This is a genomic window from Sphingomonas sp. DBB INV C78 (assembly GCF_042693015.1).
Taxonomy (GTDB): domain Bacteria; phylum Pseudomonadota; class Alphaproteobacteria; order Sphingomonadales; family Sphingomonadaceae; genus Sphingomonas_E.
The window spans coordinates 2,159,864-2,273,525 of the sequence record NZ_CP170544.1 but is presented as its reverse complement, the minus strand read 5'-3'; the positions used below and the strand labels follow the sequence as shown (position 1 = coordinate 2,273,525).

The 113,662-nt window shown below is 64.7% G+C and carries 101 protein-coding genes and 2 pseudogenes (2 of these 103 cut by a window edge); 52 read left to right on the top strand and 51 right to left on the bottom strand.

The window, feature by feature from the left end:
* From ACFB49_RS10825 to ACFB49_RS10815, 3 genes are all read right to left on the bottom strand, one after another.
* On the bottom strand, window positions 1-176 hold the start of the coding sequence (locus ACFB49_RS10825) for a VOC family protein (RefSeq protein ID WP_380879300.1). It extends 229 nt beyond the left edge of the window; 176 of the gene's 405 nt are visible here — the first part of the coding sequence; it begins with the start codon at window positions 174-176; its stop codon lies beyond the left edge, outside the window.
* A gap of 56 nt (window positions 177-232) precedes the next feature.
* Window positions 233-2,737 carry a TonB-dependent receptor gene (locus ACFB49_RS10820; RefSeq protein WP_380879298.1) on the bottom strand — a complete coding sequence of 835 codons (2,505 nt, stop codon included), beginning with the start codon at window positions 2,735-2,737 and terminating at the stop codon, window positions 233-235.
* 362 nt (window positions 2,738-3,099) lie between these two features.
* A complete protein-coding gene (locus tag ACFB49_RS10815) occupies window positions 3,100-4,158 on the bottom strand; it encodes a hypothetical protein (RefSeq protein WP_380879296.1) in 1,059 nt (352 codons plus the stop codon).
* A 229-nt stretch (window positions 4,159-4,387) separates the two neighbouring features.
* Between ACFB49_RS10815 and ACFB49_RS10810 the strand changes: the two genes are divergently transcribed.
* Window positions 4,388-5,356 carry a phytanoyl-CoA dioxygenase family protein gene (locus ACFB49_RS10810; RefSeq protein ID WP_380879295.1) on the top strand — a complete coding sequence of 323 codons (969 nt, stop codon included), beginning with the start codon at window positions 4,388-4,390 and terminating at the stop codon, window positions 5,354-5,356.
* A gap of 207 nt (window positions 5,357-5,563) precedes the next feature.
* Here the strand turns inward: ACFB49_RS10810 and ACFB49_RS10805 are convergent, their stop codons facing one another.
* Window positions 5,564-7,798: a beta-glucosidase gene (locus ACFB49_RS10805; protein WP_380879293.1), complete on the bottom strand. Its 2,235-nt coding sequence runs from the start codon at window positions 7,796-7,798 to the stop codon at window positions 5,564-5,566.
* Window positions 7,799-8,153: 355 nt separating this feature from the next.
* Between ACFB49_RS10805 and ACFB49_RS10800 the strand changes: the two genes are divergently transcribed.
* The 6 genes from ACFB49_RS10800 (at window position 8,154) to ACFB49_RS10775 (ending at window position 15,796) form a co-directional block, all read left to right on the top strand.
* Complete coding sequence (locus ACFB49_RS10800) at window positions 8,154-8,795, top strand: TetR/AcrR family transcriptional regulator (RefSeq protein WP_380879291.1); 642 nt, start codon at window positions 8,154-8,156, stop codon at window positions 8,793-8,795.
* 92 nt (window positions 8,796-8,887) lie between these two features.
* Window positions 8,888-9,202 carry a hypothetical protein gene (locus tag ACFB49_RS10795; RefSeq protein ID WP_380879289.1) on the top strand — a complete coding sequence of 105 codons (315 nt, stop codon included), beginning with the start codon at window positions 8,888-8,890 and terminating at the stop codon, window positions 9,200-9,202.
* 282 nt (window positions 9,203-9,484) lie between these two features.
* The gene (locus ACFB49_RS10790; RefSeq protein WP_380879287.1) at window positions 9,485-9,886 is read left to right on the top strand and encodes a VOC family protein; all 402 of its coding nucleotides are present in this window, start codon (window positions 9,485-9,487) and stop codon (window positions 9,884-9,886) included.
* A 61-nt stretch (window positions 9,887-9,947) separates the two neighbouring features.
* Window positions 9,948-12,401: a TonB-dependent receptor gene (locus ACFB49_RS10785; RefSeq protein ID WP_380879285.1), complete on the top strand. Its 2,454-nt coding sequence runs from the start codon at window positions 9,948-9,950 to the stop codon at window positions 12,399-12,401.
* 163 nt (window positions 12,402-12,564) lie between these two features.
* On the top strand, window positions 12,565-14,496 hold the full coding sequence (locus ACFB49_RS10780) for a flavin-containing monooxygenase (RefSeq protein ID WP_380879283.1): 1,932 nt from the start codon (window positions 12,565-12,567) through the stop codon (window positions 14,494-14,496).
* A gap of 118 nt (window positions 14,497-14,614) precedes the next feature.
* Window positions 14,615-15,796, top strand: coding sequence for an MFS transporter (locus tag ACFB49_RS10775; protein WP_380879281.1), 1,182 nt, complete (start codon window positions 14,615-14,617; stop codon window positions 15,794-15,796).
* Window positions 15,797-15,871: 75 nt separating this feature from the next.
* Here ACFB49_RS10775 and ACFB49_RS10770 read toward each other — a convergent pair whose 3' ends face one another.
* The 7 genes from ACFB49_RS10770 to ACFB49_RS10740 all read right to left on the bottom strand — a co-directional run bounded on the left by ACFB49_RS10770 (window position 15,872) and on the right by ACFB49_RS10740 (window position 21,488).
* Window positions 15,872-16,612, bottom strand: coding sequence for a TetR/AcrR family transcriptional regulator (locus tag ACFB49_RS10770; protein WP_380879279.1), 741 nt, complete (start codon window positions 16,610-16,612; stop codon window positions 15,872-15,874).
* A 111-nt stretch (window positions 16,613-16,723) separates the two neighbouring features.
* Window positions 16,724-17,581 carry an SDR family NAD(P)-dependent oxidoreductase gene (locus ACFB49_RS10765; protein WP_380879277.1) on the bottom strand — a complete coding sequence of 286 codons (858 nt, stop codon included), beginning with the start codon at window positions 17,579-17,581 and terminating at the stop codon, window positions 16,724-16,726.
* A 22-nt stretch (window positions 17,582-17,603) separates the two neighbouring features.
* Window positions 17,604-18,545, bottom strand: a complete 942-nt coding sequence (locus ACFB49_RS10760) for an alpha/beta hydrolase (RefSeq protein WP_380879275.1) — start codon at window positions 18,543-18,545, stop codon at window positions 17,604-17,606.
* Window positions 18,546-18,572: 27 nt separating this feature from the next.
* Window positions 18,573-19,472 carry an SDR family NAD(P)-dependent oxidoreductase gene (locus tag ACFB49_RS10755; protein WP_380879273.1) on the bottom strand — a complete coding sequence of 300 codons (900 nt, stop codon included), beginning with the start codon at window positions 19,470-19,472 and terminating at the stop codon, window positions 18,573-18,575.
* A gap of 27 nt (window positions 19,473-19,499) precedes the next feature.
* On the bottom strand, window positions 19,500-20,159 hold the full coding sequence (locus ACFB49_RS10750; protein WP_380879271.1) for a Dabb family protein: 660 nt from the start codon (window positions 20,157-20,159) through the stop codon (window positions 19,500-19,502).
* Complete coding sequence (locus ACFB49_RS10745) at window positions 20,152-20,502, bottom strand: hypothetical protein (protein ID WP_380879269.1); 351 nt, start codon at window positions 20,500-20,502, stop codon at window positions 20,152-20,154. Before ACFB49_RS10745 ends, ACFB49_RS10750 begins: the two co-directional genes overlap by 8 nt.
* On the bottom strand, window positions 20,499-21,488 hold the full coding sequence (locus tag ACFB49_RS10740) for an NADP-dependent oxidoreductase (RefSeq protein ID WP_380879267.1): 990 nt from the start codon (window positions 21,486-21,488) through the stop codon (window positions 20,499-20,501). The genes ACFB49_RS10745 and ACFB49_RS10740 overlap by 4 nt, the downstream gene beginning before the upstream one ends.
* Before the next feature lie 218 nt (window positions 21,489-21,706).
* On the opposite strand from ACFB49_RS10740, the gene ACFB49_RS10735 reads away from it, so the two are divergent.
* From ACFB49_RS10735 to ACFB49_RS10725, 3 genes are all read left to right on the top strand, one after another.
* A complete protein-coding gene (locus ACFB49_RS10735; protein WP_380879265.1) occupies window positions 21,707-23,143 on the top strand; it encodes an NAD-dependent epimerase/dehydratase family protein in 1,437 nt (478 codons plus the stop codon).
* A 41-nt stretch (window positions 23,144-23,184) separates the two neighbouring features.
* Entirely contained in the window at window positions 23,185-24,486 is a 1,302-nt protein-coding gene (locus ACFB49_RS10730) for a sugar MFS transporter (RefSeq protein ID WP_380879263.1), read from the top strand.
* 224 nt (window positions 24,487-24,710) lie between these two features.
* The gene (locus ACFB49_RS10725) at window positions 24,711-27,908 is read left to right on the top strand and encodes a family 78 glycoside hydrolase catalytic domain (protein ID WP_380879261.1); all 3,198 of its coding nucleotides are present in this window, start codon (window positions 24,711-24,713) and stop codon (window positions 27,906-27,908) included.
* A 55-nt stretch (window positions 27,909-27,963) separates the two neighbouring features.
* Here the strand turns inward: ACFB49_RS10725 and ACFB49_RS10720 are convergent, their stop codons facing one another.
* Genes ACFB49_RS10720 through ACFB49_RS10705 form a run of 4 tightly spaced genes read right to left on the bottom strand, consistent with a single transcriptional unit; the run spans window position 27,964 to window position 32,597 of the window.
* Window positions 27,964-28,728, bottom strand: a complete 765-nt coding sequence (locus ACFB49_RS10720) for a DeoR/GlpR family DNA-binding transcription regulator (RefSeq protein ID WP_380879259.1) — start codon at window positions 28,726-28,728, stop codon at window positions 27,964-27,966.
* Between the two features lie 40 nt (window positions 28,729-28,768).
* The gene (locus ACFB49_RS10715; protein ID WP_380879257.1) at window positions 28,769-30,034 is read right to left on the bottom strand and encodes an MFS transporter; all 1,266 of its coding nucleotides are present in this window, start codon (window positions 30,032-30,034) and stop codon (window positions 28,769-28,771) included.
* Window positions 30,034-31,182 (bottom strand): FMN-dependent L-lactate dehydrogenase LldD, encoded by a 1,149-nt coding sequence (gene lldD / locus ACFB49_RS10710; RefSeq protein WP_380879255.1) that lies wholly within the window; start codon window positions 31,180-31,182, stop codon window positions 30,034-30,036. Before lldD ends, ACFB49_RS10715 begins: the two co-directional genes overlap by 1 nt.
* A complete protein-coding gene (locus ACFB49_RS10705; RefSeq protein ID WP_380879254.1) occupies window positions 31,179-32,597 on the bottom strand; it encodes an FGGY-family carbohydrate kinase in 1,419 nt (472 codons plus the stop codon). Before ACFB49_RS10705 ends, lldD begins: the two co-directional genes overlap by 4 nt.
* A 71-nt stretch (window positions 32,598-32,668) precedes the next feature.
* Here ACFB49_RS10705 and ACFB49_RS10700 point away from each other — a divergent pair, with 71 nt between their 5' ends.
* The 3 genes and pseudogenes from ACFB49_RS10700 (at window position 32,669) to ACFB49_RS10690 (ending at window position 37,303) form a co-directional block, all read left to right on the top strand.
* The gene (locus tag ACFB49_RS10700; RefSeq protein ID WP_380879252.1) at window positions 32,669-34,780 is read left to right on the top strand and encodes a bifunctional rhamnulose-1-phosphate aldolase/short-chain dehydrogenase; all 2,112 of its coding nucleotides are present in this window, start codon (window positions 32,669-32,671) and stop codon (window positions 34,778-34,780) included.
* A gap of 137 nt (window positions 34,781-34,917) precedes the next feature.
* Entirely contained in the window at window positions 34,918-36,165 is a 1,248-nt protein-coding gene (locus tag ACFB49_RS10695) for a TIM barrel protein (protein ID WP_380879931.1), read from the top strand.
* Window positions 36,166-36,285: 120 nt separating this feature from the next.
* Window positions 36,286-37,303, top strand: a pseudogene (locus ACFB49_RS10690) (alpha/beta hydrolase).
* Window positions 37,304-37,381: 78 nt separating this feature from the next.
* Here ACFB49_RS10690 and ACFB49_RS10685 read toward each other — a convergent pair.
* The 5 genes from ACFB49_RS10685 to ACFB49_RS10665 all read right to left on the bottom strand — a co-directional run bounded on the left by ACFB49_RS10685 (window position 37,382) and on the right by ACFB49_RS10665 (window position 44,937).
* Complete coding sequence (locus ACFB49_RS10685) at window positions 37,382-40,339, bottom strand: glycosyl hydrolase (protein ID WP_380879250.1); 2,958 nt, start codon at window positions 40,337-40,339, stop codon at window positions 37,382-37,384.
* A gap of 17 nt (window positions 40,340-40,356) precedes the next feature.
* Window positions 40,357-41,319 carry an alpha/beta hydrolase gene (locus ACFB49_RS10680; RefSeq protein ID WP_380879248.1) on the bottom strand — a complete coding sequence of 321 codons (963 nt, stop codon included), beginning with the start codon at window positions 41,317-41,319 and terminating at the stop codon, window positions 40,357-40,359.
* A gap of 202 nt (window positions 41,320-41,521) precedes the next feature.
* The gene (locus tag ACFB49_RS10675) at window positions 41,522-42,451 is read right to left on the bottom strand and encodes a phytanoyl-CoA dioxygenase family protein (protein WP_380879246.1); all 930 of its coding nucleotides are present in this window, start codon (window positions 42,449-42,451) and stop codon (window positions 41,522-41,524) included.
* Window positions 42,452-42,492: 41 nt separating this feature from the next.
* Window positions 42,493-42,912 (bottom strand): VOC family protein, encoded by a 420-nt coding sequence (locus tag ACFB49_RS10670; protein WP_380879244.1) that lies wholly within the window; start codon window positions 42,910-42,912, stop codon window positions 42,493-42,495.
* Between the two features lie 36 nt (window positions 42,913-42,948).
* Window positions 42,949-44,937: a flavin-containing monooxygenase gene (locus tag ACFB49_RS10665; RefSeq protein ID WP_380879242.1), complete on the bottom strand. Its 1,989-nt coding sequence runs from the start codon at window positions 44,935-44,937 to the stop codon at window positions 42,949-42,951.
* Between the two features lie 231 nt (window positions 44,938-45,168).
* On the opposite strand from ACFB49_RS10665, the gene ACFB49_RS10660 reads away from it, so the two are divergent.
* The 3 genes from ACFB49_RS10660 to ACFB49_RS10650 all read left to right on the top strand — a co-directional run bounded on the left by ACFB49_RS10660 (window position 45,169) and on the right by ACFB49_RS10650 (window position 47,673).
* Complete coding sequence (locus ACFB49_RS10660) at window positions 45,169-45,822, top strand: TetR/AcrR family transcriptional regulator (protein ID WP_380879240.1); 654 nt, start codon at window positions 45,169-45,171, stop codon at window positions 45,820-45,822.
* A gap of 91 nt (window positions 45,823-45,913) precedes the next feature.
* Window positions 45,914-47,281, top strand: a complete 1,368-nt coding sequence (locus tag ACFB49_RS10655) for a spinster family MFS transporter (protein WP_380879238.1) — start codon at window positions 45,914-45,916, stop codon at window positions 47,279-47,281.
* Window positions 47,282-47,397: 116 nt separating this feature from the next.
* Window positions 47,398-47,673 (top strand): HU family DNA-binding protein, encoded by a 276-nt coding sequence (locus ACFB49_RS10650; RefSeq protein ID WP_380879236.1) that lies wholly within the window; start codon window positions 47,398-47,400, stop codon window positions 47,671-47,673.
* A 121-nt stretch (window positions 47,674-47,794) separates the two neighbouring features.
* Here the strand turns inward: ACFB49_RS10650 and ACFB49_RS10645 are convergent, their stop codons facing one another.
* The 3 genes from ACFB49_RS10645 to ACFB49_RS10635 all read right to left on the bottom strand — a co-directional run bounded on the left by ACFB49_RS10645 (window position 47,795) and on the right by ACFB49_RS10635 (window position 50,263).
* Entirely contained in the window at window positions 47,795-47,983 is a 189-nt protein-coding gene (locus tag ACFB49_RS10645; RefSeq protein ID WP_380879929.1) for a helix-turn-helix transcriptional regulator, read from the bottom strand.
* A gap of 173 nt (window positions 47,984-48,156) precedes the next feature.
* Window positions 48,157-49,533 (bottom strand): MucR family transcriptional regulator, encoded by a 1,377-nt coding sequence (locus tag ACFB49_RS10640; RefSeq protein WP_380879234.1) that lies wholly within the window; start codon window positions 49,531-49,533, stop codon window positions 48,157-48,159.
* 508 nt (window positions 49,534-50,041) lie between these two features.
* A complete protein-coding gene (locus ACFB49_RS10635; protein ID WP_380879232.1) occupies window positions 50,042-50,263 on the bottom strand; it encodes a helix-turn-helix transcriptional regulator in 222 nt (73 codons plus the stop codon).
* Window positions 50,264-50,704: 441 nt separating this feature from the next.
* Here ACFB49_RS10635 and ACFB49_RS10630 point away from each other — a divergent pair, with 441 nt between their 5' ends.
* From ACFB49_RS10630 to ACFB49_RS10620, 3 genes and pseudogenes are all read left to right on the top strand, one after another.
* Entirely contained in the window at window positions 50,705-50,962 is a 258-nt protein-coding gene (locus ACFB49_RS10630) for a hypothetical protein (RefSeq protein ID WP_380879230.1), read from the top strand.
* Between the two features lie 215 nt (window positions 50,963-51,177).
* A pseudogene (locus ACFB49_RS10625) lies at window positions 51,178-51,267 on the top strand (MucR family transcriptional regulator); the annotation flags it as partial.
* Between the two features lie 4 nt (window positions 51,268-51,271).
* Entirely contained in the window at window positions 51,272-51,910 is a 639-nt protein-coding gene (locus tag ACFB49_RS10620) for a hypothetical protein (protein ID WP_380879228.1), read from the top strand.
* Between the two features lie 326 nt (window positions 51,911-52,236).
* Here the strand turns inward: ACFB49_RS10620 and ACFB49_RS10615 are convergent, their stop codons facing one another.
* The 4 genes from ACFB49_RS10615 to ACFB49_RS10600 all read right to left on the bottom strand — a co-directional run bounded on the left by ACFB49_RS10615 (window position 52,237) and on the right by ACFB49_RS10600 (window position 58,273).
* A complete protein-coding gene (locus tag ACFB49_RS10615; protein ID WP_380879226.1) occupies window positions 52,237-55,458 on the bottom strand; it encodes an efflux RND transporter permease subunit in 3,222 nt (1,073 codons plus the stop codon).
* Between the two features lie 2 nt (window positions 55,459-55,460).
* Window positions 55,461-56,615 carry an efflux RND transporter periplasmic adaptor subunit gene (locus tag ACFB49_RS10610; protein ID WP_380879224.1) on the bottom strand — a complete coding sequence of 385 codons (1,155 nt, stop codon included), beginning with the start codon at window positions 56,613-56,615 and terminating at the stop codon, window positions 55,461-55,463.
* Between the two features lie 3 nt (window positions 56,616-56,618).
* The gene (locus tag ACFB49_RS10605; RefSeq protein ID WP_380879222.1) at window positions 56,619-57,881 is read right to left on the bottom strand and encodes a TolC family protein; all 1,263 of its coding nucleotides are present in this window, start codon (window positions 57,879-57,881) and stop codon (window positions 56,619-56,621) included.
* Window positions 57,882-57,943: 62 nt separating this feature from the next.
* Window positions 57,944-58,273, bottom strand: a complete 330-nt coding sequence (locus tag ACFB49_RS10600) for a hypothetical protein (protein ID WP_380879220.1) — start codon at window positions 58,271-58,273, stop codon at window positions 57,944-57,946.
* A 209-nt stretch (window positions 58,274-58,482) separates the two neighbouring features.
* Between ACFB49_RS10600 and ACFB49_RS10595 the strand changes: the two genes are divergently transcribed.
* From ACFB49_RS10595 to ACFB49_RS10535, 13 genes are all read left to right on the top strand, one after another.
* Window positions 58,483-59,574 (top strand): sensor histidine kinase, encoded by a 1,092-nt coding sequence (locus tag ACFB49_RS10595; RefSeq protein ID WP_380879218.1) that lies wholly within the window; start codon window positions 58,483-58,485, stop codon window positions 59,572-59,574.
* 44 nt (window positions 59,575-59,618) lie between these two features.
* Window positions 59,619-60,773: an acyl-CoA dehydrogenase family protein gene (locus tag ACFB49_RS10590; RefSeq protein WP_380879216.1), complete on the top strand. Its 1,155-nt coding sequence runs from the start codon at window positions 59,619-59,621 to the stop codon at window positions 60,771-60,773.
* A gap of 83 nt (window positions 60,774-60,856) precedes the next feature.
* Window positions 60,857-61,726: a UDP-2,3-diacylglucosamine diphosphatase gene (locus ACFB49_RS10585; RefSeq protein ID WP_380879214.1), complete on the top strand. Its 870-nt coding sequence runs from the start codon at window positions 60,857-60,859 to the stop codon at window positions 61,724-61,726.
* Window positions 61,723-62,745 carry a glycosyltransferase family 4 protein gene (locus tag ACFB49_RS10580; RefSeq protein ID WP_380879212.1) on the top strand — a complete coding sequence of 341 codons (1,023 nt, stop codon included), beginning with the start codon at window positions 61,723-61,725 and terminating at the stop codon, window positions 62,743-62,745. Before ACFB49_RS10585 ends, ACFB49_RS10580 begins: the two co-directional genes overlap by 4 nt.
* 118 nt (window positions 62,746-62,863) lie before the next feature.
* Window positions 62,864-63,529, top strand: coding sequence for a cell cycle transcriptional regulator TrcR (locus ACFB49_RS10575; protein WP_380879927.1), 666 nt, complete (start codon window positions 62,864-62,866; stop codon window positions 63,527-63,529).
* A 99-nt stretch (window positions 63,530-63,628) separates the two neighbouring features.
* Window positions 63,629-65,581, top strand: coding sequence for a TonB-dependent receptor (locus ACFB49_RS10570; RefSeq protein WP_380879210.1), 1,953 nt, complete (start codon window positions 63,629-63,631; stop codon window positions 65,579-65,581).
* Between the two features lie 159 nt (window positions 65,582-65,740).
* Complete coding sequence (locus ACFB49_RS10565; RefSeq protein ID WP_380879208.1) at window positions 65,741-66,799, top strand: efflux RND transporter periplasmic adaptor subunit; 1,059 nt, start codon at window positions 65,741-65,743, stop codon at window positions 66,797-66,799.
* Window positions 66,800-66,803: 4 nt separating this feature from the next.
* On the top strand, window positions 66,804-69,926 hold the full coding sequence (locus ACFB49_RS10560; protein WP_380879206.1) for an efflux RND transporter permease subunit: 3,123 nt from the start codon (window positions 66,804-66,806) through the stop codon (window positions 69,924-69,926).
* A gap of 41 nt (window positions 69,927-69,967) precedes the next feature.
* Window positions 69,968-70,522 (top strand): TspO/MBR family protein, encoded by a 555-nt coding sequence (locus ACFB49_RS10555; protein WP_380879205.1) that lies wholly within the window; start codon window positions 69,968-69,970, stop codon window positions 70,520-70,522.
* A gap of 32 nt (window positions 70,523-70,554) precedes the next feature.
* A complete protein-coding gene (locus ACFB49_RS10550) occupies window positions 70,555-70,848 on the top strand; it encodes an accessory factor UbiK family protein (protein ID WP_380879203.1) in 294 nt (97 codons plus the stop codon).
* 114 nt (window positions 70,849-70,962) lie between these two features.
* Window positions 70,963-71,472 (top strand): YbjN domain-containing protein, encoded by a 510-nt coding sequence (locus tag ACFB49_RS10545; RefSeq protein WP_380879201.1) that lies wholly within the window; start codon window positions 70,963-70,965, stop codon window positions 71,470-71,472.
* Between the two features lie 168 nt (window positions 71,473-71,640).
* Window positions 71,641-72,459 (top strand): pyrroline-5-carboxylate reductase, encoded by an 819-nt coding sequence (proC, locus tag ACFB49_RS10540; RefSeq protein WP_380879199.1) that lies wholly within the window; start codon window positions 71,641-71,643, stop codon window positions 72,457-72,459.
* Window positions 72,460-72,476: 17 nt separating this feature from the next.
* Window positions 72,477-73,136 (top strand): Pr6Pr family membrane protein, encoded by a 660-nt coding sequence (locus ACFB49_RS10535; RefSeq protein WP_380879197.1) that lies wholly within the window; start codon window positions 72,477-72,479, stop codon window positions 73,134-73,136.
* A 13-nt stretch (window positions 73,137-73,149) separates the two neighbouring features.
* Here the strand turns inward: ACFB49_RS10535 and ilvC are convergent, their stop codons facing one another.
* The 4 genes from ilvC to miaA form a co-directional block, all read right to left on the bottom strand.
* The gene (ilvC, locus tag ACFB49_RS10530; RefSeq protein ID WP_380879195.1) at window positions 73,150-74,169 is read right to left on the bottom strand and encodes a ketol-acid reductoisomerase; all 1,020 of its coding nucleotides are present in this window, start codon (window positions 74,167-74,169) and stop codon (window positions 73,150-73,152) included.
* Between the two features lie 117 nt (window positions 74,170-74,286).
* Window positions 74,287-74,802 carry an acetolactate synthase small subunit gene (gene ilvN / locus ACFB49_RS10525; RefSeq protein ID WP_380879193.1) on the bottom strand — a complete coding sequence of 172 codons (516 nt, stop codon included), beginning with the start codon at window positions 74,800-74,802 and terminating at the stop codon, window positions 74,287-74,289.
* 113 nt (window positions 74,803-74,915) lie between these two features.
* Complete coding sequence (locus ACFB49_RS10520) at window positions 74,916-76,670, bottom strand: acetolactate synthase 3 large subunit (RefSeq protein ID WP_380879190.1); 1,755 nt, start codon at window positions 76,668-76,670, stop codon at window positions 74,916-74,918.
* 123 nt (window positions 76,671-76,793) lie between these two features.
* Complete coding sequence (gene miaA, locus ACFB49_RS10515; RefSeq protein WP_380879188.1) at window positions 76,794-77,744, bottom strand: tRNA (adenosine(37)-N6)-dimethylallyltransferase MiaA; 951 nt, start codon at window positions 77,742-77,744, stop codon at window positions 76,794-76,796.
* Between miaA and serB the strand changes: the two genes are divergently transcribed.
* Entirely contained in the window at window positions 77,737-78,609 is an 873-nt protein-coding gene (gene serB / locus ACFB49_RS10510) for a phosphoserine phosphatase SerB (protein ID WP_380879186.1), read from the top strand. The two genes, miaA and serB, sit on opposite strands and share 8 nt — an antisense overlap.
* Window positions 78,610-78,704: 95 nt before the next feature.
* Here serB and ACFB49_RS10505 read toward each other — a convergent pair whose 3' ends face one another.
* Together ACFB49_RS10505 and ACFB49_RS10500 are read right to left on the bottom strand one after the other, a co-directional pair.
* A complete protein-coding gene (locus ACFB49_RS10505) occupies window positions 78,705-79,022 on the bottom strand; it encodes a hypothetical protein (RefSeq protein ID WP_380879184.1) in 318 nt (105 codons plus the stop codon).
* A gap of 78 nt (window positions 79,023-79,100) precedes the next feature.
* Window positions 79,101-80,057, bottom strand: coding sequence for an SPOR domain-containing protein (locus ACFB49_RS10500; RefSeq protein WP_380879182.1), 957 nt, complete (start codon window positions 80,055-80,057; stop codon window positions 79,101-79,103).
* 161 nt (window positions 80,058-80,218) lie between these two features.
* Here ACFB49_RS10500 and ACFB49_RS10495 point away from each other — a divergent pair, with 161 nt between their 5' ends.
* From ACFB49_RS10495 to ACFB49_RS10485, 3 genes are read left to right on the top strand one after another with little or no spacing between them, the layout of a single operon-like run.
* Window positions 80,219-80,938: an AAA family ATPase gene (locus tag ACFB49_RS10495; RefSeq protein ID WP_380879925.1), complete on the top strand. Its 720-nt coding sequence runs from the start codon at window positions 80,219-80,221 to the stop codon at window positions 80,936-80,938.
* A gap of 11 nt (window positions 80,939-80,949) precedes the next feature.
* Window positions 80,950-81,537: a hypothetical protein gene (locus ACFB49_RS10490; protein WP_380879180.1), complete on the top strand. Its 588-nt coding sequence runs from the start codon at window positions 80,950-80,952 to the stop codon at window positions 81,535-81,537.
* Between the two features lie 19 nt (window positions 81,538-81,556).
* Window positions 81,557-82,954: an SPOR domain-containing protein gene (locus ACFB49_RS10485; RefSeq protein WP_380879178.1), complete on the top strand. Its 1,398-nt coding sequence runs from the start codon at window positions 81,557-81,559 to the stop codon at window positions 82,952-82,954.
* A 2-nt stretch (window positions 82,955-82,956) separates the two neighbouring features.
* Here the strand turns inward: ACFB49_RS10485 and ACFB49_RS10480 are convergent, their stop codons facing one another.
* Window positions 82,957-85,635 (bottom strand): DUF4118 domain-containing protein, encoded by a 2,679-nt coding sequence (locus ACFB49_RS10480; protein ID WP_380879176.1) that lies wholly within the window; start codon window positions 85,633-85,635, stop codon window positions 82,957-82,959.
* 221 nt (window positions 85,636-85,856) lie between these two features.
* On the opposite strand from ACFB49_RS10480, the gene kdpF reads away from it, so the two are divergent.
* Genes kdpF through ACFB49_RS10455 form a run of 5 tightly spaced genes read left to right on the top strand, consistent with a single transcriptional unit; the run spans window position 85,857 to window position 91,031 of the window.
* The gene (kdpF, locus tag ACFB49_RS10475) at window positions 85,857-85,976 is read left to right on the top strand and encodes a K(+)-transporting ATPase subunit F (RefSeq protein ID WP_380879174.1); all 120 of its coding nucleotides are present in this window, start codon (window positions 85,857-85,859) and stop codon (window positions 85,974-85,976) included.
* Window positions 85,977-85,987: 11 nt separating this feature from the next.
* Entirely contained in the window at window positions 85,988-87,691 is a 1,704-nt protein-coding gene (gene kdpA, locus ACFB49_RS10470; protein WP_380879173.1) for a potassium-transporting ATPase subunit KdpA, read from the top strand.
* Window positions 87,692-87,704: 13 nt separating this feature from the next.
* Window positions 87,705-89,735 carry a potassium-transporting ATPase subunit KdpB gene (kdpB, locus tag ACFB49_RS10465; protein ID WP_380879171.1) on the top strand — a complete coding sequence of 677 codons (2,031 nt, stop codon included), beginning with the start codon at window positions 87,705-87,707 and terminating at the stop codon, window positions 89,733-89,735.
* An 11-nt stretch (window positions 89,736-89,746) separates the two neighbouring features.
* Window positions 89,747-90,331, top strand: a complete 585-nt coding sequence (kdpC, locus tag ACFB49_RS10460; RefSeq protein ID WP_380879169.1) for a potassium-transporting ATPase subunit KdpC — start codon at window positions 89,747-89,749, stop codon at window positions 90,329-90,331.
* 10 nt (window positions 90,332-90,341) lie between these two features.
* On the top strand, window positions 90,342-91,031 hold the full coding sequence (locus ACFB49_RS10455; RefSeq protein ID WP_380879167.1) for a response regulator: 690 nt from the start codon (window positions 90,342-90,344) through the stop codon (window positions 91,029-91,031).
* Here ACFB49_RS10455 and ACFB49_RS10450 read toward each other — a convergent pair whose 3' ends face one another.
* The 6 genes from ACFB49_RS10450 to ACFB49_RS10425 all read right to left on the bottom strand — a co-directional run bounded on the left by ACFB49_RS10450 (window position 91,032) and on the right by ACFB49_RS10425 (window position 93,738).
* The gene (locus ACFB49_RS10450) at window positions 91,032-91,259 is read right to left on the bottom strand and encodes a DUF4170 domain-containing protein (RefSeq protein ID WP_380879165.1); all 228 of its coding nucleotides are present in this window, start codon (window positions 91,257-91,259) and stop codon (window positions 91,032-91,034) included.
* 72 nt (window positions 91,260-91,331) lie between these two features.
* A complete protein-coding gene (locus tag ACFB49_RS10445; protein ID WP_380879164.1) occupies window positions 91,332-91,934 on the bottom strand; it encodes a phospholipid-binding protein MlaC in 603 nt (200 codons plus the stop codon).
* Window positions 91,935-91,997: 63 nt separating this feature from the next.
* Complete coding sequence (locus ACFB49_RS10440) at window positions 91,998-92,468, bottom strand: hypothetical protein (protein ID WP_380879162.1); 471 nt, start codon at window positions 92,466-92,468, stop codon at window positions 91,998-92,000.
* Between the two features lie 72 nt (window positions 92,469-92,540).
* A complete protein-coding gene (locus ACFB49_RS10435; RefSeq protein ID WP_380879160.1) occupies window positions 92,541-92,843 on the bottom strand; it encodes a DUF3618 domain-containing protein in 303 nt (100 codons plus the stop codon).
* Window positions 92,840-93,190, bottom strand: a complete 351-nt coding sequence (locus ACFB49_RS10430) for a hypothetical protein (protein ID WP_380879158.1) — start codon at window positions 93,188-93,190, stop codon at window positions 92,840-92,842. The genes ACFB49_RS10435 and ACFB49_RS10430 overlap by 4 nt, the downstream gene beginning before the upstream one ends.
* 8 nt (window positions 93,191-93,198) lie before the next feature.
* Window positions 93,199-93,738 (bottom strand): hypothetical protein, encoded by a 540-nt coding sequence (locus tag ACFB49_RS10425; RefSeq protein ID WP_380879156.1) that lies wholly within the window; start codon window positions 93,736-93,738, stop codon window positions 93,199-93,201.
* A 172-nt stretch (window positions 93,739-93,910) separates the two neighbouring features.
* Here ACFB49_RS10425 and eno point away from each other — a divergent pair, with 172 nt between their 5' ends.
* Window positions 93,911-95,188, top strand: coding sequence for a phosphopyruvate hydratase (gene eno, locus ACFB49_RS10420; protein WP_380879154.1), 1,278 nt, complete (start codon window positions 93,911-93,913; stop codon window positions 95,186-95,188).
* A gap of 48 nt (window positions 95,189-95,236) precedes the next feature.
* Here eno and ACFB49_RS10415 read toward each other — a convergent pair whose 3' ends face one another.
* Window positions 95,237-96,022 (bottom strand): SDR family NAD(P)-dependent oxidoreductase, encoded by a 786-nt coding sequence (locus ACFB49_RS10415; RefSeq protein ID WP_380879152.1) that lies wholly within the window; start codon window positions 96,020-96,022, stop codon window positions 95,237-95,239.
* Window positions 96,023-96,127: 105 nt separating this feature from the next.
* Here ACFB49_RS10415 and ACFB49_RS10410 point away from each other — a divergent pair, with 105 nt between their 5' ends.
* The 5 genes from ACFB49_RS10410 (at window position 96,128) to ACFB49_RS10390 (ending at window position 101,218) form a co-directional block, all read left to right on the top strand.
* Window positions 96,128-97,024, top strand: a complete 897-nt coding sequence (locus ACFB49_RS10410) for a LysR family transcriptional regulator (RefSeq protein WP_380879150.1) — start codon at window positions 96,128-96,130, stop codon at window positions 97,022-97,024.
* A gap of 160 nt (window positions 97,025-97,184) precedes the next feature.
* Window positions 97,185-97,415: a septum formation initiator family protein gene (locus ACFB49_RS10405; RefSeq protein WP_380879148.1), complete on the top strand. Its 231-nt coding sequence runs from the start codon at window positions 97,185-97,187 to the stop codon at window positions 97,413-97,415.
* A gap of 121 nt (window positions 97,416-97,536) precedes the next feature.
* On the top strand, window positions 97,537-98,622 hold the full coding sequence (gene pdhA / locus ACFB49_RS10400) for a pyruvate dehydrogenase (acetyl-transferring) E1 component subunit alpha (protein WP_380879146.1): 1,086 nt from the start codon (window positions 97,537-97,539) through the stop codon (window positions 98,620-98,622).
* Window positions 98,622-100,016, top strand: a complete 1,395-nt coding sequence (locus ACFB49_RS10395) for a pyruvate dehydrogenase complex E1 component subunit beta (RefSeq protein WP_380879144.1) — start codon at window positions 98,622-98,624, stop codon at window positions 100,014-100,016. The genes pdhA and ACFB49_RS10395 overlap by 1 nt, the downstream gene beginning before the upstream one ends.
* A gap of 35 nt (window positions 100,017-100,051) precedes the next feature.
* Entirely contained in the window at window positions 100,052-101,218 is a 1,167-nt protein-coding gene (locus tag ACFB49_RS10390; protein ID WP_380879142.1) for a serine hydrolase domain-containing protein, read from the top strand.
* Between the two features lie 110 nt (window positions 101,219-101,328).
* On the opposite strand, the gene ACFB49_RS10385 is transcribed toward ACFB49_RS10390, so the two are convergent.
* The 8 genes from ACFB49_RS10385 to ACFB49_RS10350 form a co-directional block, all read right to left on the bottom strand.
* Window positions 101,329-102,708: a methyl-accepting chemotaxis protein gene (locus tag ACFB49_RS10385; protein WP_380879140.1), complete on the bottom strand. Its 1,380-nt coding sequence runs from the start codon at window positions 102,706-102,708 to the stop codon at window positions 101,329-101,331.
* A 55-nt stretch (window positions 102,709-102,763) separates the two neighbouring features.
* On the bottom strand, window positions 102,764-103,309 hold the full coding sequence (locus ACFB49_RS10380) for a hypothetical protein (protein WP_380879138.1): 546 nt from the start codon (window positions 103,307-103,309) through the stop codon (window positions 102,764-102,766).
* Window positions 103,310-103,316: 7 nt separating this feature from the next.
* The gene (locus ACFB49_RS10375; protein WP_380879136.1) at window positions 103,317-103,838 is read right to left on the bottom strand and encodes a hypothetical protein; all 522 of its coding nucleotides are present in this window, start codon (window positions 103,836-103,838) and stop codon (window positions 103,317-103,319) included.
* 20 nt (window positions 103,839-103,858) lie between these two features.
* Window positions 103,859-104,395: a hypothetical protein gene (locus tag ACFB49_RS10370; RefSeq protein ID WP_380879134.1), complete on the bottom strand. Its 537-nt coding sequence runs from the start codon at window positions 104,393-104,395 to the stop codon at window positions 103,859-103,861.
* Window positions 104,392-105,915 (bottom strand): fumarate hydratase, encoded by a 1,524-nt coding sequence (locus ACFB49_RS10365; RefSeq protein ID WP_380879132.1) that lies wholly within the window; start codon window positions 105,913-105,915, stop codon window positions 104,392-104,394. Before ACFB49_RS10365 ends, ACFB49_RS10370 begins: the two co-directional genes overlap by 4 nt.
* 98 nt (window positions 105,916-106,013) lie before the next feature.
* Window positions 106,014-106,904, bottom strand: coding sequence for a CDF family Co(II)/Ni(II) efflux transporter DmeF (gene dmeF, locus ACFB49_RS10360; protein WP_380879130.1), 891 nt, complete (start codon window positions 106,902-106,904; stop codon window positions 106,014-106,016).
* A 13-nt stretch (window positions 106,905-106,917) separates the two neighbouring features.
* Entirely contained in the window at window positions 106,918-107,193 is a 276-nt protein-coding gene (locus tag ACFB49_RS10355; protein ID WP_380879128.1) for a metal/formaldehyde-sensitive transcriptional repressor, read from the bottom strand.
* A gap of 66 nt (window positions 107,194-107,259) precedes the next feature.
* Entirely contained in the window at window positions 107,260-108,051 is a 792-nt protein-coding gene (locus ACFB49_RS10350) for a DUF2189 domain-containing protein (protein ID WP_380879126.1), read from the bottom strand.
* Window positions 108,052-108,725: 674 nt separating this feature from the next.
* On the opposite strand from ACFB49_RS10350, the gene ACFB49_RS10345 reads away from it, so the two are divergent.
* From ACFB49_RS10345 to ACFB49_RS10335, 3 genes are all read left to right on the top strand, one after another.
* Window positions 108,726-110,645: a ribonucleoside-diphosphate reductase subunit alpha gene (locus ACFB49_RS10345; RefSeq protein WP_380879124.1), complete on the top strand. Its 1,920-nt coding sequence runs from the start codon at window positions 108,726-108,728 to the stop codon at window positions 110,643-110,645.
* Window positions 110,646-110,659: 14 nt separating this feature from the next.
* Window positions 110,660-110,926 (top strand): hypothetical protein, encoded by a 267-nt coding sequence (locus tag ACFB49_RS10340; RefSeq protein WP_380879122.1) that lies wholly within the window; start codon window positions 110,660-110,662, stop codon window positions 110,924-110,926.
* 91 nt (window positions 110,927-111,017) lie between these two features.
* Entirely contained in the window at window positions 111,018-112,070 is a 1,053-nt protein-coding gene (locus ACFB49_RS10335; RefSeq protein ID WP_380879120.1) for a ribonucleotide-diphosphate reductase subunit beta, read from the top strand.
* Window positions 112,071-112,132: 62 nt separating this feature from the next.
* Here the strand turns inward: ACFB49_RS10335 and ACFB49_RS10330 are convergent, their stop codons facing one another.
* Together ACFB49_RS10330 and ACFB49_RS10325 are read right to left on the bottom strand one after the other, a co-directional pair.
* Window positions 112,133-112,456, bottom strand: coding sequence for a DUF5615 family PIN-like protein (locus ACFB49_RS10330; protein WP_380879118.1), 324 nt, complete (start codon window positions 112,454-112,456; stop codon window positions 112,133-112,135).
* On the bottom strand, window positions 112,453-112,767 hold the full coding sequence (locus ACFB49_RS10325) for a DUF433 domain-containing protein (protein WP_380879116.1): 315 nt from the start codon (window positions 112,765-112,767) through the stop codon (window positions 112,453-112,455). Before ACFB49_RS10325 ends, ACFB49_RS10330 begins: the two co-directional genes overlap by 4 nt.
* A 47-nt stretch (window positions 112,768-112,814) precedes the next feature.
* Between ACFB49_RS10325 and ACFB49_RS10320 the strand changes: the two genes are divergently transcribed.
* Window positions 112,815-113,285: a DUF3592 domain-containing protein gene (locus ACFB49_RS10320; protein ID WP_380879115.1), complete on the top strand. Its 471-nt coding sequence runs from the start codon at window positions 112,815-112,817 to the stop codon at window positions 113,283-113,285.
* Window positions 113,286-113,436: 151 nt separating this feature from the next.
* Window positions 113,437-113,662, top strand: partial view of a glycine zipper 2TM domain-containing protein gene (locus ACFB49_RS10315; protein ID WP_380879113.1) — the beginning only. It continues 230 nt past the right edge of the window; the window shows 226 of its 456 coding nt (coding positions 1-226); it begins with the start codon at window positions 113,437-113,439; its stop codon lies off the right edge, out of view.

The window sequence follows — 113,662 nt, the reverse complement described above, 5'->3', positions numbered from 1 at the left end:
GGAGGATCGGACCGGAAATAGACCTCGCATATTGGCCGACCGGCAATCTGATCCTGGCCGCGCCCTTCTTCCTCGAACCCGCATATGGCGCTGTAGAATTGAGACATGCGATCGAGATCTTCGACAATCAATTTTGTGAAGCCCAGAGGAGCCGCCGGCGCGCGATAATCTGTCATATTGGTCTTCCTGTACGATCTTGTCAGCTCGATCGGGGTTTCGATGAGGATCTGCTTCATCCGCCGAAAGCGTAGCGCAGGCGAAGCCCGTACATCCTGGGCTCCCCATACAAGGTCGCGTTGTAGAATTGCGACGAATAGGTGTTGCTGTTGCTGACCCGATAAAGGTTGTTGGTGAGATTTGTCCCATAGAGACCGATATCCAGACGGCTTCCTGCGACATTGCGCCAGTCAAGCGACAGGTTGAGCGTCCCGAACGCTTCCAGTCGTTCGCCCGGCTTCTGGTCCGGAATGACAACCGTCGCTTCCGTATGCTGCGACGCGCTGTGCGCATAGTTCAGGAATATCGATATCGTGCCGAGATCGTCTCCCAGCGGCTGTTCCGCCGAAACATGGAAGCTGTAGATGTAGGGCGCGACATATTGGAAGGGCAAGCAAGTAAGAACCGCCGTTCCAGGAGGCGTGACAAGGTTGCCGGTGCAGTCCTGGACCGGAACGTTCGGTTGATATTCGTACCGTTTATAGTCGGCGTCCGTGTGGCTGAACGTGCCGCCGATTTCGAGGCCTGGGAAGAGGCTCAGGGACGCTTCCGCCTCGATACCCTGAATCCTTGCATCCGCCTTGAGGATCTGGGCTCCGCCCGCACCCGTCGCGGGATTGAAATCTCCCGTTGCGCGCTGGATATCGCGATAATCGAGATAATAATATGTGGCGTTCAGGCGTGCCGGCATCCCCGCTATGCGGCCGTTCGATTTAAACCCGGTTTCATAGGAGGTGACATATTCGGGCGGAAAGGTGCGGGTGTTGACGAACACTGCATTCGCATTGACGCCCCCGGCCTTGTAACCCCGGCTTATCTTTCCATAGAGCAGCAAGGCCGGGGATAGCCGGTAGTCGAGCCCGATATTCCAGGTCGGAGCATCGGTTTTGAGCCTGGCTTCAAACTGACATCCACTTGGATCGGCGACGATCGAATTGGTGGCCAGGCAGAAGGCGCCTCCGGGAAAGGCCAGATAGTAATTGGACGTGCCATGGATGTCGTCCCAGGTGTGGCGATACCCACCCGTGACTTTCAGGCTTTCGAATGTGTGCGAGATCAGCCCCAGGTCCAAGGTCGCCTGCGCGTAGAGGGCTTTTGACTTGTTGGTGATCGCATAGCGGATGTCATATCCGCTGCAGACGACGTCACTGCCCGTAAAGACGGCCGGACAGAAGCCCACGGTGCCCGCCCCTTGTTCTCCGGACGGGCGCTGATCGTAGAAGAAGACTCCCGTGGTGAAGACGAGTTGCTTGTCGAAGAGACTGCCCTGAAGTTGCAGTTCCTCGGTGAGGACTTTCAGATCATCGCGCGGAATGCGCGCAGCCGTGGCATTGAGATAGGTGATGGGCGTTCCGTCTCCCGGCAAGCTCGCCTGGCCTGGGGCCGGATAATTGCGGGGGTCGCCATCGTCGAACTGGAGCACCGTGCCGTCGCTATCTACGCTGTAGCTGGTCTTGAAGCGTTGATATCCGATAATATTGCGAATGCTCAGCTCATCCGAAAGATGAAGTGTCGACGTGTTGGTGATGCCCCACGTCTTGGTCTTCTGAAAGGAATCCACCCCGTGCGCCGTCTGTCGTGGCCCGCGAGCGGCGGCTTCCGAAGACGCCGCCCGGTACACGTCGCAGGAGGCGATGGCGCCTGGGATGGTCGGACCTTCGTAGCAAAATCCCAGGCCGGGGTCCGAAAGTCCGGCGACGTTGATGGCGTTGCTGACAATGCCTGTCCCGTGGGTGCGGGAGAAGGCGCCATAGGCCATGGTATAGTTCTCGAAATCTTCGGAGAGCTTGAGAGTCAGTCCTGCCCGGCCCGAATACCAATGAAGATTGTCGCGATCGGTGTTCCAGATTACGTCATGCGTATAACCGTCCCGATCCTGATACGCGCCGGCGACGCGAAACAGAACCTTGTCCTCGACAATTGGCAGATTGATCGCGCCTTCAAAGGCTGCATTGTCATAATTGCCAATACTGGCCTGACCATAGCCCTCCAGGCGGTTGGTTGGCTTCTTTGGAACGAGCAGGACGGCACCGCCCGTGGTGTTGCGGCCGAACAGGGTGCCTTGCGGCCCATTCAGGACCTGGACGTTCTCCAGATCCACAAAATTGCCGGCGCCACCCTGTTGCGGAAGGGATATCGGGGCGGGCAGGGGAACTTCGTTCAGATAGACGACCACGCCCGGAGACGCCTGAAACGTGGCCCCCTGCCCGCGGATGGTGAAGCTTTGCGCTTCGCGGGAGGGATTGCCGTTATTGCCGACCACGAGCGACGGTACGGTGGCCTGCAGGTCCTGGGCCTGTGTGACGCCTTGCTGCTGGAGCCGCTCCGGCGTGAAGGCGGTAATCGCGATCGGAACATCCTGGAGCCGCTCGTTGCGACGCTGGGCGGTCACGACGATGTCGCCAGATGAAGCGCTTTCGGCTGTGCTCGGGCCGGCGGGCTCGGGAGCCTGGGCCAGGGCCGGGGCAGCGATCCAGACGGCTGCCGCCCCGGACGTGCACAGAAACAGGCTACGCTTCACAGATCGCATCATTGCTTACCCCCTTTTTGTGACGAAACCTTTTGCCGGGACATCGCAGTGTCCGGCTTTGTTCTGTTGGGCGGCCAGGTCCTGCTCGGGCCTGATATTCTATCCGCCATGTAAGCGCGGCTGCGCACAGGATCCGCGCTCGCCCGACTCAATAGTTGACATCCTTCAACGATTGTCAAGCTGGAAGTGCAGGTGGAGGTTTTCACACAAGTTACGGGAAAGTGGGCAATTTCCGACAGGCACGATTCAGGGCGCGCGGGTGGCCGGCGCGTGCGTTCGCATCAATTGGATGGCAGGCGGGCTCGCTCGTCGGCCCGCCTGTCATCTCTGTTCGGCTGTTCGCTCAGCTGCCGTCAGGCAGCGAGGGCCTCGTCCACATCCGCGGGAATATTGGTGGGTCCGTTCACGGCATAAGCCTGGCTGAGCATGCCAATGAATGCGCGATCATTCATCGGATCCGAGGGCATTTCAAATGCGACGTTCCGCTTGCGCAGGTCATCAGTCAGCATGGTCAGAGCCTGATCATGGCTAATGTCATCGGTGTGATCGAACGCAGTTTTCAGTTCCCGCATGTCCATGAACACACGCGCACCCCAGTGGACGAGCAGGCGCATTTCCTCCGCCGGAATTTGCTGCGTGACATCGCCGAAGGTCTCGATCCGCCAGCCCCCTTCCGCGGTCGGATCGACGCCGAACGTGCTGCTGATGTCGAGCCCGGCAGGGCGGCGCATCGCCAGCGGCCCGGCTGCCTGCGCATGGTGGAACATCATCTCATTCTCAGCCACGACGGCCCGGCCCCACATCGGCGACGTGATCTGCTTGGGCTTTCCCCGCGGGCCGTCCGGCCAGTAATTGAAGCCGCCGCCGATCTTGCCCTTGTAATACCAGCCGGTGACCTGCGCCTTCTTGCTCTGCCAATGACGGAACAATCCCGACTTGGTCATGATCTGGAGAAGCCAGATCGGTGTATTTTCCATGGTCATCCCGCGAAACACCGTGCCGTCCAGATGCGGCGGTCCGCCAATCGGCGTCGGGCCCTGGATGTTGAACAGGAATGTCTCCGGTTCGGCATATTTCGCGCCCCAATAGTTGCGCGTCATGTCGAGAAACTTCGAGTTATAATAACAGTCGTTCAACTCAGGGTAAAAGCACACACCCTGGCGCGCGATATAGCCCCTGAACACACCGGTAATGATCATGTCCCAGGTGAGGGTCATACCTTCCGGAAGCACGCCACCGGTTGCGGCGATGACTTCTTCGGGTGATTTGAAGTTCTCGGCCAGGATAAGTGGCCACGGGCCGTTTTCGCGCACCACCTGGAGGATGCGCTGGTGCTGATCATCGGTATAGGCATTTTCGATCACGTAAGGTGGTGCCACAGGACGAAATTTTTCGGCAAGATCGCTGCTCATGAGGAGCTCCTCGATAGGATGTTTCCGCTCTCGTCCGGCGCGCGAGCCGAGCGGACGCGCGCACGATTCGATGGGCTGGAGATCGGAAGCTGGACCATAAGTTGACGATCGTCAACGGTTCGGAGCGTCTGTCACAATTTCAATGGCACGCCCGCGGCGTCGCTGCCGGGCGGCCAATTGTGCTTCCCCGACTTTCAAAAGGTTGACGATCGTCAACGTTTGAGGTTAAATGGATATCGATTTTGGATCCGACGCTTTCAGTCGTCGCCCGTGCGGCGGGGACGGCGTCAAGAAAGGAGATGTCATGGGCCTTCAAACACTGAATCCGGATTGCACGATCGAGGACATCGTCGCTGCCATGGACAAGGATGGCGCGTGCATTATCAGGGACGTGCTCTCGCCAGAAAAGCTCAAGGCGCTGCAGGCGGATACTGCTCCCTGGATTGAACAGACGGCGGAAGGCCTTGATGACTGGTCCGGCCGCAAGACAAAACGAACCGGTGCCCTGATCGCGCGATGCGCCTCCGTTCGCGAGATTGCCGTCAATCCGCTGATCGTGGGGGCAGCGCAAGCGACCCTCAGTCCTTACTGCTCGAAGATCCAGCTCAATATCACGCAGTTGATCACGATCTTGCCGGGCCAGGGGGTGCAGCCGCTGCATCGGGACCGCTTCGTATGGGGTGGCGATGACAGCGGCGGCGTCATTCCCGAAGGCATAGAACCGCAGTGCAATGGCATCTGGGCCGTGGAAGATTTCACGGAAGAAAATGGCGCCACGCATATCGTTCCGGGCAGCCACAAATGGCCGTTCAGCCGCCAGGCGCGGCGTGATGAAAGCATCCAGGCGGTGATGAAGGCTGGTTCGGTCCTGCTTTACAACGGGACGGTCATTCATAGCGGCGGCGAGAATCGCAGCAACACGCCCCGAAAGGCGCTGAACGTCACCTATACGCTCGGCTGGTTGCGGCAGGAGGAGAATCAATATCTGTCGTGCCCGCCCGAGATCGCGAAAAACTTCGACCAGGAACTGACCGACCTGCTGGGATATTCTTTCGGCAATTATTCTCTGGGCTTTTATACCGATCCCCTGAAGACGGATCAGTTCAGCGACATCGTGCCCCCCGAAGTGGCGCTTGGTCGCTGGCCCCAGGAAATTCCCGAGATGGTGCAGACCGATGCGGTCGCAGAGCCGGGCTGAGCTGCCTGTGGAGCGGCTCGCCATAGAGAGCGGACCGCTCCGACACTTTCAAGGACAGGCCACTGCGCCCATCCTCGTCTTGATGGAGTGGGCGCGTCGCCAGGACCCTCGGCGGCGCTCCATAACGATGTCGCGGGTCCGTCGGTACAAGCCGGGGATGGCGCAGGCGCCCGGTGCGAAATGCGTGGACGATGCGGGAGTGCTTCGTCAGGGACGAAGCCGCGTCGCCTTCAGCCTGACGCGCCGGGTCGGTCCGTCCGCCATCGCGTTATCGGCGGCCTTGATTGTAACCGAGCCGCCAGGCACCTGCCATTGCCCTTGCTCTGCATCGAAGGTGGCGAGGAGGCGAGGGTCCGCGACGATCTCCGCCGTCGCCGACTGGCCGGGGTCGAGCTCTATCCGTTGCCAACCGATCAGGCGCTGGACGATCTCGCCCCGGACGGGGACGAAGGCATAGAATTGCGGAACGACCACGCCGGGACGCCGGCCAGTATTGGTCACCCGGAGGCTCGCCTTCACCGTCGATCCGCCGGAGACCCTGAAGTCGGAATAGCTGAAGCTCGTATAGGTCAGCCCGTAACCGAAGGGGAACAGGGGCCGCGTGCCGCGGAGCGCGTGCCACTTGTAGCCAATGCTGGCTCCCTCGACATCATAGTCGACATCGAAGGGCTCGACATTGCTCGCCAGGCCGTAGGTCGACTGGCCGGTCGCGGTCTGGGCCTGGCGGAGCCCGTCCAGCTCGGGGCGAGCGAGCTGGTCGAGCGACGCCGGAAAGCTGATCGGCAGGCGGCCGGCGGGCGCGACGGCGCCGGTCAGCACCGACGCGATCGCCTCGCCGCCACGCTGGCCGGGAAACCAGGCCTCGACGATCGCCCCCGGCTTTTCGACCCAGGGCATCAGGACGGCACCACCGGTTTGCAGTACCACCACTGTTCGCGGGTTGGCCGAAGCGACGGCCTCAACCAGGGCGTCCTGACCGGCATCCAGGGAGAGTGCCGGCACGTCTTCGGCCTCGGTTCGCCACTGCTCGGCAAAAAGTATGACGATATCAGCACCCCGCGCCGCCTTGGTCGCGAGCGCTATGTCCTTGCCGTCGAGAAAGCTTATGTCGGCTTGGGGCAGCATCTTCCTGAGCGCCGCAAGCGGCGGCGAGGGCATGTAGGTGCGGCGGGCGAAGACGGCAGCCAAGCTTTTGGTGGTCAGCCTTTCTTCCAGCGCGGGCCCGCCAACGGGACGCACCTGCGTTGAACCCGCGCCGGACAGTACGCCAATATCGGCCCGCCCGCCGATAACGAGGATCGACTGGCGTGTGTCGGCCAACGGAAGAAGACCGCGATCATTCTTCAGGAGCACGATACCGGCTTCCGCGCTCTTCCGGGCGATCGTCGCATTCTGCTCGAAGTCGATCGGCCGGGCAGGATCGTCGGGCCGATCGATGACGCCTTCGGCGAGGAGCGAGCGGATGATGCGCCGCGCCATGTCGTCGATGCGCTGCTGGGAGACCTCGCCGGCGGCGACCGCGGCCTTGAGCGGCTCGCCGAAATAGGGCTGCTTGTCGATTTCGGCGCCCGACTGCTGGTCGAGGCCCGCATTGGCTGCCTTGACGGTCGAATGGACATTGCCCCAGTCGGACATCACCCACCCGGGAAACGCCCAGTCGACCTTGAGCACCTTGTTGAGCAGCCAGTCATTCTCGCTGGCATAGTCGCCGTTGACCTTGTTGTAGGCGGTCATCACCGATCCGGGTCTGCCGCGCTCGATGGCGAGCTGGAAGGCGAGGAGGTCCGATTCCCGCGCTGCGGCCTCGCTGATCCGGACGTTCAGGACGTTGCGGCCAGTCTCCTGGTCGTTGACCGCGAAATGCTTGACCGTGGAGACGATGCGATTGCTCTGGACGCCGCGAATATGCTCGCCGCCCATCACGCCCGAGAGAAGCGGATCCTCGCTGAAATATTCGAACGCCCGGCCGTTGCGCGGCTCGCGTACGAGATTGACCCCGCCGGCAAGCATGACGTTGAAGCGCTTGGCCCGTGCCTCGCCGCCGATGAGCTGACCTGCTTGATAGGCGGCCTCGGGCGACCAGGTCGAGGCCAGCGAGAGCGCCGATGGCATTGCGGTCGCGACATCGTCCTTGCGGCCGTTGAGCATATTGCTGACGCCGAGGCTCGCATCGGTCTCGCGGATCGGAGGAATGCCGAGCCGGGCAATACCGGGAACATAGCCCGCGCCGATGACCGCGTCCGCGGGACGCTTGCGCATCAGCATCGGCATGCTGCCCTTGACGAGCGACAGCTTCTCATCGGTGGTCATCCGATCGACCAGGGCGGCTGCGCGGACATCGGCCTCATTGGCAGGGCCGGCTTTGGCGGACGCCGGGCCGGCGATTGCGCCGGCCAGCATCGGAAGGATGGCCCAGCGGCGCGGTCGATGCGTTTTGCCCATTTTCAACTGGTTCCCTGGAAGTCGTGGCGCACGGTCGCCTGTACTTTCGGCCTGACTAGCGCGAGCCGCGGACGCCTTCAAATAAATTGTACGGAACCGTTCGTTTATGAAGCGTGAGCCGGTCCATGGCAACGGCATGAAGCGATCCCCGATCCTCGCATGACGAGGGATCCGGCATCATCTGCTTGCGGCGGGTCTGCTCCGCCAGCCCTCTTCGCCTGTCCTCGCGCCGGATTGCCATAGTCTGGGGGCGATAAGCGCGAGGCGTTCTTCTCTTTGCCCTTGCCCGTCGCGGCCGCCAGCGACACTAAGGCGAGGTCGGTCGACTGGACCGGCGCGATGATCGGTTTGGCGAATGACGAAGATGACGCCCGTTGCAAGGCGTGGACGTCCCACGAAAGAGCAGACGGCCAGGATCAACGATGCGATCACCATGGCCGCGGTCGAGCTCTTTCTCGAGGAGGGCTATTCGGCGACAGCGATGGAGACCGTGGCGGCGCGCGCCGGCGTCTCGAAGGTCACCGTCTACAACCGTTTTCCGACCAAGGCGGATCTGTTTGCCGCCGTTGTCGCCGATCGCGTCGCGGCCTGGTCGGCCGAGGCCGGCAAGCGGGACGCGGAGCTTCCCAAGACACCGCTGGGGCGGCTCGAATATCATGCCCTGGTCATGCTGGATTCCCTCTCGCATCCCGAGATTGCCGCTTTCAGTCGGCTGATTTCGACCGAGCAGCGCCGCTTCCCCGAAGTGGCGCGCATCTATCGCGAACGTGCCTTCGGTTTCGAGGTCGATCTCCTGGCCAAGGAGATCAAGGCGATCGCGGCCGAGCATGGCCGTCGTCCCGGCAATGCACGTAGCGTCGCGCTCGCGCTGATGCAGACGTTGATGGGGTGGGCGAGCATGCAGGAAATGTTCGAGGAGCCCATCGCCGTCGGCGACCGCCGGAAAGCGGTGAGGCGGATCGTGGCCATTCTCGTCGGCGGCGTTGCAGCATGGTGAATCCGGTGCGGAATTCTGTCGATTGATAATTGAACGGTCGCGTGTATTATTTTCGGTGCCGCTCGATTCCGCGGCTCTGGAGATAGTCTGAAATGCTCAAACTGCTCGCGGCATCGGCCGCGCTGATCGCCGCGCCGGTCGTCCTCGCCGCGCCGCTATACGCCCAGGCGGCCGCGCCGGCATCCGCGCTTTCGACCGCTTCCACGACGATTGGCGACCTCATGGACAATGCTGCGGCAAAAGCCGTGCTCGAGAAGCATCTGCCCGATGTCGTCGGCAGCGATCAGATCGAGATGGCCAAGGGCATGACGCTGCGTGACATCCAGCAATATGCCGCCGACGTCGTCACCGACGCCAAGCTCGCCGCGATCGATGCCGATCTCGCCAAGCTGCCCGCCCCCAACTGATTTTCCGGCGGACTACCGGGCCCCGGAGGCCGCATTTCGGGGTTTTGCGGCCGGCGCGCGCGGACGGGGGATCCCGTCCGCGTGGGCCGGCCTTTTCATTGGCGGGGGCGGCGGACGGAAGTCGAAGGGTCCGAACAATCCGGTCTTGTATCACCCGAAAAATGTTGTAAGCGCTCACTCACAAAAATCAATCGGACGGCAAGACCATGTGTCTGCTGCAATTTCGACGTGTGACAGCGGCTTTTTCGCATTCGGACAGCCGCAGGAGAGAAGAGGGTCGGCATGGACGTTCAGGCGGTGCATTTTGGCTTCACGAAGCTGTTGGTCGATGATCTCGAGGGCGTCGCGACATTCTACAAGTCCGTATGCGAGCTCACCGAGCTCTATCGTGTCGAAGCCGATCTCGCCGGGCGACCCATCAGCGAGATCCTGTTCAATGTGACCGGCGCTGGCGCTGCGACATTCGCCCTGCTGAAGTTTATCGGCGCGCCAAAGCCGACCAATGACGAGGTCATTCTCGGATTTGTCACCACGGACGTGGTGGCCTTTGTCGAACGCGCATTGGCGGCAGGCGGCACGCTCGTTCGTGAGGTCCATGCGCAGCCGGAGCATGGGGTGAAGGTGGCTTTCGTCACCGATGTCGAAGGCCATCTCATCGAAGTGGTCGAGCTGCTGCCCGCCTGACACGAAGCTGCTCCGCCGAGATCGGCGCTTTTCATTCGAAGCATAATTTCGGGTCGCCGCGATGATCTCGGTGGCGACCATGCCCGTCGGCGCGCTGATTTGCCGACGGGCGAACCAATCAACGACGATGGGAGGAATATTGGTGGTTTCTTGTAGCTTCCGGCGTTTTGCTTTCGTGGTTCTCGCCGCTGGTGCGTCGACCCTGGCTTTTTCCGCTCAGGCCTTCGCGCAGTCCGCCGACGAGGCTGACGTGGCGGACGAAATTGTCGTGACGGCCACACGCCAGGCGCAGTCGTTGCAAGACGTGCCGATGTCGATCAACGTCGCCTCGGGCGAGACGCTGCAGAAGCTCAATCTGTTCGACATCAAGGATGTCCAGCTCTTGTCCCCCGGCCTTGATCTCACCAACACCGGCGGCCGCAATAACACGGCGACGCTGCGCGGCATCGCCTTCGACCCCGACCAGGGCACCTCTCCCGCGGTCGACATCTATTTCAACGAGATTTCGGTCGACGCGCAAACCGCATTCACGGCGATGTATGATCTCGAACAGATCGAGGTGCTGCGCGGGCCCCAGGGGGCATTGCGCGGCCGGACGGCGCCGGCGGGGGCCATCACGATCCGCACCCGGCGCCCCGACCTGTCCGAGGTCAATGGCTACATGCAGGGAACCGTTACCGATCGGGACGCCGTCAACTTCCAGGCCGGCGTGTCGATCCCGCTTGTCCAGGATCGCCTGGCGTTGCGCGCCGCGATGTTGATCGACCGCAACGATCTCAATCAGATCGACAATGTCAGCCGCGGCGCCAGCTCGCGCAGCACCACCGAGAGCGCCCGGCTGTCCCTGGCCTATGCGCCGACCGACACTTTCAAGGCGGTCATTACCTACCAGTATCTCTTCGCCGAGAACGACCAGTTTCAGCAGGTCGTGGGGGCGGGTAATCAGCCGAGCCTGTTAGACCCGGCGCGCAGCGGTCCGCCGGCGGAGGTCGCGGATCGCATCGGCGTCGCCGAAGGGCCGATGAACTTCCGCAATCGCAGCCATATGGTGACGCTGGACGCCAACTGGGATCTTGGTGCGCATACGTTGCAGCTGCTTGCCGGCCACCAGGATACGCTGCTCCGCCAGCGTGCCGACCAGGATTTCGGCAACGCGATCCCGGGCTATGTGAACCTGCAGGATGTGCGGACACCCTATAAGGTCGACACCGCCGAATTGCGCTTCGCATCCGCCGACCGGAGCTTCTGGAACTATTCGGCAAGCCTTTATTATTCGAAGCAGACGGGCGACGTGACCGTCACCCAGGACGCCAACCAGTTCTTTGCCAATGACGTGCCGCCGACGCCGTTCCCGGCAAGTTTCGGCGCCTTCCTGCCCGTCGAAGCGAGCATCCTTGCGCCGACCTATCAACGCACCTTTGCGATCGCGGCAAGCTCCAGCTTCCAGTTCACCGACGAGCTCCGCTTCGAGCTCGCCGGCCGCTATTCTTTCCTCAAGACGCGTCAGGAAAGCTTCCTCACGCTCACCTCGCCGGGCTTTCCGGGCGCTGGCATTCCGCCCTTCGTCCAGGGGCCGTTCAACACCGTCGATCCCGCGATCGGCACCCAAAAGCATGACGTGCTGACGGGAGGGGCCAATCTCACCTATGAGTTCAGTCGCGACGTCACGGCCTATCTTTCCTATGGCCGTTCCTACCGTGGTCCGACCGCGGCGGTAGGCTCCACCGCGCCGCTCGACACGTCCCTGCTGCTGACCAGGCCCGAGCATTCGGACGCCATCGAGGCGGGGGTCAAGTCCGCCTTCCTCGACCGCCACCTGACGCTCAACCTGAGCGCCTTCTGGCAGAAGTTCGATGGCTACATCTCACGGGCTCGCGGCATCTATTATTCGACCGAACGCGATGGCGTGGTCGATGGCGTGTTCGATTTCAACTTCAATGGCGACGCCGAAGTGAAGGGCGTTGAGGCGACCCTGGCGGGCCGCTGGGACGCTTTCGACTTCTCGGCCAGCGCTTCCTATGTGGATGCCAAGTTCGACCATGCGATGGCGCCCTGCAACGACTTTAATGGCGATGGCGTCCCGGATGCCGACGGCGCAGCGAGCGTGCCGGTCGGCGAGCAGGTGGCGACGTGCGAGCGCAATGACCGCATCGCCGAGCAGCCGAAGTTCAGCTTGACCGCCAATGCCGAATATCGCTTCGAAATCGGCGACTATGAGCCATTTCTGCGTGGTCTTTTCACCTATCGTCCGGGCTTTTCCTCGACGGTCGCCAATTACGACTATCGCAGCCGCGAGACCTTGAACCTCTATGTTGGATTGCGCGGCCCCGACCGCCGTTGGGAAATTTCCGCCTTCGCCAAGAATGTGCTGAACCAGCAGCGCATCACCAGCATCGGGCAGGGCAATTACCAGACCGCGACGGTGGTGCCGGGCATCGCCTTCGACTCGGGCTATCGGCTGATCAGCTCGACCACGCCACGCGAGTTCGGCCTCACGGCGCAGTTCAATTTCTGACGCGCCGCCAACGTCATAAGGGGGCGGGGCCGGCGTCTTCAGCAATGAAGGCGCCGGCTTCTGCGTTTTTGATGACGGCGTCGTCCTTGCGAATTGGGTTGCGGACGCCTCCAGCCTACATTAGTGAGTAAACACTAACATGAATCGGCAGGCGGAGAGTTTGATGGCTAGGGGTGGAGACAATCTGGGCGAGGACGATCGGCTGCTGCCGCTCGCGGACACGGCCGAACTGCGTGCTGCGCTTCGCGAGGCGAATGTGCCGACGCTGCTCATGTCCTATGTGCATCTCACCCATGACGCGGCGATGCTGGACATCTTCCAGAACTATATCCGCCCGCCCTACAGCATGCCGCCGACCGAGATTCCGCAAGAATGTGTCGAGGATCTGCGCGCGCGGCTGCTCGACGTCCTGACGACTGCGGGCAAGGCGAAGGCTGATGCGCCCTCGGATGAACTCATGCACCGCATGATGTCGGTCGGCGTCGGCGAACCGGTCGCCGACGAATTTGTCCCGCTGCTTTACGATCAGATCGGTCTCAAGCTGCCGGTCCCCCGCAACCAGCAGCCGGGACGAAAGTCGCCGCCGCCCGATTTCAAGGTTCTCGTGATCGGCGCCGGCCTGACGGGTCTTTGCGCCGGCATCAAGCTTGCCGAGGCAGGCTTCGACTATGTGACGATCGAGAAGAATCCCGAGGTCGGCGGAACATGGTACGAAAATCGCTATCCGGGCGTCGGCGTCGACACGCCCAGTCATTTTTATTCCTATTCCTTCGAGATCAGCCCGGAGTGGAACAAATATCATCCGCATGGCGCGGACATGCAGGACTATCTGCTGCACGTTGCCGACAAATATGATCTCCGGGACAACATCCGTTTCAACACCACCGTGACCAAGCTCGTCTATGATGAGCCGGCGTCACTCTGGCGCGTGACGGTCAAGACCCCGGACGGCCGCGAGGAAGTCTTGAGCGCGAACGCCGTCATCAATGCTCACGGGCCGGTCAATCGCTGGAAATATCCGGACATCCCGGGCCTGGAGGAATTCCAGGGGGCGCTTCTCCACACGGCGACCTGGGATCCCACCGTCGATCTGAAGGGCAAGCGGGTCGCGGTGATCGGGACCGGGGCCAGCGCAGCCCAGCTCGTGCCGGCCATTGCCGGCGATGTCGGCCAGCTCACCGTCTTCATGCGCAGCCGGCATTGGGTCATCTACAATCCCGAGATCATGGATGATGTGACCGAAGGCGTGAAGTTTGCGCTACGCCACATCCCCTTTTACCGGGAATGGTTCCGTTTCCGCGTCTACTGGTTTGCAGCCGACGGCCTGTTCGGCAACGTGCTGGTCGATCCCGACTGGCCGAAGGACTCACCCGCGGTCTCGGCGGTAAACGAGGGCATGCGCCAATATGCCCTGGCGCATCTCAACCACAAGTTCGCCGATCGCCCCGACCTGCGGCAGCAGCTGACGCCTGATTTCCCGATCTTCAGCAAGCGGATCATCATCGATGGCGGCTGGTTCGATGCACTCAAGCGGCACAATGTCGCGCTTGAGACCGACCGGATCGAGCGGATCCTGCCGAACGGAGTTCTGATGGCCGACGGGCGCGAACTTGGCTTCGACATCATCATTTGCGCGACGGGATTCGATGTCGCCAACATGCTCGGCAAGCTCGAGGTGCGGGGGCGCGATGATCGCAACCTGCGCGACGAATGGGGGACGGATGACCCGCGTTCCTATCTCGGCGTGACCCTGCCGGGCTACCCCAACTATTTTCTGACCGTTGGCCCCAACAGCGCGCCCAACCATGCGGCGGGCCAGAACCTCATCTCCGAGACCCAGATCAACTATATCATCGAGTGCCTCGATCGGGTGATCGATCAGGGCGCGCGCTCGATCGAGCCCACGCAGGAGGCCTTCGAGACCTGGAACCGGACGATCGACGAGCGCATGAAGTCGATGATCTGGGCGCATCCCAAGGCAGAGAGCTATTATCGCAACAGCAAGGGCCGCGTGTTCCTGTCCTGGCCCTATCGCCTCGTCGATTACTGGACGGCGACCCGCAATCCCGATCTCGCAGACTATCGCATTGACTGAACGACAGTGGGATGACGAAGCCGAGCCGGCCTCGTCATCCCACCCGGTCCGATCCGGACGAACAATCGTCCCCGACCGCATGAAAGCCGAGCCTGGTCGGGGCCAGCCAACTGCGCTGGTGCGTGGCACCAGGGGCTATCGACGTGCCGTGGCGGCCTTGTTCATCGCTGGCCATGCCACCTTCTCGCTGGTCTTCTGCATCCAGCCGCTGCTCCCCGATCTCGTCGGCACCTTCCGCATCGGGGCGGCGGAGAGCGCGCTTGCCCTGTCGCTCACGACCGCGGCGCTCGCCCTTGCGATTCTCCTGTCGGGCATGATCGCGGAAATGGTCGATCGCCGGCGGATGATGCTTGGCGCGATGCTAGGCGCAGGACTGGTCGGCATGGCCGGCAGCCTTGCGACCGACTGGCACCTTTTTCTTGCCTCGAGGCTCCTTGAAGGCCTGTTGCTCGGCGGCATGCCGGCGGTAGCCCTTGCCTATGTGGCAGTCGAGGTCGATCCTCGGGACGTCGGACGCGCGAGCGCGATCTTCATCGCCGGAACCGGGCTCGGCGCCATGATGGGGCGCGTCGGCGCCGGCATCATCGCCGATCAGGCCTCGTGGCGGCTCGCGCTGGCCGTGATCGGCGGGCTGACCGTCCTGGGGGCGATGCTCTTCGGCATCTTATTGCCCCAACCCGTTCATCGCCCCCGAGGAAATGGTCTGAACCTCAGGCGCCACCTCAAGGCCTGGAAGAGCCATCTTGCCCATCGGCGGCTGTGCCTGCTGCTGCTGCAAGGCTTCGTGCTGGGCGGCGTCTTCGTGACCTTCTTCAATTTTATCGGCTTCGTCCTGATGGCGCCGCCCTTCAATCTCACCCAGACCGTCATCAGCCTGATCCTTTTCGTCTACGCCTTCGGCATTGTCGCAAGCATCGTCGCCGGCGAGGTGTCCGCGCGCTTTGGCCAGGCCCGGCCGCTTGCCGCGGGCATGCTGGTGATGATGGCGGGCATTGCCTTGTCGACCGCCGCGTCGCTGCCGGTCGTCATCGGCGGCATCATCATTCTCACGATCGGCTTCTTCGTCGGCCACGCGATCGCAAGCGGCTGGGTAGGGCAGGTTGCCCGCCATGATCGCGGCCATGCCACCTCACTTTACCTCCTGAGCTATTATGGCGGCGCCAGCCTGATGGGCTGGGTGGGCGGCAAGCTCTGGGATGGCGGTGGCTGGACGCCTGTTGCCCTGGCATCCCTTGCCCTCGCGGCCCTCGGCTTGCTGCTTGCGGCCCTGGCGATGCGTTGGCGCGCCGCGGCAGGCTGACGGCCTATTGGCGTTCGCCGCGTCCTGATCGCGAAAGCCCGACCTGCGATGCCGATTCCAACGGCGCTCTTCGGATCACGCGGCCTTCGGCTTTGCCTTCCTTGTCGTCTTGACGGGCCGGGCCGAGGACGGCGCCCCTGCCTTGACCGCCGCTGATGCCTGCATGAGGCCGCGATGCGCCTCGATCACGGCGTCCGACAAACCCAGTCCCCGCGCGCAGAAGCGGATCGCCTCTTCAAGCAGGGCCGCATCGTCCCCTTCATAAGGGATGATGCCGCGCTGGTGGGTGCGCGAGGCCAGCATCATCGAACTGACATGCTCGATGAATGTGAAGGCATTTTTGGCCGACATCGGAGGTCCCACGAGGTCGCCGGCGAGCCGCGCCTTTTCCATCGCGATCTCGAGCGGCTTCAGCCACAACCGCATCGACCGGCGATAGGCGAGGGCGGCGTAGGTGCCGTCGCCCGAAAGGCTCGAAAAATAGATGCGTATGCCCTCGGCATTGTTCGCATCCTTGCCCTGGAGGCTGTGCACGAAGGTGCGGCGGAGCATGTCGATGATACCGGCGGCGTCCGGGGACATGCCGCTCAGGACCTTGAACGTCGCATCCTGCGACCGGATCATCCGGCGGAGCACGGCACGGTAGATAGCGACCTTGCTGGGGAAGTGCCTGAAGATCAGCGCCTCGGACACTTCGGCCGCCTTGGCGATATCGAATGTCTTGGTCCCGCTGAAACCGCTTCGGGCGAAAACGCCGGTTGCCGCCTCGATAATGGAATCGCGGCGATCATTGCTCGACAGGCGTTGTTTGGTCATGACTTTTCGTAACGGCAGCCGGGCGCGCTTGAAAGTCACAATTTACTGACAGGAAGTTGCCGACCCTCTGACCGAATGCCGGGTGCGATCCGCTCGCACCCGGCGGGTCGGTCAATCGATCCCGAGCAATTGCTTGGCCTCGCCCGCAAGAAAAGGCGGTGACTGGTCGCGGAAGAACTGGATACGTCCATCGACGGCCGCTTGTGTCATTTCCGGCTGGGTCGAAACCCAGAACTTTCCTTCAGCCACCTGCTCAAGGATACGCTGGCAACCCTCGGCGAGGTCCATGCCGTAATTGGCCATGAGATCGAACATGGCCTTTCTATGCGCGGATGCGGCTTCGGGTTCGCCCTTGCCGGCGGCGGCCTCGAAGATGCTGGTCTTGAGCATGCCCGGCATGATCGAGCTCACATGGATCGGGGCCTGCTTGAGCTGCATCTCGAGATAGAGGCATTCGGTAAAGGACTGCACCGCATGCTTGGTCATGATGTAGGCGGTCTGCGTCGGCATCACCGAAAAGGCGCCGACCGAGGCGAGGTTGGCGATCCAGGCTTCCTTGCCGGCTTCGAGCATGTAGGGCGCAAAGGCCCGCACGCCATGGACAACACCATGGATATTGATGTTGAGCGTCGCCTCCCAACGATCGGCGGGGATTTCCCAGGTGTAGCCGATCGTCTCGATGCCCGCATTGTTGACGAGCAGGCGGACGTCGCCGAAGCGATCGACGACCTCGGCCGCCAGCCGGTCGAGTTCCGCAGGCTTCGAGACGTCGACGACCATCGCCTCTGCCCTGCCGCCCTTCGCCTTTATTTCGGCGGCAACGGCTTCAGCCCGTTCGGACGAGATGTCGGTCACGACGACCGTCATGCCGAGTTCGCCCGCGCGCCTGGCAAGGCCCGATCCAATCCCTGCGCCAGCACCGGTGATCACGGCGACGCCGCCGGCAAAAGCCTCTGTGTCGGTTTTCATATTATCTCCAAGACTGGACTGTTCAGGGCTGGGGCGCGAACTGGCGCTTCAGGAAGCTGCAGGCATCGTCCATCGCGGCCTGCGCGCCGGGCAGGATTCCCAACCACGAGACAAAGCCGTGCACCATCCCGGGATAGCGCTTCATCTCGACGGGAACGCCGGCCTTCGCCAGCACAGCGGCAAAGTGCTCGCCATCATCGCGAGACGGGTCGATCTCGGCGGTTCCCATATAAGCGGGCGGAAGGCCGACATGGCTCGTGGCGCGAATGGGCGACGCAAGAGGGTTGTGCTGGTCCTTGTCCGGGTCGACCAGATATTGGTGCCAGAAGAAGAAGACGTCGTCGCGCGACAGGATCGGCCCATTGGCGAATTCGACGGATGAGGGCGTGTCCTGCGAGGGGTAGTTGCCCGAACCATAGAACATCACCTGGGCCGCAATCCGGGGCGTACCTGCGTCGCGGGCACGAAGGGCGACCCCTGCCGCAAGGTTCGCGCCCGCACTGTCGCCCGCCACCGCCAGTCGGGCCGGATCGATGTTCAGGCTGGCGGCATGCTGGGCCGTCCACAAGGTTGCGGCCCACGCATCATTGGGGGCGGCGGGGAAGGGATATTCGGGGGCGAGACGATAATCGACCGAAACCACCATGGCTTCGCTGCCATAAGCGAGGCCGCGCGCGATCATGTCCTGCGTGTCGAGGTCGCCCACGACCCACCCACCGCCGTGGAAATAGACGATGCCGGGAAAGGGGCCATCGCCGACCGGCGTATAGATGCGGATCGGAATGGGACCGCCGGGTCCCTCGATCGCATCGTCCTCTATGCGGCCTAGGGGGAGGTCGAGCGGCGGAAAAGCGAGCGAGCTGGTGCGAACGCCAGCGCGTAACACGTCCACGGGCATAGAACTCACTGGCGGCCATTCGGGCGCGTTTGCCAGCATGGCTTCAATCTGCGGGTCGATCGGCATCTTTCTCTCCAGTCGGTCCGGATCCTGTCAGTAGCCCTGGGCAATGACGTCGGGGTGCGACCAGGCCGGGGGCTCGGCGGGTGGCAGCTCGGTCTTGCCGTCAAGCGTCATCACGCGGCGCTCGTGCGCATGTGGCCAGTGCATCGAAAAACCGATATGGCCGGTGCGCTCGGCGGCCGGAAGTTCGCACATCGCGAGTACCGTCTCGGCAAGATAAGCCACATCCTCGGTCGGATAATCGGTCGGGATCAGGGCGTCCGCGCCAGGCGTCCGGATGGCGGTCGACGGCCCCACCACGTTGACCGCGATATTATGGTCGACCATCTCGGCCGCGAGGCCTTGCGTGAAACGATGCAGCGCGGACTTGACGCTGGCATAGAGCGTGTCGCCGCCCGCCTTGCTATAATCCTGATAGGGCCGCATCGGCGGCAAGGTCGTCACCGACCCGATATTGACGATCCAGCCCGCACCCTGCGCTTTCATCACCGGGATGGCATCGCGGATCAGTTGGAACGGCGCGCGCAGATAATGCGTGATCGTCCGATCGAACGTGTCGTCGGACATCGTCTCGATGCGGCCATAATCGGCGTAGCCGGCGTTGTTCACAAGGATATCCAGCCGTCCCGCGGCCGCGACGGCGCGGGCCACCAGGCTGCCGCGCTGTTCGGTATTTTCCAGGTCGGCCGGAACGGCGATCGCCTTGCCGCCGTCTGCCTCGATCAGGGCGACGGTTTCGGCGAGCGTGCCGGGGATTATCTGTTCACCCCCGAAGCGCTTCTGGGTGGCGGGCTGGGTCGCCGAACGGGCGGTGACGACCACCATGGCGCCGGCCGAAGCCAGCCGCCGGGCGATCGCCTGGCCGATGCCGCGACTGGCGCCGGTGACGAGGGCAACCTTTCCCTCGAGCGGTTTCTCGCTGGAACTCATTCCTGTCTCTCCCGGATCTTCATTGTGTCAGGCAAGGATGACCGGCGCGTCGATGGCGCAGAAGGTGTGCACCAGCACGCGGTCGACGAGATGGTCGGGATATTCGGTGTCGAACCAGCGCTCGACATGCGCCCAGTGGGCGGGATGCATCATGTACGGGCCGTTCAACCCTTCGATGCTGTCATATTCCTGCTCCCAGACGTGGGTCCAGGGACGGAGCCCGGAGGCTTTGGCGGCTTCGGAAACCTGCCAGCGGCGAATGGCCTTGATGTAGCGCGGCATCGACGCGGTCTGGCGGGCGAATGTCCCCAAGCGTTCCTCGTTGGGGTTCATGTTCGCGCAGAACAAGGCGACGCGATAGAGGCCGGTGCCGTCGGACGAGCCGCCAGCCAGTCCGCCTTCATATTCGACGCGTTCGAGGCTGGCGACGAGCGAACTGTCTGCGAGCCCTTCCTCGATCCCGGCCCATTGGTCGCCTGCCGCGGCGGCGGTCAGGGCGGCGCGGTCGTCGAACGCCAGGCGGCAGATGAGATCGCCGCCATTATAGACGCCTGGCAGGGTTGGCTGGATCGTGGCGCCGCGGACAGCAGCGTGGCGAGCGGCGTCCCCGAGCCTGGCGGTGAAGGCCGCCCGCGCATCGGTAGACGCATCGGCCGAAAAGCCGATCACGAGGAGCAGATTATACATGGCTGAGGGTCTCCAGCTGGTCGGCCTCGGCCATCAGCGATCGCGTGCGTGACACGATCAGCGGGGCGGCAATGTCTTGCCAAAATTGGTCGACGTCGGGGGACATGCGCGCGACATGTTTCGCGCCCCAGACACCGGCGACATCGGCCACCGCCCAGATGAGGAGGAGGCGATTGGGCTCCTCGTCGAGCCACATGGCGGGCTCGACGCGGGCATGGGCGAGGCGCATGCCCCGGGCCTCGGCGCCGGGGGCATAATGCGCGCGACAAGCGGCAAGAAAGGCCGGTCCCTGGCCAGGACGCACGACGATATCGTCAACGATCCAGATTGGCGTGTCGCTCATTGGCCGACCTCCGCATTCACTTCGAGCAGGATCTTGCCGCGGACATGTCCGGCCGCGACGCGGGTCTGGGCCTCGGCCGCCCGGTCGAGCGGCAATATGGTCATGTCCGGTGCGCGGATGCGGCCGGCGGCGAGCGCGTCAACGAGACCGTTGAGCTGGCGGGGCTGGTTGGGGAAGGTGGACGTGGCGATCTCGATGCGCACGCCAAGCGCCTCGGCCCGAGCGGCGTCCGGCATCGGCTCGTCGGCGATCAGCGTGGTGATGGGGGCGACAAGACCGCCACGCTTCAAGATCTCGATGGCATCGAGAAGGCTGCCCTGGCCGACCGTGTCGATGACGAGGTCGACGCCGTCGGGGGCCCAGGCGCGCACGGCGTCGATCACGCGGCCTTCGCGATAATCGATGGCGAGGGCGGCACCGAGGTCCCGGACATAATCGAGATTATGCGGGCCACAGGTGGCGGCAACGTCGGCGCCTGCCATGCGAGCGAGCTGGATCGCAAAACTACCGGTACCCCCGGCACCACCGTTGACCAGTATCTTTTGACCGGCCTTTGCCTGGCCCACGTCGAACACGGCCTGCCATGCGGTCATGCCGGCGGTCGGGAGCGTCGCCGCTTCACGAAAGCCGACAGACGCGGGAAGCTTGACGACACGCTCCCGATCCGAGGCGACGAACTCGGCGTAGGAGCCGCGCGCGCCGCGACCCTGGTTGGAGGCCGTGACAACCCGGTCGCCGACCACGAGATCGGTCACGCCTTCGCCGACTTCGGCGACGACGCCCGCGGCATCGAAGCCGACGACGAACGGGAACTGATAGTCGAAATAGCGGGCGAGCCAGCCCTCGCGCGCCTTCCAGTCGGCGGGATTGACGCTGGCAAAAGCGACCTCAACCACCACGCCACCCGCTTCCACGGGCGGGCGCTCGATGTCGCCAAGGCGCAGAACTTCCGGACCGCCGAACCGGTCCAGCACCATTGCCCGCATTCACCACTCTCCTCTGGAATCACTCGTAGTGAGTTGTTACTAACATTGCGATCGAGAGTTGCAATCGCCGAGGGGGCTGTCGCCGTCCAATCGGAGGGGGCGGGCCGGATCAGGTGGTCTCCGCGCTTGCGGGCAAAAGAGATTTAATGATACGATAGCGTAAATTTAAGACGAGCGCTCTCCGATTGCAGCGCCGAATCGAGGGGAAATTCGCCAGCATGCAACAGGATCAGCGGACGCTTGTCTTCCTGACGGGCGCCACGGGCACCATGGGTGGCGAGACCATGCGGCAACTGCTCGCGCGGCGCGAACGATTCCGTGTCCGGATTCTGGTGCTGCCAAAAGAGCGCGACTTGCCCGCGGTGAAGGCATGGCGGCGCGATCCCGATGTCGAAGTCCTGCTCGGCGACCTCACATGCTATGACGATGTGCGGGCCGGCGTCTCAGGCGCAAGCCATGTGCTCCATGTCGGCGGCATGGTCTCGCCACTGGCAGACCGGTTTCCCGAACTTACCATGAAGGTCAATGTCGGCGGTGCCGAGAACATCGTCCGGGCCATCCAGGATGGGCCCGAGCCTGACGAAGTGCGCCTCGTCTATATCGGCACGGTTGCGCAGACGGGCTGCCGGATGCCGCCTGTCCACTGGGGGCGCACCGGCGATCCGATCAAGATCAGCCGCTATGACCAATATGCGGTCAGCAAGACGCAGGCTGAAGCGATCGTCGCAGAATCCGGTTTGAAGCATTGGGTGTCGATCCGCCAGACAGGCATGGCGCACACGGAGATGTGGCGGATCTTCGATCCGATCATGTTCCACAATCCGGTCAACGGCGTCTTCGAATGGTCGACTGCCCGGGATTCCGGGCGGCTCATGGCCAATCTCTGCGAGGCGGACGTACCCCAGACACTCTGGCGCGGCTTCTATAACATGGGCGGCGGCGAGAGCGCGCGGGTCGTCAACCATGAGTTCATGGTCAAGACCTTCTCGGCGCTCGGGATCTCCGATTATCGCCGGGTGCTCAGGCCGAACTGGTTCGCGACCCGCAACTTCCACGGCCAATGGTATAGCGACTCGGATCATCTGGAAGCGCTGGTGCCGTATCGCAGCCAGACGATCGATATGTTCGTCGATGAACTCGCACGCGCCATTCCCTGGGCGGTGAAGGCGGCCGCGGGGACGTTCCCGAGCGCGGTCGGCAAACGCATCCGCAAGCTTGCCGAAGCGCCGGGCGGCTCGCTCCACTGGCTGGCGAATGACGACGAGGCGCATATCACGGCCTATTTCGGGTCGCGCGAGGAATATGACGACATACCCTCGGATTGGCGCCAGTTCACGCTGGCCGCGCCGTCGCGCGCTCCCAGGCTCCTCGATCATGGCTATGACGAAGCACGATCCATCGAGACATGGACGATCGCGGACATGGCCAGGGCCGCCGACTTCCGCGGGGGCGCGTGCCTTTCCGATGTGATCGAGGGGCCGTTCGCACCGCTCGACTGGCGCTGCGCGCAAGATCACCATTTCCGCATGACGCCCAACCTGATGCTGCGTGGCGGCCATTGGTGCCCGACCTGCATGGTTGATCCGGAAAGCTATGACGCGGTGGCCCAGGCCAATCCGTATTTTGCGCAGGTGCATGCACCCAGGCCGGCCTGATCGGGCCGTTGCACGACCGGAGGGCGACAGGGGGGTGGGGAATGATTGCAAGCCATGAAAAGCATACCGCGGGCGAAGCGGCACGGCCGGCGGACAGGACATTGTTCAGGCTCTGCCTGAGCCTCTTCTTCATCTGGGGCTTTGCGACCGTCCTCATCGACATCCTCGTGCCCAAGCTGAAGTCGCTCTTCATGCTTGGCTATGCCGAAGTGATGCTCACCCAGTTCGCCTTCTTCATCGGCTATCTGGTCTTTTCGCTGCCGGCCGGCATGATTGTCCGCCGCTTCGGCTATATGCGTGGCATCATCGCCGGGCTCGGTATCATGGCGGCGGGCTGCCTGCTCTTCATCCCGGCAACCCGCTTCGGCCTGTTCGGCGGTTTTCTGGTCGCGCTTTTCGTCATGGCGAGCGGGGTAACAACGCTCCAGGTCGCGGCCAATGCCGTGATCGCCATCGCCGGACCCCAGGCAAGCTCCTCGGCCAGGCTGACGCTCGCCCAGGCCTTCAATTCTCTCGGCACGACGATCGGGCCGATCATCGGCGCCCGGCTCATCCTGAGCGACGCTCCCGTCGTGAACGCCGCCGCGCTCTCCGCTCCGGCGCTTGCCGCCAAACGCGTCGTCGAAGCCGATGCGGTCGCCTTGCCATTCATCGGCATCGCGCTCGTGCTTGGCGTGCTTATGCTCATATTCTGGGGTCGGCGGGATATTCTCGGATCAGCGAAGCCTGTCAGCAGGGATGGGCGGCCGGGTCTTGCCCTGCTCGGCCGGCCGCGCCTCACCTTCGGGGCACTGGCAATCTTCGCTTATGTCGGCGCCGAGGTTTCGATTGGCAGCCTTCTCGCCAATTATCTGATGCAACCCTCGGTGCTGGGCGCAACCGCGCTCGAAGCGGGGCAACTCGTCAGTCTCTACTGGGGCGGCGCCATGGTTGGCCGGTTCATCGGCGCCTGGGTGCTCGGCCGCTGGCGGCCCGGCCGCGTGCTGGCCATCCATGCCGCAGCGGCGCTCGCGCTGGCGGCCCTGTCGGCAACGACCTCGGGCTCGCTCGCCGCGGCCGCCATCCTCGCGGTCGGTCTTGCCAATTCGATCATGTTCCCGACGATCTTCACGCTGGGCCTTAAAGGTCTCGGCGACGAAACACCGGGGGGCTCCGCCTTGCTGTGCCTCGGCATTGTCGGAGGTGCGATCATACCGCTTGCGAGCGGTATCGTGGCGGACGCGCATGGTCTTGGTATCGCGTTCGCCGTGCCGGCCATCTGCTATCTCTGGATTGCGTTTTACGGTCTCTATGCCACGCGCGACGGCGAAGTGGGCCAGGCTGCCGCGCCTGCGCTGCACTGACCTCGAGCGACTTCCGGATCGGCGCGGCGCGGCCCGATACCTATCGGAACGCCCGCCGCAATCGCCGGCTTTTTCAAGCACGAGCATGGCGGGGCGCGAATATGATCTGTGACTGGAAAGATCGATGAGGGCCGGCATTTGGCGCTTTCCTGGCAGGCCATGACGTTATATGAACGGTAGCGTTCAATTAAGGCTTCCTTGAGGGGGCGCCGAAGGGGAGGACTATGGAACTGGACCGCCGCACTGCGCTGGGGATCGGCCTTGCCGGTGTGGGAAGCCTGGGGCGTCCTGTCTTGGCCGGACCCGCCGTGCGCGAACAGGCCTTTGCCGTCCTCGATCTTAAGGTATCGGGTCTTGTCCGACCGATGGCGACGGGCGATCTGCTGCCGCGCTTCGCCTGGAAGCTCGCCGGGGATGGGCATGAACTCAGGCAACAGGCCTATCGGATCTGTGTCGCGCGATCGCAGGATGATCTCGTCGCCGGGCGCGAGCTCGTCTGGGACAGCGGCAAGATCATGTCCGACCGGACGTTCGACATCGTCTATGGCGGCCCGCCGCCGACGGCGCGGACAAGGTTCTGGTGGCGCGTCGAGGTCTGGCCGGAGGCGACCGGTTCTTCGGTGACCAGCCCCTCCGAATTTTGGGAAACAGGCCTTTCCGCGGTGAGCGACTGGACGGCCGGCTGGCTCGCTTGCGAGACGGAGGTCGCCGCCCTCGATCGTGCGGCAGGCCTCCACTGGATCAGCGCTTCACCAGCGCACAAGGTCGGGCAGGTCGGTGCCTTTCGGACGAGGATCGAGGTCGACCGTCCGACCACTGCCGAGCTCCTCCTGTCAGCGCACGCGCTCGACGGCATCTGGCTGAATGGCGAACCGGTAACCCCAGAGGACGAGGATCCGGTCGCCTGGACGACCATGGCGACCTTTACATTGCGGCTTCGCCGCGGCCCCAACATCCTCGCCGTCGCGGTGAAACGGGTCAGCGGTCTGGGCGTATCGGGCGCCGTGCTCGCCGCGATCCTTCGCCTCGATGGCCCTGACGGGCGCAGGCTCACGAGCGCCGAAGGCTGGAAGGCAGCGCTTGAGGCGCCGAAGGGCTGGCAGCAGGCGACGTTCGACGACAATGCCTGGCCGACGGCGCCAGCGGCCGCGCGCAAGCCGGTGGGCGAGCCGTGGCCGACTTATCCTGCCATGCTTCTGCGTCGCGAGTTCGCCGTGGCACGACCGCTCCGCTCGGCCAGGCTCTATGCGACCGCGCTCGGCGCCTATGAGGCGTTCATCAACGGGGAGCGCGTCGGCGACGGCCGCATGGATCCGCAGTTCACGGACCCGTCGCGCCGGCTCCTCTATCAGACCCATGATGTGACCGGGCTCCTGGCCGCGGGGGCAAATGCGATCGGGCTCTGGGTCGGCGACGGCTGGTACGGCAGCGAATATAGCCAGGGCGCGCGCTTCACCTTCGGACCCGCGCCGTGCCGTGTCCTGGCCCAGCTCGAACTCACCTATGAGGACGGCACGGTCGAGACGATCGCCACGGGAGACGGCTGGTCGATGGCCGCTTCGCCCATTCTCTCGTCGGAGATTTATGATGGCGAGGTCTATGACGCGCGGGCCGAGCAGCCCGGCTGGGCGAAACCGGGATTTGCCGGGCGCGACTGGAGGCCGGCGAGGCGCGCGGAGGCACCGGTGCTCGTCCCCGAACCCGAGCTCTGTCCGCCGGTGCGTGCGACCCAGGTTCTGAAAATGCGCTCCGTTCGCGAACGCGCGCCGGGCGTCCACGTCTTCGATTTCGGCCAGAACTTCGCGGGATGGGCACGCCTGCGGGTCAAGGGGCCTGCCGGCACCCGCGTAAAGATGCTGTTCGGTGAAGTGCTGGGTGCAGGCGGCGGGGTCGACCAGGCCAACCTGCGCAGTGCCGCGGCGCGCGACGTCTACATCCTCAAGGGCGGTGGCGAGGAGGTCTGGGAACCGCGCTTCACTTATCATGGCTTCCGCTATGTCGAGGTGCATGGTCTGCCAGAAGCGCCCGACCAGGCCACGCTCGAAGGCGTCGTCGCGCATACCGACCTGCATTTCTCGGGAACGCTTCGGGTCAGCGATCCGGTGATCCAGAAATTCTGGGAAAACAGCTTCTGGAGCCAGCGCTCGAACTTCTTCGGGCTGCCGACCGACTGCCCGCAGCGCGACGAGCGACTGGGCTGGATGGGGGATGCCGAAGTGTTCTGGCCGGCTGCGGCATTCAACATGGATATCGAGGCCTATACCGGCCGCGTCATGCGCGATGTTCGCAGCGCGCAAGGCAAGACCGGCGGATTTCCCGATTGTGTCCCGCCCTTCACGCCCGGCATGGCGCTGTCATCGCCGGGCTGGGCTGATGCGGGCGTCATCCTGCCTTACATTGCCTGGCGCCAATATGGCGATACCGGCATCATTGCCGAGAACTGGGAGGCGATGGACCGCTATCTCGGCTGGATCCAACGGAGCAATCCGACGCTGCTCTGGGAGAAGTCGCGTGGCGCCGACTATGGCGACTGGCTGTCGGTCGATGCCAGAACCCCCCAGGAAGCGACGACGCCCAAGGATCTCATCGGCACCGCCTATTGGGCGGCTGACGCCGCCATGATGGCGGAGATGGCGGCCGCGACCGGCCGGCCGGAGGACGCCCGGCGCTACCGCTTGTTATTCGAGGAGATCCGCGCCCGGTTCGGGTCGGCTTTCGTGAAGCCGGACGGATCGGTCGGCAACGGCAGCCAGACCAGCCATGTGCTCGCGATCCGCTTCGGGCTGCTGTCGGACACCCAGCGCCTCGAGGCCGGCAAGCGACTTGCCGCCGATATCGCGGCGCGCGGCAACACGCTGTCGACCGGCTTCCTTGGAACCCCGCATATCCTCGACGCGCTGGCGGACGCGGGTCAGGAGCGGATGGCCATGAGCCTGCTCCTGCAACGCGACTATCCGTCCTGGGGCTATATGGTCGAGAAGGGCGCGACGACGATGTGGGAACGCTGGAACAGCGACCGCGGCGATGTCGGGATGAACAGCTACAACCATTATGCGTTCGGTGCGATCGGCGCCTTCCTGTTCCGGCGCGTCGCCGGCATCGATGCGCTCGAGCCGGGCTTTCGCCGGGTGCGGATCGCGCCGATCCTCGATCCGCGGCTGAAAAGTGCCGCTGCCGACTACAAGTCCGCGGCGGGGCTGATCCGGTCGGCCTGGCAGCTCGATGGCGACAAGCTTTCGCTCGACGTGACGATCCCGCCCAATGTGTCGGGGGTCGTCTCGCTGCCGGTCTCGCGCGCCCATCTGCTCAAGGATGGCCGGCCACTGAGGGGGGCGGCAAAGGCCGCAAAAGGGCGGCCGAACGCGACGGTCGAGGTGGGTCCGGGTACCCATCGGTTCGATGCGAGATTGACGGCTGTATGATCGTGGAGGGCGGGGGATCGACAGGATCCTGCCGCCCTTTCCGAAAAGGGGAATGTCAGCGTGCGGCGATGATGACGTCCAGTCCGGCGCGCTCGAGCATGCGCCGGACATCGTCCGATATGCCATCGTCGGTGATCAGAATGTCGACTTCCTCGAGCCCGCAGACGATCCCGCCCGACGAGGAGCCGAATTTCGAGCTGTCGACCAGCAGGATAAGCTGCTCGGCGCGGTCGATCAGCCGGCGCTCGGACGCGACCAGGATGACATCCTGCTGCATGATCCCCTGGGGACCGACCGCGGCTGCGCCCATGAACAGCCTGGGCGCGTGGAAGCGCGGCATGCTGTCCTCGCCCGTCGGCGCGAGGATGATATTCTGTTCGCGGAACACCGAGCCCGACGGCACGAGAATGCGGGTGCCCTCCTGGGGCAGCAATGCATCGACGATATGCAGCGAATTGGTCAGCACCTGAAGGTCGAGGCCGGCCAGATGCGGGCACATCTGCAGCGTCGTCGTGCCCCCGTCGATCATGATGCCTTCGCCCGGCTCGCATAGCTTGGCCGCGGCGCGTCCGATCGCCTGCTTCCGGGCGAGGTTGAGCGTGATCGACTGGGCAAAGGGTGTGCCGGAGAGCCGGGCAGGGCCGTCGCCGCGTGCGCCAGTCTCGTCGACGAGCTTGGCTCCGCCGTGGACGCGCACGATCAGACCCTGTTCCTCGAGCCGTGTCAGGTCGCGCCGGATTGTGGCCGGTGACGCCTCGAGGCGTGCCTCGAGGTCGCGATAGTTGATGAAGCCGGTGACCGAGACGGCGGCCAGGATCATCTTCTCTCGTTCCGTCGCGTGCATTTCCCCGCTTTCCCGATCAGCCCGCTTGTCGTTCCGCCTCGAGCTGCTCGAGCGACTTGCCCTCGTTGCGCGGCGCCCAACGGATGCCGATCGCGCCACTTATGACGAGGAAGCCGGTCAAAATCCACGCGAGCTTGGTGAAGCCGGTCGCGGTGAGGAGCGGCACGAAGAAACTGAAGATGCCGAGCCCGATCCGCACGAATGCAAAAGCGATCCCCTGCGCGGTCGAGCGCAGGAGCGTCGGGAACATCTCCGAACTCCACAGCTGGAAGAAGCTCTGCGCGCCGAAGCCGCCCGCGAACTGGAGGAGGAAGACGTGGAGGATGGCGATCGGGACGGTCAGCGGAAAGAGTGCCAAGAGGGCCATGCCAATGACCTGGACGATGGCGGAGATGGCGAAGAGCAGTCGCTGGTTCACCTTGTCGGCAAGCTTCATGAAGACGAACCAGATCGAGACCATGCCCGTCGCAAAGGACAAAGCCTGCACAGCGACGCTCGTCGCTTGGCTCGCATCGCCCACCGTGCGCAGGATATAGGGGAAGAAGAAGCCGTTGGTCCCGGCCCACAGATTCCAGAAGCCGTACATGCCGATCAGCATGGCGAGCGGGCCGAGATAGCGGGGCTTGAAGAGTTCGGTGACGGGCGGGCGCGCGACCTTGCTCCGCTGAGCCTCTTCCCAACGCTCGGACTCGCGCATCTTCGATCGGAGCAGGGTCAAGGCGAGCGCGATGATGAGGAGATGGGCGAAAACGATGCGGGCGCCCAGGATGCCGAGATTGGTGAGGGCGAGCGCCATGAGCAGGACGACGACAGGGCCCAGATACCAGAGCACCTGGGCGACCCCCGAATGCTTCGCGCGCTCCTTGTCGGGCGCCTGTTCGGCGATCAACGACCAGCTTGCCGGGATGTCGGCGCCAACCGCGAGGCCGACGATCACGAAGCCCGTCACGATCATCCACGGCGCGGAGGCGAAGACCAGCAACGCCATGCCGGCGGCATAAACCAGCATGTCCCATTGGTAGATCTTCTTGCGTCCGACCTTGTCGCACAGCCACCCGCCTACCAGCGCACCGATGCCGGCCGAGATCGCATTGGCCGAGAACGCTCCGATCAGTCCGATGAAGCTGTCGGAGAGATTGTAGATCTCCTTCCACAAGGCCAGCGCCACGGAGCCGGCGACGATCGAGCCTGCGTCGATATAGTTGGCAAGGCCGGCGAGGATCGTATTGCGCCAATGCTCGCGCGTGCTCTCGCTCGGCGCTTCGGAAACGGTCGTCGCCATCACATGGTCCTCGCCAATATGGTCTCGTTGATCTCGGAAATGCTGGTCACGCCGGTGAGCGCCATGGCGACGCGTATCTCGGCCGCCATCAGCTCGAGCAGCTTCGTGACACCGGCTTCACCCTGTGCGCCGAGCGCATAGGCCCAGGCGCGGCCGAGCAGCACGCTTCTGGCGCCCAAGGCGAGCATGCGAACGACGTCGAGGCCGGAGCGGACCCCGCCATCGGCAAGCACGGTCAGTCTGTCGCCGACGGCGTCGACGATGAGAGGCAGCGCGCGCGCGGTCGAAAGAACTCCGTCGAGCTGGCGGCCGCCATGGTTGGAGACGATGATCCCGTCGGCGCCCAGGGCCGCCGCCTCGCGCGCGTCTTCGGGGTCGAGGAGGCCCTTGATGATCAGCGGCCCCTTCCATTCCGAACGGATGAATTCGAGATCGCGCCAGCTGATCGTGGGGTCGAAATTGGCGCGCATCCAGGCGAAGAAATCCTCGATGCCGGTGCGCCCTTTCAGAACCGGCGCCACATTGCCGAGCGCATGGGGACGGCCGGTCAGGCCGACATCCCACGCCCAGCCCGGCCGTAGCGCGGCTTGGGCAAAACGCCAGATCGCACCCTTCATCCCCGGGGCGCCGGCAAGACCGGTCCGATAATCGCGATAGCGTGTGCCCGGTACGGGCATGTCGACGGTGAAGACGAGCGCCGAACAACCCGCTTGCCTTGCCTGGGCCAAAAGCTCGCGCATGAAGGCGCGGTCGCGGATCATGTAGAGCTGGAACCAGAAGGGCCGGCTCGCTGCCCTGGCCACTTCATCCAGCGGACAGGCCGAAACGGTCGACAGCGTGAAGGGGATACCGGCCCGGTCGGCCGCCCGCACGGCCTGGCACTCGCCGCGTCGTGCGTTGAGCCCCGCAAGCCCGATCGGAGCAAGGGCGATCGGCAGTTCAAGCCTCTGGCCAAACAAGGTCGTCGACAGGTCGAGCTGCGAGACATCGCGCAACACGCGCTGGCGCAGCGCGATATCGGCAAGGTCGTCGACATTCCTGCCAAGCGTCACCTCGGCAAAGGCGCCGCCATCGATATAGTCGAACAGAAAGCGCGGCAGCCGCCGTCGTGCGGCCTCGCGGAAATCGGTGGTAGACGCGACGATCATGTCCGGCCGGCCACGATGGCGCGCCAGCTCCGGCGATAGCTCTCAAGGTCGCCCTCGAGCGGCTCGGCACGCACCAGCTTTCCTTGTGGTCGCAGGCCCGGTTCGATCAGCCGCAAGGCGCCGAAGGAGACGTCATTATGCGCGTTGGCCGTATAGACGGCGGTATCCGGCCTCAGCGCCGCGAGTGCGCGCACAAACACCTGTGCCTCGGCAAAACGGCCCTCGACAAGCAGTCGCTCGCGCGAACCGATCAGGTCGAGCGCGGCATCGGTCACGAGCGCTGCGTAGAGGCAGGCGGCCGCGCGGCGCGCGAACCAGTCGACCGGCTCGTGGAGCCAGCCGTTGCGCGCCCGCGGAAACGGACCGCAGCCTGGTGCGAGCGTGGGCAGAAGCATCGAATGCGCCGCAAGCAGCGCCGGCACGGTGGCCAGGAGTGGGGGCTGGTCGGGTGCGATGTCGACCCGGCGCGTGTCGATCTTGATCACGCTCTCGATCTCGCGACCGCCCATGAAGCGGGCGGAGGGAAGCGGGCTGCCATGGGCGTCGACATTGACGAGGCAATCGCGATCCTCGGCCAGGACCGGCCGCGTGGACGCGCTATCCGCAAGACGCATCGCAATGAACCAGGTGCCGGTCGAAAGGACCGTCGCCTCCTCGGCACCGACCTCGGGAAAACCGCGGGCGGCGAGGAGTGCTGCGTTGGAATCGTGGAGGCCGACAAGCACGCGGACCGAAGGCGCAAGGCCCGTCGCGACCGCGATGTCCGGGCGAAGCGTGCCTGCCGCGTCGCCAGCCCGGGCAAGGGGGGCAAAGCGGCCCGCCCAGCCGAACCGCTCGGCCATCGGCGAAAAGCGGCCCGCATCCGGGAGCCAGAGGTCGGAATGGCAGCCGAGGCTGGTGACTTCGCTCGCGGCGCCGCCCGAAAGGAACCATGCCCAATATTGGGCCCAGGGAACAAGCGTCGCCTTGCCCATGACGTCGGGATAGAGGCGCTCCAGCCAGTAAAGCTGGGTGCCGATGTTGAGGCCGCCCGGCAGGGCCGGCGAGCCGATCAACGCAAACGCATCCCGTTCGGCTCGATAGGCGCGCATCACGTCCTCGGGGACGTCCTGCTCATAGTCGAGCGGAAGAAAGGCCAGCGCATCATCGACGAGCGCGGCTACGCCCGCGCCATGACCGACGGGAATGATCGCCTCGACGCCCGAGTGCGCATGACGCGCCAGGGTCTCGAGGATCCAGGAGCCGATCCGCGCCGCATCGAGCCTGCGCAGGCCGTCGACCACGACCGGCGCGTTGGCGCGAACCTGGCGATCGAGAAGGCGTCCGTCGGGCGACCACAGGGTCACCTTGCTCAGCGTCTTGCCGATATCCACCACCGCTGTCGCGCCCTGAGGCAGAGGTCGTCTCCTGTCCATTTATGATCGTTTATGATTGAGTGTTATCGAAAGAGATTGAAAAAGGGAAGGCGGAATGTTAGTGGCTACTCATGAACAAGCGTCAGACCCTAAGCCCCGCCGCTACCGCCTTTGCTATCCCTGCGAGCCGCTGGGACGATGGCGAGGCATGCTCGAAGTCGCCCGCAGACCTGCTTCTCTACCGCTCGAACCTGCTTGGCTCCGATCTCACCGTGACCAATTTCGGCGGCGGCAACACGTCGGCCAAGCTCGTCGAGGTCGACCCGCTGACGGGGGAGGAGGTCGAGGTCCTGTGGGTCAAGGGATCGGGTGGCGATATCGGTTCGATGAAGCTCGACGGTTTCGCGACGCTCTACCAGGACAAGCTGCTCGGCCTTGAGACGCATTATGGCGGTGAGGCCGATGACGACAGGATGGTCGGCTATCTGCCGCATTGCACCTTCAACCTGAACGGCCGGGCAGCGTCGATCGATACGCCACTCCACGCGCTGCTGCCATTCGCTCATGTCGATCATGTCCACCCCGACGCGATCATTGCGCTCGCCGCCTCGTCGGGGGGCGAGGCGGCGTCCCGGGAAATCTGGGGCGGACGGATCGGCTGGCTGCCCTGGAAGCGGCCCGGCTACACATTGGGCGTCCAGCTGCGCGACTATGTCGCGGCCAATCCCGGCATCGAGGGCGTGATGCTGGCGGGGCACGGGATCATCTGCTGGAGGGACAGCGCGAAGGCCTGTTACGAACATACGATCGGCCTGATCGCGGACGCCGCTTATTATCTGAACACCAAGCTGGCCGACGCACCGGCCTTTGGCGGGCAGGCCATTGCGCCCAACCCCGATCGCGGCGCGATCGTCGCCGATCTCATGCCGCGCCTGCGCGGTCTCATGACCGGCGCTCGGCGAAAGCTCGGGCACTGGTCGGACGATGGCGAAGCGCTCGAATTCACTGGGTCGGTCGCGTTCGAGCGGCTGGCGACGATCGGCACATCCTGCCCGGATCATTTCCTGCGCACCAAGATCGCGCCGCTGACGCTCGACCCGGCGCGGCTGACCGACGACGCCTATCTCGTCGAAAAGCTCGCAGCCTATCGCGCGCTCTATGCGGCTTATTATGAGCGCTGCAGGAGGCCGAACTCGCCGGCGATGCGCGATCCCAATCCGGTCGTCGTGCTAATCCCCGGGGTCGGGCGGATCACCTTTGCCACCGACAAGACGACTGCCCGCCTCGCCGGCGAATTCTACGGCAATGCCATCAATGTGATGCGCGGCGCCGAGGCGATCGGCGACTATATCGGGCTCGACGAGCAGGAAGCTTTCGACATCGAATATTGGCTGCTCGAAGAAGCCAAGCTTCAGCGAATGCCCGCGCCGAAGCCGCTGGTCGGCCGCGTCGCGCTCGTCACCGGCGGGGCTGGCGGCATAGGGGCTGCGACCGCGGCGCGGCTGATGGCGGACGGCGCCTGCGTGATGCTCGCCGACCGCGACGCAGAAGCGGTCGAAGAGGTCCGCGGCGGTTTTGCAAAGCAGTTCGGCAAGGACCTGGTCCGCGCCGTCCTATGCGACGTCACCGACGAAGCCCAGGTTGCCGCCGCCTTCGAGGATTGCGCGCGCGAATTTGGCGGGCTCGACATTCTGGTCGCCAATGCCGGCATCGCTTCTTCCGCGCCGATCGAGGAGACTACGGTCGAGCTCTGGCGCAAGAATTATGACGTCCTGGCCGAGGGCTATTTCTTGACCGCACGCGCCGCCTTCCCGCTGATGAAGCGGATGAAGGAGCAAGGTGGGGCTGCGATCGTCTTCATCGGCTCGAAGAACGGGATCGCGGCGGCCACCAATGCCAGCGCCTATGCATCGGCCAAGGCGGCCGCGAACCATCTTGCCCGCTGCCTCGCGCTCGAGGGCGCGCCGTCGGGCATCCGCGTCAATGTCGTCAATCCCGATGCCGTCATCCGGGGCTCCAAGATCTGGGATGGCGACTGGCGCAAGGAGCGGGCGGGCGCTCACGGCATCGATCCGGGAAGCGAGCTCGAAGAGCATTATCGTCAGCGCTCGATGCTCAAGCGCGACGTGCTGCCTGAGGACATCGCCGAGGCCGTCTATTTCCTCGCGTCCGACATGTCGGCAAAGTCGACGGGCAACATGATCAATGTGGATGCGGGCAACGCACAGGCTTTCACCCGCTGATTTCCCCGCGCCGGGCCGGCCCACCTCGGGGAGGGGGCACGACACCCGGTCCGGCGCAACGATTGAACAACAAGATCGGGAGAGAGAAATTGGTCGCAGACTTGCCCTTGTCGGCGGAGTTCATCGCCGAGGCCAATATGCGCGAGCTCGACGCGCTCGACGAGGATTATGCAGCGCTCGGCCGTCAGCTTGAACGGCGGGGGATCGCGATCGACGCGATCAAGGCGCGCGTCGCGGGCTTCTCGGTCGCGGTGCCGAGCTGGGGTTCGGGCCGGGGCGGTACGCGCTTTGCGAAATTCCCGATTGCCGGAGAGCCCACCAACATCCACGAGAAGCTCGAGGATTGCGCGGTCGTCAACCAGCTTTGCCGCGTGACGCCCCGGGTGTCGCCCCATTTTCCCTGGGACAGGGTGAGCGACTATAAGGCGCTGCGCGAGGAGGCCGCGAGCCTCGGTCTCGCCTTCGATGCCGTCAATTCCAACACCTTCCAGGACCAGCCGGGACAGGCGCAGAGCTATGCGACGGGGTCGCTCGCCTCGACGGTCGCGGAGACCCGCGCCCAGGCCGTCGAGCATAATATCGAGTGTATCGAGATCGGCCGGCAACTCGGGTCGACCGACCTCACCGTCTGGGTCGGCGACGGCACCAATTTCCCCGGTCAGCAGGATCTGGGGCGCAGCCTCGACCGCTATCTCGACGCAGCATCCGAAATCTATGCGGCACTGCCCGATGGCTGGCGGATGCTGCTCGAGCACAAGATGTACGAGCCGGCCTTTTATTCCTCGGTGATCTCGGACTGGGGCAGCTCGATCCTTGCCGCGCAGGAACTGGGGCCGAAGGCGCAATGCCTGGTCGATCTCGGCCACCACGCACCCAACACCAATATCGAGCAGATCGTGGCGCGACTCCATCGCTTCGGAAAACTTGGCGGCTTCCACTTCAACGACAGCAAATATGGCGATGACGATCTCGACAGCGGGTCGATCAATCCCCACCAGCTCTTCCTCATCTTCAACGAGCTGGTCGAGGCCGAAGCCCATCCACGGGCTGGCTTCAACCCCAGCTACATGATCGACCAGTCGCACAACGTAACCGATCCGATCGAATCCATGCTGTCGTCGGCCGAGGCGATCGTGGGCAGCTTCGCCAGAGCCCTGCTCGTCGACCGCGGGGCGCTCCATGGAGCGCAAGGCGAAAATGACACGATGATGGCGTTCCAGGCGCTGCGCCGGGCCTATAATGTCGACGTCGCACCGATCCTCGCCAAGGTCCGCGTCGAGGCCGGTGGCGCAATCGACGTGCTTGCGGCCTACCGGGCGAGCCAGTGGCGGACGCGCAAGGCGCAGGAGCGCAAGACGGTTGGGCTTGGCGCCGGTATCGTGTGAAGACAGGCGGTTGGCGGGGCACTCCTCGCAATCCGCGAACGCCTGCGCTGCCATCGACCGGCGCGTTGATGGAAAGTTCAACCATCGACGCTGCGGCGTGCGGTGCGATATGCCCATGACATGTCTCGAACGAGAGGGCTTTCGATGACCTTCGGACAGATGGTCGCGGCAATGCTGATGGCGTCGGCGCTGGCCGCCTCGCCGGTGGCTGACGTCCAGCACGTCGATCCGGAGCTTCGCCAGATCGCGCGTGCGGTGCTTCAGGCGCAGTCCAATGAGCAGCGAGCGCCCGCACGACCCGCAAAGCCGTCCCGCATTCCCGATGGAGTTGGCACACGGCTGGTGGAAGCCGCGCCCGGGCAACCGCCCGTGACAGTCTACGTCATCAATGCTGCGCCTGGCGCGCGCCCTCGCGGCGCCATTCTCTTTATCCATGGCGGGGGCTATGTCGCCGGCGATGCGCGTGACGATCTGCATCGGCTGGTGGGGCTTGCGACGCGGCTCAACGCAGCCATTGTCAGCGTCCAGTATCGGCTGGCACCCCAAACGCGTTTTCCCGGAGCGCTCGAAGACAATTACGCTGCGCTCAAGTGGCTTTACCGCAATGCCGACGCGCTCGGCGTCGATCGCACGCGTGGTGCTGATGGGCGAAAGTGCCGGTGGGGGCCACGCCGCGACGCTCGCGATCGCGGCGCGCGACCGCCGCGAGGTGCCCCTGGCGGGACAAGTGCTGGTCTATCCGATGCTCGACGATCGCACCGGAGCAACCCGAGCCGTCGCGCCGTCCATTGGCCAGATCATCTGGCGCGCGCAGGACAATCGAGACGGGTGGACGGCGCTGCTGGGCCAGCCGGCCGGATCAGCAACTGTGCCGAACGGGGCGGTGCCTGCACGCGTTTCTGACCTGCGCGGTCTTCCGCCGACATTCATCGGCGTTGGATCGATTGACCTGTTCGCCGAGGAGGACATCGAATTTGCCCGCCGGCTTGTCGGCGCCGAGGTGTCCACCGAGCTGATTGTTGCTCCGGGAGCGTTTCACGGCTTCCATATCATGGTCCCCCGGGCCGCGGTATCGAAGCAGTTCAGCGCCGCGCTGGAGGCTGCACTCACGCGCTTGTTATCGGATTCGAAGGACTAGAAGGCACCGGGCATGGCTGCATCCCGGGACCAACCTACCGAGGGTGGCCCGGTGTGCCGTTGCCCGGTTGGTTGGTCCTCAATCTGCAAGATGTGCGATTGCCTGGCTGCCTGCTTTACTGGCTTTCGGCGCGGCATCGGTTTTGATCGCCACCGCTTGTGCCTGGGGCGTGGAAATGACCAGGCGTACGGGTCCTGACAGCCCGGCTGGCACAGGCGCGAGCTTTCGAAGGCTCGGATTGGCTGGATCGATCATCGCATTCTGTGGGACGTTGGCGACGGCGATTTCGACGCGATTGGTGCCCGTCCTGATCGCGTCGGTGACGTCGACGCTCCAGGGCGCGCTGATGGCCGGTGGCAGCGCCCGGCCGTTGACGGACACGGTCGCCATGTCGTGAACCGCGCCGAGTTCGAGGCTGATGCGGCGATCCTTGCCTTTCCAGCCCGGTGGCAGCTTGAATGACCGTGAATAGGTGCCGATCCCCGAAAAGCGGGCGAGGCCGTGAAACGTCGACCAGTCGCCGAGCGATACCGACTTCAGGGTCTCGATGTATGGCGCCCCGCCTGTCACATGTCCCTTCACCGACAAGCTCCAGCCTGCAGCAGGAAGGACGATCTGCGCCGATGGCGACGTCGCCGCCACCGGGCTCGGGGTCGCGGCCGGGTCGACGACGATCAGACCGCTTTCGCCGGGCCGCAGGGTCAGGTCGATCCGCATTCCCCCCTCGTGGGAGGTCGTGGCGATCGGCCGGATGACGCCGTCCATGGCGTCCCAGCGTTCGGCCTTGCCGCGTAACGGCGTGAGAAAGTCGGCCTTCTGGTCCGATTGTCCGCGATTGTGCATGAAGTAAAGGTGCCGGTCGCCGATACGCCGTTCCACGAACGTCAGATCCTGAACCGCTTCCAGGAAGCGGACATTCGCCGGGACGCCAGCTTTTTGCAGGCAAGCGGCAAGGCCCGCTTCAGGCACCACCTGCGCTCCGGCACCGGTCGCTTTCAGGATGGCGGATCGCACAAGTGCGTCGTTCGCGGCCCGATCCTTCAATCCTTCCGATCGTCGGGGTGGCGCCTGCGAGAAGATCACCGGCAGGCCGGCATCGGCAAGCTCGGCAATGCGACGGGCGGTTTCCGGTCGCATCGCCTCGACGGCCGGCAAGATGAGCGCCGCGTAGCGATGCCCTCCTGGCGTCTGCAGCTGTTTGCCCACCATGCGCGATCGGGCGAGGCCATCGGGATTTATGCGATCGAAATCATAGCCGGCCGCGATCAGGGCCTTTTCGCGCTGCTGGGAGGCAAGGCCATGGTCCTCCACGCCGACATAATAGCCGATTTCGCCATAGAACATTGCGACCGGTACGACGCTCTCGCCCTGGCGCATGATGGCGTTCAGCCGCGCCATATAGCGGAAGAGCCGCGGCATGCCCGCCCAGACCGGATTGCGTTCGTCGAGCATCGATCCGAAGCCCGGGGTGAAGGGGTTGGGCTGGAAGGCATACCAGCCCGGCCAGCCCGCTTCGCGAAAGCGATATGTGTAGCCGTGGAGCGTCTGGGCGTTGACGCCGCCCGAGATCAGAAGGTCGGTCCGGCGCCGCATCTCGTCGGGCGTGACCGAATAAGGGCGTCCCGCCCAGACCATGCTCTCGGCGCTAACCGTCGGTCGCCCGTAGATGTTGGCGGCCGAGCGCGCGAACCGCATGAACAGGGGATCGCCGCCATGAACCAGATCCTCGGTCTCGGGGATGTCGGCCAGTCCATAGCCTTTCAGCACATCGATCGCGCCGCCATGGGCCTGGAATTTCGCCTTGAACCCCCGGGCGTGGTTCCAGTCGATCCAGGGCTCGATGAAATTGTCGATCAGGAGCTCGGAGACAGTGAGGCGATAGTCGGCGCGGACGCGGGCGCCGGTCTCGTCCTGGTCCGTCGTCTCGAAATAAGGCGGCGAGTAATGCTCGCCCCATGCCTGTGCCCAGCCGGGCTGGACGAGGAGCGGGAGATAGGGTGTGAGGTCGTAACCGCGGCGCCTACGAAAGGCCTCGAGGAAACGATCGGTCCACGGCAGATCCTGCATGAGCTCGAGCGAGTCGACGAAGGTCGCGCGAATCCCGGCTTTTCGTGCTCCTTGCACCAGCGGATCACCCACGCGCCTCGCGTGCGCGTCGAATGCGCTCCTGTCGAAATGATCGAGCACCAGTTGTGGCCCACGGCCGGCCGCGCCCGTCACCCCCATGTTGGAGGCATATTGCTTGAAGACGAAGACCTGCCAGGATCCGGGCGGCGGCACCCAGTCGAGCGTTCCATCGGCCCCGAGGCGCGCGGTGAGATCGACCCGGCTTGCAAGGTCGATGGCACCTGAGGCCAGCACATCCGACCAGGCCGAGAGGATGAGCCCTCCGGCGGGCGCGCTTGGTTTCAGAGCAGGTGCGCGGCCGCGAAAGGCCATCACCGCAACCACCTGGCCGCGCGCGTCGAAGCGCCGGGACCAGTCGGCAAAGGCTGGATCCTTCACGCGCGGATCGAGCGGCGACAGGGCGCCCATCCGTCTCGTGCGGGTCGGGATAACGATCCGGACCGGGCTGCGCTGCCCACCCTCGACGGTGGTCATGGCCATGGTGAGCTCCGACAGGGCGCGTTCGGGAGGGATGGCCGTGCCGCCGCCCGAGGGCCAGGCGGATCCGAACGTATAGTCGATCACCATGCCGCGCCTGGCAGCCTCTTCCGTCGCCGCCGAGACCGCAGCGAAAAAGGACGGTTCGGCGAAACTGTCGATGCGCTCGCGCTCGGAGGCCGTGACGGCGGGAATACCGGGATTGAACGCCTGGATCTCGGCGCCGCCGATTCCCGCCTTGTCGAGGACCTCCAGTTCCCGTCGGATCTCGTCGGCGGTGACGGCGCCACCGGGCCACCACCACCGGATCATCGGCCGGGCCTCGACGGGGGGCGTCGCGAATGCCGCCTTCAGTTCGTCCGCCGCCGCGACGGGCACGGTCATGGCTTGCGCTGCAGAGGCCATGAGGATCAGGAAAAGCGTTCGGCGCATCGGCCTCAGAGCCTGTTTCATCGGGACTTCAACATGCCGTTCATGTCGAGCCAGCGACGGAAGCCTTCGAGCCAGTCCCAACTGGTCGTGCCCCTGATGCCGACGCCATAGCCATGGCCTCCGCGCTGGTAGGCGTGAAGCTCGGCCTTGCCGCCGGCGGCGATCCAGCCTTCGACGAGCCCATAGCCCATCTTGCCAAACAGCGGATCGTCCGTCGCGATACCGACGAACATCGGCGGGGCGCCCGCCGGCACCACGACCCTGTTCATCGACGGGTAGATCGGCGCGATGAAGGCGGGCATCGCATCGGCGGAGGATTGCTGGGCCGTGGTGATGGTCGTTATCGCGCCGGCCGAAAAGCCCATCATTCCGACGCGTTTGGGATCGACGCCGAACTCCGCGGCGCGCGACCGGACGAGACGAATGGCCGCGAGCCCGTCCTCGACCGCCTGGCCGGGGACGGGGATGGCACGTTCCTGTCCTGGGCCGAGGACGGCCTTCTTCATGACATCCGATATCTCGCGCCCGAATTCGGGCCAGCCCGGTGACGTCGGAACGAGCCGATATTTGAGGACGAAGGCGGCGACCCCATGGTCCGCGAGCCAGCGCGCAATCGACCAACCTTCCTGATCCATCGCCAGCGTGCGGAAGGCGCCCCCGGGGGCAATGACGACCGCGGCGCCGGTTGCCTTGTCCGGAGCCGGCAGCACCGGAGTGAGGGTCGCTTCCGTGACATTGCGAACCGACAGCTTGCCGCCCTGGCGCCACCAGATCTCGGGGCCAGTGGAACCGGTAACACCGCCCGTGCCGAGCTTGATGGCGGCGGGGTCGGACGGTGGGTCGAGATTCTGTGCCGCGGCCGGTGCCACCATCGCCCACATAAGAATGGGGGACAGGAAAGCCAGCAGTCGGCTGGGACGCGTCGTGCGACCGGCAAGCCCAGTAGGCCCCCTGGTCCTGCGGCGCCGATCATCGCTCATGGCTGCCTCGTCCTGCAATTCCGGCACGACAGACCGAGCGCCGACTGTTCCGGAAGCGATCGACGGATTTCGGATGGCGCGGTCAGGCCTGCGACGTTCGAAATGCGAAGGCTCTGTGCCCGAAGATGTCATGGCGCTCGCCACATTTCGGCTCCTTGTTCTTGCTTCTTAAGGTGTGGCGGGACGCAGCCGATGATTCCGTTCAATAGTCCATCGTTGCCGGCACGCAGAGCGCGCGCAGCTCGTCGCTGGCGCTGTCCCACTGCTCGTCGAAGCCGATCGAGACCGAACTGTAGCCGAGCAGCTGGCGGAGCGTTCGGGACGTGCCCGCCATGACGGTGGGATCGAGCACCAGCGGAAAGTTGATCATCGGCCTGCACCAGGGCGGGCAATAGCCGACGATGACGCCGGCGCGTTCCCGGTCCTGGCTTGTATTGGCGCCGGTACCGTGAAGCAGCATGTCGCTGTAGATGATCAGCGAGCCGGCCGGGGCTTCTGCGGCAAGCGATTCATAATAGGTTCCGCCGGTCATATCGATGCGATCGTTCCAGCGGTGACTTCCGGGCACGACGCGGGTCGCGCCATTCGCCTCTTCGAAAGGGTCGAGACACCAGATGAAGCGTGACTGGAGCGGCTTTTGCTGGTCCCGGAAATCCATGCCGCGATCGAGATGTATGAACTGCTCACCGCTGCCGGGCCGGGTGAGATTGGCCCCGTAGCTGTGCACCAGATAGCCCTCGTTCAATAACGTGGGGCCCAGGATATGTTTGGTCAGGTGCAATGCCACAGGATGCTCGAGGAAGTCGCGGAACCAGTGATGGCGATTGGGTAGCCGGCTCAGCCGCCGGTTCTTGTCGTCGGGATCGGTGAAGAAGCGCCGCACGCGGTTCTCGTCGATGGCTTCCTCGCGTGCGATCTCATCGACGAGGACCTGCCGCGCCTCGCGAACCTCATCCGCGGTCAGGACATCGGTCAGGATGGCATAGCCTGCCTGGTCGAGGTCGATCTTCACCTGCTCCAGGCTCCGCGTGGGGCGGGGGAGCGGGCCCTCGAACGCGACCGGCACGCGCCGGATCGTTGCCGCATGATTGTCCTTATAGTCCTCCATCCGGACTGCATCGCCGATCGCCATCTATCCCTCCTCGTTCTTTTCTGCCGGTTCGCGACGTCCGATCAGCCCATCATCTGGACCACTTCGTTCACATGGCCCTCCGGATCGAGCACGAAGCCGACGCGGATCGAGAACTCGCTGATCTCGCGGATCGGCTCCGGAATGGTTCCGCCGGCCTTCCGCGCACGGTCGACCAGCGCATCGAGATCTTCGGTGACATAGCCCTGCACCGCTTCGCCGGCGGACGGTCCTGCCGAGTCCAGATATTGGATGAGCGTGAGCGCCGGGCCGCCTTGATAGGTCGACTGGAAGGTGATTTCGTCGATGGCTCTGCCAAACATCACGTCCTGGTGGCGGCCAAACGGAATCAGGCCGAACACCTCCTCATAGAATTTTGCCATCGCATCGAGGTCGTGCACGAAGGTCTTGGCGAAGCTGTACTGGGTTGCCCGGGTCGTTCCGAAGGGGCGCGGGTCGGCCATTCTCTCTCTCTCCTATTAGTAAGTGCATACTTCACGTCAGATCGTGAGCATAGCCATTTCGGGGGACGTGGCAGGGCCGAGGTCGGCGCGCCGGGTGACATGGAAATCATCGGTCCGGGGCGAGCGAGTTTCGTGCCAGATCCGGGAATTGTGGCGCGGAATGGCCAGGATCACCTTCCTGCCCTGGTCGCGATAATAGCCGTGCGCATTGCCGCACTGGACCCATGCGGTCCGGCTGAGCTCGGCATCGACATCCTCGACGAAGGCGCGCGTCGCCTCCTCGCTGACGTCGACCGCCGACAGGCCTTCGTCGACCATCCACTGCAGAAGCTCGACGATGTAATGGACCTGCTGTTCGCTCACGACCGCATGGTTGGCCACGAGGTAGCTGTAGGGCGCGCCCATGAAGACGAAGTTCGGAAAGCTCGGGACCAGCATGCCTTCATAGGAGAAGGGGTGGGGTTCGAACGTCTGGCTGAGGGACTTGCCCGTGCCGCGAATGTCGAACTGCCGGCCGAAATAGAGATTGTAGCCCGTCGAGAAGACAAGAACGTCGCATTCGATCCGCGTCCCGTCGTCGAGGATCACGGTTTTCTGGTCGCATTCGGCAATCGAGCCGCGGACGATCGAGACATTCGGCTTCTTGAGGGTGTCGAAGAAGCCGCAATCGAGGATCGGGCGCTTCGCGAAGACCGGGAAGGACGGGGTCAGGAAATCGACCATCTCCGGGTCGTCCGGGAAATGGCTCTTCAGATAGCCGTCGATCATCATTTTCATGCCGTCATTGACCGGACCGAAGCCACCAGTCCTGGCGGCATGCTCCTCATCCTTCATGATCATGCCGTGCATGTCGGCCATCGCGCTGGCGAGGCTCTGCAGGCGCTTCCACTGCGCGACGAACGGGATCTGCTCCATCGCGCCGATCTCGAGTGGATCCACCGGTGCGTGGGCGGCTGGATTGGGGATGATGTGCTCGGGCTGGCGCTGGATGATGACGAGCTCGCCGACCGTGTCGGCAATCGCGGTCGCAACCTGGACCCCCGAACAGCCGGTCCCGACCAGCACGACCTTCTTGCCCGTGAGGTCGACCCCATGATCCCAGCGGGCCGAATGAATGACGGGTCCCGAGAACATCTGGAGATTTTCGACCTTGGGATAATTGGGCGTATTGTTGGGCCCGACCGCCATGATCAGGACATTGGCCTCGTAGGTGACGGGCGTGCTGTCCCGAAGTGCCGAGACGATCCAGACCTTGCGTGCGTCGTCCCACCTGGCGCCTTCCACCTGGGTATTGAATGCGATCTTGTCGCGGACACCATATTTGTCGGAGACGCGCTTGAGATAGGACAGGAATTCGGGGCCGTTCGGATAATATTTGGTCCAGGATCCGTTGGGCTCGAACGAGAAGGAATAGACGCGGCTCGGCGTGTCGACGGCGGCGCCGGGATAGGTATTTTCGAGCCAGTTGCCGCCGACCTCGTCGAGGCGTTCGAGGATCTGATAATCGAAGCCCGCCTGCTGGAGCTTGATCGCGGCATTGATCCCCATCATGCCGGCGCCGACAACCAGCACCTTGAAGTCGGCCGGAGGAATGCGCTGGGGCGCGCGGATACGCGTGTCGGTGGTGAAGCCCGCATGCTGGAACGCCGGATCGATCGACATTTCGGGCAGCTCGAGGCCAAGCGCCAGGCGCGCCATTTCACGGAACAGCGGCTTGTCGAGATGAGGGAGAACCGGCGGCTTGCCCGACTTGACCGCGCTACGAAGCCGGTCGCGCACGTCGCGCTGGACGTCGAGCGAGGCCTGCGTCGTCTCGCGAGGGTTGTCGAACGCGACAAAGGCTTCCTTGACCTGATGCTGGGTGCCTTCCAGCGCAGGACCGAATTTGTGGAGGAGCGTGCGGTCGCCGGTGAGCTGGACCAGCGCCAGCAACGCCACGACCGGATCGAGCGCGTCAATGGCCCGGTCGAGGTCCTCGGCCTGCGGCCCATGCAGGCCCGGCTCCACATCCGCCATGATGGTCATCCTCTCTGGTTTTCTGGCGAAGGGGAATCGCATTCGCCCCTCCCGGACTATTAATTACAACGACGGGTGTATATAATCAAGCGGCGGGAAAGGGAAAGAAGGCAGGTCGTCCGGGCACGCGCAAATTTGGCCGGGAACGCGGACTATCCACTGACCCGCATTCGGAATATCGAGCAGGCAGGCGCCGGTGCCGGGTTGTTAAGGTGACGGCAGGTCGGGGAGAAGCACGGGATGACGGTGCCGGGTGCAGCCAGGGTTCAGCGGCGAGGGCGCCCTCGCAACGCCGAGGCTGTCGAGAAGCGGCAGGCCATTCTCACCGCTGCGACCACCTTGTTCCTGACGTCCGGCTATCGCGACGTCTCGATGCGCGAGGTGGCAAAAGCGGCCGATGTCTCGACGCGCACGCTCTATAACCTCTATGTCGACAAGGCATCCTTGTTCGGGGCGTGCCTGAGCGCGCTGTCGTCCGATAGTGCCGAGCCGGTTCTTGTCGAAGAGCTATCGGTCGAGCGGACGCTCGAGCATTTTGCCACTAATATGGTGAGGCAATTGTCGCGCCCTGACAGCCTGGGATTCGCACGCCTCGTCATGAATGACGGCAAGGATTTTCCTGAACTGGCGGAGGCCGGCTATGCCAGCCAGGAAGAACGCTTTGTACAGCCGCTGGCCGCTTATCTCCAACGCGCAGGGTTCGCGCAGGATCTCGTGCAACCCCTTGCCACCCTTTTCATCGCCATGGCTATTTCCGAGTGGAACAGGGCCGTGACCTTCCACCTTCGCCTCCCAGATCAGACAGAGATTGCCGGCCACGCACGGCGTGCGGCAGCGATCTTCATCCACGGCGTCGCGATCAACTCGAAGGTCGCGCCACCGGCAGCCGTCTGACGAAGGCGACACCATTGTGAGTGATTACTAACTAAATATTGACCTTCGCCGCTTCTCGCTTATCCCTTTCGAAAGGCGAGGAGAGAAGAGAATGGCGAGGCAAGCTGGTGACGCCGCGATCACCGCATCGCGCGGTTACGCGTTATTTGTGTTGGGGTTGCTGCTCCTCGCCAACACGCTGAGCTATGCCGACCGCCACCTGTTCTCCGTGCTGATCCCCGCCATCAAGGCGGAATTCGGGGCAAGCGACGCGATGATGGGCCTGATCGGCGGACCCGCCTTCATCCTGAGCTATGTACTGTTTTCGATGCCGCTCGCGAAAATCGCGGACCGCCGATCGCGACGGGGCGTGCTCGCTGGTGCGATCACCTTGTGGAGCCTCGCGACGGCGCTTTGCGGATCCGCGCTCGGGTCGGCGCAACTCGCGGTCGCCCGCTTGATGGTGGGTGTCGGCGAAGCAGGAGGAATGCCGCCGTCTCAGGCGATGATCGCGGACTTGTTCGACAGCCGGCGCCGTTCGAGCGCGCTGGGCGTGCTCGCCTCGAGCACCTATTTCGGTATCGTCCTCGGACTGACCGGTGGCGCGGCGCTCGCGAGCCTGTGGGGCTGGCGATGGGCCTTTCTCGCGCTGGCCTTGCCCGGGCTTCCCCTGGCGCTTTTGATCTGGCGAACCGCGCCCCGCAACGCCGGACAAAGCGTAGAGGCGGAGGCGCAAGGGATCTCCTTGATCGCTGCTGCGCGCTCATTCTGGTCGATACCGTCGTTTCGGCTGCTAGCGCTCGGCGTCGGCACCTTCAACATTTTCGGCTATGCGGGCGCGATCTGGCTGCCGACCTATTTCATGCGCTCGCATGGCATGTCGGTGGTCGAGGCGGGATCCTGGCTCGGCCTGGGAGCCGTGGCCGGCGGTGTGGCCGGCAGCCTCGCCAGTGGTCTTGTCGTCGATGCCTTGCGGGTCCGCGATGAACGTTGGCAGCTTCGCATTCCGGCCCTTGGCTTCTTTCTTTCCTTCCCCCTCTTCGTGCTCATGATGATCGTGCCCGGTGGAGCAGCTTTCCAATTTGGCGGTTTGGTCGTGCCTCAGGTCGCAATGATCTCGCTTGCGACAAGTTTTCTGACGTCGCTATGGGCCGGGCCTGCCTTCGGCGCGGCAGCGCGGCTTATCGCGCCCGAGCATCGGGCCCAGGCTTCAGCCATGCTCGTCGTCGTCATCAACATATTGGGAAGCGCGGTTGGCCCCATGGCGGCCGGACTGGTCAGCGATGCGCTGTCACGCGCATTCGGGAATGAGGCATTGCGCTACAGCCTTTTGTCGCTGAGCCTGCTCACCCTGGCCGGCGGGGCGCTGTTCTGGAGGGCGGCGACCTATTACGCGCGAGACCTCCCCGGAAGCGATCGCGGTGCGGCCGATTTTCGCACATCGCTGCGCGGGCAGGAGCAGCGGAGAGGGTCACACTAGAAATTCTCCGGTGAAACGCCGGTGGTTGTGGAGCGAGGCGGCAATCGCGCTATCGGCTGGACGGAAGCGGCGCTGGCGGATTAGCTCGTGGTTTCCAATGTGGAGGAACGATCTCAATGAACAATACTGAACTCGCCGAGCAGATCGCTTCGGTTCAAGGCCTGACCAAGGCCGATGGGCGCAAGATCGTCGACGCGGTCTTTGCTGCTGTGGCCGACGCCGTCGCCGCGGGCCAGGAAGTATCCATCAACGGCTTTGGCAAGTTCAAGGTCAAGGACGCGCCTGCACGCGAAGGCCGTAATCCTTCGACCGGCGCCACGATCCAGATCGCAGCTTCCAAGAAGCTTACGTTCACGCCGGCTAAGGCGGTGAAGGATAAGCTCAACGGATGATTCATACCCCTCCACGGACTCGTGGAGGGGTATCCAAGTTCGCGCTGATTGTCCTTGTGGCCGCTGCGTGGCCGGTCATTCGATTGACGCACGTCAGCTCCCGATCGGATTGCGGACTACGCTAAACTTTGCGTCGCTCGCCCTCGAATCCATCTTTCACGTCCGAGATCCACGCAATCACTTCAAGATTGCTCCAGCGCGAGGCAAATGGTGAGATCTTATGCGGTGCGGGGAATCGCCCCTCATTGATCAAGACATCGATACTCGATTTGCCAAGGCCGACTCGGTTGCGAACCTCTGGAAAGCGGATCAGCCGATCCGTGCAGGCGTTCGCTTTTCCCTAAGTACGGGGGCACCTATTCTGTGGGGAGCGCCTCTGAGGCTTTAGTAACGCTCTTAGAGGTGACGTGCCGGGCGCAAGGAGGCGCCACCGCGCGAGAACTGACACACGCAAGCGCGCGAATTCGCTCGTACGAGCCTCGGTCAGCTCGCCGATGCTTTGTCTTTGCGCGCACCATGGCGAAGCGACAAGCTGGCTCGGCGCTTTGCCGCGGCAACTGGCGCGGAAATGCTTTCCGCCTTAGCGGCCGCCATCGGCTGCGGTGCGGGCGGTGACGCTGCGACGGCGGGTTCGGAAGACGGTGTCGCTGGCGTTTTGTCGGGCTTTGGCGCGGCAGCCCTGGCAGGTTTTGGCGCAGGAGCTTTAGGCGGTTTCGCGGTAGCGGAAGTCGATCCCGCCGGTTTTGAGACCGGCCACGAACGGGACGCCAATGGCTTGGCGGCGGCCTTCGCGACTTTCGCGGCCTTCTTGCCGGCCGGAGCGGGGGCGAGTCCCGACACGGACGGAGCTTCAGAGGCAGTCGCGGCGGCTCCTGTGCCGGTCGCCTTCGCGGAAGGCCTGACCTTTTCCTTGGACGCGGCCGCTGGCCGTTCCCTAGACGCGCTATCGGTCGGATCCTTCACCTTTCGGGCGGCCTTGATCGCAACCTTCGCAGGGACAGCAGGCGCGGCGACCGCTGGTGCGGACGCCGCCGTGCTTTCCGCCGCAGCACGGACACCCCTGGTCTTCGCCTGCGGCCCGGGCACTGCCTTGGCCTTGGCGACGGGCTGTGGTGCGGGGGACGGAGGAGGTGCGAAGGCGGATTTAGCTGCAGCCCTTGCCTTTGCAGCCGATGGCTTTGCGGCCGGTGTTCTCGTGGGCTTGGCGGAAGGAGCCGGCGCTACCATGTCGGTCGCTGTGGCTGCGGACGGCGATGCGGCGGCAGCGGCTTTTAGCTTCGAAGCTAGCACCTTCGGTCCGGCTGCGGCAGGCTTTGCCCCGCCGGCGGCTCCCTTTCCCTTGGCAGTCGGGTTAGTTGTAGCTTGCGCTTTGGCCTCCGCCTTTGCGGCAGGCTTGGGTGAAGCGGCCGCGCCGACCGCAAGCGACGTATTGGTCGCCTCGCCACGCTTGCGGCCGAGGCCGATCGCTTGCGCGATCTTGCGGCGCTCTTCGGCGAACTTTGCAGCGACCATCGGATAGTCGGCCTTGAGATTGTAGCGTTCGCGATATTGAGCGGGAGTCAGGCCATGCTTGGTCAGATGGCGCTTCAAAGTCTTGAGCTTAGATCCGTCGATCAGGCTAACGATATGATCGTGCTTTACTGAAGAACGGATCGGTACCGCCGGAACATGTTCGACGACAGCTTCGACGACGTCTTTGACCGCATTACCAATGCCGGAGATGGTGTCGTGGAGCTTCTGAAGGAATGCCGGAACTTCGTCGGGCATCACCTTCGAGTTGGGATTGTTGAGCCAGGCAATGGTGATCTCGGTGGCGATCTCGAGAGGATTGCGCTTATCCTGACCCGAATGTTCGGACATCACTGAAACTCCACTTGCGACATTGGGATCGCGCTATACCTCACAAGTCTTCGGGTCAAATCGACAACCAGCAAAGGCAACAATATGCCGCGCTTCGCAAGCTTTCGAATTGCGAAGCGGGGCTAGAGAATCTGATCGGGAGACACGTTGTGTCGCGGCGTCTGGTGCCAACACATTCTCGGAGGGATTGCCCGCACCGACCGTGTTGATTGGTCGATCGGAAAGCCCCCTGGAGAAAGGACGCCTCTCCCTTGCAATTTTGTACCGACAGAAATTTCAATTTCGTCTGTACCATGCTCCGACGGTTGGTTGGGCTGATCCGATCGATCGATCGCTCGAAGAAATTGCCAAGTTTATGTGATGCCGCGGGGGCGACGCGGAGTACAAACTCGAAAACCTCGGGTTTCTGAGGTTTGCTGGGGGTTCCCCGAAGGTGCCGGGTCACTCGACAGTCACACCTTCCACCAATCTCCCTGAACGTCGGTAGGGTCAGGTCCGGATCAACGGACTATTCTTCCTCGACTGCGTCAAATGAAAGTGGCGAGGCGACAAAATCCTCTATGTCGCTCTGGTACCAAGCAACCATGCGAGGCCCGAGCCTCACTTTTTTGGGAAACGTACCCTCCGATTCGCGCCGATAGATTGTAGCGACGGAAAGGCCGGTGCGGGCTTGTACGGCCTTGATTCGAATCAGACTGTCCCTGCGCCGATCCCTCTGTGTTTCTTCCATTGGGGCCCCTTTTCAAAATGCCGCCGGCTTGCTTGGCCCCTCAATGTGCTGGAGCCTTCCGATGGTGGTCCTAGAGATCTAACGAATGAGAGGTGATCTTCCCCTAGACCGACAGGTACTTCGTCTACTGCGTTCCCCCATGAAGTCTGGGGCTAATGGCAAGCCAAGCCAGATATGCGGTGGGAACGCCTGGCTTTAGGAACGGCTTTAGGATTGGTTGTCATAGAAAAATAATATTCACGATATTACAATAGGATACCGAGGCCATTCGAATCCCTCCGTCTCCGCCAGACGCCCCTCCGCAGAGGGTCGCAACAGTCCATCGAAATTGACATTTTCTCCTGAAAACCAAGGCTTTGCGAGCCGGAACCGTCCGTAGTCTTCCGCACGCCCTCAAACCCGTTTCGAGGGCAACGTGGTCCGATCGCGTGGAGCTGGACCATGCTGACCGATGCAAAAGTGCGTGGCGCCAAGCCTCGCCCGAAGCCCTACAAGCTCACCGACTGCTTCCGCCTCTATCTGAAAGCGCCGAACCGGTCGTCCCTGCAAGGCTTCGCGCAGAGACTACGAAGTACGGCCGCAGAGCGCGATCGGCAACGAGCCGCCGATATCGTTGCTCAGCGCGCCAGTGGCACATGGCCCGGCCTGATGTCGAAAAGCTGGATCAACCCCAGCCCGATGGTTCAGCATCGAGAGTAACTCAACTTAGAGAGAAACTCTAGTTGAAACCCTGAAAATCGACAAAGCAGAAAGTATTATTACTTCGCATCATGGACAGTTTTGATATGAATGATATCTTATCGATGCCAATTTACCGGGATATGGGTCCGAACGGCAATTTTTCTGATCGTTGAACGAAGGCGGCGTTTGCCCTATATTTATAAGGTCCGTGTCGGGACCAAAGAGGAAAATTTATGTCTGACGAAAATATAGAAGCGCTCATCGCTCTTACCGCTGACATCGTGTCGGCACATGTCGCTAACAATTCGGTCGCTGTGAACGATCATCGTGCCGGCGACCGCGGAGAGCTTCTATTACGTCCGGCATTATGACCCAGACGTGGTCCAGGACGTCTGGGGCCGGGTGCAGAAGGCGGCTGAAGGCGCGGCACTGGCGACGGGAACCACGGTGTCGGTCGAGATCATCGGCGGCAGCTATGGCACGCTTCCCAACGACGTGCTCGGTCGGATCGTCGAGGGAAATCTGCGCCGGGTCGGCGGCTATCGTTACACGGACGCCGAAGCGACATATGCCAAGGCCATCAGTGCGTCCTTGCCCGGTGAGCTCTCCGAGCCAGACCCGAGCCGGATCGAAGCCTATGATCTTGGCAAGAAGAGTTCGGCCTCGTCCGATGTGGGCGACATCAGCTGGGTCGTGCCGACCAGCAGTCTCAGCGCTGCGACATGGGTCGGCGGAACACCGCCGCACAGCTGGCAGGCGGCTTCGGCGAGCGGGACGAGCATTGGCGTGAAGGGCGCGGTCGTTGCCGCCAAGACGCTCGCACTGAGCGGTGCCGAGCTGTTTCGCAATCCGGATGAGATTGCGGCGGCGAAGGCCGAGTTCCAGAAGGCGAGGGGCGCAGACTTCGTCTACCGGCCGCTGCTGGGGGATCGGGCGCCGGCACTCGATTATACAGGCAAGCCTTAAGGCAATCGCGGACGGCTCGCGGTTGATCAGAACCGCGAGCCTGAGACCAGATCCAAGAACCAAAGCAGGCGTCCTCGCCCCCGTGCCTCTCAGCCGGCCTCACCGCCAGCGTCATAGTCGACGCTGCGGCGTTCGTGCTCTTCTGATGCGAGCTCGACGCGCTCTTGGTCGCCCAATTCTTTCTGACGGGATTGCTCCGCAACAAGAGCCCGCGGGCCCATGGCTCGCAGCTTTTCGCGATAGGCTGCTTTCTCCGACTGTATCATCGCATCACCCCTCCGGCGTCGTGGGCTGGCAGCCTTTCCAATGTCGGCGCCGCATCGTGATTATTCAACATGTGAGCAATGCTCGCGCTGGTGCCCCGCATCAGCCACGCTCGTCTCCCGACGGCCATAGCGGGCATAGAGCGTGGGCAGCACGAACAGCGTCAGCAGGGTTGCAGAGACCAGCCCGCCGATCACCACCGTCGCAAGCGGCTTCTGGACTTCCGCGCCCGATCCGGTGGAGATCGCCATCGGAACGAAGCCGAGGCTCGCGACGAGCGCCGTCATGACGACCGGTCGCAGGCGTGTCATTGCCCCTTCGTGGGCGGCACTTGCCCGATCGATCCCTCGCGCCATCAGATCCTGGATTGAGGTGACCATGACGAGGCCGTTGAGGACTGCGATGCCCGACAGGGCAATGAACCCCACCGCCGCCGAGATCGAGAAGGGCATGCCGCGGAGGAACAGCGCCATCACCCCGCCGACAAGCGCAAGCGGAACACCGGTAAACACGATCGCGGCATCGCGCACGCTTCCAAGGGCTCCATAGAGGAGCAGCAGGATCAGGGCGAAGCAAGCGGGCACGACAAGCATCAGCCGTTCGCTGGCCGAACGGAGATTCTCGAACTGCCCGCCCCAATCGAGATATTGTCCGGCAGGCAGCCGGACCTCCCGTTCGATCGCGGCTCGGGCATCGGCCACGACGCCTGCCACATCCCGGCCACGCACATTGGCCTGCACCACGACCCGGCGCTTGCCATTTTCGCGGCTGATCTGGTTGGGGCCGTCGGTGACGCCGATTTCGGCGATGCTGGCCAAAGGCACGAACCCGCCGTTTGGCAGTGGCACCGGCACTTGCCCCAGCGTTTCGAGATCGGCGCGCGCCGAGTCCGCGAGACGGATGGTGATGGCGAAGCGCCGGTCGCCTTCGAAGATCAACCCCGCATCTCGGCCGCCGATGGCTGCGGAGATGGTTTCCTGGATGGTCTGGGCGGTGATGCCCAGCCGCGCCATGATGTCGCGACGGGGCCTTATATCGAGCATCGGCAGGCCCTCGGTCTGCTCGACGCGAACGTCGGCGGCGCCGCGCGTCTGGCGGAGGATGGCGGCGATGCGCGTAGCCGTCGCGTTCATGGCATCGGGATCATCCCCGAAAATCTTGACCGCGATGTCGCCGCGCACGCCCGCGATCAACTCGTTGAAGCGCATCTGGATCGGCTGGCTGATCTCGAACACACCGCCCGGCACCTCGCCAAGCGCCTTCTCGACCTTGGCGACCAGTTCGTCCTTGGAAAGATTGCCGTCCGGCCACTCCTTTCTAGGCTTCATGATGATGAAGGTGTCGGAGATGTTCGGCGGCATCGGATCGGACGCGAGTTCGGCCGTGCCCGTCTTCGAGAAGACAAATTGCACTTCCGGTAGGTTGCCGATCTCGCGCTCGATCCGCGATTGCATCGCCTGGCTCTGATCGATCGACGTTCCCGGAATGCGGAGCACCTGTGCAGTCAGATCACCCTCGTCGAGCTGGGGCAGGAATTCCTGCCCCAGAAAGGAGAAAGCGAGGATGGCGGCAAGGAAGGCGCCGACGCCGACGCCCATGGTCATGGTCGGTCGCTTCATCGCGCGGTTGAGCCCGGGTTCATATTTGCGATTGAGCCAGGCGATGATGCGCCCTTCCTTCTCCTCTACCGGCTTCGACAGCCAGATCGCGAGCATTGCGGGGACGAAGGTCAGCGAGAGGACGAACGCCGAAGCGAGCGCGAAGATCACGGTGAGTGCCATCGGCGAGAAGGTCTTGCCCTCGACCCCGGTGAGCGTGAGCATCGGCACATAGACGAGGATGATGATCGCCTGCCCGAACACGGTCGGACGGATCATTTCGCGGGTCGATCGGGAGACGGCAGTCAGGCGCTCGTCGAGCGTGAGGTTGCGGCCGAGATGATGCTGCCGCTCGGATATGCGCCGCAGGGCATTCTCGACGATGATGACGGCGCCATCGACGATCAGGCCGAAATCGAGCGCGCCGAGGCTCATCAGGTTGGCCGAGACGCCCCCGCGCAGCATGCCAAAGCTCGTCATCAGCATGGTGACGGGGATGACCAGCGCCGCGATCAGTGCCGCGCGGAAATTGCCGAGCAACGCGAATAGGACGACGATGACCAGCAGGGCGCCTTCGGTGAGATTCTTCGCAACCGTCCTGATCGTCGAATTGACCAGCGCCGTTCGGTCGAGGACCGGCTGGACGATGACGTCGGTCGGCAGCGATGCGTTGATCTCCTCAAGTCGAGCCGCGACCGCAGAGGCTACCGTCCGGCTATTCTCGCCGATCCGCATGATCGCCGTGCCAACGACGACTTCCTCGCCATTCTCCGACGCCGAGCCGTAACGGATCGCCTGGCCGAGCCGCACCTGCGCCACCTGGTCTAGCCGGATGGGCACGCCTTCGCGCGTCGCGACGACGATTGCGCCAAGCTCGTCGATATTGCGGATGCGCGCGTCGGAACGGACGGCGAGGCCTGCGCCACCGCGATCGACGACACCGGCGCCGATGCCGATATTGTTCGCTTCGATGGCCTGCGCGAGGCTTGTCAGGTCCATGCCGATCGCCGCGAGTCGCTGCACATCGGGAACGACCTGAAACTGTTTCACATAGCCGCCGATCGAATCGACCCCGGCAAGACCGGGTGTGTTCTTGAGGAGTGGCGCGACGATCCAGTCCTGCGCGGTACGCAGATAGGTCGCCTTGTCGGCTTCGCTGACCAGACGATCGCCCTCGGGCGTGATGTAGCTCCCGTCCGGCTGGAGCCCCGGTTCGCCGGGCTTGTGCCGGTCCTCCCTGCGATGCGCGAGGTGGACGGTCCACATATAGACCTCGCCCAGTCCGGTAGCGATCGGCCCCATGGTCGGGACGGCGCCTTCGGGCAGATTCTCCTCGGCGACGCGCAGACGTTCGGCGACCTGCTGACGGGCGAAATAGATGTCGGTGGCATCGCTGAAGACGGCCGTGACCTGGGCAAAGCCGTTGCGGCTGAGCGAACGGGTATATTCGAGGCCCGGAACGCCGGCGAGTGCGGTCTCGATCGGGAAGGCGATCTGTTTCTCGACCAGTTCGGGGGAGAGAGCAGGCGCGCTGATATTCACCTGCACCTGATTGTTGGTGATGTCGGGAACGGCGTCGATCGGCAGGCGGCTGAGCGCCCACCCTCCGATCAGGGCCGCGATCAGCGTGACGAGCAGGACGAACCAGCGCCGCTCGACAGCGAAGGTGACGATGCGGTCGATCATGATCAATGTCCGTGCTCCGTTTCGCCCTTTCCGAGCTCGGCCTTGAGCGTGAAGCTGTTGGTGCCGGCGAGTTGTTCGCCGCCCTTCAGCCCGAAGGTGACGACCACGTTGTCGCCGCTGGGCGCGCCCAGCGTGACGGCCGTGGCCCGGAAGCCATGATCGGTGCGGACGAACACCATCGGCCGTCCCTCGACCGTCTGGACAGCGCTTTCCGGAATGAGGACCGATCCGGCGGTCGACGCCGCACCGTCCAGACGGATCGAAGCGGTTACCGGTTCACCAACCCGCCATTGGCCTGCCCGGTTGTCGACGATCGCGATCACCGTTGCGAGGCGCGTAGCCTGGTCGAGAACCGGGGAGACGAAATCGACACGGGCGACAGATTTCCGGTCTCCTGCGACGACCTCGATTCCCGAGCCCGGCTTCACCTTGCCGGCATCGGCGGGCGAGAGCGCGACGGTTACGGCGACCCGGGAAAGATCGGCTATGCGGAACAGCTCGGCATCCGCCGCAACCGTCTGCCCGAGCGTGACGTTGCGTGAGATGATCTGCCCGGAAAGCGGGGCTGCGATGGCGATGCGGTTGAGCGCGCCGCCGCGGCCGCCCGCGGCTGCTGCCTGCTGCTGCGCGAGACGCAAGGCGATGCGTGCCTCGCTCGCGGTCGTGCGCGCGGCGATCAGATCCTGTTCGGGCGAGACGCGCTCATCGAACAGTCGCTGTTCGCGACGCAGGCTGGCCTCGGCCAGGGTAAGCCGGGCGTGCGCGGCTTCGATCTCCGCGTTCAGCGAGGCCGCTTCGCGACTTTCGATCACGGCCAGCGTCTGGCCGCGTCCGATCGACTGGCCGAGATTGCGGGTGAGAGAGACGACCCTGCCGCCGATCGCGGCCGACACGACCTGCGTTGCTTGCGGGTCTCCCTCGATCGTCGCCGGCATGGTTAGCATGCCGGCGCCGCCTCGGATTGCGTGGATCAGCTCGATCCCAGCCGTGCGAATCTGCTTCGGCGTGACCGCGATATCGCCTTCTGCAGCCGCATGACCGGCTTCATTATCCGTTGCTTCGGCTTCTTCCTTGGATGCAGGGTCGCCACCCGAGCATCCCGCCAGCATAAATGCGGCGAGTGTGAGCGGCAGTGCCGCCTTCAGACAGGTTTTCATCGATCATTCCCCCCGATGGTCAGGCGCGCGTGTGGTGAGCCGCTCGAGCTGCGCCTGGGCGATGTGGTAAGCGAGAAGCGCATCGATCGCGGCCGTCCGGGTCGCGGCCAGCATCCGTTCGGCATCGAGCAGATCGAGCTGGCCGAACTTGCCCTCGCGATAGCCGATGCGGGCGATGCGGGCGGCTTCCTCCGCTGCCCGTAGCGCGGGTCCGCTGGCGGTTGCCGCACTGGTTGCGGCGTTGGCCGCCTCGGTTTGGGCGCGGGCAATCGCCTGATCCACGTCGAACGCAACGACCCGCCTCTGCGCGCTGGCACGTTGCCGCTCGGCCGATGCCTGCGCCACGGCGGCTTGGCCCTGATTGAACAGCGGGATCGGGATCGACAGGCTGAAGAGCGCGGCATTGTCGTTCGTATCCGCGAACCTGCGCGCGCCGGCGCCGAGTGTCAGGTCGGGTGTGCGTTGCGACTGCGCCAGCCGGACGCCGGCATCGGCGATCGAAAGCTCCGCCTCGGCCGCCGCAACGGCCAGCGTACCCGCGCTGTCGATCCGCGGTGATGGATCAATGCCGCGCGGCATGCGCCCGAACCAGCTCGCATCCAGCGCGCCGGCAACCGGCTCGCCGACCAACTGCGCGAGGGTGAAGCGAGAAAGTTCTGCGAGCCGTTCGGCACGCATGGCTTCTGCCTCGGCATTGAGCCGCGCGACGTTGGCGCGCTGCGCCTCGATTGGAGAAGCGCGTCCCGCCTGAACCCGCACCATGGCTGCGCGCAGGGATTCGGCCGCGATGCGCGCCTGATCGATGGCCGTATCAAGCCGGCGTTCCGCCGCGGTCGCTTCGACATAGGCGAGGATGACACGAAGCCGAAGGTCGGCTTGAGCAACGGCGGCCTCGACAGTCGCACGCCCGGTGCGGGCTTTGGCAACTGCAATCCGGGCCGAGCGCTTGCCGCCCAGTTCGATCGGGAGCGTCAGCGACGCGGTTGTCTCGGCGGCGTCCGTCCCGCGATAGGGGCCGGTGCCGGCGACATTCTCCGTTTCCACGGTGACGCTGGGATTGGGACGAAGCCCGGCAATCTGGCGGCCCGCCTGATTGGCGCGGACCTCGGCGGAGGCTGCTTCCAGGGACGGCGAAACGGCGCCTGCCAGTTCCAGAGCCCGTTTCAGCGTGAACGGGGGTGATGCCGGGGTAGACGCCATTGGCTGCGCCTGCGCGATCTGCGCGCAGGGCGATGCGGCCAGCAAAGCCGCGATAATTCGATGCATGATTGGTAAACTCCTGACAATTCAGGCCGGCCGGCGCAGAGGCGCCAGCGAACGGTTGAATGTCAGGCGATCGGGGGACGCAGTGCTGGATCGGCGCCGCTGGCTACCAGTCCAGCCGGCTGATTCGGTGGCAACAGATCGGCCGTCAGAAAGTAAGGTGCCGGTGCCATTGCCTGGGGGGTGGTCGACAGATGATGACCATGGCATCCGCCATGCGCGTGCGGAAGGGATTTGTCGCTATCCCCGTCGTTTTCAAAGAAATCATTGTGCCCGATCGAAATCTCCGACCCACTGCCCGGGCAGGTGATAGGTTCCATTGCATGAGCGATCGAGCCCGCCCCGAGGGTGAGAGCCAGCAGATACATCAGGAACAAGGCAAGGCGCCGCGTCATCGCGCTCCGGTTATCATGCAAGATTGCACTTTGAAATGGCGCTGCCGCGATACCTCCGACATTGCGACTTTCCGCGCGTAACATTGGAAAGTGAGCGCAGGTTGAGGATATAGCAACTGACGTGGGCCGGGGCAGGGGGGCGTCTAGGTGCAGGGAAAACGGGAGGTATGGCGGCGACGTAGGCCCGGCCTGTGGGTTGGCGCGGGAAGATGATGCGCCGGGTCCGCAGCCTGTCGCGCCAGACGATGATCGGGCCGGTACTCGTCGTCTGGACGTTCGGCTATGTGCTTGTCGATATCGTCGCCTTCCTGATCGGCCGTACCGTTCCGGGAGCCAATTTCCTCTCCTCAGTGCCGATTCTGATGCTGGGCGTAGGCCAGACCCTTGCCCTGCAGCGTCTGCGCGAGGCACTGGCGCCAAGGCTGCCTGTGATTCGCTGGCTGGTGCTGGGCATGGGGATCACGCTCGCGACGGCGATCCAGGCCGGCTTCGATCTTTACTGGCTGCGCTGGCTGGCGCTTACTTTTCTTCCCGACTGGCAGGCCTGGGCACTCAACATCAACCTGCAACGGCTGATGACGGTGGGCATCCTCTATCTCTGGACCTTCTGCCTTTCGCTGACCCTGCTCTGGGCGATGCATGTGCGCGGCACGGCCCAGGCGGCGGAACTGCGCGCTGCCTCTGCCGAGACGGCGGCTGCGAAGGCGGAGGCTGCGGCGCTGAGGCTCCAGCTCAATCCGCATTTCATGTTCAACGCGCTCAATTCCATTTCAAGCCTGGTGCTGGTCGACCGGAAGAATGAAGCGGAGGAGATGATCCTGCGATTGTGCGAGTTTCTGCGCGGATCGCTCCACACCGATCCCATGGCGGATGTTCCGCTCGCCCAGGAAATGGATGTGATCCATGCCTATCTCGACATCGAGGCCGCCCGGTTCGGGGACGACCTTGCGATCGAGATTGCGGTCGATCCTGACCTGGCCCAGACACCGGTTCCGAATTTCATCCTGCAGCCGTTGGTGGAGAATGCCATCAAGCATGGCATCGCCAGAAGGCGCCGGCCTTCGACCATCAAGATCGAGGCGCGGGGAGAGCCGGACACGATCCTGCTGTCGGTAACGAATTCGATCCCGGAAACCGGCGCGGACAATCGGCCCTCGGCGCATGGTCGGGCGGGGATCGGCTTGGCCAATATCCGGCAGCGCTTGGTCAATCGCTATGGCGAGCAGGCGCAACTGGATGCGGGGGCGGCGGGGGACAATTATTGCGCCATCATCCGCCTGCCGCTTTTCGCCGCGCACTGAGGAGGACGACGGCGCATTTCGGCAACAAGAGCTGACGGAGGATCATGTCCGACCATCTCGATTCCATCCGCGAGGGCGTGCGCGCCGTCGTCCGCCGCTTCGATGACGATTATTGGCTCGCGCGCGACGAGGACGGCGTCTTTCCGCACGAATTCCACCGCGCGATGGCCGAAGCCGGCTGGCTGGGCATCACCATGCCGGAGGAATATGGCGGCGCGGGGCTCGGCGTTACCGAAGCGGCGGTGATGATCCACGAGGTCGCCGGCCATGGCGGCGCCATGGCAGCCGCCTCTTCGATCCACATCAATCTCTTCGGTCCGCAACCGATGGTCGTCCACGGCACGCCTGAACAGAAGTCGCGCTGGGTGCCGCGGCTGATCGCAGGGGAGGATAAGGTCGCCTTCGGCGTTACCGAGCCCGACGCCGGCCTCAATACGACGCACATCAAGACCTTCGCGCAGAAGGTGGACGGCGGCTATCGCGTCAATGGCCAGAAGGTCTGGACCTCGACCGCCCAGGTGGCGAGCAAGCTGTTGCTCCTCGCCCGCACCACCAAGATCGAGGATTGCGCGCGCCCGACCGATGGCATCACCTTGTTCTTCACCGATCTGGATCGCCGCCGGATCGACGTCCAGCGCATCCCCAAAATGGGCCGCAAGGCGGTCGATTCCAACGCGCTGTTCATCGACGACCTGTTCATCCCGGATCAGGACCGGATCGGCGAGGAAGGGCGGGGCTTCCATTATCTGCTCGATGGTCTCAACCCGGAACGCATCCTGATCGCATCCGAAGCCGTCGCGATCGGCCGCGATGCGCTGCGCCGTGCCACGGCTTATGCGAAGGAACGCGAAGTCTTCGATCGACCGATCGGCCAGAACCAGGGCATCGCCCATCCGCTGGCGGAACGGTGGATGTATCTGGAAAGCGCCTGGCTGATGGCGATGAAGGCGGCCGAACTCTATGACGCGGGCAAGCCCTGCGGGGCGGAGGCCAATAGCGCGAAGTTCCTGGGCGCGCGGGCGGGCCAGGAGGCCTGCTGGCAGGCGATCGCCACCCATGGCGGCATGGGCTATGCCAAGGAATATCATGTCGAACGCCTCTATCGTGAGGTCGCGATCACCCGCATCGCCCCGATCACCGAGCAGATGATCCTCAACTTCATCGCCGAAAAGGTCCTGGAGTTGCCGAGGAGCTATTGAGACCTTGCTGTTCTCGCGATGTTCGAACTGTAACAAAGTTTCGCGATACGCTCTGGGCGAGCCCAATCGAGAAGGGATCGTTCGTGGACGCCATCGCCCGCATCGCCGCCGTTGCCGATCTCGCCGAATATCGCGAACCCGTCTTTGCCCATCCGGAGCGCGAGGGGGACAGGCGGCGCTTCCGCACGATCTGGGTGTCCGATGTTCATCTCGGCACGCGCGGCTGCAATGCCGACATGCTGATCGACTTCCTCGACCATACCGACAGCGAGACCATGTATCTGGTCGGCGACATCATTGATGGGTGGCGGCTGCGGCGGAAATGGTATTGGCCGGCCAAGCATAACGATATCGTCTGGCGGGTGATGAAGCGCGCCAAGCGCGGCACCCGCGTCGTTTATATCCCCGGCAACCATGACGAGATGTTCCGCCAGTTCACCGGCATGACCTTCGGCGACATCGAGATCCGTCGGAAGGCAGTCCACACCACCGCAGACGGTCGCAAGCTGCTGGTGCTGCACGGTGACGAGTTCGACACGATCATGCTCGCCCATCGCTGGCTCGCCTTCTTGGGTGACGCGGCCTACGGGCTGCTGATGCGACTGAACGTGGTGGTGAACGCGGTGCGCACCCGGCTCGACCTCCCTTATTGGTCGCTCAGCAAGCACGCCAAGCACAAGGTGAAGAACGCGGTCGAGTTCATCTCCCGCTTCGAGCATGTCGTCGCGCACGAGGCGCAGGTGCGGCAGGTGGATGGCGTCGTTTGCGGCCACATCCACAATGCCGAGATGCGCGAGATCGGTGGCATCCAATATTATAATGACGGCGATTGGGTGGAAGGCTGCACCGCTCTGGTCGAGCATTTCGACGGGCGGATGGAGATACTCCACTGGGCCGAGGACATCGCGGCACGCGGGACAGATGCGCCGGTGCCCGAAAGGATCGCGGCGTGAGGATCGTCATCGTCACCGATGCCTGGGCCCCGCAGGTCAACGGCGTCGTCCGCACCCTGCAGTCGGTGGGCGCGGAGATGGAGGCGATGGGGCATGAGATCGCTTTCGTCTCGCCCGACATGTTCCCGTCCATGCCTTGCCCGACCTATCCGGAGATCCGCCTGGCCTTCGCGCTGGCTGTGCAGGTGGGCCGGAAGATTGCAGGCCATGCGCCCGATGCGGTGCATATCGCCACCGAAGGGCCCTTGGGTCTCGCCGCGCGGCGTTGGTGTCTGCGGCACGGCATCGCCTTCACCACCGCCTACCACACCCAGTTCCCCGATTATGTCGCGCGGCGGACGGGCGTGCCGGCGGAGTGGATCTGGCGTTATATCCGCTGGTTTCATGCGCCGTCGGCCGCGGTGCTGGCATCGACGGTGACGGTGCGCCGGACGCTGGAGGCGCATGGCGTCGCCAATGTCCGCCCATGGGGTCGGGGAGTGGACCTTGCATTGTTCCGGCCCGATGCGCCGCCGCACCCTGCCTTCGCCGGCCTGCCGCGCCCGATCCAGCTCTATGTCGGCCGCGTCGCCGTGGAAAAGAATGTCGAGGCTTTCCTCGCCGTCGATCGGCCAGGGACCAAGGTGGTGGTCGGCGATGGGCCGCTGCTCCCGACGTTGAAGCGCCAGCATCCCGCCATATTGTTCCTCGGGCCGCTGTCGGGCGAAGCGCTCGCCGGCGCTTATGCCGGGGCCGACGTATTCGTCTTCCCCAGCCGCACCGATACGTTCGGGCTGGTGATGATCGAGGCGCTGGCCTCAGGCACGCCGGTCGCGGCCTATCCGGTGATCGGCCCAGTCGACGTGCTCGACAGCCGATCAGGTGCGATGGCGGAGGAACTGGATGCCGCGATCGGCGCGGCCCTGCTGCTCGATCGGGCCGGGGCGGCCGCCCACGGGCGCAGCTTCGGCTGGCGCGAGAGTGCGGAGCAGTTCCTGGCCGCATTGGTTCCTGCCGGATGGGCCGCCGAGGCCGCCTGAATCCCATTCTTCTTGCCCTCGGGCGTGGCTGGCATTACATCGGCCGGGAAGGCACCGGCCGCTCCGTGAGGGGCGGCCCTATTTATTTCTGGAGGATGTTCCCGTGGCTCAGCCGCTTATGCCCCATGCGACCGCATCCTGGCTGGTCGATAATACGGCGCTCAGTTTTGAGCAGATCGCCGCGTTCTGCGGGCTCCACATTCTCGAGATTCAGGCCATCGCCGACGACATGGCGGCGACCAAGCTGACTGGCCGCGATCCCGTCCGCGCCGGCGAACTGACGATGGGCGAGATCGAGAAGGGCCAGGCCAACCCCGATTATCGCCTTGTCATGCTGAAGGGCCCTGAACAGGTCCGCCGCACAAAGGGTCCGCGCTACACGCCGGTTTCCAAGCGGCAGGACAAGCCGGATGGCATCGCTTGGATCATCCGCAACCATCCGGAAGTGTCCGACGGCCAGATCAGCAAGCTGATCGGCACGACGCGCACCACGATCGCCGCGATCCGCGATCGCACGCATTGGAACATTGCCAACATCACCCCCAAGGACCCGGTGACGCTGGGCCTGTGCGCGCAGCGCGAGTTGGACGCGATCGTCGTCAAGGCGGCGAAGGCCGCGGGCATCGAAGCGCCGGTCGACAATCGTCTGGAAGGCGATCGCGAGGCGCTGATCGACGAGCTGCGCGCGCAGCGTGAGGCCGCGGCCCGCGCGGCGGATGCCGAGCTTGACGTCGAAGCCAATCATGGTCTCGGTGCGGGCTTCGTCGATCCCTTCAAGAAGTAAGGCTTTTCGCGTGCCGCCCGGCGGGTGGCACGCGGTTCCAACGTCTGTCGAACGCCATTGGCCGTTTGTCGAACAACGGCGTTATCGCGAAGCGATGACATGGCAGCAGGCGCGATGCTCCAGACGTCCTTTCGCGCGCTTCCCTTTGTTGCCCTGACCTTCCTTCTGCCCGCCGAGGAAACGCGCGCCCAGCGCACCGAGGACAACGCCGTCGTCGCGGCCGAAGATGCGTTCGGCACCAGCATCGGCAATGAGCAGCTTGGCCTTTACGGCCCCAACAATGTCCGCGGCTTCAGCCCGGTCGATGCCGGCAATGTCCGCATCGAAGGGCTATATTTCGATCAGCAGGCCAACCTTACCGATCGGCTGATCGAAGGATCGACGGTGCGTGTCGGCTTGACGGCGCAGGGCTATCCCTTCCCCGCGCCGACCGGCATCGCCGATTATCGGCTGCGCAAGGCCGGTGGCGAGGCGGTGACGAGTATCCTGGCCACGGCTGGCCCCTATGAGACGATCTCGATGGAAGTCGACACAAAGCTGCCGATCGATGGCGAGCGCTTCGGCGTTGCCGGCGGCTTCGGTATCTATCGTGAGACCACCCATTATGGCGCGACGCCGAATTACGAGAATTTCGCGATCATCCCGACCTGGCGGCCTGCGCCCGGCGTCGACATCACCGCTTTCTTCAGTCAGCTCAATTTCTCTGACGAGGAGCCGGAAACCCTGGTCTTCACTGCGGGCGATTATCTGCCGCCGCGGGTCGATCGGCTTGATTATACGGGCCAGCCTTGGGCGGAAACCAAGGGGCATAACCGCAATTACGGCCTGATCGCCAAAGCACCACTGGCGGGCTTTGATCTGCAGGCATCACTGGTGCGCTCCGAACGTCAGCTCGATATGGCCTTTGCCGACCTGCTGTTCGGCGTCGACCAGGATGGCAATGCGGCCAATCGCGTCATCATTGCCGACGCGGATAACAGCTATCGCTCAACATCGGGTGAGATCCGTGTCTCTCGGACCTTCATGGAAGGCGACCGGCGCCATACCGTCCACCTGATGGCCCGCGGGCGCGATCAGCGGCGCCGCTATGGCGGCGAAGATGTCATCTCGCTCGGGCCGACACGCTATGCCGAAAAGGATTATCGGCCGAAACCGACCTTCAACTTCGGGCCTGATACGCGCGACGAGGTGAAGCAGGCCACCTGGGGCGCTGGCTATGAAGGCCGCTGGCGCGATGTCGGCGAAATCGGCGTCGGCCTGCAGAAGACCGATTATCGCAAAACGATCGAGGATCCGAGCGGCCCGCTGCCGGAATCGCGGGACAAACCCTGGCTCTGGTCGGTGACGGCTGCGGCCTATCTCTCGAAGTCGATCGCGCTCTACGGTGGCTATGTGCGCGGCCTGGAGGAAAGCCCGGTCGCGCCCGACAACGCGATCAACCGCAACCAGGCCCCGCCGGCGATCCGCACGCGCCAGGCCGATGCGGGCGTGCGTGTCGCGATCACGCCTAATCTGAAGGCGGTGGCCGGCGTCTTCGAAGTCGTGAAGCCTTATTACAACGTCGATACCGCCTCGCGTTTTCGCGAATTGGGCGAACTGCGCCACCGCGGCGTGGAGCTGTCATTGGCGGGCGAGGTCGCCAAGGGCCTCAACATCGTCGCCGGCACCATCTTCCTCGACGCGAAGATCAGCGGTGAGGAGGTCGAGGCCGGCCTGATCCGCAATCGCCCGGCGGGCGCGATCGAGCGCAACAGCCTGCTCAGCGTCGACTGGCGGCCGGGCGCGACCGGGCCATGGTCGTTCGACGCCGTGTTCGAAAGCGTCGGCGATCGGATCGCCAGTTCAGCGCCAGACAGCGACCTTGTGGTGCCGCCGCGTACCGCCCTGGCGCTCGGCACCCGCTATCGTTTCCCGATCGGCAAGTCGCCGGCAGTGTTGCGCGCGCAGCTTGGTAATATTCTCAACACCTTCGGCTACGGCGTGGGCAATAGTGGATTTTTCGTCTACAATCTGCCACGCCGCTTCCTGCTCAGCCTCACCGCCGATCTGTGAAGGTGGTGAATCTGCGCGCGTATCAAAAGTGAAATATTTCATGCCCATGCCCGTGGCATAAGGCGGATCGGCAACGTCTTTGGGGTGACGTTTGTTCGGTCTGTGTCGCAGGCGCTGTGGCGTTGTAACAATCGATTAGCGAGATTTAGTCTGACCCCGATGCGTAATATCCTGATCTCCGCCCTTTTTCTGGCGCTGGTCGCCTGTGGTTCGGGCGATAAGCAGGGTGGCGCCCGCCAGGCGCCGCTCGTATCCGCCGCCACCGTTGCTCCCGAACGCTTCGTGAACCGTATCGAGGCGGTGGGCACGGCCCGCGCCAACGAGCAGGTGACGCTATCGGCGCCGGTGACGCAGCGGATCGAACGCATAAATTTCACCGACGGCGGTTTCGTGTCGCGGGGCCAGGTGATCGCTGTGCTCGCACAGGGGCAGCAGAACGCCCAGCTTGCTGATGCCCGCGCTCGGGCGCGTGAGGCGGAGCAGCAGCTTACCCGCCTGTCGCAGCTCAAGGATCGCGGCTTCGCCACCAATGCCAGCGTTGACTCGCAGGTCGCAGCTGCCGCCTCGGCCCGCGCGCAGGCGGCGGAGGCGATGGCGTCGATCGGCGACCGCATCATCCGCGCGCCTTTCTCCGGCTACGCATCACTCCGTACCGTTTCAGCCGGCGCCGTGGTGCAGGCCGGAACGGAGATCGCGACGATCAGCGACATTTCACAGATCAAGCTGGACTTCGCCGTTCCCGAAACCATGCTGTCTGCCATCGCCGTCGGTCAGCCGATCGCGGCGCGGGCGGCGGCCTTTCCCGATGAGCCCTTCCGCGGCACCATCGCCACCATCGATCCGGTTGTCGATCCGGCCACGCGATCGGTGATGGTGCGCGCCATACTCCCAAACCGCGATCTCGCCCTCAAGCCCGGGATGCTGCTCTCCGTCGCGATCGAAGCGCAGGCGCGCACCACGGCGGCGGTTCCCGAACTCGCGGTTGTCGGGCAGGGAGCGGATCGCTTCGTCTTCCTGATCGGCGACGATAATGTGGTGAAGCGCGTGCCGGTGAAGGTCGGCATTCGCGATCATGGCATGATCGAGATCGTCGACGGGCTGAAGCTCGGCCAGAAGATCGTCGGCGAAGGTGTGGTGAAGGTGGCGGACGGATCGAAGGTCCGCACCGCCGGTCCTGAAAATGCCAAGCCCACGCAGCAGGCTGCGGCGGGGAAATAAGCCGATGATGCTCTCCGACGTCTCGGTCAAACGCCCGGTCTTCGCGGCGGTGATGTCGATCCTGCTGACGATCGTCGGCCTGGTCGCCTTCTTCACCCTTTCGGTTCGCGAATATCCCGATGTCGATCCGCCGATCGTGTCGGTCGAGACGACCTATACGGGCGCCGCCGCGAACGTGGTGGAGAGCCGCGTCACCCAGCTTATCGAGGAGCGGCTGGCCGGTATCGAGGGCATTCAGACGATCACCTCGCGATCGCGCGACGGCACGTCGGACATTTCGGTCGAATTCACGCCGGGCCGCAACATCGACGACGCCGCCAACGACGTGCGCGATCGCGTCGGCGGCGTTGCGGAAGATCTGCCGGACGACGCGCTGCCGCCCGAAATCCGCAAGGTCGACGCCGACGCACAGCCGATCCTGTGGTTCACCTTCTCCGCCCCGCAGGGCTGGTCGCGCATCCAGCTTTCCGACTATGTCGATCGCGTTCTGGTCGATCGCTTCTCCGCGATCGACGGCGTCGCCCGCGTCCAGATCGGCGGCGAGGCGCGGCCCGCCATGCGCGTGTGGCTCAACCCGGAGAAGCTGGCCGCCTTCAGCCTGACGCCGGGCGATGTCGAGACCGCGCTCCGCACGCAGAATGTCGAGCTTCCGGCTGGGCGTATCGAGGCCCGCAGCCAGAATGTCACCGTCCGCGTCAATCGCCCGTTTGCGACCGCGGATCAGTTCCGGCAACTCGTGGTCGGCCGCGGCGCCGATGGCTATCTGGTGCGGCTGGGCGACGTCGCGCGCGTCGAAGAAGCGCCGGAAAATCTCTATTCCTCCTTCCGCGCCAACGGCCAGACCGGCGTCGGCGTCGGCATCGTCCGCCAGTCGGGCGCGAACACGCTGGCGGTGGCGGATGCGGCCAAGGCGGTCGCTGCCGACATGCGCAAGAACCTGCCGCAGGGCATGACGATGGAAGTGGGCAGCGACAGCTCACTCTTCATCTCGCGCGCGATCGAAGGCGTCTATCACACCATGGGGGAAGCGGCGATTCTGGTCGTCGCGGTTATCTTCCTGTTCCTTGGCAGTTGGCGGGCGACATTGATCCCCGCGATCACGGTGCCGATCTGCCTGCTCGCCACCTTCGCGGTGCTGTGGGCGTTCGGTTATTCGATCAACCTGCTGACCTTGCTCGCGCTCGTCCTCGCGATCGGCCTCGTCGTCGACGACGCGATCGTCGTGCTCGAAAATGTCTATCACCGCATCGAGCAGGGCGAAGATCCGCTCGCGGCCGCTTTTCTCGGCACGCGGCAGGTGGGCTTCGCCGTCATCTCGACCACGTTGGTCGTCTGCGCGGTGTTCGTGCCGGTGATGTTCATCGCCGGCCAGTCGGGCCTGCTGTTCCGCGAGCTCGCGGCGGCGATGATCGGCGCGGTCGCCTTCTCCGGCTTCCTCGCGCTTACATTGGCGCCGATGCTCTGCTCGAAGCTGCTCCGCAATGAGGAGCGCGGCAAACTGGCGCGATGGGTCGACGATCGCTTCCGCAAGGTTGAAACCCGCTATTCCAACCTCCTCGAACGCTCGCTCGGCAAGCCGATTCTCGTGCTTGGTAGCGTCGGCGTGGTTCTGGCTGGCGCTGCCGCCTTGTTCATGACGCTCCAGTCCGAACTGGTGCCGACCGAGGATATCGGCATCGTCCAGCTCACGGTGAACACGGCCGAAGGCACCGGCTTCGAGGAGCTCGACCGGCAGATGCGCAAGGTGGAGGAGCAGGTGTTGCCGATGCTCGACACCGGCGCCGTCCGCCGCGCGATCACCCGCGTGCCCGCCAGCTTCGGCACGACCGAGGACTTCAACAGCGGCGGCATGACCTTGTTCCTGAAGCCGTGGGAAGATCGCGACATCAAGACGCAGGACGTGGTCGACGCGGTCAACGAAAAGCTGCGGGACCTGCCGGCGATGCGCGGCAACGCCTCCTCGCCTTCGTCGCTCGGCCGTGGACGCGGCCAGCCGCTCAATTTCGTCATCGCCGGCGCCACCTATGAGGAATTGGCCCGCGCGCGCGACCGCATCCTGGCGGCGGCCGAGGACAATCCCGGCATCATCAATCTCGATTCCGATTATAAGGAAACCAAGCCCCAGCTTCTGATCGACGTGGATACGGCGCGCGCCGGCGATCTCGGCGTCTCGGTCGATGCGGTCAGCCAGGCACTGCAGACGCTGATGGGGTCGCGCCGCGTTTCCACCTATGTCGATCGCGGTGAGGAATATCGCGTCATCGTTCAGGCGGAGCAGGGCGGGCGCAAGGTCGAGGAGGATCTCGGCCGCGTCTATGTCCGCTCGATGTCGGGCCAGCTTGTCCCGCTCGCCAACCTCGTCACCCTGCGCGACAGCGCCGACGCGCGCGAGCTTGGCCGCTTCAACAAGATGCGCGCCATCACGCTTTCGGGCGGCCTCGCGCCCGGCTATTCGCTGGGCAAGGCGTTGACCTTCCTCGAACAGCAGGCAGCGGCCTCGCCCGAAGTGACGGCGGTCGGCTATCGCGGTGAAAGCCAGGCGTTCAAGGAAAGCGGCGGATCGATCCTGATCGTCTTCCTGCTGACGATCGTCATCGTCTATCTCGTGCTGGCGGCCCAGTTCGAAAGCTTCGTCCACCCCGGCGTCATCATCACCACCGTGCCGCTGGCCGTGGCCGGCGGCGTGATCGGCCTGGCGGTGATGGGGCAGACGCTCAATCTCTACAGCCAGGTCGGCATCGTCATGCTGGTGGGTCTGGCGGCCAAGAACGGGATCCTGATCGTCGAATTCGCCAACCAGCTTCGCGATGAAGGCGTGGCGTTCGTGGATGCGATCCGGCAAGCGGCGCTGCGCCGTCTCCGGCCGATCCTGATGACCTCGATCGCGACGGTGGCGGGCGCCGTGCCGCTGATGATCGCCAGCGGCGCGGGTGCCGCCGCCCGGCGCGCGATCGGCGTCGTGGTCGTCTGGGGCGTCAGCATCGCGACGATCATTACCCTGTTCATGATCCCCGTGCTTTACGTGCTGATGGCGCGACGGACCGGTTCGCCGCTGGCCGTGACGCGAAAGCTTGATGCGGCGCTGGAAAACGGATCGCAGGCGGGGCACACTCAACCGGCAGAGTAAGCGACCAGGGGCGGTCGCGTTTTTGGGGGAAACGGACAGGCATGGGCCAGATCGCTTCGCAGTCGCAGCTTCGCATGGCATTTCTTCGGTGGGCTTTGGTCTTTGTGCCGCTGGTCCTGTTGCTCGGCATCGCATCGGGTTGGGTCGCCAATTCGGGATATGGCAATCCCTGGTTCGATGCGCTGCAGAAGCCCAGCTTCATGCCGCCGGGCTGGGTGTTCGGCGCGGTCTGGACCGTACTTTACGTGCTGATGGGCTTCGCGCTGGCGCTGATCGTTTCCGCGCGCGGCGCCCGCGGGCGGCAGGCGGCGATCGCCTTGTTCGCCGTCCAATTGGTCCTCAACCTCGGCTGGTCGCCACTTTTCTTTGCCTTCCATCAGGTGACGGCGGCGCTGGCGCTGATCCTGATCCTGGTGCTCGCTGTCGCGCTGACCATCTGGCGATTCTGGCGGATCAGGCCGGTTGCGGGGCTGTTGCTCTTGCCCTATCTGGCCTGGCTGATCCTTGCGAGCGCGCTCAATTACGAGATCATGCGCCTCAATCCCGATGCGGAATCGCTTGCACCGGGGCGCGCGCGCACCCAGATCAGTCTATAATTCGTAAATGAAGCGCACGGGAGCGCCTGAACATGCAATCTGAGAACCGCATTTTTGACGACCTCGTGAAGGTGTTCAACGGCGCCGCCGGCACGCTCGCAGGCATGGGCCGCGAGGCCGAGGCGAATGCGCGCACCCGTGCGAAGGAATGGATCGGCGGGCTCGATTTCGTCAGCCGTGACGAGTTCGAGGCCGTCAAGGCGATGGCGGCGGCGGCCCGCGACGAGGCGGATGCGCTTCGCGCGCGGCTCGACGCGCTTGAGGGCAAGGCCGCCAAGCCCAAGGCGACAAAGGCCAAAACCGGTGCCGAAGCCCCTGAATCCTGAGCCAATTCATCCACAGCTTTCTAGTGATGTGGCGCCCGGACCCATGGTTCGGGCGCTTGCCACTTGTGGCCTGCGGGTTCACGGTGGATCGCCAACGCCCGTGGGGAGGGGCATATGACCGTCGATGATTTCGAGAGCGGCCGGGACGCAAGTGCCCCGATCGAGATGCTCGAGCAATATTTCGCCGCCCACGGCTGGAGCCACGAGCGCAATGGCGACGAGGAGATCGTCGCCAATTTCCAGGGAAGCTGGGCGCAATATGAGCTGCGCGCGGTGTGGCGGGAGGAGGATCGCGTCCTCCAGTTCCTGGCACTGCCGGATATCCGCGTGCCGACCGACAAGCGCGCGACAATCTATGAGACGATCGGGCTGATCAACGAGCAGCTTTGGATCGGCCATTTCGAGATGTGGGCGACGTCCGGCATGCTGCTGTTCCGCCATGCCGCGCTGCTGGAAAACGGCCAGGAATCGGTGCTGACGATCGAGCAGGCCGAAACCCTGGTGGAAGCCGCGATCGACGAGTGCGAGCGCTTCTACCCCGTCTTCCAGTTCGTGCTGTGGGCCGACAAGACCCCGCAGGAGGCGATCTCCGCGGCGCTGATCGAGACGCAGGGCGAAGCTTAGGCCCGGCTGCGCCGGCGATTGGCCCGGCGGGGGTGGCCGATTCCGCCCGATAAGCTACATCGTCACCCTAAACTTGTTTCAGGGTCCATCGTGCCACAATCACCGTCCGGTCGAGCGGAGGGATGGATGCTGAAACAAGTTCAGCATGACGGTTAGGAGAGGCTGAAGGTGTCTGAACTTCTCGAAGGTCCGCTCTGGCTGGTCGGTGCCGGCAATATGGGCGGGGCGATGCTGCGCGGCTGGCTCGCAGCCGGGCTCGATCCGCGCCAGGTCACCGTCATCGATCCCATGGCGAAGGATCTGCCCGAAGGCGTGCTGGCGCTGGCCGCGCCGCCGCCCGATGGCGCCGCGCCCGCGGTGCTGGTGCTGGCGGTGAAGCCCCAACTTCTCGACACGGTTGCGCCGGGCATTGCGCCCGCGCTGGAGCGTGAGACGCTGCTGGTGTCGATCCTTGCCGGCGTCGAGGTCTCTTCCCTCCGTCAGCGCTTCCCCAAGCCCGAAGGCGTGGTGCGGGTGATGCCCAACACGCCGGTCGCGATCGGCAAGGGCGTGATGGCGCTGCACGGCTCGGGCCTGTCGGATGACGCCGCGAAGCTGGCTGAGAGGCTGACCCGCCCGCTCGGCCTGGTCGAATGGATCGAGCGCGAGGATCAGTTCGATGCGGTGACGGCGCTGTCGGGCTGCGGCCCGGCCTTCCTGTTCCGCTTCATCGACGCGATGGCCGATGCGGGTGCGGCGCTCGGCCTGCCCGCCGATCAGGCGGCGCGGCTGGCGCTGGCGACGGTCGAGGGCGCAGCACTGCTCGCGGCCCAATCGGACGAAAATCCCGGCATCCTCGCCGATCGCGTCGCCAGCCCCGGTGGCAGCACGCGCGAAGGCATGAACGTGCTGGACGAAAATGGCGCGATCCGCGATCTTCTTGCCCGCACGCTGGCCGCCTCGGCCCGGCGCAACGCGGAAATGGCGGCCGCCGCCCGCGGAGGCTGAACGGAAAGGGCAAGGCGATGGGCCGGACCGGGAGACTCTTCGCCTGGATCGGCTTCGCCGTCGGCCTCTATGCGGTGACGCTGCAGGGATCGCTGACGATCCCCGAACGGCTGGCCAAGGGCGATACGGTCACTGGCGCGCTGACTTTCTATTTCAGCTTCATGACCATCCTCAGCAACAGCGTGCTCGCACTCGTCCATCTGGCGGTCGCGAGCGAGGCACCCGCTTTGGCGCGCCTGCGCGGCCCGGCGGTGCGCACGGCCATGGCCGCGCTGATGCTGTTCGTGATGGTCTATTTCCATTTCGCGCTGGCACCGACGCTGGCGCTCACGGGATGGTGGCGAGTGGCGAGCCATCTGCTGCATTATGCGACGCCCAGCCTCTATCTCATATCCTGGCTGCTGTTCGCACCGCACGGGCAGACGCGGCTGGCTCAAGTGCCGGCGATGGTCGCCTGGCCGCTGGCTTATGTCCTCTACGCCATCGGGCGCGGGGCAATGGTGGGGGAATATCCCTATCCGGTGCTCAATGCGGCGACGCTGGGCTATGGCCGCGTGGCGATCGGCGTCGTCGTGCTGCTGCTGATATTCGCGCTGCTGTGCGCGGGGCTGATCCTGCTGGATCGCTGGCTTGGCCGCTTTGGCCCGCCGGTGGCGGAGGGGGCCAGGCAAGCCTGACCCCCACACTCCCTTAGTTCTTGGCCTTGTCGACCAGCTTGTTCTTGGCAATCCACGGCATCATCGCGCGCAGTTCCGAACCGACCTTTTCGATCGGGTGTTCGGCGGCGAGCTTGCGGCTGGCCTTCAGCTCCGGCTGGCCGGCGCGATTGTCGAGGATGAAGTTCTTGACGAAACGGCCCTGCTGGATGTCGGCCAGCACGCGCTTCATTTCGGCCTTGGTCTCATCGGTGATGATCCGCGGGCCGGTCGTGATGTCGCCATATTCGGCGGTGTTGCTGATCGAATAGCGCATGTTGGCGATGCCGCCTTCATACAGCAGATCGACGATCAGCTTGGTTTCGTGGAGGCATTCGAAATAGGCCATTTCCGGCGCATAGCCGGCTTCGACCAGCGTTTCGAAACCCGCCTGGATCAGATGGGTGATGCCGCCGCAGAGCACGGCCTGCTCGCCGAACAGATCGGTCTCGCACTCTTCCTTGAAGTTTGTCTCGATCACGCCCGAACGGCCGCCGCCGATCGCCGAGGCGTAGGAGAGGGCGACGTCATGCGCGTTGCCGCTGGCATCCTGCGCGATCGCGATCAGGCAGGGCACGCCGCCGCCGCGCTGATATTCGGAACGGACGGTGTGGCCCGGCCCCTTCGGCGCGATCATGAACACGTCGAGATCGGCGCGCGGCTCGATCAGACCGAAATGGACGTTCAGGCCGTGGGCGAAGGCCAGCGCCGCACCCTGCTTCAGATTGTCCTTGAGGTCGTTCTCATAGATCGCGGCCTGATGCTCGTCGGGCGCGAGGATCATGACGATGTCTGCCCACTTGGCGGCATCGGCATTGCTCAGCACCTTGAAGCCGGCCTCCTCGGCCTTCTTCGCCGTGGCCGAACCGGGGCGCAGCGCGATCGCGACTTCGGTCACGCCCGAATCGCGCAGGTTCTGGGCGTGGGCATGGCCCTGGCTGCCATAGCCGACGATGGCGACCTTCTTGGTCTTGATGAGGCCGATGTCGGCATCACGATCATAATAAACGCGCATGTCTTCATTTTCCTTCCGTCAATTCGTCATGCCAGCGTAGGCTGGCATCTCGTGCGGTTGAGGTGCTTCCCTGGCCGCAGGAGACCCCAGCTTTCGCTGGGGTGACGTGTTCGTGATTCAAGCCGGTTCCGTGCCCCGCGCGATGGCGGCGACGCCGGTGCGGGCGACCTCGATCAGGCCGACTTCGCGCATCAGTTCGAGGAACTTGTCGATCTTCTCCGATCCGCCGGTCACCTCGAACACAAAGCTGCTGATCGTCGCGTCGACCACGCGGGCACGATAAACCTCGGCCAGGCGCAGCGCCTCTATGCGATGGTCGCCCGTGCCTTTCACCTTCACCAGCGCCAACTCGCGCTCGACATGGGGGCCGAGCGCGGTGAGGTCGGTCACCTTGTGGACGTTCACCAGGCGATCGAGCTGCGAGATGATCTGGTCGATCACCTCCGGCGATCCCGCGGTCACGATGGTGATGCGGCTGATCGTCTCGTCCTCGGTCACATCCGCGACGGTGAGGCTCTGGATATTGTAGCCACGCGACGAGAACATCCCCGCGATCCGCGCAAGGATACCCGCCTCGTTGTCGACGATGACGGAGAGCGTGTGGCGCTCGACGACTTCTTCCTTGATGTGCATTCGTCTCTTCTCTCGTCATCCCAGCGCAGGCTGGGATCTCGTGCAACAAGGGTACGGTTTGCGGAGCGAGGCCCCAGCCTTCGCTGGAGCTGCGGCGCTGGTTCCGCCTTTGGCTACACCAGCGCCTTGGCCTCGTCGTCCATTTCGCCCGATACCTCGTTGGCCTGCAGGATCATCTCGGTATGGGCGGCCCCCGACGGGATCATCGGGAAGCAGTTGGCGAGCTTGGCGACGCGGCAATCGACCATCACCGGGCCAGGGGTCGAGATCATCGCTTCGATCCCGGAGTCGAGATCGGCGACGTCCTCGATCCGCAGCCCGGTCCAGCCATAGGCTTCCGCCAGCTTGACGAAATCGGGCAGCGCCTCGGAATAGCTTTCCGAATAGCGGCCGCCATAGGTCAGATCCTGCCACTGGCGAACCATCCCCATATATTCGTTGTTCAGGATGAAGATCTTCACCGGCAGGCGATATTGCGTCGCCGTCGACATCTCCTGGATGTTCATCATGATCGATGCTTCGCCGGCGATATCGATCACCAGCGCGTTGGGGTTGCCGATCTGCGCACCGATCGCGGCGGGCAGGCCATAGCCCATCGTGCCGAGACCGCCCGACGTCAACCACTTGTTCGGCCCTTCGAAATCGAAGTGCTGGGCGGCCCACATCTGGTGCTGGCCGACCTCGGTGGTGATGATCGGGTTCTTCGCGTGCGTCGCCTCCCACAGCCGCCGGATGGCGTGCTGGGGCATGATCTCCTTCTTCGATTCCGGATAAGCGAGGCTCTTCTTCGCCCGCCACTGATCGATCCTGGCGAACCACGGCTTCAGATCCTGCGGCTGGTGCTGGCGCGCCTTCCACAGCTTGACCATGTCCTCCATCGCGCGGCCGACATCGCCGACGATGCCAAGGTCCGCACGGACGATCTTGTTGATCGACGAACGATCGATATCGACGTGTATCTTCTTCGATTTTGGCGAGAAAGCGTCGAGCCGCCCGGTCACGCGATCATCGAAGCGCGCGCCCAGGGCGACGATCAGATCGGCCTCGTTCATCGCATAATTGGCTTCATAGGTGCCGTGCATTCCCAGCATCCCCAGCCATTGCGGGCTGGATGCCGGGAAGGCGCCAAGACCCATCAGGGTCGAGGTAACGGGCGCGCCGGTGACGCGGGCCAGTTCACGCAGGATCTGGCTGGCCGCCGGGCCCGAATTGATGATGCCGCCACCGGTGTAGAGGATCGGCCGCTCGGCCGCCGCCAGCATCTCGACCGCCGCCTCGATCAGCGTCGGCTCGGCCTTCACCTGCGGGCGATAGCCCTTGTGCGGCAGCGCCGCGGTGCCGGGCTTGCGATAGGGCGCGGTCGCGACCTGGACGTCCTTGGGCAGATCGATCACGACGGGGCCGGGGCGGCCGGACGTGGCGATGTGGAACGCCTCATGGACGATATCGCCCAGCTTGGCGGGGTCCTTCACCAGATAATTATGCTTGGTGCAGTGGCGCGTGATGCCGACGGTATCGCATTCCTGGAAGGCATCGGTGCCGATCAGCGCGGTCGGAACCTGGCCGGTGATGACGATCATCGGGATCGAATCCATCAGCGCATCGACAATGCCCGTGACGGCATTGGTGGCGCCGGGGCCCGAGGTGACGAGCACGACACCGGGCTTGCCGGTCGATCGGGCATAGCCCTCCGCCGCATGCGCTGCTCCGCCTTCCTGGCGGACGAGGACGTGGCGAATCTTCTTCTGTTTGAAGATTGCATCGTAAATGGGAAGCACGGCTCCGCCCGGATAACCGAACACGACCTCGACGCCGAGATCGGTCAGCGCCTCGATCAATATGTCCGCGCCGGAGCGTTCGGCAGCCATCACGTCGTCCTTTCAATCACTCATGCATGCGGGGGCGGATAGTCCATATCCGCCCCCGCTTGAAGCATCGCCTTTGTCGCAGCGCACAAGCGCCACGGGAAGGGTGCTGCTAAAGGCAAGAAACTATCTTGTCAACGCCTCGTCACGTAATTTTATTACTAAATTGCTGATGATGTCGTTATCGAGTTGCGCTTCGATGCGCATCCATTGCGCGGGCGGTTGCTGCCGGAACCAGGTATATTGGCGCTTGGCATACTGTCTTGTCGCCGCGGTGGCGCGGTCGACCATGGTTTCACGATCGAGTCGCTCGCCCAGGAATTCCGCGATCTCAGGCACGCCGATCGCCCGCATCACCGGCAGGCCGGGATCGAGCCTGCGAGCGATCAGCGCCTCCACCTCGGCGATCGCACCTTCATCGAGCATCGCTTCGAAGCGGCGGTCGCACCGCGTCCGCAGCCAGTCGCGCGGCGGAAGCAGGATGGCGGGGACGATGCGGACGGCTTGGCCGATCCCGCCCTCGCGCAATTCCTGCCATTGCGAGAGGGGGCGGCCGGTCGACCGCACCACCTCCAGCGCGCGGGCGACGCGGGTCGTATCGGCGGGGTTGAGCCGCGCTGCTGCTTCAGGGTCTTCCTCCGCAAGCGCAGCGTGCGCTTCCGCCACCGGCAGCGCGCGGACGACGGCGCGGACGGCAGGATCGATGTCGGGCACCGGGGCAATGCCGTCGATCAGCGTGCGGATATAAAGGCCGGTGCCGCCAACCAGGATCGGCAGCCGGCCGGACGCGTGTGTCGTGGCGATCTCGGCCTTGGCCTCATCGGCCCAGCGCGCTGCCGAACAGCTTTCCGCGCCGTCGATATGGCCGAACAGGCGGTGCGGCGCGCGCGCTTCCTCTTCCGCCAAAGGCCTTGCCGAAAGCAGGCGCAGATCGCGATAGACCTGGCTCGCATCGGCGTTGATGACCACGCCGCCGGTCTTTTCCGCCAGCGCCAGTGCCAATGCCGACTTGCCGCTGGCCGTCGGCCCTGCGATGAGCGCCACCGCCTGCATCTTCGAGGAGTCCTTCGTGTTCATCGCCACCCTGATAGCAACGGACGGCAGCCTGGCGCCCGAAATTTCCGATCGCGCGCGGCTGGCGCTGGCCGATGCAGGCTGCGCACCTGTTGTCGGGCGGTGGATCGACGAGGGCTATGCGCTCGATATCGCCTTCGCCGGCGATCCCGCGGCGGCCCGCGCGGTGCTCGAGCCGATGGCCGATGTCGTCGTCCAGCCGGAAGCCGGTCGCGCCAAGAAACTGCTCGTCGCCGACATGGATTCGACGATGATTACAATCGAATGCATCGACGAACTGGCCGATTATGCCGGCATCAAGGCAGAGATCGCCGAAGTCACCGAACGCGCCATGCGTGGCGAGCTGGATTTCGAGGCGGCGCTCGATGCGCGGGTGGCATTGCTCAAGGATCTCGACGCCGGGGCGATCGACCGCTGCCATGCCGAGCGGGTGGTGCTGATGTCCGGTGCCCGCACGCTCATCCAGACGATGAAGGCCCATGGCGCGCGCTCCGTGCTCGTATCGGGCGGGTTCACCGTGTTCGCCGATCGGGTTGCGGCCGATATCGGTTTCGATCGGGCACTCTCCAACACCTTGGGAATCCATGGCGGCAAGCTGACCGGCACGGTCGCGCGCCCGATCGTCGGGGCAGCCACCAAGCGCGAGACGCTGATCGCCGAGGCGGAAGCGCTGGGGATCGACCTGTCCGAAACGCTGGCGGTGGGCGACGGCGCGAACGATATCCCGATGATCCAGGCAGCGGGACTGGGCGTTGCCTATCACGCGAAGCCGAAGACGGCCGCCGCGGCTGGCGCGCGGATCGACCGCGGCGATCTGACCGCGCTTCTTTACGCGCAAGGGTATGCCCGCAAAGATTGGGTAGCCTAATTCTCGTCATGCCAGCGCAGGCTGGCATCTCAGGCGGTTATGCGGGCCCGTATGCCGCACGAGATGCCAGCCTGCGCTGGCATGACGCAAAACGGCTAACCCCGCCGGCTCATATCCGCGCCGATCGCGGTCAGCGCAAAGGCCACGGCCGCGCAGCCGCGATCGAAGGACAAGGCGACACCGTCACCGGATAGCCCGGCGACATGCGCGCGAATCGATCCAGCCTCGGGATGTCGCAACTCGACCGCGGTCCCGAGCGCGGGTCGCGCTACCGTCTCGACGAAGGCGCCAGCGGCGGAAATGTCGCGCAAGGCCGCGGGCGAGGGGGCGTCGCTGACGAGGATGCACATCCGCCGCCGCCGCCATGGCGATGCCATGGTTAGTCTGCGGGTGAAATCGCCGTGAACCGCCATGCCTGCCCCTCCTGGACGGCGGGCATATCGATTCGGCGGTGGAAGAACCGTTAAGCTGCCGAAATCACGCCTATGCAATCAGGGCGCGCGGCGCGGGAAGCAGGCGTGGCCCTTTGCCTTGATCCGGGCGCAGGCCTGCTCGGCCGCGGCACTGCTGGCGAACGGCCCGGCTTGCAGCCGCACCACCGCGCCGGCCGGCACCAGATGATGCTGCAGATCGGACAGCCCCGCATCTTCCGCCTTGAGCTGGCGCCACAAGGCTTCGGCATGGTCATTGTCCGCCAGCGCGCCGAGCTGAATGCGCCAGCCGCCGCCGACGCTCGTCTTCATCTGTGGCGGCGGTGCCTTAGCCGCAGCGGGTGGAGCCGAAGCAACGGCCGGCTTCGCGGGTGGCGGTGTTGTCGGCTTGGTGGTCGCCGAGCCGCGCGCCATTTCACGCGCGAGCGCCTGGCCCTGCATGCGTTGGTCGAGCGGGATGTAGCGGTCCATTTCGGCGAGGCTGGAGACGGCCGGCGGAAGGCCCGATGCGGCCGCACGCGTCATCAGGGCATAAGCGCGCACCCAATCGCGCGGCGGCGGATTGCCGTTGAACAGCATGGTGCCGACCACGAACTGGGCACGGGCATCGCCATAGTCGGCAGCCTTGTTCAGCCACGGCATCGCGCCGGTGCGATCGCCGTCACCGAACAGCAGCAGGCCGTAATTGGCCTGCGCCTGGGGGTGATCCTGCTCCGCTGCCTTGCGATACCATTCGCGGGACGCTTTCGCGTCCTTCTTGACGCCGCGGCCGAGCCGATAGGCTTGCCCGAGATTATATTGTGCGTCGGCGTTGCCGGCATCTGCCAGCGGGCGCCAGATCGCCACGGCCTGCGCATCATCGCCCGCCTGCCATGCAGCGACGGCCGCCTTCAGATCGGCTTTGGGGGTGGGCGACGAGGACGGTTGGGCCGGCGGCGCCGACATCAAGGCGGTCGCTGAAACCAGCGCCACCGTCATCACCACGGTCCCGATCCGGATTGTCCCCAATTTGCCCATGCTTCCCGTTTCGCGCGCCCAACGCGCCCCCTTCGGCGAATATGGTTAACGAACCGTTGTCGAAGATGGAATGGCGTCATGCGGTGACGTCGCGAGATTAACCACTTCTTAGGCCGGGCGGTGGCATTCGGAACGATAGCAAGGACTATCGGGGAATGGTTATGCGCGTTTTGGCGTTGGCATCGCAGAAGGGCGGGTCGGGGAAGACCACGCTTTCGGGCCATCTGGCCGTCCAGGCCCAGCGCGCCGGTGCGGGGCCGGTGGTGTTGATCGACATCGACCCGCAAGGATCGCTATCCGATTGGTGGAACGAGCGGCAGGACGACATGCCGGCTTATGCGCAGACGACGGTCGCGCGGCTCGCCGCCGATCTTGAAATGCTGCGCCAGCAGGGTTTCCGCCTGGCCGTGATCGATACGCCGCCCGCCATCACCGTGGCGATCCAGAGCGTGATCCAGGTCGCCGAGCTGATCGTCATCCCGACCCGGCCGAGCCCGCACGATCTGCGCGCCGTCGGCGCCACGGTCGATCTGTGCGATCGCGCTGGAAAACCGCTGCTGTTCGTCGTCAATGGCGCCACCCCCAAAGCGAAGATCACCTACGAAGCGGCTGTCGCGCTCTCGCAGCATGGCACCGTCGCCCCGGTGACGCTGCATCACCGCACCGATTTCGCCGCCTCGATGATCGACGGCCGGACGGTGATGGAGGTCGATCCCAAGAGCAAGTCGGCCGCCGAAGTCGAGGCGCTGTGGAGCTACGTCTCCGATCGCCTCGAAAAGAATTTCCGCCGCACCGTCTTCGCGGCACCGGGCCAGATCGCCGGCACCTCCGGTGCGCGGTCGGCGAGCGGTGGCTTCGGCCGCCGCGTCGTCCAGCATTGAGGAGCGCAACAATGAACGAACCGCGCCCCTTCGCGTCGCTCACCTCCAGCCTGCTCGCGCGCAAGGGTTTTGCCCGCCCAGCGATGCGGCCCCAGGGTCATGCCCTGCTTAGCCCGAATCAGGATGATCTGGGCTGGAACGACATGGGTTCCTATGAAGATCATGACGCCGACAATATCGCGACCGCCAATATCGCGCCGGCTTCCTATCTGACGCCGCTCGGCGCTTCCGAAGCGGAGACCCCTGCCGAAACGCCGCTGCCCGCGGTGCTGCGCCAGCAGCAGGAGATCGAGCAGGAGTTCAGTGTCGAGTCGGTTGCGGAAGCAGCGCCGGCCGTCGTCGCTACGCCTGCCAAGCCCAAGGCCCGTCGCAAGGCGGCAGCACCGAAGGTTCGCCAGCAGGTTGCGGCCCAGCCGGCGCGTTCCAAGGCGGCGTTCACGCTGCGGCTCGATGCGGAACGGCATCTCCGTTTGCGCCTCGCCTGCGCCATGGGCCACCGTTCGGCGCAGCGGCTGCTGATCAACGCGCTCGACGCCTATCTCGACGATATCCCCGGCCTGGATGCGCTCGCTTCGAGCCTGCCCAACGGCCACGCCTGACCAGCGCAAGGAAAGCATGATGAAGACCGACGTCCTGCTGAAGCTCACCGTTTCCGCCGCCTGCCTCGCCCTCGTCACGGTCGGTTGCAAGCCGGCCGGATCGCGCCCGGCATCCTTGTCCTCGTCCGCGCCGTCCTCGTCGCGGGATGCGGCCAAGGCGGCGTCGAAGGCGATGGCGGCGATCAACGAGCGCAAGGCAGATGTCGCCATCGTCGAAGCCGAAAAGGCGGTGTCGCTGGCGCCGCGCGACGCGGGCTATCGGGCGATGCTCGGCCAGGCCTATCTGATCCATGGTCGCTTCGCTTCGGCGCAGGCGGCGTTCAGCGATGCGCTCGCGCTGCATTCGGAACAGCCGCATGTCGGCCTCAGCCTTGCACTTACCGAGATCGCGATGGGCCGCGGTGGCGCAGCGCAGCAGGTGCTCGACGGACTGGAAGGCAAGGTAGCCGAGGCCGATCGCGGTCTGGCTTATGCGCTGGCCGGTGAGGTCGATCGTGGCGTCACTATCCTCGAATCGGCAGCGCGGGCGCCCGGCGCCGGTGCCAAGGCCCGCCAGAATCTCGGCCTTGCCTATGCGATGGCCGGCCGCTGGGGCGAGGCGCGTTCGATCGCCGCGCAGGATCTGCCGGCCGATCAGATCAGCCGGCGCATGCTCGAATGGGCGATGTTCGCCAAGCCGCGCCAGCGCTGGGATCAGGTGGCGAGCCTGCTCGGTGTCCGTCCGGGTCTCGATGCCGGTATGCCGGTCGCCCTCGCGCTGGCGCCGACCGCGCCGGCTGCTGAGCCTGTTGCACTCGCTCAAGCCGAGCCGCAGCCGCAGCCCGAGGCGACCGCCGCCCCGGTTGTGGCGCCCGAGCCGGTGATCGAGCCCGTCGCGTTGGCCGAGGCCGCTCCGCCTGCACCCATAGAAACCGCCGCGGTTCCCGAATATGTCGCGCCCGAGCCGACGCCGACCAACGCGCAACCGCTGTTGCAAGCCGCCGTTGCGACCAACCATGGCGTAACGCCCGTGCCCACGCTGATCGCCGCGCCGCGTTCGCCGATCAAGGTCGCTTATGTGGTGCCCGTCCGGAAGCCCGCGTCCGTCGTCCAGCAGCGCGCCAAGGGCGGCTTCGTCGTCCAGCTCGGCGCCTACAGCACCGCTTCGCGCGTCGAGACCGCGTGGAATCGCATCGCTGCCCGCGTCCAGATGATCGAGGATTATGTGCCGTCGACCGGCACTTTCGATCTGCAGCACACCGGCACCGTCTATCGCCTCAGCCTCGCCGGTTTCGCGACGCGCGCCGCGGCGGTCGACCTGTGCGAACGTGTCCGCGCCAAGGGCGGCGAATGCTTCGTCCGCGCCAGCTTCGACGATCGCCCCGTGCAGTGGGTCTCGCGCAGAAAGGCCAAGGGCGAACAACTCGCCATGCGCTGATTTCAGGGTAGTTCCGCGTCCTCACCGGCGGTCGCCGGAACGACCAGATCGCCGCCGAAGGATAAGGTGAACATCGCGCCGCCGCTCGGCCGATTGGCAGCGGCGACATGGATACCCATCGCCGTGGCGAAGCCCTTGACGATGGCGAGGCCGAGCCCGCTCCCGCCCTGCCGATCGCTGCCGCGCCCTTGCGCAAAGGTCTCGAAGATCAATGTCTCCATGCCCGGCGGCAGGCCCGGCCCTTCGTCGAGCACGCTCAGATCCACGGCATCGGGCGTGCGGCGTCCCTCGATGCGGATGGTTTCGCCGGTGCCGCCATGCTGGGCGGCGTTGACCAGCAGGTTGATCAATATGTGATGCAGCAGCCGCGGGTCGGCGCGGACCAGCGGCAGGTTGGGTGGCACGCTGAGGTCGATCCGGTGGTTGCGGAGCTGCTCGCGTGCATCATGCACGGCCGATCCCACGGCGTCGGTCAGGTCGATCGGCTCGGGCGCGATGTCCAGCGCGTCGCTGTCGATCCGCACCATGTCTATCAGATTGTCGAGGAAGCGCTTCAGCCGCTGGGTCTCGGCGCGGGCGACTTCGACGGCCCCGGACTGGGGATGATCGACGGCCAGCGTCTCCACTGCTGCCATCACCGATGTCAGCGGCGTGCGAAGATCGTGGCCGATTGACGAGAGCAAGGCAGCGCGCAGCCGGTCGCGCTCCTTCAGCACCGAAAGCTCGCGCATCTCGCCTTCCAGCCGCAGCCGCTCATGGGCAAGCGCGGCCTGGCCGACCAGCGTGGACAGCAGCACCGCCCGATCGGAGGAAACCGGGTCACGCCCGTCCTCGCGTGCGAGGCCCAGGACCGCGAGCACGCCAAGCGCGGTCTTGAGCGGGTGGAACTGCCAGTCGGCGGCATTGAGCGTAGCGGTGCCGCTGCCGGCTGGCTCGCCCCGGCTCCATGCCCATTCGGCCGCCGCCATGTCGACCGGCCCAAGATGGTCCAGCTCGGGCTGCGATGCCTTGATGACGAGCCTTCCGTCCTGCTCACCGAGCACTATGGCCTGCACGTCGAGCAACAGCGCCGCTTCCTCGCACACCACCTGCGCCGTCGTCCGTCCGTCCGACACACGCGCCAAGGTCTGTGCGAAACCCGCGACGGCGGCATTTTCCCGCGCGCTGCGCACGCCGATCGACGCGCGCGATCGCAGCTGGCCGGCAAGCTGGCTGGCAAAGGCGGCGACGCCGATCAGCACCACCACGGTCACCACGCTCTGCGGATCGGCGATGGTGAAGGTGTGGAGCGGCGGCAGGAAGAAGAAGTTGAAGGCCAAGGCGGAGATGAGGCCGGTGATGAGCCCCAGCCGCAGGCCGAATCGCACCGCGGCCGCCATCACCGGCAGCAGATAGACCAGATCGATCGCGCCCGGCCCGGTGAGCGGCAGAACGAGATGCGCGAGCAGGGTGGCAGCGGCGACAAGCGCCAGGATCGTCGTCCAGGCTTGCGGCGTTCCCCAGCGCGACGCCGTGGGCCGCACGCGCGGCGCCTTCATGGTATCGGCCCGGTCGGCAGGGATGACGTGGATCGCCAGCCCCTCGCTATCCTTCAGCAGCGCCTCGACGACCGATCCGTGGCGGAGCTCAAACCACCAGCTTCGCTGCGATTTGCCGATCACGACCTGGGTGGCCCGCATCCCGGCGATCTGGGCGAGCAGGCCGGCCAGCACGCTTTCCGCCGGCACTGTCGCAATCGTCGCGCCCAGGCTGGCGGCGAGCGCGAGGGTATCGGCAACGCGGTGCTTCTGGGCTTCGTCGAAGCTTTCGGTACGTGGCGTCTCGATGTGGACGGCCGTCCACGGGCTGCGCAGCGCATCGGCCAGCCGCTTGGCGGATCGCACCAGCGCCTCCGCGCCGGGCAGTTCGCTCACCGCCACCAGCACACGGTCACCACCCGCGAAGGTGCCGGGCATGGCGCTGGCGTCGAGATGCTCGAGCATCTGCTTGTCGACGCTGAGCGCGGCGCGGCGCAACGCCATTTCGCGCAGCGCCGACAGGTTGGACTTGGAGAAGAAGTGGGAAAGTGCGCGCGTCGCTTCCTCGGGCACATAGACCTTGCCCTCTTCCAGCCGCTGGATCAGCTCGTCGGGCGGCAGGTCGACGATCTCGATCTCGGCATCGTCGAACACGCTGTCGGGCACGGTTTCGCGCACGCGGACGCGGGTGAAGCTCGCCACCACATCGTTGAGGCTTTCGACATGCTGGACGTTGATCGTCGTATAGACGTCGATCCCGGCGCCCAGCAGCTCCATCACGTCCTGCCAGCGCTTCGGGTGGCGGCTGCCGTCGGCATTGGTGTGGGCAAGCTCGTCGACCAGCGCCAGCGCCGGATGCCGCGCGATCACCGCGTCCAGGTCCATCTCCATGTGACCGGGATGGACCGTCGGGCGACGGGGGACGATTTCGAAGGGGGTGAGCAATGTCTGCGTTTCGGCGCGGCCATGCGTCTCGACCACCGCGACGACGACGTCCTTGCCCTTGGCGAGCCGCTCGGCGCCCTCGCGCAGCATCTCGAATGTCTTGCCGACGCCGGGTGCTGCGCCAAGGAATATCTTCAGCCGCCCGCGACCCTCGCGCGCGGCGGTGCGCAGCAGCGCGTCCGGGGAAGGACGCAGGGGTTCCAGCGGCTTGCTCGACACGGATCGCGGATTACGCCACCGAGAAGGTGGAGTCGATCAGCCACCCCGAACTTAATGGAATTCTAATGCCGGCCCCGCGCTTCACTATCGAAGCTAAACGGCTGCCGCGCCTATCTGCGCCATCCTCCGGGCGAAAGATCGTCCGAAACTGGAGGATGGTTTCATGTCCGATCTGATCTGGCTGGCAGCGCTCGGCGGGCTGGTTGCCGCGACTTTTGCCTATGTCCGCCTCTGCGACGTGGCCTGACATCATGGCGCTCGATCTCCTGCTCGCCGCGATCACCGCCGCGGGCCTGCTCATCTACCTCGTGGCCGTGCTCGTCCGGCCCGAACGCTTCTGATCGGAACGTCCATGACCATTCAGGGCTGGATTTTGATCCTCGGCTTCGTCGCGATCCTCGTCGCGATCGCCAAGCCGATGGGGCTGTGGCTTTTCGCCCTCTACGAGGGCCGCCGCACGCCGCTCCACCGCATTCTCGGGCCGGTCGAAACCGGCTTCTACCGCCTGTCCGGCATCGACCCGAATGTCGATCAGGGCTGGCGGCGCTACGCCGTCCACATGATCGCCTTCAACGTGGCGCTATTGCTGTTCACTTATGCCATCCTGCGGCTGCAGGCATTCCTGCCGCTAAACCCGGACGGTATGGCGGGGATCGGCGCGGACGGCGCGTTCAACACTGCGATCAGCTTCGCCAGCAACACCAACTGGCAATGGTATTCGGGCGAAGCGGCGATGTCGAACCTCAGCCAGATGCTGGGGTTGACCATCCATAACTTCCTGTCGGCGGCCACCGGCATCGCGCTCGCCTTCGCTTTGTTCCGCGGCTTTGCCCGTAAACAGGCGAAGGGCGTCGGCAATTTCTGGGCGGATATGACGCGCGTGACGCTCTATCTGCTGCTGCCGATCTGCGTCGTCTTCGCGACCTATCTGATCTTCGCGGGCGTCCCCCAGACGCTCGACCAGACGGTCGTCGCCACCACGCTCGAAGGCGTGCAGCAGAAGATCGCGCTCGGCCCGGTCGCCAGCCAGGAGGCCATCAAGATGCTCGGCACCAATGGTGGTGGCTTCTTCAATGCGAATAGCGCGCATCCGTTCGAAAATCCGGATGCGCTTTCCAACCTGTTCCAGATGCTTTCGATCTTCGCGATCGGCGTGGGCCTCACCTGGTGCTTCGGCAAGGCGGTGGGCGACACGCGGCAGGGTTGGGCGATCCTGACGGCCATGCTGTTTTTGTTCCTCCTGGGCACGGCCGTCACGTACTGGCAGGAGGCGGCGGGCAATCCCATCCTTCAAGGCCTCGGCGTTGCCGGCGGCAATATGGAAGGCAAGGAAGTCCGGTTCGGCATCGCCGCCTCCGCCCTTTTTTCGGTCGTCACAACCGCCGCGTCCTGCGGTGCCGTCAATGCCATGCATGACAGCTTCACCGCGCTGGGTGGCATGATTCCGTTGTTCAACATGCAGTTGGGCGAAGTTGTCATCGGCGGCGTTGGCGCGGGCATCTACGGTTTCCTGCTGTTCGCCATCCTGGCGGTGTTCGTCGCCGGGCTGATGGTCGGCCGCACGCCGGAATATGTCGGCAAGAAGATCGAGAGCCGCGAAGTGAAGCTGGCGGTGCTCGCCATCGCCATCCTGCCGCTCTGCATTCTCGGGCTGACGGCCTTGTCGGCGGTGCTGCCCGCAGGGCTCGCGGGGCCGCTCAACAAGGGGCCGCACGGCTTCTCCGAGATCCTCTATGCCTACACGTCGGCGACCGCAAACAACGGTTCGGCCTTCGCCGGGCTCACGGCCGGCACGCCCTTCTACAACGGCCTGCTGGGGGTGGCGATGTGGCTCGGCCGCTTCTTCGTGATCGTGCCGATGCTGGCGATTGCCGGCAGCCTGGCCGGCAAGAAGTCGCATCCGGCGGGGGCGGGTTCCTTCCCCACCACCGGTGCGCTCTGGGTCGGCCTGCTTGTCGGCATCATCCTGATCCTCGGCGGTCTCACCTTCCTGCCCAGCCTCGCGCTCGGCCCTGTCGCCGATCATCTCGCGATGATCCGCGGCCAGCTCTTCTGATTGGACACGTCCCATGACTGCGACACCGACTTCGATCTTTTCCGCAAGTCTCGTATTGCCTGCGGTCGGCGATGCCTTCCGTAAGCTCGATCCGCGGCAGCTCATCCGCAACCCGGTGATGTTCACCACCGCCGTCGTGGCGACGCTCCTTACGGTGCTGCTGGCGCTGGGGGACGAGCGGCTTTCGACCGGCTTCCAGCTCCAACTCGTCATCTGGCTGTGGCTGACCGTGCTGTTCGGCACCTTTGCAGAGGCGCTGGCCGAGGGCAGGGGGCGTGCCCAGGCGGCATCGCTCCGCGCCACTAAGGCCGAACTCAAGGCCAAGCGCCTGCTTGGCGTCGGCGACACCTATGAGATCGTCCCCGCCAGCCAGCTTGAGAAGGACGAGATCGTTCTGATCGAAACCGGCGACCTCATCCCCGCCGATGGCGAGGTGATCGAGGGCGTGGCGAGCGTCAACGAAGCCGCCATCACCGGCGAAAGCGCGCCGGTGATCCGCGAGGCGGGCGGCGACCGTTCTGCTGTCACCGCCGGCACGCGCGTCATTTCGGACCAGATCAAGGTGCGCGTCACCGTCGAGCCGGGGCAGGGCTTCCTTGATCGCATGATTGCGCTGGTGGAAGGGGCCGAGCGGCAGAAGACGCCCAACGAGATCGCGCTTACGATCCTGCTCGTCGGCCTCACCATCATTTTCCTGATCGCGGTCGGCACCATCCCCGGCTTTGCATCCTATGCGGGCGGCAGCATCCCGGTCGCGATCCTGGCGGCTTTGCTCATCACCCTCATCCCGACGACCATCGCGGCCCTGCTGTCGGCGATCGGCATCGCCGGCATGGACCGCCTCGTCCGCTTCAACGTGCTCGCCAAGTCGGGCCGCGCCGTCGAGGCGGCGGGCGACGTGGACGTGCTGCTGCTCGACAAGACCGGCACGATCACGATCGGCGATCGCCAGGCCACCGCCTTCCGCGCGGTGGGCGGCATTGCCGAGGCGGCGCTGGCCGAAGCCGCCGTGCTGGCGAGCCTTGCCGACGAAACCCCCGAGGGCCGCTCCATCGTGCTGCTTGGCCGGGAGAAGCATGGCGTGTCGGCGTCGCTGCCGGCGGGTTCAGAGGCGATCCCCTTCACGGCCCAGACCCGCGTGTCGGGCATCAAGGCCGAAGGCGCGGTGATCCTGAAGGGTGCGGTGGATTCGGTGCTGCGCGCCTATCCCGGTCTTGGCGACACGCCCGCCGCAGCGGAACTCCGCCGCGCGACCGACGAGATCGCGCGGAGCGGCGGCACCCCGCTTGCCGTAGTCCGCGACGGCCGGCTGCTCGGCGCGGTCCACCTCAAGGATATCGTCAAGGCGGGCGTGCGCGAACGCTTCTCCGAACTGCGCCGCATGGGCATCCGCACGGTGATGATCACCGGCGACAATCCGCTGACCGCGGCGGCGATCGCGGCCGAGGCGGGCGTGGACGATTTTCTGGCGCAAGCCACGCCGGAGGACAAGCTAGCGCTGATCCGCAAGGAGCAGCAAGGCGGCCGCCTGATCGCGATGTGCGGCGACGGCACCAACGATGCACCCGCGCTCGCCCAGGCCGATGTCGGCGTCGCCATGAACACCGGCACCCAGGCCGCGCGCGAAGCCGGCAACATGGTCGATCTCGATAGCGATCCGACCAAGCTGATCGAGGTCGTCGGCCTCGGCAAGCAGTTGCTGATGACGCGCGGTGCGCTCACGACCTTCTCGGTGGCGAACGATGTCGCCAAATATTTCGCGATCATCCCGGCCATGTTCGTGGCGCTCTATCCGGGGCTCGGCGTGCTCAACCTGATGGGCCTGAAGACGCCGGAAAGCGCGATCCTGTCCGCGATCATCTTCAACGCGCTGATCATCCCGCTGCTGGTGCCGCTGGCGCTGAAGGGCGTCACCTACAAGCCGATGGGGGCAGGGCCGCTGCTCGCCCGCAACCTCGGCGTCTACGGCCTTGGCGGCCTGGTCGCGCCGTTCATCGGCATCAAGCTGATCGACTTCGCCGTCACCACCCTCCACCTCGCCTGAAGGATCAAGTCATGGGCAAGGATCTTATCTCCGCCATGCGTCCCGCGATCGTTATGACGCTGCTGTTCGCATTGTTGCTGGGCATCATCTATCCGCTCGCGCTCACCGGCATCGGTCAGACCCTGTTTCCCGCGCAGGCCAATGGCAGCCTGATCCGCGACGGGGACAAGGTGGTCGGATCGGCGCTGCTCGCGCAGGCCTTCACCTCCGACCGCTATTTCCATCCGCGTCCCTCCGCGGCAGGCGCGGGCTATGATGCCAAGGCGTCAGCCGGCTCCAACCTCGGCCCGACGTCGCAGGTGCTGGTCGATCGCGTGAAAGCCGATGTCGAAAAACTCGGCGCCACCGCGCCCGGCAAGCCGGTTCCGGCCGATCTGGTGACGACTTCCGGCTCGGGGCTCGATCCCCATGTCACGCCCGAAGCGGCTTATTATCAGGTCGCCCGCGTCGCCGCAGCGCGCGGGCTTTCGGCAGAGACGGTCCGCAAGCTGGTCGATGCCCATGTCGAAACCCCGCTGATCGGCATCCTCGGTGAGCCGCGGGTCAATGTCCTGCTGCTCAACCGGGCGCTCGACGCGGCGGCGGCGAAGCCCTAATTCCGTTCGCATGACAGCGATGAGCAAGGTGCTGGTCGTCGAGGACGACGCCGCGATCCGCCGCCTGCTGCGGGCCGCCCTTCAACGCGGCGGGCATCAGGTGGCGGAGGCGGCGACCGCACGGGAAGGGCTGTCGTTGCTCGATATCGAGAAGCCCGATGTCGTGCTCCTCGATCTCGGCCTGCCGGATCGCGACGGGCTGGAACTGATCCAGCCGATCCGCGCCCGATCGCAGGCGACCCTGCTGGTCGTCTCGGCGCGCGAATCCACGGAAGAGAAGGTGACGGCACTCGATCTCGGTGCCGATGATTATGTCACCAAGCCCTTCGACACCGATGAACTGCTTGCCCGCATCCGCACCGCGCTCCGCCACAGGCTTGCCGGCCGGGTAGAGGCGGGCCGGGTAGAGATCGGTGACGTCGCGATCGATCTCGAACATCGGCGGGTGATGCGGGGGACGGAGGAAATCCACCTGTCGCCCAAGGAATATGGTGTGCTGGCGGAACTCGCGGCGCGGCCGGACCGCGTCATCAGCCATGGCCAGCTATTGAAGGCGGTGTGGGGCCCGGCGCAGGCCGATCGCGTCGATTATCTGCGGATCGTCGTGCGCAATATCCGCCAGAAGCTGGAAGCGGACCCGGCGCGACCCCGGCTCATCATCAACGAGCCCGGGGTCGGCTACCGGCTGGGGCGGGGCTGATCAGGCCGCCGGTGCGTCGAGTTCCGGCTCGAGCAGGCGGTGGAGATGCACCACCACATATTTCATCTCCGCATCGTCGACGGTGCGCTGCGCGGCGCCGCGCCAGGCATTCTCGGCGCTCTTATAGTCTTCGAAGAAGCCGACGACGTCGATCTTGCTGAGGTCTTCGAATTCCAGCGTGCGCGGGTCTTTCACCCGGCCCCCGAAGACGAGGTGAATCTTGCTCATGAAAATGTCCCTGATTGTGGGTTTGGCGCCCACTAGCATGGACACCGCACCGCAACAATCAGGGGAGAGGGCTCAGCCCTTGGACTTCATGAACGCGACCAGCTTGTCGAAGCCGTTGCGCTGGATATAGGCGTCGAAATCCGCCGCCTGGGTCAGCGTCAGGTTGATGCCGGCCACCGTCAGGTTGCTGACCTTGTAGCCCTGCGGAGTATTCACCACGGCCCAGATCGCATTGATCGGCGCCTGGCCCTTCTTGGTGACCGTCGACACCACGGCCGCGCCATTGGCGGCGGGCTGGGTGCGGATGATCTTCACATCGGCATTGGCATATTCGAACAGGCGATCGGCATAGACGCCGATGATGTAATTGGGCAGCGCGGCCTTGTAGGCGGCAACCTGCTCGGGCTTCAGCGTCGGTTTCCAGCGGCGGATCAGCCGGTCGCCAATCTGGTCGACGGCGACATGCTGGGCCAGCATCGTGCGGAACTTCGCCTTGGCCGCGGTCGGATTGCCGCCGCGCAGCGCGCCCAGGCCTTCTTGCGTGAAGCCGGTGACGAACTGGGTCGGGTCCTGATTGTTGATCGCGGCAGAAGCCGGCGCAGTAAATGCGACCGGTGCGGCGATCGTCGCCAGTGCAAGCGCAGCGGCGGTGAACGGAATACGCGCAAAACTCATTCGGAAAGGCTCCATCTCGGTTGCCGCGCTTTTCTCAGGCGCGCGGTGAACCGCGGTTGAATGTCAGCGGGTCTTGACGGTGCCGACCGCGGCGGTGCCGGCGGCGCCGGCCGTCTTGGTGACGGCTTGCATCAGCTTGCTCACCTGTTTGGACGCGGCGTCCTTGTTGATGCCCAGCTCGTCCAGTTTCTCCTGGCCCGCCGCCTTGGCCGCAGCGATCGCGGTATGCGCGGCCTCGTTGAGCTTGCCGCCGATGGGAGCCAGCGCCGCCTTCTCACGCTCGCTGCGCGGCAGTAGCGCGCCAATGACGGCACCGACGGCGATGCCGGCCACCAGCGCTGTCACCGGATTATTCTCGATACCCTCGGCCGTCGCCGATTTCGCCTCGGCCGCCTTGCCGCGCGCAGTCTGCAAGGCTTCCGAAGCAGCGACCCGCGTCGCTTCGGTCCGTTCGCGAAGCTGCGTCTTGGCTTCGTTGAGCTTCTCGCTGGCATAGGTGCCCGCGCGTTCGGCGCTGTCCCTGACGCTGGTCATCTTCAATCTCCTCGGTTCGCCGGCCGCGAAGCCGGGACGATTGGGTCGGTCTTCGGCAGAACCGTCCTCGGCTCAGTCGGTTTCATCGCCGTCGCCGTTCAGCAGGTTAGTAACCCCGCGGATGATCGGCTTGCGGGCGAAGAACAAGGCGACCGCGCCGATAATCGCTGCGGTGCGGACCGGCTTCTCCTTGGCGCCCTGCAACGCCTTGCCGGCCAGCTCACCGCCATGATCGCGCACCTTCTCCCACGCATCTTCGGCCAGGTTGCGCGGGGCGAGGCGGGACTGGATCTGGCCCAGCGTGCCCATGAGGCGCGCGCGCGCGGCGTCGGCATTGGCGCGGGCGATTGCGATTTCGGCGGGGTCGGCACTCACGATATCATTTCCTTAGTGTCGGACGCCGGGGACAAGCGATTTGCGCCCAGCTTCACCAGCAATGCGGCGATCAGCAGGCCGATCGCGCCCGCCGCCAGACCGCCACCGACGGGGCCGATATATTTGGCGAGGCCGATCGCCAGCCCGACCAGGATCGCGCTTGCCGCCGCGAAGGCGATCAGCACGCCGCCCAGAATCAGCGCCAGCCCGAGCCGCGCCGCCATGAGGCGGCCGACCGCCTTGCGGCGATAGACATCGACTTCGGCACGCGCGACGTCCTTACCCTCCTGGACGAGCTGATCGAACAACTCGCCCAGCGGCACATCTTCCTGTTCAGCCCCCGCCATCGATGCGCTCAGGCGGACTTGTCGCCGCCGTCGTTGCCGGCGCGAACGAGCCGCGCGAGCACGAAGCCCACTGCGACGGCCGCACCGACCGCCAGCGCCGGGCTCTTGCGGACGACGCCGCGGGCATCTTCCAGCAGTTGATCGACATCCTTGCCGCGCAGCGACGTGGCTACACCCGAAATGGCGGACGCGGCCTTGCGGGCATAATCGCCATATTGGGCACCGACCTTGTCATCGATCGTGGTTGCGGCATCGTCGAACAGCCGCGTCACGCTGTCGAGTCCCTCGGCCGCCTTGTCCTTGCCGAGCGCGGCATAGTCGCGCGCCTTGTCGGTGGCCTGGCCCGTCACACCGCTCACCTGCTCGCGCGCGGCCGCGAAGGCGGCGCGGGCCTTGGAGCCGGTCGGATTCTCCTCGGCTTCGACGGAGGGGTGCGTTTCCGCAAAGGCCGCCCGCGCCTTTGCACCGGTCGGGTTGATGTCGATGTCCGCGGCGCTCGGGCCGGTCGCGTCATTGTTGGCGGTCAGGTCGTCCGGGGTCGTGGCCATGTGCGTCTCCGTCGCAAGCGTTCCCAAGTCGCTACTTCAACATTCGCCCCCGTGCGGATGTTCCGCTGAAAATCCCGCAAAAGCAAGGTTCCGGCGGCGAAGCGTTGCCTATCGCTCCCCTCCCGGATAGAGCGCGCCTCATCCAGCGTCCAGAAAAAGGTGCGATCCCGAAATGACCGCGATCATCGACGTCCACGCCCGGCAGATCATCGATAGCCGGGGCAACCCCACCGTCGAAGTAGACGTGACGCTGGAGGATGGCAGCTTCGGCCGCGCCGCCGTGCCTTCGGGCGCGTCGACCGGCGCGCATGAAGCCGTCGAAAAGCGTGATGGCGACAAGGCGCGCTGGATGGGCAAGGGCGTCACCGCCGCGGTGGAAGCCGTGAATGGCGACATCGCCGAAGCCGTCGTCGGCCTCGAAGCGGAAGATCAGGAAGAGATCGACGCGGTGATGATCGATCTCGATGGCACGCCCAACAAGGGCCGCCTCGGCGCCAACGCGATTCTCGGCGTCAGCCTCGCGGTCGCCAAGGCCGCGGCCGATGCGCGCAGCCTGCCGCTCTATCGCTATGTCGGCGGCACCGCCGCCCGTGTGCTGCCGGTGCCGATGATGAACATCATCAATGGCGGCGCCCATGCCGACAATCCGATCGACTTCCAGGAATTCATGATCATGCCGGTCGGCGCGGAAAGCTTCGCCGAAGCGCTGCGCTGCGGGTCGGAAATCTTCCACACGCTGAAGAAGGCGCTCCACGACAAGGGTCTCGCGACGGCCGTGGGTGACGAGGGCGGTTTCGCCCCGAACCTCGCCTCGGCTCCCGACGCGCTCGACTTCATCATGTCGTCGATCGAAAAGGCCGGTTACACGCCGGGCGACGATGTCGTCCTCGCGCTCGATTGCGCGGCGACCGAATTCTTCAAGAACGGCGTTTATGATTTCCACGGCGAAGGCGTGAAGCGCTCGCCCGCCGAAATGGCCGATTATCTCGCGGATCTCTGCGCCCGCTACCCGATCAAGTCGATCGAGGACGGCATGGGCGAGGATGATTTCGAAGGCTGGAAGATCCTGACCGACAAGATCGGTTCCAAGGTCCAGCTCGTCGGCGACGATCTGTTCGTCACCAACTCCGCGCGACTCCGCCAAGGCATCAAGGATGGCCTCGCCAACTCGCTGCTGGTGAAGGTCAACCAGATCGGCACCTTGTCCGAAACGCTGGAAGCGGTCTCGACCGCGCAGCGCGCAGGCTACACCGCCGTCATGTCGCACCGTTCGGGCGAGACCGAGGACGCGACCATCGCCGACCTCGCCGTCGCCACCAACTGCGGCCAGATCAAGACCGGCTCGATGGCCCGGTCGGACCGGCTGGCGAAATATAACCAGCTCCTCCGCATCGAGGAGGAACTGGGCTTCGTTTCGCGTTACGCAGGCCGCGAAATCTTCCGCGCCTGACCTTGTTTCGGGAAGGGCCGGTGCGGACACCGGCCCTTTCATCTGCTGTCAGGCGATGGTCGGCACCATGCCGCCCTCGGCCCGGATGGCGGCCCCGTTGGTGGCGGCCGCCAGCGGGCTTGCGACAAACGCCACCGTTGCCGCGATCTCATCCGCTTCGATCAATCGGCGGATCAGTGACAGCGGCCGCATTTTCGCGAAGAACTCCGCCTCCTGCTCGGCCGCCGGCGCATCCTTGTTGTCGATTACCGACCGGATGAAATCGCCGATCCCCTCGGATCGCGTCGGCCCCGGCAACACCGAATTGACCGTGACGCCCGTGCCGCGGGTCTGCTCCGCCAGGCCGCGGGCGATGGAGAGCTGGGCGGTCTTGGTCATGCCGTAATGGATCATCTCGCTGGGGATGACGAGCCCGCTCTCGCTGGCGATGAAGATGATGCGCCCCCAGTTCTTCGTCAGCATCCGCGGGAAATAATGGCGGGCGAGCCGCGCGCCGCTCACCACGTTCACCTCGAACAGGCGATGCCAATCCTCGTCGCTGATCTCGGTGAAGGGCCGGGCTTCATAGATGCCGAGATTGTTGATCAGGATGTCGACGTCGGGAACCGCGTCGATCAACCGGGCCGCACCCTCGGCGGTCGCCGGGTCGGCCAGGATCGCGCGGACCTTGCCCACCCTGGCGACCTGCTCGGCGGCCGCGTCCAGTTTGTCCTGCGATCGGCCGGTGATGATCGCCTCGGCGCCTTCGGCCGCCAGTCGTTCGGCAATGGCGAGGCCGATACCGGCGGTCGATCCGGTGACGAGGGCCGTCTTGCCTTTGAGTTGAAGATCCATGTCGCTCACTCCGCTCTGGTTCGACCGGAAAATAGGGGAGCGCGTGATTGATGATTAGATAGCGATAATGCACAATAGAAGTGCATTGAAATCATGGATGGCCGCATGGACAACCGCATCGGCGAGATGGAAACCTTCCTGGCGGTGGCGGAGGGCGGCAGCTTCGCAGCCGCCGCCAAGCAACTTCGCCTCACCCCGTCCGCCGTCAGCCGCAGCATCGCCCGGCTGGAGGCGCGGCTTGGCGTCTTGCTGATCAGCCGGACGACGCGGGCGTTGGCGCTCACGTCCGAAGGCGAGGTCTATCGGCGCCGGGTCGCCGGCCTGATCGGCGAGATTGACGAGGTGGAACGCAGCCTCGGCCGCGACCGGCAGGAGCCGCGCGGGCCGCTGCGCGTCAACGCCTCGGTGCCGTTCGGCGTGCATTGGCTACTGCCGATCCTGCCCCGTTTTCTGGAGGCGCACCCAGCGGTGACGCTCGATCTCGCTCTGTCCGACACGCTGGTCGATCTGGTCGAGGAGCGCGCCGACATCGCCATCCGCATCGGCCCGCTCCGCGACACCCGGCTGCGCGCCAAGAAGCTCGGCCGCAGCCTGATGGCAGTCGTTGCCAGCCCAGATTATCTCGCCCGCCGCGGCGAGCCGCTTCACCCCAAGGATCTCGATGGCCACACCTGCCTGCAGTTCAGCTTCCGCCGCTCGATCGACGGCTGGCCGTTTCGGGTCGGCGGGCGGGTGATCCAGCGCCCGGTGGAGGCGGCCTTCTTCGGCAATTCGGGCGAGGTGGTGCGGCAGATGGCGGCCGCCGGCGGGGGTATTGCCCGGCTTGGACGTTTCCACGTGACAACGGATCTCGCCGAAGGTCGTCTCGTCGAGATATTGGCGCCCTTCAACCCCGGCGATGGCGAGGATATCCACGCGCTCTATGTCGGCCATGATCGGCTCGCACTCCGCGTTCGCGCCTTTCTCGATTTCCTCGACGCCCATCTCGCCCTGCCCGAATGAGTCTTCCGGGGCACGAATAGGCAAAAACCGCACGACTCCGCCGATTCAGCTTGCCTTAGCGGCGCGTTAGTGATTCTTGATTCGGGTGAATCGCAAGCGTTCCCCTTTCCGTCTGTTGGCGTCCGCGGCAGCTCCCACTCTCGCGGTGCTGGTGATGCTGATGTTCGCCGGTTACGCGGTGCTGGGGGCGAACGGCCTCCTGGCCCGCGGCGAATATCGCAAGCAGCTCGACAAGGCGAAGGTGGAGCTGGCGCAGATCGAGGCGGAGAAGCATCGCCTGCTCAATCGCAAGAAGCTACTGTCCCGCGGCGATCCCGATCTTGCCGACGAATTGACCCGCGGCGCCACCGAAATGGTCGGCGACGGCGAATATGTCATCGTCACCAAATAGGCTGCCTGCCCGCGCCGAATGAACAAGCGGAAGGATGACCATCGCTCCGGCGTTGCGGAATCGGATGCCCGCGGCCTATAGACCCTCGCAACATCCGCATTCTCCACAGGAGCGTTCCAGCTTGGCCAAAGCAGCACAGCCGCGAACCCGGAAAGCGCCCGCAGCGGCCGCCCGGAAGGCAGCGGCGCCCGCCGCCCCCGCATCCAACCGCGAGCGGCCGGCCGAGCCGGTTCGCTACACGGCGTCGAAGCAGGAGATGCTCGACTTCTACAGCCAGATGCTGCTGATCCGCCGGTTCGAAGAAAAGGCTGGACAGCTTTACGGTCTCGGCCTGATCGGCGGCTTCTGCCACCTCTATATCGGCCAGGAAGCGGTCGCCGTCGGCCTCCAGTCCGCGCTGGAAGTGGGCAAGGACAGCGTCATCACCGGCTATCGCGATCATGGCCACATGCTCGCTTACGGTATCGACCCCAAGGTCATCATGGCCGAACTGACCGGCCGCGAAGCCGGCATCTCGCGCGGCAAGGGCGGCTCGATGCACATGTTCTCGGTCGAGCATAAATTCTATGGCGGCCACGGCATCGTCGGCGCGCAGGTCTCGCTCGGCACCGGCCTCGCATTCAAGCACAAATATGCCGGCGATGGCGGCGTCGCGATGGCCTATTTCGGCGACGGCGCGGCCAATCAGGGGCAGGTGTATGAATCGTTCAACATGGCGGAGCTGTGGAAGCTCCCGATCATCTTCGTGATCGAGAACAACCAGTATGCCATGGGCACCTCGGTCAACCGCGCATCGTCCGAAGACCAGCTCTACCGCCGTGGCGAAAGCTTCCGCATCCCCGGCCTCCAGGTCGACGGCATGGACGTGCTGGCGGTCCGTGGTGCGGCCGAGGAAGCGGTCGCCTGGGTCCGCGCCGGCAAGGGGCCGATCCTGCTCGAGCTCAAGACCTATCGCTATCGCGGTCACTCCATGTCCGATCCGGCGAAATACCGGTCGCGCGAGGAGGTTCAGGCGGTTCGCGACAAGTCCGATCCGATCGAGCATCTCAAGAAGGAGCTGGAGGCCGCCGGCGTCAGCGAGGATGAGCTGAAGCAGCTCGAAAAGGACATCCGCAAGACCGTGCAGGATGCCGCCGATTTCGCCGAGGAAGCGCCCGAGCCCGATCTTCCCGAACTTTATACCGATGTGCTGGTGGGGCAGTATTGATGGCCATTGAACTCAAGATGCCCGCGCTTTCCCCGACGATGGAGGAAGGCACGCTTTCGAAATGGCTCGTCAAGGAAGGGGACGCCGTGAAGTCCGGCGACATCCTCGCCGAGATCGAGACCGACAAGGCGACGATGGAGTTCGAGGCCGTCGATGAGGGCACGATCGCGAAGATCGTCATCCCCGAAGGCAGCGAAGGCGTAAAGGTGGGTGCGGTGATCGCGCTCATTGCCGGGGAGGGCGAGGATGCCTCCGCCGTCGAGGCCGCTCCTGCTCCCAAGGCTGAGGTGAAGGCCGAAGCTCCGAAGGAAACTGAGGAAGCGCCGAAGAAGGCCGAGAGCGGCACGCAGCAACTCGTCGCGCCGCCCGCCCGCGCCGCAGTTGCCGATCCCGACATCCCCGCCGGCACCGAAATGGTGAAGACCACGGTGCGCGAAGCACTGCGCGATGCGATGGCCGAGGAAATGCGCGCCGACGACCGCGTCTTCGTGATGGGCGAGGAGGTCGCGCAATATCAGGGCGCCTACAAGGTCACCCAGGGCCTGCTCGACGAGTTTGGCGACAAGCGCGTCATCGACACGCCGATCACCGAATATGGTTTTGCCGGCGTCGGCACGGGGGCTGCGATGGGCGGCCTGCGTCCGATCATCGAGTTCATGACCTTCAACTTCGCCATGCAGGCGATCGATCATGTCATCAACTCGGCGGCCAAGACCAATTACATGTCGGGCGGCCAGATGCGCTGCCCGATCGTGTTCCGCGGCCCCAATGGCGCGGCCAGCCGCGTCGGCGCGCAGCACAGCCAGAATTACGGCCCCTGGTATGCTGCCGTTCCCGGCCTGATCGTGATCGCGCCCTACAGCGCAGCCGACGCCAAGGGCCTGTTGAAGGCGGCGATCCGCTGCCCCGATCCCGTGGTCTTCCTCGAAAACGAATTGCTCTACGGCCACAGCTTCGACGTGCCCAAGCTTGACGATTATGTCCTGCCGATCGGCAAGGCGCGGATCGTGCGCGAGGGCAAGGACGTGACGCTCGTCAGCTATTCGATCGGCGTCGGCATCGCGACTGACGCGGCCGAAAAGCTCGCCGCCGAGGGGATCGATGCCGAGGTGATCGACCTGCGCACGCTGCGCCCGCTCGACAAGGAAACCGTGCTGAAGTCGCTCGCCAAGACCAACCGCATCGTCGTGGTCGAAGAAGGCTGGCCGACCTGCTCGATCTCCTCGGAGATTGCGGCGATCGCCATGGAGGACGGCTTCGACGATCTCGACGCCCCGGTGCTGCGCGTCACCAACAAGGATGTACCGCTGCCTTATGCGGCCAATCTCGAAAAGCTGGCGCTGGTCGACGTCGATGACGTGATCGAGGCGGTGAAGAAGGTGACGTACCGCTGAACCCGATGCGGCAGGACGGGCGGGTAGGGGGCCGGGTGTGCCGTCTCCTGCTGTTCGTCCTGCCGGTTCTCACCGCCTGCACCACCCATCACCCCATCGCCCAGGTCCGCGTCGATTTCGATCGCGCGGGCGAAACCAGGGTCTGGGCCGCGGGGCAGGCCGATGTCGCAGGCGCTCGTCCCGCCACCGCCGACGATCCCGTCCGCATCGCCTCCATTTCCAAGCTGGTGGTCGCGATCGGCGTGATGCGGCTGGTGGAGGAGGGCAGGCTCGATCTCGACGCCGATATCTCCGATCGGCTGGGCTATAGCGTCCGCAACCCCGCTTTCCCCGATACGCCCGTCACGCTCCGCCTGCTGTTGTCCCACCGCAGCAGCCTGACCGACAATGTCGATTATGCGATCCCGCTCGGCGCGCGCATTGCCCATACGCTGGCCGATCCGAAGGCGTGGGATGCCGAACACGCGCCCGGCGCCTTCTTTCGCTACACCAACCTCAACTTCCCCGTCATCGCCAGCGTGATGGAAGCGGCGACCGGCGATCGCTTCGATCGGCTTATGACGCGACTGGTGCTCGAACCCTTGAAGCTCGACGCCTGCTACAACTGGCCCGGCTGCAGTGACGCTGCCCTTGCCCGCGCGGTCGCCCTCTATGATGGGGAGGGCAAACCCGTCCGCGACGATCTCGGCGGCAGGCGGCCCGAATGTCCGGTGGTCCCGGCCGCCGACGGTAGCTGCGATCTGACGCGGTGGAAGGCGGCGGAGAATGGCGCGCTTTTCTCGCCGCAGGGGGGCCTGCGCATCTCGGCCCGCGATCTCGCCCGCATCGGCCGGCTGCTGCTCAATGATGGCGCGCTGGATGACGTCCGGCTGCTGTCGCCGGCGTCGGTGGCGACCATCACTGGCCCGGAATGGCGCTTCGACGGCGCCAACGGCCAGACGGACAAGGGTTTCTACTGCACCTATGGCCTTGCCATGCAGACGCTGCCGACCGCGCAATCCCGCTGCCGCGACGATCTTTTCGGCGATGGCCGGGCGCGCTTCGGACATGCCGGCGAGGCATATGGCCTGCGCTCTGGCCTGTGGATCGATCGCGCAGCCGGCACGGGCGTCGCCTTCTTCGCGACCGGCATTCCCGACAGCGACCCCGGCAAGGCATCCGCCTTCACGGCCGCGGAGGAAAATCTCGCCCGGCGGCGCTAAACATGCCCGTCATCCCAGCGAAAGCTGGGATCTCAGGCGGTTAAAGTGCTGCGAAAGCCGCGAGCGATCCCAGCTTTCGCTGGGATGACGTTATGGGAGCGATGGCAGTTTCAGCCCTGATCCTCATAGGCAAGCTGCAATATGCCCCAATGCTTGCCGCCCACGTGGATCGACGCGATCACCTGCTTCAGCAGCATCACGCCGCCGCCCGCCACCGGCCGGCGATAGGCCTTCAGCCAGAAGGGTTGGGTCATCCGGCACTGGATGCGCTGATCCTCATAATCGAAGAACACCTGATGACGGCTGAACTCGGCGTTCCAGATGGGATCGTCGCGGCGCGGCTGTGATCGTTCGGGCATCTGCACCGCGCCGAACGTGTTGCGATCGGTCAGCGACATGCCGAAGAAGCCCGGGAAGCCCCGCGCCTTTTCCTGATAGGGCCGTGCCGCGGCGACGATCAGCGCGGTTGCCGGGTGGTCATATTGGGCGGGGTCGGTGCCGGGGATCGGCTCGTAATGATCCGACAGCACCTTATCGATCGTGATCCGACCGGCGGCGATATCCGCCTCCAGCGCCGCGCCGATCGCCTTCGCCGCATCAAGGCCGAAGCGGACATAGGGGCTGTCGGGTATCTCGATCTCGGTCTCGGCGAAATGCTGGAGCAGGACGTTGGTGTCGTCGCTGACATGGCTCAGCCGGTCGCGCAGCCGCACCAGGTCCGCCGCATTGGCGCTGGACGTGGCACTCAGCGCGTCGAGGCCGGTGCGGATGCCCGTCACCGATCCGACGATCGATTCCAGGCTGCCCGCCACCGCGTCGCTATTGTCGGAAAGCCCGCGCATCAGGGTCGACAGGCTCGAAACCAGCGTTTCGATCTCCTGCGTGCCCTCATGCGCTGATCGCGCCATATCGACGCCGGTGCCGATCCGGCCGAGCATCGCATGCGCCTCCACCGTCAACGCACCGATCGATTCGTTGATCTTCTGCGTGGCGGCGGCGGTTTCCTGCGCGAGCTTCTTCACCTCGCTCGCCACCACCGCGAAGCCGCGACCCGCGTCGCCTGCGCGGGCGGCTTCGATCGTGGCGTTGAGCGCGAGCAGGTTGGTCTGCCCGGCAATCTCGCTGATCGCCTCGGTCACGCTCGCCACCGTCGCCAGCGCGGCGTTGAAGCTGCCGAGGCCCGCGTGGATCTGGCTGACCTGTTCGATCAGATCGACGACATTGTCCGTGGCACTATCCAGTCGCGCGCTGGAATCGGCGATCACGCTGCGCGCCGCCGATGCCTTTTCCTTGGCGTCGCGCGCGGTGAGCGCCACCGTCGCGCGGTCGCGCTCCAGCCGATCGGCATCGTCGCCGATCTGTTCTACGGTATTGGCTTGTTCGGTCACGCGGTCGGCCAAGGCGGCAATGTCCGCCTGCAGGTCGAGCGTCCGAATCCCAAGGTCGCCTGAAAGCTTCGCCGCCTTCACGACCGTCTGTGCGATCTCCATCCGGCATATTCCCCACTGAATTGGGCGATGATACGCGCGGATGCCTAACAAGCCGTCAACGCTTGCGCCGCCGCTCCTTGGGGGTTTTCAGGCGATAGCGCCGTGCATCGATCCGCTCCGCCAACAGGGCTGAAATGGCATCTTCATCGCGCTTCAGCCGGCCGCGATGCGCGAAGGAAAGCGCGACGACGATCGCTATCATCACGAGCGGTGGCGCCATCAGCAGCATGCGGACGAGCGGGCCGACATAGCGCGTCACACCGATATAGATCGAATAAGCGGCCATGCCGATGAACCAGAACAGCATGTAGCGGCCGGTCGCGGTCGGCACGCGGAAACGCCCGCGGATCATCGTCGCCGATCCATCCTTGAAGATACGGGCGTACAGGCCGAACTCGCTGTCCTTGTGCTTGGCGCGGTGGCGGCAGAGGATCTGCAGCGAATGCTTGTCGACCCCGCCGACGAAGAGCATCTCCGCGTCGCTCGTCTTGAAATCCACCTCGTCCTTGCGCGTCAGCGCCGGGCGTAGGCGTTCGACGCACTCCTCGGGCGAAAGCGGCGAACGGTATCGGGCGTCGCGTCCCGTGATCTCGGGGATCATGCAGCGCTCACCGCTCGCTCTGCTCGACGCGATAGCAGCATCCGGCCAGCGTCGCACCGGGATGGCTGTCGACCGTGCTCACCGAATGCGCGACGATATAAGTGAAGCGCATGCCGAGATCGGCATCGTCGACCACCTTCTCGTCGACGATCCGTTCGCCCAGGAATTTCGCTCCGCCCGGAAACGCATTCTCGACATTCAACGCCCTGGCCACCTCGGCCGCGGGGAGGCCCGGCAGCACCGCCAATACGCCGGAGCTGGCAAGCGCGATCCTGTCCGTCGTCGTGCCGAAGGCCTTGATCGGCTGCGGCAGCCGATATTCGGCCAGCATCGGATTGCCGCCCTCAATCTTCTTCCAGCCGAGCGTGCCCGCACCATCATCCGATCCGACCAGCCAGAAGGCGAAGCCATTATAGGTCCGCACGTCGAGCTTGCAGGCGATCGCCTCCTCAAGCCGGATCGTGGAGGGATCGAAATCCTTGTCCTCGGCCAATGCGGGTACGGAAGCCGACAGAATCAGCACCGCCACCAGCCATCGCCGTGCCATCCCTATCGCTGCCCTTCTTCGGTGCGATAGCTGCACCCCGCGAAGGTCATGCCGGGATAGCGGGTCAGCACGGTGACGATCAGCACTCTCTTGTAGGTCATATCCATGCCGAGATCGGCGTCGCGCTCCACCTGCCGGTCGATCACCCGCTCACCGAGGAAGCGGTCCGCGGTCGGCGTCGTGTTCTGGATGCCTGCTTCCCCGGCGATGGATGCCGGCGCCACGTCCGGCAAGATCGCGAGGACTGCCGTCCCCGCCAGCGCAATCCGATCGGTCGTGTGGCCGAGGATATTGGCGGGGGTGGGCAGGCGATATTCGACGACGGTCGGGTCCCGACCCTCGACCCGCGTCCATTTGCGCTTGGCGGCGCCATTGTCCGGGCCGGTCAGCCAGGAAATGAGGCCGTTATAGTGGCGGGCGTCCATCCGGCAGGCGAGGATATCCTCGACACTCACGCCCACCGGATCGAAGGTCGCTGCCGGGGCTGCGGCAGGGGCGGCGATCAGCGCCGCGAAGAGGATCGCGGCGCCACGCATCATGCGTTCTCCAGCAGCTTTTCCCTGGCGATCTTCTCGCGCCAGACCAGCGGGGCCATGTGGTGGACATTCTGGCCGGTGGAATCCACCGCCACCGTCACCGGCATGTCCTGCACGTCGAACTCGTAGATCGCTTCCATGCCGAGATCCTCGAAGCCCACGACCTTTGCGCCCTTGATGGCGCGCGCCACAAGATAAGCCGCTCCGCCGACCGCCATCAAGTAGGCGGCCTTGTGCTTCTTGATCGATTCCACCGCGGCCGGCCCGCGCTCGGCCTTGCCGACCATCGCGATCAGCCCGGTCTGCTCCAGCATCATGTCGGTGAACTTGTCCATCCGCGTCGCGGTGGTGGGGCCGGCGGGGCCGACAACCTCGTCACGCACCGGATCGACCGGGCCGACATAATAGATCACCCGGCCCTTGAAGCTGACGGGCAGTTCCTCGCCCTTTGCCAGCATGTCCTGGATGCGCTTGTGCGCGGCGTCGCGGCCGGTCAGCATCTTGCCGTTGAGGAGCAGCCGGTCGCCCGGCTGCCAGCTTGCCACCACCTCGGGCGTCAGCGTGTCGAGGTCGACCTTGATCGCGTCCTTGCTGGGCGTCCACTGCACGTTCGGCCATTCGTCCAGGCTCGGCGGATCGAGATAGGTCGGCCCCGAACCGTAGAGGGTGAAGTGCGCGTGGCGGGTGGCCGCGCAGTTCGGGATCATCGCCACCGGCTTCGATGCCGCGTGGGTCGGATAATCCATGATCTTGACGTCGAGGATGGTGGCAAGCCCGCCCAGTCCCTGCGCGCCGATGCCGAGCGCGTTGACCTTGTCGAAGATCTCGATGCGCAGCCGCTCGATATCATTCTCAGGCCCGCGCTGCTTCAACTGCGCCATGTCGATATGGCCCATCAGCGATTCCTTGGCGAGGCTCATCGCCTTTTCCGCGGTGCCGCCGATGCCGATGCCCAGCATGCCGGGCGGGCACCAGCCGGCGCCCATCTGCGGCACCATTTCCAGCACCCAGTCGACGATGCTGTCGGACGGGTTGAGCATCTTGAACTTGGACTTGTTCTCGCTGCCGCCGCCCTTGGCTGCGACATCGATATGCACCTTGGCGCCCGGCACCATCTCGACATTCATCACGCAGGGCGTGTTGTCCTTGGTGTTGACGCGGCTGAACGCGGGGTCCTTCAGGATCGAGGCGCGCAGGCGGTTTTCGGGGTGCAGGTAAGCGCGGCGGACGCCCTCATCGACCACGTCCTGCAGCGATTTGTCGCTGTCGAGGATGCACTGCTGGCCCCACTTGATGAAGACGGTGACGATGCCGGTGTCCTGGCAGATCGGGCGATGCCCTTCGGCACACATGCGGCTGTTGGTCAGGATCTGCGCGATCGCGTCCTTCGCTGCCGGGCCCTGTTCCGCCTCATAGGCGTCGCCCAGCGCGCGGATATAATCCATCGGGTGATAATAGCTGATATATTGGAGCGCGTCGGCGACGCTCTCGATCAGATCGGCTTCCTTGATGGTGACGGTCATGTGGCCCCTCAAAGGCTGGATGCGGACGCGAACATTATTCTGTCGCGGCGTCCCTACGCCCGAGGCCGAAGGCGTGCAATCCCGTAGCGGCAGGCGCTTCAGCGCACCTCGACCGTCACATGCGCCAGTTCATGCACCGGGCGCAGGCGAGCGCGCAGTGTATCGCATGGAACCGACCCCGCGACGCTGACGATCGCGGCGTGGGCATCGGGGCCGACGCGCCAGATGTGGAGGTCGGTGATGCGGGCGTCGCCCGGTCCCTCCACCGCCTCGCGCACTTCGTCGACGAGATGCGGGTCGGCGGTGTCGAGCAATACGGCCGCGGTGTCGCGCACCAGCGACCAGGACCAGCGGGCGATGACGATGGCGCCGACGATCCCCATCACCGGATCGAGCCAGATCCAGCCGAGATAACGCCCGGCCAGCAGCGCGGCGATCGCCAGCACCGATGTCAGCGCGTCGGCGAGGACGTGGAGATAGGCCGCGCGGAGATTATTGTCGTGGCCGTGGCCATGATGATGATGTCCGTGGTCATGCCCGTGCCCCAATAGCAGCGCGCTCACGACATTCACCGCCAGCCCCAGCACCGCCACCAGCGTCGCTTCGCCGAATGCCACGTTGGTCGGGTTGGCCAAGCGGATGACGGATTCGACCGCGATCCCCAGCGCGACGATTCCCAGCACCAGCGCCGATGCGAAGCCGGCCAGATCCCCCACCTTGCCCGTGCCGAAGCTGTAGCGGGGGTTGGTCGCATGCCGGCGGGCATAGGCATAAGCGATCGCGGCGACGCCCAGCGCGCCCGCGTGCGTCGCCATGTGGAAGCCGTCGGCGAGCAGCGCCATCGATCCCGTGGCATAGCCGGCGGCGATCTCACCCACCATCATCGCCGCGGTCAGCGCCACAACCCAGCGCGTGCGCCGCGCATTGGCGTCGTGCGACGCGCTCAGGAAATCGTGGCTATGCGTCAGTGCGGCAATGTCTGCGGGCATGGAAAAAGCGGTCCTAGCGGAAATGGCGGCGCAGGACGGCGGCAAGCTCGTCCGCGCCCTGCTGGCGTTGCTCGGGGGTCAGGTCGTCCGCGGCGACATGGGTGCGCAGATGTTCTTCGGCGATCTCGTCCATCAGCCCGGCAACCGCGCCGCGCACCGCGGCGACGAGGTGCAGCGTCTCGCCGCACGGCGCGTCGGCGGCGACGGCGCGCTCGACCGCGGCCACTTGGCCCGCGATGCGCCGGACGCGCGCGATGATCCTGTCCTTGTCGGCGGAGATATGTCCCATAGGGTAGGGGGGTATCCTATGGGCAGGCGGCGGGCAAGGGTAAAGCCCTCACCCGCCGGAAGGCGCCTACCGTTCGACCAACCGGGTGTAGAGGTGCCAGGTCGCGTAACCGAGCACCGGCAGCACCACGGCAAGGCCCACGAACAGCGGGATGCAGCCGATCACCAGCAATGCGGCGACGATCAGGCCCCAGATTGCGATCTGGACCGGATTGTGCGCGCTCGCCTTGAACGATGTCGCGATCGCGGTGCCGACATGGACGGGCTTGTCGACCAGCATCGGGAAGGTGACGACGCTCGCCGCCAGCGCCAGGATGGCGAAGCCCAGGCCCACGAGATTGCCGAAGATGATGAGCTGCCACCCTTCGGTGGTGTTGAACATCTGCGTCAGGAAGGCCGTGATGTCGAGGCCGCTGCTCTGGCCGAAGCTGCCCTGATAGAGCCGCCACGCAGTGCCCAGCCAGCACAGGAACAGCAGCGCCAGCGTCAGCGTCGCCAGCAGCAATTCCTTGGCGGCCGGTCCAGCCCACGGGTCGAAGAAGTGCGACCAGTCGGATTCCAGCCCCTGTTCGCGCCGCCGCGCCAGCTCGTAGAAGCCTACCGCGACCGTCGGCCCCATCAGCGACAGGCCGGCGACCAGCGGGAACAGCAACGGCATCAGTTCGCCATTGAGCGCGAACCAGGCGGCAATGAAGCCGACCAGCGGATAGATGAAGCCGACGAGCAATATGTCGCCGCGTTTCTCCTTGAAGTCGGCCCAGCCCTCGGCGAGCGCCCAGCGCAGATCGGCGACGGTGATCTTGTTGACGTGCGGAACCGCGGTGTCGGTGGTGCTACGGTTGATTGCGACCATCAGCATGCCCTCCTCGTGCCGGTGGGCGAGCTTCGCGAGCCCGCCACGCGAGCAACAATTTGGCCGCCGGCCGAAGGCGCATCGAAACCACAGGGCCCGTGGTCGACGGCGGACGTTGACTCTACCCCTAGGGGGCGTGTTCAGGAAGCGAAATCGCGGAGCCGGGCGGGCGGCTCGCCGCGGCGACGCAGCTATTGGGCTCCCTGTATCCCGGACACCACATATAGGGGGTGTCGACGGTGCATTCGGGGCATGAGTCCGTTGCGCATCACCCACAGAAAAATTTTTATGTTCTCAACCTGTTCTCTTGCGCGCAGAGGAATGCAGGAAAGTCCACGCGTCGCACCCGGTCGGGCGCAAAAAACGGGACTCGGATACCATGCCGTCAACCCCTTAAGTGGACTTATCCCCGTCAAATTGCATCTTGCGTCCTGAGTCAGATGGGGCACTATGGATAGTGGTAATGTCAGGGGGCTGGCCCAAGAGATTGTTAGCGCCGCGCCGCACCCTATATTGCGGAAAGGCCGTTCGCGTCTCTTCGAAAGCCGGGGATAAGGCGATATTCGCGGTCCCCTTCGGCCCCTGACATGCTACCTTCGGGGTTCGTCCCCGAGTCGAACATTCTGGGAACGTCTGGCCACCGCGGCCATTCCAACCCAACAGACCAGGGGCGCGCGACAATGGACCTTTCAGGCGGCAACACGGAAGCGAGCTCGAACGACGTGGCGACAATTCTCGATACTCCCAAGGCCGACAAGGTTGAGGCGGGCAGCGCCAGCAGCCAGAGCAGCCAGGGCGCGCTCAAGGCGCCCTATCCGGTCGAGGTCGATCATGGCCGCGACGCGCTCCTCACCGATTTCGGCAAGGAGACGCTGAAGGACCGCTATCTGCTTCCGGGCGAAAGCTATCAGGATCTCTTCGTCCGCGTGGCTTCGGCCTATGCCGATGATGCCGCGCACGCCCAGCGCCTCTACGACTATATCTCGAAGCTGTGGTTCATGCCGTCGACGCCGGTGCTGTCGAACGGCGGCACCGGGCGTGGCCTGCCGATCAGCTGCTACCTGAACTCGGTCGATGACAGCCTGCAGGCGATCACCGAGATCTGGAACGAGAATGTCTGGCTCGCCTCGCGCGGCGGCGGCATCGGCACCTATTGGGGCAATGTCCGCGGCATTGGCGAGCCGGTCGGCCTCAACGGCAAGACCTCGGGCATCATCCCCTTCGTCCGCGTGATGGATTCGCTGACGCTCGCGATTTCGCAGGGTTCGCTCCGCCGCGGTTCGGCCGCCTGCTATCTCGATGTCTCGCACCCGGAGATCGAGGAGTTCCTCGAAATCCGCAAACCCTCGGGCGATTTCAACCGTAAGGCGCTCAACCTCCACCATGGCGTGCTGCTGACCGACGCCTTCATGGAAGCCGTGCGCGACGGTTCCGAGTGGGAACTGAAGTCGCCCAAGGACGGCAGCGTCCGCGCCAAGGTCGATGCCCGCGCTCTGTTCCAGAAGCTGGTCGAAACCCGGCTGGCGACCGGCGAGCCCTATATCGTGTTCAACGACACGGTGAACCGGGCGATGCCCAAGCATCACCGCGAACTCGGCCTCAAGGTTTCGACCTCGAACCTCTGCTCGGAAATCACGCTGCCCACCGGCCGCGACCATCTCGGTAACGATCGCACCGCGGTCTGCTGCCTCTCTTCGCTCAACCTCGAAATGTGGGACGAGTGGAACGGCGACAAGCAGTTCGTCGAGGATGTGATGCGCTTCCTCGACAATGTGCTGACCGACTATATCGATCGCGCGCCGGAAGAGATGGCCCGCGCCCGTTATTCGGCGATGCGGGAACGCTCGGTCGGCCTCGGCGTCATGGGCTTCCACAGCTTCCTCCAGGCGCGCAACATCGCGTTCGAAGGGGCGATGGCGAAGAGCTGGAACCTCCGCATGTTCAAGCACATCCGCGCCAAGGCGGATGAGGCGTCGATGCTGCTCGCGTCCGAACGCGGCGCCTGCCCCGATGCCGAGGAACGCGGCGTGATGGAGCGTTTCAGCTGCAAGATGGCGATCGCGCCGACCGCGTCGATCAGCATCATCTGCGGCGGCACCTCGGCCTGCATCGAGCCAATCCCGGCGAATATCTACACGCACAAGACGCTGTCCGGCAGCTTCTCGATCAAGAATCCCTATCTGCAGAAGCTCTTGCAGGAAAAGTCCAAGGATTCGGACAATGTGTGGAACACGATCCTCGAACAGGGCGGATCGGTCCAGCATCTCGATTTCCTCAGCCAGGAGGAAAAGGACACCTACAAGACCAGCTTCGAGATCGACCAGCGCTGGCTGATCGAGCTGGCCGCGGATCGCACGCCTTATATCGACCAGGCGACGTCCTTGAACCTGTTCATCCCCGCCGATGTCGAGAAGTGGGATCTGCTGATGCTCCACTTCCGCGCGTGGGAACTGGGCATCAAGTCGCTTTATTATCTGCGCTCGAAGTCGATCCAGCGCGCGGGCTTCGCCGGCGGGGTGGAGGCGGACAATACGCCCGATCTCAAGAAGATCGAGCTGGCCTCGTCCACCGACTATGACGAATGCCTGGCCTGCCAGTGAGGGGATTGGAGATTATGACCACTCCCGGCTGGGCACTGATCGTGCCGATCGCGGCGTTCAACATCGTCATCGGCCTGTGGAGCCTGCGCGACGCGGCCCGCCATGCGCGCTATATCAAGAGCCGCATCGGCGCCGGCGATCCGCTGTTCGAGGAGCAGAGCCGCCACCCCGATTTTCCGGGGATGAAGGAAGTCAGCTCCACCCGCGCCAAGGGCATCATCCTCACGCTTTCGGGCATTGTGCTGCTGATGCTGCTATACTTGCCCAAGCTGACGGGCTGATTTCTCTGGCGTCATCCCAGTGCAGGCTGGGATCGGGCCGCCACAAGAGTTTCAAGATCCCGGCCCGCCGGGACGACGAAGGAAGAAGACCATGCCTCTCCTCCAGGCCTCCCGCACCTACAAGCCCTTCGAATATCCGTGGGCGTTCGAATATTGGAAGCGCCAGCAGCAGCTCCACTGGCTGCCGGAAGAAGTGCCGCTGGGCGAGGATTGCCGCGATTGGGCGCAGAAGCTCGATCAGTCGGAACGCAACCTGCTGACGCAGATCTTCCGCTTCTTCACGCAAGCCGATGTCGAGGTGCAGGATTGCTACCACGACAAATATGGCCGCGTGTTCAAGCCGACCGAAGTGAAGATGATGCTGACGGCGTTCAGCAACATGGAAACGGTGCATATCGCAGCCTACAGCCACCTGCTCGATACGATCGGCATGCCCGAAACCGAATATTCGGCCTTCCTCCAATATAAGGAGATGAAGGACAAGCATGACTATCTGGCGCAGTTCGGCGTCGACAATGACGAGGATATTGCCCGCACCTTGGCGATGTTCGGCGGCTTCACCGAAGGGCTCCAGCTCTTCGCGTCGTTCGCCATGCTGATGAACTTCCCGCGCTTCAACAAGATGAAGGGCATGGGCCAGATCGTCACCTGGTCGGTCCGCGACGAAAGCCTCCACTGCGAAGGCATCATCCGCCTGTTCCACGCCTTCGTGAAGGAGCGGAACTGCCTGACGCCGGCGGTGCGCGACGACATTCTCGATCAGTGCCAGAAGACGGTGCGTCTGGAAGACGCCTTCATCGATCTCGTCTTCGAAATGGGTCCGGTGCCGGGCATGACGCCCAAGGACATCAAGAAATATGTCCGCTACATCGCCGATTGGCGCCTCGGCCAGCTCGGCCTCAAGCCGATCTACATGATCGACGATCACCCGCTGCCCTGGCTCGCACCGCTGTTGAACGGCGTCGAGCACGCCAACTTCTTCGAAACCCGCGCCACCGAATATTCCAAGGCCGCGACCCGCGGCAATTGGGGCGAAGTGTGGGACGCCTTCGACCGCCGCAAGGCCGCCAAGGACGTCCCCGTCGCGAATGAGGACGTCGCCGGCGACGACATGTTCACGCGGGCGGGCGTCGCGGCGGAATAAGCGCCAAAAGGGAGAGGGACAGCCGGGCGAAAGCCCGGCAGGGTGGGGCACTACGCCTGAGCTTATCGCACTTCGATCAGCCGTTCGCCCGCCGCAAACAGCTTCTCGATTTCGGACCAGCGCGGTTCGAGCCATGCGATCAACGCCCGATTACTGGCATTGCCGCACCGCAACCAGAGCAGTACGAACCGGTCTGGCAGGCGTAGTGCGAGGAAATCATCGTCTTTCGTCACCAGCACCAGCCCGGCGGCTTCGGCGTGCTCTGCGATGATCGCATCGGGCGTGGCCCCGGGCAAGACATCCACAACATGAACCGCCTCATGTCCGCGCGCTTCCAGCCAGCGGCACAAGGCTGGCGGCAATTGCGCGTCGACGAGAAACTTCATTCAGCGGCGAGGACAACCGGGTGGTCGAGCGCCTGCGCGGCATAACCGATACAGGCACGCACATCTTCGGGCGAGAGATAGGGGAAGTCTTCCACGATCTCCGCCTCATTCGCGCCCCCGGCCAGCATTTCCAACACATCGGTCACGCGCACGCGGGTGCCGGCCACGATCGGGCGGCCGCCGCAGATGGCGGGATCGATGGCAATGCGGGGGTGGCCGGCGATCTGCATGGGCCAATGATGCGGACTAATGCCGGCATGGTCAATTGGCAGAGGCTGCTCCACATTGCCTCCCCCCACCACCCATGCCATCCTCCGCCCCGGGGTTCGCGCGCATTCCATCGGGGGAGGGCTGCCGCATGTGGCCGAAGGTCTTATTCTTTTGCATCGGGTTGCTGATCGCCGGGCTGACCGGCGGCATGTATGGCTATGGCTGGTATCGGCTGTCGGCGTCGGATGCGTGGGAGGAGACGCAGGCCCGCGTCCTGGCCTCCAGCTATCACGCCCACGAAAGCACGGATTCGGATGGCGATCGCAGCGTCTCGTACGAACCGCTGATCCGCTATCTCTACACGGTCGAAGGCCGCGAATATCGCGGGCGGGCGATCCGCCTGTCCAACGACACCTCGTTCAACGATTCCTACGAAGCCGATGATTTCGTCGCCGCCTTCCCCGCGGGGCGGGTGGTGCCGGTCTATTATGACCCCGCCGATCCGAAGGACGCCGCTTTGATCATCGAGCCGCCGTCCGCATTGCTGCTGATCGGTGTCGCCTTCGGCGCGATCTTCATGGCCGTCGGTGCCTTCGCGCCCCGCTTCGACAGGGCATGATCGGCTGACGGCCCCGCGTGGGTATCCGCATAAAGCCCGGATTCCCGTGTGTTTTTCCGATACGGAACATGAACGACACGTAGTTATGGGTTCATGCAACCTGCTGCATGATGGCCTCGTTGTCGCAGAAGTTTCGAAAGGGAGAACATAAATGCGCAAGGTCATCATCACCGCGGTGCTCGCCGCTCTCGCCGTCCCGATGACGCCGGCGCTCGCGGACCGCGATCATGGCCGCAATGGCAATCCGGGCCACGGCTGGAATGACGAGCGCCATGGCGGCAAGCATTACGACAAGCGCTACAAGAAGTCGGATCGCCGCTATGTCGACCGCAATCGTTACTGGGAAGGTGATCGTTACTATAATAACGGCCGTTATG

What these genes read in the sequence shown, in the direction of transcription:
- ACFB49_RS10815 (WP_380879296.1), bottom strand. Translation starts at nt 4,158, where the DNA reads ATGAGCAGCGATCTTGCCGAAAAATTTCGTCCTGTGGCACCACCTTAC.
- ACFB49_RS10810 (WP_380879295.1), top strand. Translation starts at nt 4,388, where the DNA reads ATGGATATCGATTTTGGATCCGACGCTTTCAGTCGTCGCCCGTGCGGC.
- ACFB49_RS10805 (WP_380879293.1), bottom strand. Translation starts at nt 7,798, where the DNA reads ATGGGCAAAACGCATCGACCGCGCCGCTGGGCCATCCTTCCGATGCTG.
- ACFB49_RS10800 (WP_380879291.1), top strand. Translation starts at nt 8,154, where the DNA reads ATGACGAAGATGACGCCCGTTGCAAGGCGTGGACGTCCCACGAAAGAG.
- ACFB49_RS10795 (WP_380879289.1), top strand. Translation starts at nt 8,888, where the DNA reads ATGCTCAAACTGCTCGCGGCATCGGCCGCGCTGATCGCCGCGCCGGTC.
- ACFB49_RS10790 (WP_380879287.1), top strand. Translation starts at nt 9,485, where the DNA reads ATGGACGTTCAGGCGGTGCATTTTGGCTTCACGAAGCTGTTGGTCGAT.
- ACFB49_RS10785 (WP_380879285.1), top strand. Translation starts at nt 9,948, where the DNA reads ATGATCTCGGTGGCGACCATGCCCGTCGGCGCGCTGATTTGCCGACGG.
- ACFB49_RS10780 (WP_380879283.1), top strand. Translation starts at nt 12,565, where the DNA reads ATGGCTAGGGGTGGAGACAATCTGGGCGAGGACGATCGGCTGCTGCCG.
- ACFB49_RS10770 (WP_380879279.1), bottom strand. Translation starts at nt 16,612, where the DNA reads ATGACCAAACAACGCCTGTCGAGCAATGATCGCCGCGATTCCATTATC.
- ACFB49_RS10765 (WP_380879277.1), bottom strand. Translation starts at nt 17,581, where the DNA reads ATGAAAACCGACACAGAGGCTTTTGCCGGCGGCGTCGCCGTGATCACC.
- ACFB49_RS10760 (WP_380879275.1), bottom strand. Translation starts at nt 18,545, where the DNA reads ATGCCGATCGACCCGCAGATTGAAGCCATGCTGGCAAACGCGCCCGAA.
- ACFB49_RS10755 (WP_380879273.1), bottom strand. Translation starts at nt 19,472, where the DNA reads ATGAGTTCCAGCGAGAAACCGCTCGAGGGAAAGGTTGCCCTCGTCACC.
- ACFB49_RS10750 (WP_380879271.1), bottom strand. Translation starts at nt 20,159, where the DNA reads ATGTATAATCTGCTCCTCGTGATCGGCTTTTCGGCCGATGCGTCTACC.
- ACFB49_RS10745 (WP_380879269.1), bottom strand. Translation starts at nt 20,502, where the DNA reads ATGAGCGACACGCCAATCTGGATCGTTGACGATATCGTCGTGCGTCCT.
- ACFB49_RS10740 (WP_380879267.1), bottom strand. Translation starts at nt 21,488, where the DNA reads ATGCGGGCAATGGTGCTGGACCGGTTCGGCGGTCCGGAAGTTCTGCGC.
- ACFB49_RS10735 (WP_380879265.1), top strand. Translation starts at nt 21,707, where the DNA reads ATGCAACAGGATCAGCGGACGCTTGTCTTCCTGACGGGCGCCACGGGC.
- ACFB49_RS10730 (WP_380879263.1), top strand. Translation starts at nt 23,185, where the DNA reads ATGATTGCAAGCCATGAAAAGCATACCGCGGGCGAAGCGGCACGGCCG.
- ACFB49_RS10725 (WP_380879261.1), top strand. Translation starts at nt 24,711, where the DNA reads ATGGAACTGGACCGCCGCACTGCGCTGGGGATCGGCCTTGCCGGTGTG.
- ACFB49_RS10720 (WP_380879259.1), bottom strand. Translation starts at nt 28,728, where the DNA reads ATGATCCTGGCCGCCGTCTCGGTCACCGGCTTCATCAACTATCGCGAC.
- ACFB49_RS10715 (WP_380879257.1), bottom strand. Translation starts at nt 30,034, where the DNA reads ATGGCGACGACCGTTTCCGAAGCGCCGAGCGAGAGCACGCGCGAGCAT.
- lldD (WP_380879255.1), bottom strand. Translation starts at nt 31,182, where the DNA reads ATGATCGTCGCGTCTACCACCGATTTCCGCGAGGCCGCACGACGGCGG.
- ACFB49_RS10705 (WP_380879254.1), bottom strand. Translation starts at nt 32,597, where the DNA reads ATGGACAGGAGACGACCTCTGCCTCAGGGCGCGACAGCGGTGGTGGAT.
- ACFB49_RS10700 (WP_380879252.1), top strand. Translation starts at nt 32,669, where the DNA reads ATGAACAAGCGTCAGACCCTAAGCCCCGCCGCTACCGCCTTTGCTATC.
- ACFB49_RS10695 (WP_380879931.1), top strand. Translation starts at nt 34,918, where the DNA reads ATGCGCGAGCTCGACGCGCTCGACGAGGATTATGCAGCGCTCGGCCGT.
- ACFB49_RS10685 (WP_380879250.1), bottom strand. Translation starts at nt 40,339, where the DNA reads ATGCGCCGAACGCTTTTCCTGATCCTCATGGCCTCTGCAGCGCAAGCC.
- ACFB49_RS10680 (WP_380879248.1), bottom strand. Translation starts at nt 41,319, where the DNA reads ATGAGCGATGATCGGCGCCGCAGGACCAGGGGGCCTACTGGGCTTGCC.
- ACFB49_RS10675 (WP_380879246.1), bottom strand. Translation starts at nt 42,451, where the DNA reads ATGGCGATCGGCGATGCAGTCCGGATGGAGGACTATAAGGACAATCAT.
- ACFB49_RS10670 (WP_380879244.1), bottom strand. Translation starts at nt 42,912, where the DNA reads ATGGCCGACCCGCGCCCCTTCGGAACGACCCGGGCAACCCAGTACAGC.
- ACFB49_RS10665 (WP_380879242.1), bottom strand. Translation starts at nt 44,937, where the DNA reads ATGACCATCATGGCGGATGTGGAGCCGGGCCTGCATGGGCCGCAGGCC.
- ACFB49_RS10660 (WP_380879240.1), top strand. Translation starts at nt 45,169, where the DNA reads ATGACGGTGCCGGGTGCAGCCAGGGTTCAGCGGCGAGGGCGCCCTCGC.
- ACFB49_RS10655 (WP_380879238.1), top strand. Translation starts at nt 45,914, where the DNA reads ATGGCGAGGCAAGCTGGTGACGCCGCGATCACCGCATCGCGCGGTTAC.
- ACFB49_RS10650 (WP_380879236.1), top strand. Translation starts at nt 47,398, where the DNA reads ATGAACAATACTGAACTCGCCGAGCAGATCGCTTCGGTTCAAGGCCTG.
- ACFB49_RS10640 (WP_380879234.1), bottom strand. Translation starts at nt 49,533, where the DNA reads ATGTCCGAACATTCGGGTCAGGATAAGCGCAATCCTCTCGAGATCGCC.
- ACFB49_RS10635 (WP_380879232.1), bottom strand. Translation starts at nt 50,263, where the DNA reads ATGGAAGAAACACAGAGGGATCGGCGCAGGGACAGTCTGATTCGAATC.
- ACFB49_RS10630 (WP_380879230.1), top strand. Translation starts at nt 50,705, where the DNA reads ATGCTGACCGATGCAAAAGTGCGTGGCGCCAAGCCTCGCCCGAAGCCC.
- ACFB49_RS10615 (WP_380879226.1), bottom strand. Translation starts at nt 55,458, where the DNA reads ATGATCGACCGCATCGTCACCTTCGCTGTCGAGCGGCGCTGGTTCGTC.
- ACFB49_RS10610 (WP_380879224.1), bottom strand. Translation starts at nt 56,615, where the DNA reads ATGAAAACCTGTCTGAAGGCGGCACTGCCGCTCACACTCGCCGCATTT.
- ACFB49_RS10605 (WP_380879222.1), bottom strand. Translation starts at nt 57,881, where the DNA reads ATGCATCGAATTATCGCGGCTTTGCTGGCCGCATCGCCCTGCGCGCAG.
- ACFB49_RS10600 (WP_380879220.1), bottom strand. Translation starts at nt 58,273, where the DNA reads ATGACGCGGCGCCTTGCCTTGTTCCTGATGTATCTGCTGGCTCTCACC.
- ACFB49_RS10595 (WP_380879218.1), top strand. Translation starts at nt 58,483, where the DNA reads ATGATGCGCCGGGTCCGCAGCCTGTCGCGCCAGACGATGATCGGGCCG.
- ACFB49_RS10590 (WP_380879216.1), top strand. Translation starts at nt 59,619, where the DNA reads ATGTCCGACCATCTCGATTCCATCCGCGAGGGCGTGCGCGCCGTCGTC.
- ACFB49_RS10575 (WP_380879927.1), top strand. Translation starts at nt 62,864, where the DNA reads ATGCCCCATGCGACCGCATCCTGGCTGGTCGATAATACGGCGCTCAGT.
- ACFB49_RS10570 (WP_380879210.1), top strand. Translation starts at nt 63,629, where the DNA reads ATGGCAGCAGGCGCGATGCTCCAGACGTCCTTTCGCGCGCTTCCCTTT.
- ACFB49_RS10565 (WP_380879208.1), top strand. Translation starts at nt 65,741, where the DNA reads ATGCGTAATATCCTGATCTCCGCCCTTTTTCTGGCGCTGGTCGCCTGT.
- ACFB49_RS10560 (WP_380879206.1), top strand. Translation starts at nt 66,804, where the DNA reads ATGATGCTCTCCGACGTCTCGGTCAAACGCCCGGTCTTCGCGGCGGTG.
- ACFB49_RS10555 (WP_380879205.1), top strand. Translation starts at nt 69,968, where the DNA reads ATGGGCCAGATCGCTTCGCAGTCGCAGCTTCGCATGGCATTTCTTCGG.
- ACFB49_RS10550 (WP_380879203.1), top strand. Translation starts at nt 70,555, where the DNA reads ATGCAATCTGAGAACCGCATTTTTGACGACCTCGTGAAGGTGTTCAAC.
- ACFB49_RS10545 (WP_380879201.1), top strand. Translation starts at nt 70,963, where the DNA reads ATGACCGTCGATGATTTCGAGAGCGGCCGGGACGCAAGTGCCCCGATC.
- ACFB49_RS10535 (WP_380879197.1), top strand. Translation starts at nt 72,477, where the DNA reads ATGGGCCGGACCGGGAGACTCTTCGCCTGGATCGGCTTCGCCGTCGGC.
- ilvC (WP_380879195.1), bottom strand. Translation starts at nt 74,169, where the DNA reads ATGCGCGTTTATTATGATCGTGATGCCGACATCGGCCTCATCAAGACC.
- ilvN (WP_380879193.1), bottom strand. Translation starts at nt 74,802, where the DNA reads ATGCACATCAAGGAAGAAGTCGTCGAGCGCCACACGCTCTCCGTCATC.
- ACFB49_RS10520 (WP_380879190.1), bottom strand. Translation starts at nt 76,670, where the DNA reads ATGGCTGCCGAACGCTCCGGCGCGGACATATTGATCGAGGCGCTGACC.
- miaA (WP_380879188.1), bottom strand. Translation starts at nt 77,744, where the DNA reads ATGAACACGAAGGACTCCTCGAAGATGCAGGCGGTGGCGCTCATCGCA.
- ACFB49_RS10505 (WP_380879184.1), bottom strand. Translation starts at nt 79,022, where the DNA reads ATGGCGGTTCACGGCGATTTCACCCGCAGACTAACCATGGCATCGCCA.
- ACFB49_RS10500 (WP_380879182.1), bottom strand. Translation starts at nt 80,057, where the DNA reads ATGGGCAAATTGGGGACAATCCGGATCGGGACCGTGGTGATGACGGTG.
- ACFB49_RS10495 (WP_380879925.1), top strand. Translation starts at nt 80,219, where the DNA reads ATGCGCGTTTTGGCGTTGGCATCGCAGAAGGGCGGGTCGGGGAAGACC.
- ACFB49_RS10490 (WP_380879180.1), top strand. Translation starts at nt 80,950, where the DNA reads ATGAACGAACCGCGCCCCTTCGCGTCGCTCACCTCCAGCCTGCTCGCG.
- ACFB49_RS10485 (WP_380879178.1), top strand. Translation starts at nt 81,557, where the DNA reads ATGAAGACCGACGTCCTGCTGAAGCTCACCGTTTCCGCCGCCTGCCTC.
- kdpF (WP_380879174.1), top strand. Translation starts at nt 85,857, where the DNA reads ATGTCCGCCTCTGCGACGTGGCCTGACATCATGGCGCTCGATCTCCTG.
- kdpA (WP_380879173.1), top strand. Translation starts at nt 85,988, where the DNA reads ATGACCATTCAGGGCTGGATTTTGATCCTCGGCTTCGTCGCGATCCTC.
- kdpB (WP_380879171.1), top strand. Translation starts at nt 87,705, where the DNA reads ATGACTGCGACACCGACTTCGATCTTTTCCGCAAGTCTCGTATTGCCT.
- kdpC (WP_380879169.1), top strand. Translation starts at nt 89,747, where the DNA reads ATGGGCAAGGATCTTATCTCCGCCATGCGTCCCGCGATCGTTATGACG.
- ACFB49_RS10455 (WP_380879167.1), top strand. Translation starts at nt 90,342, where the DNA reads ATGACAGCGATGAGCAAGGTGCTGGTCGTCGAGGACGACGCCGCGATC.
- ACFB49_RS10450 (WP_380879165.1), bottom strand. Translation starts at nt 91,259, where the DNA reads ATGAGCAAGATTCACCTCGTCTTCGGGGGCCGGGTGAAAGACCCGCGC.
- ACFB49_RS10445 (WP_380879164.1), bottom strand. Translation starts at nt 91,934, where the DNA reads ATGAGTTTTGCGCGTATTCCGTTCACCGCCGCTGCGCTTGCACTGGCG.
- ACFB49_RS10440 (WP_380879162.1), bottom strand. Translation starts at nt 92,468, where the DNA reads ATGACCAGCGTCAGGGACAGCGCCGAACGCGCGGGCACCTATGCCAGC.
- ACFB49_RS10430 (WP_380879158.1), bottom strand. Translation starts at nt 93,190, where the DNA reads ATGGCGGGGGCTGAACAGGAAGATGTGCCGCTGGGCGAGTTGTTCGAT.
- ACFB49_RS10425 (WP_380879156.1), bottom strand. Translation starts at nt 93,738, where the DNA reads ATGGCCACGACCCCGGACGACCTGACCGCCAACAATGACGCGACCGGC.
- eno (WP_380879154.1), top strand. Translation starts at nt 93,911, where the DNA reads ATGACCGCGATCATCGACGTCCACGCCCGGCAGATCATCGATAGCCGG.
- ACFB49_RS10415 (WP_380879152.1), bottom strand. Translation starts at nt 96,022, where the DNA reads ATGGATCTTCAACTCAAAGGCAAGACGGCCCTCGTCACCGGATCGACC.
- ACFB49_RS10410 (WP_380879150.1), top strand. Translation starts at nt 96,128, where the DNA reads ATGGACAACCGCATCGGCGAGATGGAAACCTTCCTGGCGGTGGCGGAG.
- ACFB49_RS10405 (WP_380879148.1), top strand. Translation starts at nt 97,185, where the DNA reads ATGTTCGCCGGTTACGCGGTGCTGGGGGCGAACGGCCTCCTGGCCCGC.
- ACFB49_RS10395 (WP_380879144.1), top strand. Translation starts at nt 98,622, where the DNA reads ATGGCCATTGAACTCAAGATGCCCGCGCTTTCCCCGACGATGGAGGAA.
- ACFB49_RS10385 (WP_380879140.1), bottom strand. Translation starts at nt 102,708, where the DNA reads ATGGAGATCGCACAGACGGTCGTGAAGGCGGCGAAGCTTTCAGGCGAC.
- ACFB49_RS10380 (WP_380879138.1), bottom strand. Translation starts at nt 103,309, where the DNA reads ATGATCCCCGAGATCACGGGACGCGACGCCCGATACCGTTCGCCGCTT.
- ACFB49_RS10370 (WP_380879134.1), bottom strand. Translation starts at nt 104,395, where the DNA reads ATGATGCGTGGCGCCGCGATCCTCTTCGCGGCGCTGATCGCCGCCCCT.
- ACFB49_RS10365 (WP_380879132.1), bottom strand. Translation starts at nt 105,915, where the DNA reads ATGACCGTCACCATCAAGGAAGCCGATCTGATCGAGAGCGTCGCCGAC.
- dmeF (WP_380879130.1), bottom strand. Translation starts at nt 106,904, where the DNA reads ATGCCCGCAGACATTGCCGCACTGACGCATAGCCACGATTTCCTGAGC.
- ACFB49_RS10355 (WP_380879128.1), bottom strand. Translation starts at nt 107,193, where the DNA reads ATGGGACATATCTCCGCCGACAAGGACAGGATCATCGCGCGCGTCCGG.
- ACFB49_RS10350 (WP_380879126.1), bottom strand. Translation starts at nt 108,051, where the DNA reads ATGCTGATGGTCGCAATCAACCGTAGCACCACCGACACCGCGGTTCCG.
- ACFB49_RS10345 (WP_380879124.1), top strand. Translation starts at nt 108,726, where the DNA reads ATGGACCTTTCAGGCGGCAACACGGAAGCGAGCTCGAACGACGTGGCG.
- ACFB49_RS10340 (WP_380879122.1), top strand. Translation starts at nt 110,660, where the DNA reads ATGACCACTCCCGGCTGGGCACTGATCGTGCCGATCGCGGCGTTCAAC.
- ACFB49_RS10335 (WP_380879120.1), top strand. Translation starts at nt 111,018, where the DNA reads ATGCCTCTCCTCCAGGCCTCCCGCACCTACAAGCCCTTCGAATATCCG.
- ACFB49_RS10330 (WP_380879118.1), bottom strand. Translation starts at nt 112,456, where the DNA reads ATGAAGTTTCTCGTCGACGCGCAATTGCCGCCAGCCTTGTGCCGCTGG.
- ACFB49_RS10325 (WP_380879116.1), bottom strand. Translation starts at nt 112,767, where the DNA reads ATGGCATGGGTGGTGGGGGGAGGCAATGTGGAGCAGCCTCTGCCAATT.
- ACFB49_RS10320 (WP_380879115.1), top strand. Translation starts at nt 112,815, where the DNA reads ATGTGGCCGAAGGTCTTATTCTTTTGCATCGGGTTGCTGATCGCCGGG.